Genomic DNA, 115,343 nt, shown 5'->3' on the forward strand with positions numbered 1-115,343 from the left:
CTAAGATCGGGATGGGACTGGTCTTAGCTATTTTTTGATTTTAAATAAGTATTAGGGATTTTTGATTGTATTGTAAATCGATTTGAATTATGTTAACATTTATGGACATAAGGATGGATTTGGATGAGCGGAGTGGGTGTGGATTGATTCATTTATGTACACACCGTAAAAAATATATGAGCATAGATGTGGTCTGCTGACAAAAAACATGGAAAAGAAGTATTACGAAATTCTTTTTATAACTACTTTCATTGTTGGAATCATTAGTTTGATAATGCCTTGGGGACAAAGAACTACAATACCTGTTATTAGCTTCATTCTGATTATTATAGCACTGGGTGAAAAAGAACATAAAATAATAAATTTATGTTTTGCATGTCTTGGATATATGATAGATGTTATTTTTAATCAAATTGTATTATATATTTTGAATAAATTTTTTGGAATAATAGTAGTTGGTAGTTCTTATGTAGTTATATTCGATATTATATATACTGGAATATTTGCTTTACTCATCATTTTGATCAGAAAAATAATGTATAATAAGATAAATATTCTAAAATATATTAATAGCAGTAACAAATTTAATTCGGGGATATTAATAAATTTGATATGTTTTGTTGCTATTTTCGTAGCTAATGTAGTAATGGGACAAACAGTCAATTATAATCAATCCGTACTCTTAATGAATAGCGTTCTTTTTGGTCTCTGTTTTCTAAGTACAAGCATTGTACTGATTTATTTTACAAAGACCATCCGTTCCGAAGAAGAAAAGAAAGCAGACCAGGAACGTTTGAAAATGACGGAAAATTACGTATCCGGTTTGGAACAATTGATTGATGAATCCAGAGAGCTTCGCCATGATTACAAAAACCTGATCGCAACGATCTCCGGTTTCATCGAAGAGGATGACATGCCGCATTTGAAAGAGTATTTTGATACGAATATCCGGGATACCTGGGTGGCTTTAGATAAAAAGGGAAAAGCGTGGCAGTCCTTAAAAGATGTCGAGCCGCCTGCTGGGGCTCCTGATTGACAACGCCATCGAAGCGGCCGAAGAATCTGAAAAGAAATATGTAGATATTCGTATGGCAAATGCAGAAAACGGATATCGGATCATCATAGAGAATACATATGGCACAAAGCCTGAGTTAGCGCATCTCTATGATAAGGGTTATTCGACAAAAGGAGAAAACAGAGGCTATGGAATGTATTATGCACGCGAAATCATTTTGGATAATGAAGATATGGATTATTGTTTTGAGATTCAGGAAAATGTAATCGTGCAAAACATCAATATTGAAATCTAATGGCAGTGTTGCGTATGATTCTATCTGCAATGAGTGCCGGATTTGCCTGTATTATTCAAACTATGGATATTATTGGAACCGTGGTTCCGAAATAATGATGGATTAGACATAAAAGCAGCAGAAGGAAAGAAGCCTTTTGCTGCTTTTATGTCTTGTTGAATTTGAACAGTTTATATTTTTTCAATGTTTTCTATTTCAAGATACTGTCGGTACGCTTTTTACAAGCCACACACCATTTGGCGATAAGATAACTTATGACCGGCGTCAGGCATATCCTGTGTTCTGACCTTAAAAATAATCGGAGCACCATGGAGTTTCCCGACTTTTTCCGCAGTGAATTTATCTGAATAAAACACACCTGCCTTTTTGATTAATTATAACATGTTTTGCAAATAATGGTTCTGATTAATTCGAAGAATTCTGAAAACGGTATAGAAGAAAAGGACGTCTGAATGAGAAATAAATTAAATAGTTGTTTATATGCGATTAAAAGCAAAATATATTTGACATATTGTCACATAAGTGATAATCTATGGTTGGAAGGAACAAGGAGGTGAAGAGCAAGTGGCAAAAAACATTGCTATAAAGGTAGCGAGAGCTGAGAAAGATATGACACAAAAAGCCCTGGCTGAAGCGGTCGGAGTTTCGCGGCAGACCATGAATGCCATTGAAAAGGGTGAATACAATCCAACAATAAAACTATGCCGAAAGATTTGCCGTGTATTAAACAAGAGCTTAGATGATTTATTCTGGGAGGATGAGGAAGATGAAGAAAGAGAAGAATAATCTTGACGAGAGACAGGAACTGAAACTTTTGAAAATTGAACACAATGGCTGCTGGTTTGCTTTTTGGGGACTGCTGGCAGCAATGTTGATTCAGATGTTTTTGGGCAATGGCAGTCCGAAAAATCTTGCAGGAGAATGGATCGTATTTATGTGCCTTGCAATTTATCTATCGGCTGCCTGTATGAAAAATGGAATTTGGGACAGAAAACTAAAACCAAATTTTAAAACAAACGTAATTGCCAGTGTAATTGCAGGTACTGCATTAGGTGTCATTTGGTTTGTGATTTCCTATCAAAATTATCATAATTTTATCGGATCTATTATGACCGGTGTTTTTATGTTCATTTGTACGGGAGGTTTATGTTTGGCTGCATTAGTAGTATCCTCACTGATATACAAAAAAAGAGTTGAAAAACTGGAAAAGGTGGATGAGGATTCTATGTGTGACGAATAGAATATATGATATGAATGGGATGAGCGGTGCTTCGGGAATTAGAATTCGAAGCACCGTTTATTATGTATCCGTTCCCAAAGTCATCTTAATTGACTTAATGCGATGTTGTGTTTATAATAATACTAATTTGAATGTGACTAGGTACCTGTCCCCTGGTCACTCGCAAACCGGAATTGATTTTATAATGACAGGAAAAGGCGGGAGTAGTGAGTATGATTAACAGGGAAGATATGCTGGAACTGACCAGACGTATGACCCCGGCCAGGTCTTCGGTGTCGAGGATTGCAGGGGCGTATTTTGATGAGGAAGGTTATGTTGACGGGACTTTTAATACGCATTTTCTGAAATTGTCGGTACCGGACCGGACAAAGAATCTGAATCTGGCGAAGACGATTCTGATTTCCAGGACCAATGACCAAATGAAGGACTACCTAATCCCGGATTCTGCGAGAAAGCCGGGGAGCATCTGGCAGTTATTGGATGGGATTAAAGAGTCCGAACTTAAGAATGATGCATTTCTGGATATTTTGTATGAATTGATTCAAGAGAGAGTTCATCCGGGATATCCGTATGCTTGTTATCTTTATTTCGGACAATATGATGTTCCCGTAAAAGGCAGTGATAAGGAGTGGATGGAAGGATCGGAAGAGGTTTATACATACCTTTTATGCACAATCAGTCCGCTTATCGGCGAGTACGAACCGGGGAAACCGGAATTTGGATTCTTATATCCGGCTTTTCGTGACAGGACAACAGATAACAGATACATCAATATATTTGAAGAACAGAAAGGAAAATATTATGAACTGTATATGACACAGTATGCAGGGTTTGAAACGTAAATGATGGGAAGACTACAATTTCAAGAAATTGTAGTCTTCCGCTTTATTGACGGTTATTTTCTGCATTTTGTATAATAGGCGTAGCTGATATACGATGAGGAGAAAGGGGAACCAGGAGAAATGCAGAAAGAATTCTATACAGGTCATTTGTTTGATGTTTACCGGTATTTTGGAGCACATAAAGAAGGGGATCATTTTATTTTCCGTGTATTTGCACCGGGAGCGAGAGGCGTTACGGTCATGGGAGAATTTAGTAGCTGGCGGGAGATTCCGATGTATCAGGAGAACCAGAGTGGTGTATATATATCGGAGCCGATTGCGGCAAAGTTGGGACAAATGTATAAATATTGCATTTACACGGGAAAGGGCTGGCGGGTAGAGCATGCGGATCCTTATGGATTTCAGATGGAGCTGCGTCCGGCAAACTGTTCGATCCTGACGGAGTTGGATTCCTATCAGTTTCAGGACGAGGAATGGATGCAGTCGCGCACGGTAAGGCACGATGAGGCGTTGAATATTTACGAGCTGCACGCAGGATCCTGGAAAAAGAAAGGGGAAGAAGAGACGGACTGGTATGATTACGAGGAACTGGCGGAGCTTCTTATCCCATATATCAAGGAAAATCATTATACACATCTGGAATTCATGCCTCTTTCTGAGCACCCGTTTGACGGTTCCTGGGGGTATCAGAATACCGGATTTTTTGCGCCGACTTCACGGTATGGGACACCGGATCAGCTGAAAAAGCTGGTTGATAAATGCCATCAGGCAGGAATCGGAGTGATTATGGATTTTGTTCCGGTGCATTTTGCGGTGGATTATTATGGCTTGAAGGAATTTGACGGAACATGTCTGTATGAGTACCCAAATGCTGCAGTAGGAGAAAGTGAGTGGGGAAGCTGTAATTTCATGCATTCCCGGGGAGAGGTGCGCTGTTTCCTGCAGTCGGCGGCGAATTACTGGCTGGAGGAATTTCATTTTGACGGGCTTCGGATGGACGCGGTCAGCCGGTTGATCTACTGGCAGGGAGATGAACGACGCGGTGTGAACGGAACGACGCTGGATTTCCTGAAGGCCATGAATCAGGGGCTGAAACAGCGCCATCCGACGGCGATGCTCATCGCAGAGGACTCGACTTCCTACCCGGGGGTGACAAAGCCGGTAGAGAAGGGCGGCCTCGGATTTGACTATAAATGGGATCTGGGATTCATGCATGACACGCTGGAGTATTTCCAGACGGCTCCGGAGTATCGGGCGCGGGATTATCATAAACTGACATTTTCTATGATGTATTTCTATCATGAAAATTATATGCTGGAATTCTGTCATGACGAAGTGGTACACGGGAAAGCGACGATCCTTCAGAAAATGAACGGGGATTACGATGGAAAATTTCCGCAGGCCAGAGCGATGTACATGTATATGATGGTGCATCCGGGTAAGAAACTGAATTTTATGGGAAATGAATTCGGCCAGCTCCGTGAGTGGGATGAGAAGCGGGAGCAGGACTGGGATATGCTGAAGTATCCGAATCATGATGCGCTTCACCGGTATATGATAGAACTGAACCGTATTTACCGGGAAAATGATGCGTTCCATAGGGACTATGATCCTGAGAATTTCCGGTGGGTGGACTGCCATCAGGAGGAGCGGTGCATTTATGCGATGGAACGCGTTGGAATCAAAAGAAAATATATAGCTGTCTTTAATTTTTCGAATGTATTGCAGGAAGCGTATGAATTTAAGGTTGAGGAAGATGCAAAAATCAGAGTGGCATTGCACTCAGACTGGGAAGAATTCGGTGGCAGTACCGCAAAAAAGACATCTCTTGTCCGAAATGAGTACAAAAATGGAAAGGTCATTCTAAATCTTCCGCCGTTTTCCGGAATATTGTTGGAATCAGAATAAAGAAAAAGGGGCACTTCATTTATAAGAGGTGCCCCTGCGTTTTAAAATTTTGATATTTCGGTCTAATTCCTGTCCAATTTGCAGACTTTCCGGTCATAGGTGAGAAGACCGTTTACTTCTTCTTCGATGTCAGAAACCTGGGTGTAGATGGCTCCGCAAAGCCCCTTCTCGATCAGCGGATCGATCTCTTCACTCATCAGGCGGTAGAAAGCGCCTCTGAAATCGCTGACGGCCGGAAAAACCTTATACCCGTAAACACCGCGCGTGCTGACATGATCTTTGATCTGACAGGCGTACCCACCATATTCGGAAATGACGAAAGCGCGTCGTTCCGGATTTACAAACTGTTTATCAAAGTAATTATGCTCACTCTTGAAATCCCCCTGTCCGCGGTCGAACCATCCGCTGGCGGAGTCGATCAGTCGGTCAGGATCCAGTTCCCGCAATAGCCGTGTGAGCTTCTTGGAGTCAAATTGTCCCCAGCCTTCATTGAAGATGACCCAGGTGCTGATACACGGGAAACAGCCAAGTGCCTGGACTGTATCGCGGCATTCCTGAATGAATTCTTCTCTGCCCCGGATACTCCTGCGGCCAAGAGGAAGGTGCAGCTTGTCACTCATACGTACCTTGAATTTCGGGAACAGAGCCGGGATCCAGGTCATAATGGGGGCATGATAGGCGCCGCCATTTACCATGTCCTGCCATACGATCATACCGAGGCGGTCACAGTGATAGTACCACCTGGCGGTCTCAATCTTCACATGCTTGCGCAGCATATTGAATCCAAGTTCTTTCATCTTGGTAATGTCATAGATCAGAGCATCGTCGGAAGGGGCGGTATAGAGTCCGTCCGGCCAGTAGCCCTGATCCAGGATTCCATTCAGAAAGAAGGGCTTGTGATTCAGGCAGAAACGGGAGATCCCTTTTGAATCCTTTTCAATAGTATAGGTGCGCATGGCGAAATATCCGGTCACCTCATCCTTGCCGGCACGGACACGCAGGCGGTACAGATAAGGATGATCCGGAGTCCACGGCTCCATCTGGTCCACATCGCAGTAGCAGGAATATTCACAAAGAGAATCGGAATAATTGGTGCAGATTCCTTTGGAAATGATGTTGCCGTCGGCATCAAGAACATGGCAGACGACCGCATCCTGATCACGGCATGCCAGTACCGGACGGTTCAATTTTAAAGAGACATGCACCGTTTCCTTGTCATACTGAGGAGTCAGATGCAGTTCCGTGATATAGATATCCGGAACCCATTCCGCCCAGACTGTCTGCCAGATGCCGCTTTGGGCTGTATAGAACATTCCGCCGCGTTTCAGCTTCTGTTTGCCGGTGCTGTGGAAGGAGCGGTCCGACTGGTCTCTGACAGATACTGACAGAATGTTGGAACGTTCGGTCAGTGCGTCGGTGATATCTACGGAAAACGGAAGATAACCTCCGGTGTGTTCGATGACGGTCCGGCCGTTGATCCGGACACTGGCCTGCTGGTCCACGGCACCAAAATGAAGAATACATCTCTTGCCGTATGGCGGAAGAATCTCATCGGGGAGTGTCCGTTCGCAGATCAGAGTATCATCCGGGAAAATCTGCTGCTGCACGCCCGACAGAGGAGCTTCCGGTGAAAAAGGAACCAGAATCTTCCCTGAAACAGGAGCATGGCGTTTCTTTTTGGAAATGATGGTATAATCCCAGTAACCGTTCAGAATCATAAAATGTTCGCGTACCATCTGGGGGCGCGGATACTCTTCCAGAACGTGCTCGGGATCCAGCGACTCGCCCCACGTTGTTGTAAGGGGAAGAAGACGCCTTTTGTGATTGAAAAAATGTGCACTTTTGAGAGCAGATAAAAGATCCATATCAATTCCTCTCTTTTGTAAATTCTTGTGCAGGAGTAGTCTGCACAATTCGCTTTTTATTAGTATACCATAGACCGGCAGACGCTTCTGCAATTTTATAGAATTTTTACAATTCCCGCTCATCTTTTTTGACCGGAACTTTGGGAGGCTGGTAGTGATAAACATCCTCATAGGAATCCAGCTCCGCACGGGATATGGGGAGAGAGGGAATCAGTCCTGTACAATCCTGGGAGGAGGCTGCATTGGCAAGATAATCATAGGAATCAATGATACGATTGTTTTGCTGTTTTTCTTTTTTGTTCATGAAAATAACCTTCCTTTTTTTATGATATTTTCTGCATCAGGGGAAAAACTATGTAAAATTCATTGTAAAAACTTTATAAAGAGTTTATGATAATGTAAGGAAACAAGTTATAAAAGAGGAGTAAATAGCGAAAAATGAAGATTGTTTTAGATACACATGCACATACATTGGCAAGTGGACATGCATATAATACGATAAGAGAAATGGCAAAGGCGGCTGCGGATAAAGGACTGGAGGCGATCGCACTGACGGATCATGCGCCGGACATGCCCGGAAGCTGCCATTTGTTCTATTTTCAGAATCTGCGTGTCGTTCCAAGAAATCAATGCGGCGTAAAGCTCTTCCTTGGAACGGAAGCCAATATACTGGATGAGAACGGAAGTGTGGATCTCCCGGATTCGGTTCTTGCGGAAATGGATCTGGTCATTGCCAGTATTCATCCGCCGTGCTATAAAGGGGCAAAGACGAAAAAGGATATTACAAACGCATATCTTGCAGCAATGGAGAACCCGCATATCGATATTATCGGGCATCCGGATGATGGTAGATTTATGGTAGATTATGAAGCAATCGTAAAGAAGGCGAAAGAGACGCACACGCTTCTGGAACTGAATAACAGTTCCCTCCGTCCGGGAGGATTCCGTGTGAATACCAGGGAAAATGATCTGGAAATGCTGCGTCTCTGTAAAAAATATGAGGTGCCGATCTCCATTGGAAGCGACGCCCACGTGGATGTGGATCTGGCAGGATTTGATCTGGCGATGGAAGTTTTGAAAGAATGCGAATTCCCGGAAGAACTGGTGGTAAATACATCCCTTGAGAGGCTGGAAAAAATACTTGCCATCTAGTTTTCATTACTATATAATGAATATATTGAGGTGAGAAATATGACAATTGACACGGAAGATTTACTGAACAGTATTATGGAGAGTATCGGAAGGATCGATTATATCAAACCTGCTGATATCCCGAATATTGATCTCTATATGGATCAGGTAACGACCTTCATGGAGGAACAGCTTAAGACGACGAAGCGGTATCCGGATGACAAGATCCTGACGAAGACAATGATCAATAATTATGCGAAAAATGACCTCCTTCCGCCACCGGTGAAGAAGAAATACACCAAGGAACATCTGCTGGTATTGATCTTTATTTATTATTTTAAGAGTATTTTATCCATCAAGGATATCGGAACTCTGCTCGAACCCATGATCAGCCGATATTTCGGCTCGGAATCCGAGTTGGATATGGAGCGCGTTTATGAAGAAATCTGTCAGATGGAGAAGGGCAGGGTCGGACAGACGCAGGAAAGTGTCGGCGAGCTGTACAAGATCGCTGAAGATTCTTTCAAAGATGCACCGGAAGAAGAAAGGGAGTATCTCCAGATGTTCGCCTTTATCTGTAATCTGAGTTTTGACGTATATATTAAAAAGCAGCTGATTGAAAAGCTCATTGACGGATTTCCGGAACATGAAGAAAATAAGAAAAAGCATAAAAAATAAGAACAGGACGCTTTCCCCAGGCGTCCTGTTCCTTCTCTCTTTTATTCTTCAGTTGCCTCCGGGTCCTTGCTAAGGCGGGCGAAAACCATGTCATATCCGTCATTTCCATAATTCAGTGAACGGTTTACGCGGCTGATCGTCGCTGTAGAAGCTCCTGTCTTTTCTGCGATTTCCAGATAAGTCTTCTGTTCTCTCAGCATCTTCGCTACTTCGAAGCGCTGTGAGAGTGATAACAGTTCATTTACCGTGCAGACATCTTCAAAAAAAGTATAACATTCTTCGCGGTTTTTCAGACTTAAAACAGCATCAAATAAAAAATCAACAGCTTCAGTTCTAATTTTCCGGCTCATGATGATCCCTCCGTATCTTTATTGACCATACCATTTTAACACAGTAAATTTTTAAAGTCTATAAATATTTTCTTAAGTTCCATTTGTATGTAGGGATTCTTGAAAAAACAAGAGACAATTGAAGGATTTTATATTATAATAAAAAGTACGTCTGCGAAGGCAGAGATTAGACAGGAAAAGACAGGCTGTGACAAGCGGCTGCAGAAAAGGATGTAGAATATGAGTATTTATGATTCATTAAACGAACAGCAGAAAGAGGCTGTTTGCCATACAGAAGGACCGCTTCTGATCCTTGCGGGAGCAGGTTCGGGAAAAACGAGAGTGCTGACACATCGAATCGCATATCTCATTGAAGAAAAAGGAGTGAATCCCTGGAATATACTGGCGATTACATTTACCAACAAAGCGGCAGGAGAAATGCGGGAGCGAGTGGATTCCATCGTAGGATTCGGGGCAGAGAGCATCTGGGTGAGCACCTTTCATTCCATGTGCGTCCGGATTCTGAGAAGATACATTGACCGTCTGGGATATGATACCAACTTTACGATCTATGACGCAGATGATCAGAAGACTCTGATGAAAGATGTGTGTAAATATTTGAAGATCGACACCAAGATGCTGAAAGAAAGAACCATTCTCGGGGCAATCTCATCGGCAAAGGATGAGATGGTCACACCGGAGGAATTTGCACTGAGGGCAGAGGGCGATTATATGCAGAAGAAGATCGCGCAGGCTTACACCGAGTATGAGAAACAGCTGCGTGCAAACAATGCGCTGGATTTTGATGATCTGCTGCTAAAGACGGTTCAGCTTTTCCAGACACAGCCGGATGTTCTTGAGAGCTATCAGGAACGATTCCGCTATATTATGGTGGATGAGTATCAGGATACCAATACAGTACAGTTCATGCTTGTGAGTATTCTTGCGGGGAAATACAAGAATCTCTGTGTAGTCGGAGACGATGATCAGTCCATTTACAAATTCCGTGGGGCAAATATTAAGAATATTCTGAATTTCGAACAGGTATTTCCGAATACGAAGGTCATCAAGCTGGAACAGAACTATCGATCCACGACGACGATCCTGGATGCGGCAAATGCAGTGATCCGCAACAACAAAGGACGTAAGGCGAAGGCGCTCTGGACCCAGAACGGTCTGGGAACGCCGATTCAGTTCCGCCAGTTTGATACGGCATTTGATGAGGCGGAATACATAGTAAACAATATAAAAAATGAAGTAAATTCAGGAAAACGAAGCTATCATGACTTTGCGGTTCTCTATCGTACCAATGCCCAGTCCCGTATGTTTGAAGAAAAGCTGGTTGTATCCAATGTGCCCTATCGGATTGTGGGCGGCATCAATTTCTATGCCAGACGGGAGATCAAGGATCTTCTTGCATATCTGAAAACCATTGATAACGGAAGAGATGACCTGGCTGTGCGGAGGATCATTAATGTGCCGAAGAGGGGAATCGGCCTGACCACGATCAACCGCGTGCAGGAGTATGCCGCAGAGCGTGAGATCGGCTTTTATGATGCGCTGGTTGGCGCACACAGTATTCCGGCGATTGGGCGAAGCGCAGGGAAGCTGGAATCCTTTGTGGCGCTGATCGAACAGCTGAAAGCCGAAAGCGCAAACATGAGCACTTCCAAGCTTATGGATGAGATCATCGAGCTGACCGGGTACGTGGAAGAACTGCAGGCTGATACTGATGAAGAGGCACAAAGTCGTATTGAAAATATCGAAGAATTCAAGAATAAAATCATAGCATACGAGGAATTATGTGAAGCAGAGGGAACGAAAGTTACTTTGTCCGGATTTCTCGAAGAAGTCGCACTGGTAGCCGATATTGACAGTCTTGACGAGGATACCGATTACGTGGTTCTTATGACTCTGCATAGTGCGAAAGGATTGGAATTTCCGCATGTCTATCTGGCAGGCATGGAGGATGGACTTTTCCCAAGTTATATGTCTGTTACCTCGGATGATCCGTCCGATATCGAAGAAGAAAGAAGACTCTGTTATGTGGGAATCACCCGGGCGAAGGAAGAACTGACCCTCACCTGCGCAAGACGGCGGATGGTCCGGGGCGAGACACAATATAACAGGATGTCCCGTTTTATGCAGGAAATCCCACCGGAACTTTTATCTACCGGAGAAGTCTTCCACAAAGAAGAGAAAAAGGCAGAAGAGGCAAAGCGGACAGCATATCAGCAGGCTGTGATGAATTTCCACAAGAATGCCTATGCCGCACCGAAACAGTTCCAGGTCAAGAAGAGTGAGGGACTTTCTTACGGTGTAGGAGACAGGGTGCGTCATATGAAATTCGGTGAAGGAACGGTGACGCAGATCACCGAAGGCGGACGTGATTACGAGGTGACGGTTCAGTTCGATACGGCCGGTGTAAAGAAGATGTTTGCTATGTTTGCAAAACTGGAAAAAGTCGAATAGAACGATAAAGAATTTCTAAAAATGATATAATTTGGTAGAAATTTAGTAACGGGAATGATATAATAATTTCATATTGATGAGCGTATGATACTCAGTGTAAGAACTCTGAGTGAATGGCAGAAAGGATGTGAAGGCATGAGCAGAATAGAAGAAATGCTTGCTACAACAAAATTGAATGACTTAATCCACAAGAAAGAGGAAGAGGATAAGGCTCAGAAGACGATTCTCTGGGTTCTGGCTATTGTAGGAGCAGTCGCAGCAGTTGCAGCAATCGCATATGCAGTATATTGTTTCTTTACCCCGGATTATCTTGAAGATTTCGATGAAGATTTCGACGATGACTTCGATGAAGATTTCTTCAGTGACGAGGATGAAGTACAGTAAGTTGAAAAGAGTAAAGCGAGGCAGGAATTGAGAGAAAGGTTCCTGTCTTGTTTTTTGCCATGCCTGAGCTTTGCTTATGCCAAGAAATTTGCATTGTTGATTAGAACAAGTATATTAGAATAGAATAGTATTTTTAGAGGTGTACGATGAAAAAAGGACAGATTCTGGAAGGAATGATTGAAAAAGTAGAATTTCCAAATAAAGGGATTGCAAGAATAGATGGGGAAGAGAAAAACGTGATTGTTAAAAACACATTGCCAGGACAGAAGGTGAGCTTTGCAGTGAATAAAATCCGCAAAGGGCAGGCAGAAGGAAGACTCCTTCAGGTACTGGAACCGTCCCCGATTGAGATAGAACCGATGTGCCCACATTTCTGCCAGATGCCATCTGCAGAAGGAGACGATTTTCAAAAAGGCTGCGGAGGCTGCACGTATCAGAATCTCCCCTACGAAGAACAGATCCGCTTAAAAGCGACACAGATTAAAAACATGATGGATTCAGCGGTAAATGGAGACTATATCTGGGAAGGCGTCGCAGAAAGCCCGGTGCGGGAAGCATACCGGAACAAGATGGAATTCTCCTTCGGAGATGAGTACAAAGACGGTCCGCTTGCACTTGGAATGCATAAACGGGGAAGCTTTCATGACATTGTCCCTGTGACCGGATGCCGGATCGTAGATGAAGATTACCGGAAAATCCTTGCCGCCGTGCTGGAATTTGCCGCAGGGACAGGCCTTCCATACTACCACCGCATGCGTCATGTAGGATTCTATCGCCACCTACTGGTCAGAAAAGCGGTAAAGACAGGGGAAATCCTGATCGATCTTGTGACAACGACAGAGTATGAACTGGATAAAAGGGGACTGGTGAATTGCCTGACAGCCCTTGAACTGGACGGGACGATAGCCGGAATTCTTCATACGAAAAATGACAGCCTGGCGGATGTCGTGAAAGATGAAGGAACGGAAATATTGTATGGGCAGGATTATTTTTACGAAGAACTCCTGGGACTTAAGTTCAAGATCACACCATTTTCCTTCTTCCAGACCAACTCCCTGGGAGCGGAAGTGCTGTATGAAAAGGTAAGAGATTATATCGGTGAGACGAAAGATAAGGTGATTTTCGACCTCTACAGCGGAACCGGCACCATTGCCCAGATCCTTGCGCCGGTTGCAAAAAAAGTTGTTGGTGTGGAGATCGTGGAAGAAGCAGTGGAAGCGGCAAAGGAAAATGCGAAAATGAACGGGCTCGATAACTGTACCTTCTGGGCAGGCGATGTGCTGAAGGTGATCGATGACCTCGGGGAAGTGCCGGATCTGATCGTGCTGGATCCGCCCAGAGACGGCGTGCACCCGAAGGCGCTGGAGAAGATCATTGATTTTGGCGTGGAGAAGATGGTTTATATCGCATGTAAGCCGACCAGTGTGGCGAGAGATCTGGAAATGCTGCAGGGGAGAGGGTATCAGGTGGAACGGATTGGGTGCGTGGACCTTTTTCCTGGGACTTATCATGTTGAGAGTGTCGTGTTGATGTCAAAAGTCGAGAAGTAGATGTACGAAAAAGGCTTGAAAACAAGGGATTTCCGAGGTGAAGCGGATTTTGGACACAGGGTAACACGACCGAAAAATGAGAAGTTTGCTGTTAGGGGAAACATATCTACATGAAAAAATGACGGAGGGTTGAGTTGACAGCTTGCAAAATGGGTAGGTTGAGTAGACAGGTTGGATATTTGCAGGTCGAGTTGACGGAATGATAATTTGAAGCAAAAAATGGGAGATTTGGCACCTTGTAGCAATATGAGGTACCGTTTTTGATAGTTGTGTGGGAGCAAGAACGGGAATATGAAGAAATTTTGCAGATGTATTATTCGCAAAAGATATCGGTGATGGTGAGAGAGTTGAGATGATACGCTTTTAGAGGTAAAATAAAAAGAATAGAAAGAGTGTGATAAGTTAGGAAGAATGGAATAAAAGCCATCAAGAAGGTTGCTATTGTTGACTGTAAAAGAGGGGAGATTTAGATATGTCATATTGTTGTGAGGAATGTTTTTCAAACGAAGCGATTAAAAAATTTATTCAGGAGAATAGTAGTATTGTGGGAGAGTGCGAATATTGTGGTTCGCATAATGTATCACTAATATCACCAAGAACATTAGGGGAGTATATGTGTTCATGTTTAGAAAAAGCATATGAATATATTGATGAAGGCACCGGGGCTATGTACGATAGTGAAGACGAAATGTATTTAGGACCAGATGGAAAAGAGGCAACAGTATATTCAGTTAGAGAAATATTGATGGAAGAGGAGGTATTTGCAGATATTACAGACAGTGATGCGCTGCTTGATGAATTATTTTTAGGGTTATTATCATATGAAGAGCAAAAGGATGGGGCTTATAATCCTTTTTATGATATTGATATAGAATGTTTTGTAGTTAAAGATGATTTATATGGTTTAGAGGCAACGCAAATATATTATAACTGGGAGTTATTTAAGCATACAATTAAACATTACAATAGATTTTTCGATGTAGATGGTCTTGAAATTCGCAACAAATGCTTGGAAAAAATAAACACATATCTTTATGATTTTATTACGGATATCGATATAGGTACGATATTCTATCGTGCGAGAGAGCAGGATGATTCCATTAAGGATATCACTGGAATAGATCCATATAAAGAGATGGGTCCCGCACCATATAATAAAGCAAAGACAAATAGAATGAGCCCTGCAGGAATATCATATTTATATGTTGCAGGAGACAAGGACACTGCGTTTGCTGAGTGTCGTCTTAATGGGAAAAGGGCAGTTGTAGCTGAGTTTAAATTAAAGGATTCGTTACAGATTATTGACTTTTCAAGAAGTTCTTTTTATTGGGCAGGAAGTATTTTTGAAGATGATTATAATCATGATGGGCGGTGGATATCTTCATTTTTAAAAAGTTTTGTGAATGAAATCACAATGCCAGTTGACGATAAAGTGGAAGATCACTCTTACGATTATGTTGCGACACAAGTAATCGCAGAATATTTGAGAAGCAAACATTATGATGGAATATGTTTTAAAAGTAGTGTTAGTGAAGGAAAAAGTTATGTATTCTTTTGCGGACCAGATACAGAACATATTCACGATGCGTACCCGTATCCATTTGGTGATCCATATTTATCTGATATGCTTCCTATTTTACAGTCGTTTACAAAATGCTTTGATTTAAGCTATATTGAGGTGATTGATGTTTTAAATGATGGAAAAGCTGGCAACGTGATAGAAAGGAGAATGTTATAAGAATAATTTATGGTTTGCTTATGAAATTGAAATGTAACAAAAAAGATGTTCCGATCTAAATATTATGAATTGAAATAACGGTCAAAATATAGCCTTGTGGATGGAGCGATAACTCTAGCACTCAAAGTTGTCTTAGTTCTTGGTGGATATCAAAGCGGAAATCTCAGAAAGTCGTTCATGGCGTTTGCGGTAAACGTAAAAACGATAGCATCCATTCAAAAATTGTACCAATCTGGACACCCAATATGGCTTGCGAGTTAGAGGAGGTGGTCTTCTGTCAAGATTTAGTACAAGTTAAAATGAGAAATTTCCCCATTTTAACTTGCCATAAGCTCCGCTTCCCTGTGGGTTCTTTCATATAATCGTTCGAATTCATCTGGTGACATATAGTTGCAATGACTGTGGATTCGTTTGGTATTATAAAACGCTTCCAGATATTCGAAAACTAAACGATACGCCTGCTTGTAATCGCGGATTTTAAAACGATTCAGCCATTCACGTTTAATGATAGAATGAAAGGATTCGATACATGCATTATCCCACGGATATGCCTTTTTCGAATAGCTGCGCTGCATTTTCGCAGTTGCCTTTTTGTATTCTTTCGCAACGTATTGGCTGCCTCGATCCGAATGAATGATCAGCGGCTGATTGATTTTTCGACGGGCTTTGGCCTTATTTATAGTATCAATAACACAGGATACTTCCAGCGTTTCTGAAAGTGTCCATGCGATGATTTTTCTGGAATATAAATCCATGATACTGGTCAGATAGACGAAGTCATCTATCGTCCAGATATAGGTGATGTCCGAACACCATACTGCATTCGGGCGGTCAGGATTAAACTGTTCATCCAGGATATTCTGTAATTCTGTGCTGAAATCAGAATCTTTGGTTGTGATAGTCCAGGGTTTGCTCCATTGAGCCCGGATTCCCATCTGGCGCATATATGTGCCAACAGTTCTTTCGGATATCGTTTTCCCACTTTTACGTAGTTCTGCAGTAATCTTTGGAGCTCCGTAGTTCTGTTTGGAATCATCATAAATATCCTGAATCCTGGATTTTACAGCTTCACGACGCTTTTCTGTATCAGATGGAACATGATGCAGCCATGCGTTGTAGCCTGACCTTGAGACACCTAAGAATTTCAACATTCCAGAGACGGAAACCTGGCGTCCAGCCTTCCTGGCAGTTTCCGCCTTCTCAGACACTTCGAGATAAATGGCTTCTGTCATTTTCCCAGAATGTTGATGGCTTTTTTTAATACATCAAGCGCATCTTGGGCGTCGCGCAATTCACGCTTAAGGCGGGCGATTTCTTTCTGTTCATCAGAGGCATAGTTGCCAGAACCACGAACAGGGATATCGCCTGATTCCCGGAAGTCTTTCAACCACTTGGTTAAAGTGCTGTATCCGATACCAAGATTTTCAGCACATCCACGTACTCCTAAGTCCTTGTGGTCTTCGTAGTACTGGACAGCATCAAGTTTGAACTGTTTATCATGTTGTTTAGCCATATGAGATCCTCCTTCAGCACGTACTCATTGTATCATGCATATCCTTATTTGTATTCCGGAATTCTCATTTTGGCTTGTACTATTTATATTCTAACAGCAAGGCAAGAATATATAGATAGTTATTGGCGTACCATCTCACACTGGCTTGCGTACTATAAATTGATACAATGCACCCTTTGAGCGTTGAGGGTGCATTTTTAACGATTATCCCTACTCAAAAAACGATAAGGGTGCATTTTGATGAGAAGGCGGATTTTTAGGAATTTGGTGGGTAACACAATTAATGAAAAGCAGGTACAAGAGGCTGAGAGCGAAATGTTTTTTGCAGAACAGGATAAGCCGGAAACTGTCACAGAATTCCATGAGGATATCTGGTATATGCTGTTGGATTATGTGATGGTATATGATAAAGAGGACATCCGATTTACCGTTAAAAATGTGACGGAGATCTAAGTGTAAAAGAGAATAGAAGGTCGAGGATTTTTTTCCCGTTGTCCAGGATGTTGTCCTGGGGAGCGGGGATTTTTTGTTTGTGAATGCCGGAGCGAGATAAGCATGGCTGTTTTTAAGATGCCTGGTATAATGAAAGAACAAGAGAAAAGAAAAATTTAATTGAGTGTCACCATTTGTACCCTATGTGTGTGATATATACGAAGGAGAAAAACAGATGAAGAGAGATGCTGATCAGGTCTTTGAAAAATATTGTAAACTACTGTATAAAGTATCAATTATTATGTTGTGCAACGAACAGGATGCTTATGATTCAGTGCAGGAGTCGTTTCTAAGGTATTTGGATACGAAAATGGATTTTAAGGATGAGAGCCATGAAAAAGCATGGTTGACAAGGGTTAATATTAACATTTGTAAAAATATGCTTCGCTTTAGAAGAATGCATCCGACGGTAGAATACGAAACACTTGCATTGAATTATCATACATCTGAAGAAACAGGAATTATGGATGCGTTGATGGCTTTAAATACAAAGGATAAAGAGGTGCTTATTCTTTATTATATAGAAGGTTATTCTTGCCGGGAAATTGCGAGTATGTTGAAAGTTACAGAAAATGCAATAAAGAAGAAATTAGAACGGGCAAGAAAAAGATTAAAAGAAAAATATGAAAGTGAGTAGATAAGATGGAAAAAAAGATAGAGAATTTGTCAAAACTGGCGGATGATATCGCATTATCAGAACAGGATGAGAGGAAACTTTTTAACGCATATAAAATGAAAATTGAATCTCAAAGGAGAAAGAAAAACTTTATGAGAACACAATATCGTATAGCGGCAGTGGCTTTTGCTATGATAATAGTGTTCCTCACAACGTACTTTCTACAATCTCCCGAATTGACCGTTTATGCATCAACCGGAAATGAAATGGTGCAGTTAGAACTAAATGAGAAAGTGAATCTGGAAAAACAAAAAACTCCCTTAGGATATGGATATGTTTTGGAAATAAATGTGAAAGAAGGAAGCCGTTATTATACCATAGAAAACAAAGAAAACTTAAACGCTGATAACATTTTCAGAGATGGAAATAAAATTTTTTGGATACCGGATGGAATGAATAGTATGAATTTCAGAGATCAGGATGGTAATGTAATTAAAATACCAGAAACCGACAGTTCAATATTAAATATCGAAGTATGTAACGGTAACGGAAAAATAATCGAGAGAGTTACATTGATATTGGAAAAGAAAGGTGAACAGTGTAGTGTTGAAATGTTAAAAAATAATGAAAATGGAGGAAAAGTATGAGAACAATCAAAAAAACATGGAGTATATTATTAGCATGTGTGCTTATTTTAGTACCAGCATTGAGTGTATCAGCAGCGGAGAAGGAAATTGAAAAAGTAGAGATTTCATTTTTTAATGAAGATGGAGAGGCAGTTAGCGTAACAGAAGAAATGGCAGAGTCTCTTATGGAACAGGTTGGGGAGGATAAAGAACAGGGTATTATTAATGAGACAGCCTTAAATGGCTCCTGTTCACATATTCCGTGCAATCAGGTTGAGACTGCTCTTTATGGACATGATAAAATCAATGCCTATGAATGTTGAGTATATACTAAAAGAGCCATTGTTTGTAAATGTTGTTGTGCTGCTTTAAAGAGCCTTTCTTTTGGCAGTTTGCGTATTCACATGCAGCAAAGGGGGTAGATTATGAAGAAAAAATTCATCAGTGTTATTCTTGCAGGATGTTTAGTATCATTATTCCCGATAAATGCCATGGCTAAAGAACAGTGCATATGGCCAGTTTTTGCGGACAGCTGGGCCACATTTTCCGGCCAGTCAGAGACACAATAAGCGGACAGTTAAATTTCAAGCCATCAAGTCTTATGCCGCGAAAGGTGCTTTACATGAGTAGCTCATGATAGGCTGTTTAGCCCTGGCAAATCCGTCTCTGACGCGGTTTCCAGGCTTTGCCAATGAATCATGAGCGGTAGAGGCTCATGTCAAGCACACCGTGGAATAATGCTTGATGGCTGGCCGCCGATTATGTCTCACACTGTCCGCCTAATATGGCACAGGTGGCCGTTTAGGCTGGCAATCTGCAAACAGCGATATAGGGTGGAGTTTTGTGATGTAGTTAAGACTTGTTATTCATTAGACGAACAAGATGCTATTTTAGAAGAAATCAATGCAGATAATGCAATTACTGTAGTGTTCAATGACAAAGTATTAGAAGAATATACATCTGAAGAACTTTCAGAAATCCGAGCAGATGTATGCCAAGATGTCAATGACTATTTAAAAGAGAGATCTTCTGTTAAGTATGTTGTAAAAGCTGAGCATGATTGTTACCCAACGGGACCATATGCGGATGTATATGGAGGAAAAAATTATATTTATGATTCCCAGGGAAATTTGATTATGTATATGCAGTTGGGAGTATGCAAATATCCGCCAAAACGAGGGTGCTCCCGATTGGTATATAAGTATACGTATGTATGATGTAAAAAACAACAACTAATAATTTGGCGTTACGAGTGTTAAAGCAATTTTGGTATATTGCTTTAGCGCACCTAATGAGGAGGAATGAGTGTATTTCGTCAAGTGTTTTTCCTAAAAATAGGAAAGTAAAATTCCCAACTTTAGGAATGGGATATTCCAAGATATCAGCAGGAGACATTTTCATATGATTGTGGTGCAGTCTGTCGCATAAGTGCGTGTTCCATTCTGTAGCTCTTCCCTGAAAAGAGGATCAAATGTCCATGATGTACCAGACGATCAATCATTGCAGCAGCCATCTGTTCATCAGTAAATATGCTTCCCCATTTAGAGAATTCCAGATTTGTAGTTAAAATCATGCTTTTACTTTCATAACTGTCTGAAATCACCTGAAACAACAACTCTGATCCGTCTCTGTCTACTGGCACATATCCCCATTCATCAAGAATAAGCAGATCCTGATTGTTCAGATCGTTACGCAGTCGCTCAAGCGTACCATTCTTCCGTGCTTCTGCGAGTTTTAATACAAGCTCTGTTACCGTATAAAATCTTGTTTTATATCCCAACATACAGGCTTTGATACCTGCAGCTATCGCCATATGTGTTTTTCCAACTCCTACAGGTCCATACAGCACGAGATTCTGCTTCTGATTTATAAAACTGACATTTTCCAGTTCTTCTTTTGTGAGTGCTGGTGGAAGCTGCACCTGTTTATACGAATATCCATCAAATGCTTTGTAAACAGGAAAATGTGCACGCTTGATAAGCCTTGCCTTTTTGTTTTCCTCACGCCTGGCCAGCTCACGCAGAAGAGCATCTTTAAGATACTCTATCTGCTTGGGGGTTCCTTCTGTTTTGCACATTTCAGGGATCGCTGTAGTAAAAAATAGTTTTTTGCAGGCTTCCACAATTGCCTGATCTGTTTCTGCCTGTTGTTTTGCTGTGATCATGATGCATGCACCTCCTTGGATAACCTATTTTGACCATATATGAATAGTTCATCATATGTACTCAGGTTTGGTCCATTTTCCGGAGGCGTTTCAATCCCATATCCTGTAATACGGGCTGCCAGAACAGTAACATCGCTTTTGTTGACATTTCCATTCTTTGCAGCCATTTCCATTGCTTTTAAAGAGGCTTCATATCCATACTCATGGGCAACTTCGTTTAGCAGTCGCAATCCCGCCTTTAATTCCGGCTTTGGTAAGGAATCCAGATAATCACGCAGTATCTCCGATGCATCTGCTCGGACGCCGCTGTTTCTCCATGCCCCGGAATTTCGGGAGAGTACTTCAAGCGTTGTGCTGTAATCAGAGGTATCTGTCCTTGCGTCACCGTATTCCCTCTTGTGACGTACAAGGATTGTACCATCTGGATTGAGTATTTCGATGAAATGAGCTCGGATACCCACCCATACTTTCTCACCATGATTTTCCGGTCTTGTAGAGTAGAAATGCTTTCCTTCCATGCAGATTTTCCCATCCCCATCACATTTAAATTCATCGTATCTGCATACGTTGAAACGTTTTGATGGCAGGGAAGAGAAATGGCGTTTGTCCTCTTCAAATAGTTCCGCAATGACCTCTCCCTTTTTGTAGTGCATTTCAGCAGCTTTCTTCAAATGTTCATCCAGAAGCTGTTTATTATAGCTGACCATATCGTGGTAATGGGGGATCGGGACAAAAATATTTCTTCGTATCGTACCTACTTTGTTTTCCACATTTCCTTTTTCCCATCCTGATCTTGGATTACAAAAACGAATCCGAAAACCATAGTGGGCACGAAACCGGGAAAATAATTCCGTTTCTACAACTTTATCATGGATCTTACGGCCTACACCGGTTGCATTGTCGAAGACTAATTCTTCTGGGACACCGCCTATGTATTCGAAAATATCCTGCAGCCCCTGGCATACACATTCAGCAGTTTCGCCGCCAAATACCTGCGCATATCCATCATTACTGTATGGAAATGAAAGGACAAGATATTTTCTGCGTCTGCAGATATTTTCCTCATAAAAATCTGCTTCCCCAAAATCGACTTCTGCAAAACCCGGAAGCCATACGAGTTCCTGAGTTGCTTTCTGCTGTCTGTCTTTCCGGATCCCATGGACATATTTGCGGATCGTGTCATAGCTTCCGGTATATCCCTCCTCTGCTACAAGCCGGTCATAGATCCGTTTTGCGGTATGATGTTGTTTGCTCCAATGATTTTTATCTTCTTCTATCCACTCATGAATAAGCGGTTTGTACGGATCGAGGATGGATTTTCGAACTTTTCGTTTAGGAGGTTCTTCTGAAAAGTCCTCCTTTGCAAGATATTTTTCAATTGTTTTGTGGTCAGCCCCTGTTTTTCTATGAATTTCAGAAACATTGTATCCACATTTACTCAAATCTCTGATATGATTGATTTGGGACATTTTGAGCATCTTCCTTTCCTCCTTTGAATAGATTGGTCTCTACCAAAGGATAATGGTATTGGTTAAGTGGTTCAAGATGTCCTGCTTTATTTTGGGAAATTCCCAATCCGATATTTGGGAATTTTACTTTCCGATTTGAGGTATTTTTATTTTACTATATACAATGATAAAACGTACCATGTATGGCCGTTGTGGCAAGGAGTTATTAGCCGCAAAGCTTATATTGTCAAATGGATAATACGGGCAATTGCGGAAGAACTTCGCCACACCGGACAGGCGGCTCCGCCGCATCGTAATATCCACAGCGGAAGAAAAGGGTCTACAGCAGTAAATATGCATTATCCAGCATTGTCTATTGCCCGAAATGCGGTGACATTTACCGCAGGATTGCATGGAACAACCGAGGCAAACACTCTATCGTGTGGCGGTGCTGTACCCGTGTGGAGCATGGCCCTGAAAAATGTGATGCCCCGACCATTCAGGAATCAGAACTGCAGGCAGCGGTGATAAAGGCTATCAATACGGCACTTGGGAACAGAGACAGTATGATGGCTGCCCTGCAGGAGAACGTGGAGGCGGTCATTCGGCAAGGAGATGAATCCTCGGCAGAAAACATTGAAGCAAGGCTGGAGGAATTGCAAAAGGAACTGCTGCGGAGGGCAAATTCCAAAAAGGATTATAACAGCGTGGCAGATGAGATAGATCACCTGCGGGAACTGAAACAGAAGGCGCTGACAGAGAGTGCCGAGCGGGAGGGGGTGAAAAAGCGGATTGCCGAGATGCGGGAATTTTTGGACAGTCAGGCAACGGAGGTCTTGGAGTATGATGAGCAGCTTGTGCGGCGGCTGGTTGAAAAGATTACAGTCTACGATGAGCGGTTTGAGGTAGAATTCAAATCGAGCATGACGGTGGACGTGATAGGATAGGGGTCTACTTATTTTATATAAAAAGCCTTGTCATTGGAAATTCCTATGGCAAGGCTTTTTATGACTTAATTATTCTTCATCCATGCTAATTACTCCTTATATTGGGGTTAGAAATAGTCTACGCGCATCTTTATTTAAAATTCCACGAAATTTGATATTTATAACCAAATACCGGAAATTTTTCTGTGATAGATAAATGTTTTCCTTCTCTATCACATTCTATAATCGAGCGTTTACCCGAAGTTGAATAGGCATCTTCTAAAATTGGAAAAGTCGATGCAGCATTATTATATACTGAAAATCTAATGCTATCAAGGTCAAATTGAAGATTATCTTCCAAATCTATTTTAATACGAAGCATTTCGGTATGTTCAACGATACTTGCACTGCAGAAAGGAATCGCTTCTCTATTTGGATCTTTTAAATCGTCAATCAAAATATCGACAACTCGTTTGCCCCCCTTTGGTGCTGGAGCAAATTCTACAGTATATGTGTTCCATGTTGTATCACGGCCTAGAGTAAGCTTATTATGCGGTGATAGGCATAAAACCTTATATTTTGAAAGTTCTTGCGGTTTCGACCATCTGAATTTTCCTTTAAAACTTGAAAGACCATCAACTTTAGCAATAAGAGTTATTTTCTTTTGATAACGCATTTCTTGTAAAGACTTATAGGTGTATACAATCTCTTTTTCACTCAAATAATAAGGTAAATTGGGTCTGCGAAAGTAATGACTAACATATTTGTATATTGTATAACGAGTCTTTTTTCTGTAAAAAAGTACTAACAAAAAAAGGCAAAAAATACATGTTGATAAACATCCGATACCTAAAGGAGAGAAAAGATTAGTTCCAGATATCCAATTCTTCACCCATTCGATTATGGTTATTAATCCTGAGATAATACCAATTGCTTCAATAGCTTTTTTCATAGGAATCTCCCCTTTAGCCTTATCGTTATTCTTTCAAAAAAGATTATTTTATACTTTTTGAGTAAGCCATATTTGCTTTTCTAACAGGGGTACCTACATAACTTTCGATATCAGAATCTTTATCAACCATATCAACATGGGCTTTTCCATAAAGATGAGATATCTCATGTTGATATACATTTGACTTAAAGCCTTCAGCAGTAAGTTCTTGATGATCACCGTTAATATCTTGATATGAAATTTTAATTTTTCGATACCTTTGTACAGTTGCTGAAATGCCAGGAAAACTTAAGCATACTTCTGCGCTTTCGACCTTATCCTCCGATAATGGAGTAATTTTGGGATTTACAAGAACTAAAGGTTTCTTTGCATCACGAGCTAAATCAATAACGGAAATTTTTTTTAATACCCCTACCTGGTTCGCGGAAAGACCTACTCCAGAACTACCAGCATATAGGGTTTCAAACATATCTTTTATAAGCTGATGAAACCATTCGTCTGAGAATTCAGTATCTGAAACATCATCACATTCTAAGCGCAAACAAGAACCAGGGCAAAAGATATTTGGTTGATACAATTGAATTACTGGTAAAATAGCCATTCTATATACACCTCCTATTGCAAAATTATACCAAAATTTGTCGCATTATGCAAGACTAACGGTTTATATATTTGCATGATGAAAAATTAGTGAAATATCAGTAGGTGGAGCATTTAAGACTATAGACATCTTGAGTAAATACACTGTTATGCTTTAACGCTGGAGCCAGATTTTAGTTAAAAGTTTGAAGTTAAGAGGTTCAAACTGAAATTTGAATCCGATATGAAAGCTGATGAGGGGATACAGATGGAAAAATTACAAGAATAATATCTTTCAGAAATAAAAAATGTAATCTAAGGGTGTTAGCTTAAAAGAGGGCAATTGCAAAAAATAGTAATTTGCTATATTATGAAATAAGAGTTATTGTTTGCACATTTAAAAAGGGAATTAGCGTAAAAATAGATATGTTTCCGGCTACTACGACAGCAACAAAAGTGGCGGTGGATTAAGTCGGACGGAGTGAGATTGTATTTGACGTACTTCCTATCCTCTCGTGCCATGTAGAGACGGCATGCTTATTGTCCAAACTTTCTGAAGCAAAGAATACCATTGATTGAAGGTAGATATGGACGAGCTGGATGTGACTTCTGCGGAGGCTAAGGCCACATATGAAGAAATTAAAGCATACGTGCTGGAACAGACCGGATTACAGGTAAGCAATCTGTATATTGCTCAGGTGAAGCGCGAATGCGGGATTATTGAAAGATAAAATTATAATAAAGCAAAATCAGACAATTCAAGACAGCCGCAGTGCTCGGAGGAAAAACGTAATGCAATCATGAATGCATTAAAGCATTTTGTCATGCTATGATAGCATATACGAGGCTTATTCAGAATAATTAGAATACCGTCATTACACTTGTGACGGTATTCTGTTTGTTTTAGGGTAATAAGCTAGAAGAGTAATGTTTCAATAATTTTGTAACGTTCAGTTACTTCATGCGTTAATCTAGTGAAAGGAGGATAGCAATGGACTTTGAATCAATGTACGACGAGTTATATCGAGATGTCTATCGCTATGTGTTAAGTCTGGTTAAAAAGCCTGACGAAGCGGAAGATATTACCCAAGAAACATTTACTAAGGCTATAGCTTCTATTAAGTCCTTTGATGGTAAGAAAGATATTAGAGCCTGGTTATTTACAATAGCGAAGAATACATATTTTTCAAAATATCGGAAAGAAAAGAATATCCATTTTTCTAAGATGGATGAAACAAGTGCAAATCGGGATTTGGTCTGCTTTACAGACGAATTAGAAGATAAAGAGACTGCATTTATTATACACCAATTTCTTCACTCAATGGATGAGCCATATAAAGAAGTCTTTTACCTGCGTGTGTTTGGTGAATTGGATTTTCAGAAGATTGGCATCTTATTCGGGAAAAGTGACAGCTGGGCAAGAGTTACATTTTATCGCGCCAAAAATCAGATTAAGAAACGAATGGAGGATATAGAACATGAATGAGTGTGAAATTATTAGAGATTTGATTCCATTGTGTGTAGATGATGTTGCAAGTAAATCATCGGTGGATTTGGTAAATGAACATATTTCAACCTGTGAAGAATGTAGAAAAGTAATGGAAAATATGAAAGGTTCTCTTCAAATTCCAATAAGTACCAGTGAACAGTTAAGCGGTACAAAACCTTTTGAAAAAATGAGAAAGGTATTAACGCGCAAAATAATACAGACAGCAGTTATCTCAGTTCTTGTTATATGTGCAGTTTTTGTACTTTTCTTCCTAAGTGATACAAAGAACCTACTGAACGGAAAACCGCTTCTTACGGAAGGGGATGCCGTTTATCAGGCTTCTTTAAAAGCAAAAGCGTATATCGCTTTTCACACAGATGATTTTCCTGATGCTGATTATGATGCTATTGAGCCTGTGGTTGCTGTGGAGCTTGTGGAGGATAAGGAGTTTTCCACAATGGTTTACAAAGTAAATGTTGAATACCCTGTTCCTGGTGAGGCAGATTATCCTGCTTTTGAAATTCTGATTGATGGTGTATCAGGGGATACATTAAAAACGACTGTACTAAATCAATAAGATTACATTGGAGGAAATGATATGATTATGAATATTATACTTATTCTGATTGGTGTAGCAATGCTGATTTATGGTATCAAGAACAAGACAAAGTTTTTCATTATAGTCGGTGCTGTTTTGATTGGCTTTGGCCTGATTTCTGCTGGTATCGATTACGCCATTGGTAGAACAGGGGAAGTTGCTACTCACCGTTTGCCTTTTGTGATTAACAATATGATGAAATAATCCCAGTTCCAATATATAGACATATACCAAAGGAGATCAGTTTTGCCAGAAAAAGAAACCGTGAATCAAGGGGCTTGTAAAGTGATGCCGGCTTTTTCTTTTTTTGCTTCGGAGATTGTGGTATCCTGCAGTGCTTTGTTACAGTCGGTCATTAATGGCATAAGATTATGCTGCAGCGTTTCGGCCAGTTTTTCCTGTTTGCTTGGTCTTGCATAGTAAGAGCAGATTTTGGGACTGATCTTCGCCTGTCCTGTCATCCACCGGCAGACCAGCCCATTGTCAAAAGAAAAATCTATGCTTTCTGAGCTGTCCATAAAATCCTCAAATATTTCATATAAAAACTCAGGCTGGTTCATTTGGTTACTTTCGCTGATATGTTTTTTTAAACATGTCATGATGTAGGGGGCGAAATACCTTTTGACCCCTACATCATGTCCATGAATTAGGATGAAAAAATATGTGCAAAAATACCAAATATAATATAGGTATACAGTGGTAAAAACGATGAAATGCACAATGAATAATAAATTTTGCTTACGAAATCAATTTTTTTCATTTATAATATCCTATGTAAACATGTTCAACCAATAAATAAAGGCAGGTAGAGATAATGAAAGGAGTAAAGGCAGCGTGCATTACACAAACATTACATTTCTTGCTGAAGGAGGATGTCGGACAGGAATATGCGAAAAAACTTATTACCGAGGAGGTAAAGAAATACAAGGATTCGTTTGATAAGAATAAGACGCAGTACAAGATTCTTTCAGAGGAAACACAGGCTGATGGTTCTGTTATTATTGAGATTAAGAAACAATATAATACCTCTCCGGTGGGACATTACTTGGATTAGTCGTATGTTTGAAACTAAAGCGTGCAATTATCTTAAAAGGATAATTGCACGTTTTTAGGTGGGAAAAAGAGAGGTAAATAGTTATTGTCACAGTATATTCGTACACTGCTTAAGGTTAATTATGTTAGAGCATGACACGTACTTCACATCAAGTACGCCGAGGAATACCTAAAGGAACAGATAAAAGATCTGTAGTTTTATTTCAAATTTATGTGGATTTTACATATATTTTAAAATACAAGAAATTTTGGTGTGTTAAAATAACATTAGAGAAAACATTTAAAAAAATACAATTTTTTCTTAAGGGATATGAGGTATTATTCTGGAGCATTGTCAGTTAAGAAGGAAAGGAATCTGTAGATTTTCTACAAAGAAGGAATGGAAGATGACGAATATATTAGAATGGGAAATTACAAGAAATTACAGGAAACTAAGACCTTCTGAAAGAAAAGTGGCTGATTATCTTCTGTATTGTGAAGAAGAATTGGATGACATGACGCTGACGGAATTAGCCGAGAAGGCCAGGGTAAGTCAGCCTACAGTTCTTTGATTTGCAAAAGGAATGGGGTACGAAGATTTGCAATAAATAAATTGCATTTACATTGATTTTAAATTATTTTGAAGATATAATTGCAATGTATAGATTGCAAAAGAGATAAATAAAAATAGATTATGTGTACGGAGGCTAAAATGGAATATTTTCACTTAACAACACCACAGAAAAATATATGGAACCTGCAAAAATATTATGACGATACAGCAGTATCTAATTTATGTGGGGCAATCTTTTATAATGAAAAGAGGGATAATTTCTTATTGAAACAGGCACTATGTATATTTATTAGAAATCATAGTGGGATTCGTCTGTGTTTCTCTGAAAATGATGAAGAAATGCAGTATGTTTCGGAGAAAATCAATGAAGATATTCCTGATATGACATTTGCTTCTATGGAGGAGTTTGACCGGTATGCAGAAAAATATGCAAAGGAGCCAATCAAACTTACAGACAAGTTTTTGTATCGTTTTATGATAATTGAGGTAGAAGGTAAAAGTGGTGTACTGGTAGTGTTAAGTCATTTGATATCAGATGCGTGGACATTTAGTCTTATGGCTAATCAGGTGGATGCGGCATATCATAATCTGGCAGAAGGAGAAGAGAGTGTATTATTAGAAAGCAATTATACAGAATATATACATGCAGAAAAAAATTATCTTCTATCTGACCGCTATAAGAAAGATAAACTCTATTGGGAAGAAAAGTATGCTACAAGACCGGAAAAAAGTATCATAAAAATATCTTCATCTAATACAGAGAGTATTGAGGCAAAACGAATTACGAAAGTCCTATCCTCTGAATTAGAGCACGCACTAGAGGATTATTGTAAGACTAATCCGGTAACACCTGCTGTTTTGTTTGAAACAGCACTAATTATCTATCTGTCTCAGATTAATCAGGAGAACAAGTCTATAACAATTGGTGTTCCGGTATTGAACCGCAGCAATGCGAAAGAAAAGAAGATTGCCGGAATGTTTGTATCCACTATGCCTCTGACTGTTAATATAATGCCGGATATGACTGTAGAAGAGTTTGCAGGACAGATTACAAAAGGACATATGGATATATTCAGGCATCAGAAATATCCATATGCAGACATTCTTAAAAATCTCAGAGAAAAGCAGAATTTTTCCGGAAATCTGTATGATGTCATGATTAGCTATCAAAATGCCAAGACCGACACGGGAGCAGATACGAAATGGTATTCGAATGGTTATAGTGAGGTGCCATTTGTAATTCATATAGATAATCGAGATAAGCATAGCAGTCACACCATCAATGTGGATTATCAGAGTGCTGTATTCAAAGATGAAAGAGAAGTTGCATATATTATTGAACGATTGGAATATATTCTAAAGCAGATAACTGAAGCCAAAATAACATCAGTGAAAGAGATAGATATTATTCCGCATACAGAGAAAACAATGGTATTAGAAGAATTCAATGACACCTATGTGGAATATCCAAAGGACAAATGTATTCATGAACTCTTTACGGAGCAGGCTGCAAAAACGCCGGATAGGATTGCACTTATCGCAGGAAAAGAAAAATTTACATACAGGGAACTTGATGAAAAAACAAACTCACTTGCACAATGGCTTATTTCACAAGGAGTTGAGAAAGGAAAAGTAGTAGGAGCTTATTTAGACAGAACTGCTTATACTGTGATATCCCAGCTTGCAGTATTAAAGGCAGGAGGAGTTTTTCTACCTATTGACCATCGGTATCCGAATGATAGAATCGAATATATGCTTAAGGATTGCAATGTGGAACTAGTAATCACGGATAAAGAATTAGGAAGTGAATGGAATGTAAAATACATTAATCTGAAAAACTATGGTTTTAAAGATGTATTGGAAATGCCGGTAAAAGTCAGCCCTGATGCACCTTGTTATGTGATATACACATCAGGAAGCACAGGAAGACCAAAAGGATGTGTGTTAAAGCATATGGGTGTGTCGAATTTCTGTGCAAACAACAATATCGTTCCATATGCAGAGAAGTTGGAACACAGAACTGTTGTCAGTGTTAATACAATATCCTTTGACTTTTTTATTGCAGAGACATTATTGCCACTTGCACATGGTTGGATGGTAGTATTGGCGAATGATGAGGAAAGTAGCAATAAGAAACTGTTCAAAGAACTGGTGGTTGTAAATGATGTAAATATCATTGAGACTACACCTACAAGACTGGAAATATATACAAAGGGTGAAGCGGAAGACAGCTATTTCCAGCAGATACAATTAGTTGTATCTGCTGGAGAAGCTCTTTCAGATTCGCTTCTCCAGCAGATAAGAATAATTAGCGAGGCAAAGATTTACAATCCACTGGGCCCCAGTGAATGCAGTGTCTGGAATGTGGATGGTGACTTTAAGTCAGATATCACCATCGGCTCCCCAATCGCCAACACGCAAATCTATATCCTTGACAAAGATGGGAACATCCTGCCAATCGGCGTGGCAGGAGAATTGTGCATAGCCGGGGATGGCGTAGGTATGGGATATCTGAACAGACCGGAGCTGACAGCAGAGAAGTTTGTGCCAAATCCATTTGCCACGGAAGAAAATCATCATGGCAAAGTTATGTACCATACCGGTGACCTTGCAAGGTGGAGAGCGGATGGAGAAATCGAATATCTGGGACGCATCGACACCCAGGTGAAAATCCGTGGACTTCGTATAGAACTTGGCGAGATTGAAAGTGTGATGAGCAGTTTCGCGGGAATCCAGCTTACGGCTGTAGCGGACAAGAGAGATGAGAATAACAGACAGTATCTTGTAGGATATTACACCGCCGAAGGAGAAATTGATGAGAAAGAACTGCGAAGCCATTTATCATCAAAACTTCCAAAGTACATGGTGCCGAATTATTTTGTGAAGTTAGATGTGATGCCAATGACGGCAAGTGGAAAAACCGACAGAAAGAATCTGCCGTTGCCTGACTTTACGGTACAGATAAATGAATACGTGGCACCGGAGACAGATATTGAGAAGAAGCTTGCCGCGATCTTGCAGAGCTTATTACATATTGAGCAAGTAGGTAAAACAGATGATTTCTTTGAGCTGGGAGGAGACAGTCTGCTTGCAATTACTATGTTGAATGAGATTGCAGATACATTTCATTCAGAAGTAAGCATGAAGGATATCATGGAGCATACTACATTGGAGCAGTTGGCACAATGTGTTGAAAACGCCGATAATATGGTACGAATACCTATAACAGGCAAAAACACATATACTCTTCTCCCACAGCAGAAAGCCATCTATGCCGCTCATAGCAAGTCACCGGATTCGCTGCTTTATAATATGCCGGCGCGTGTTTTGTTTCCGGAAGGTGTAGATATCGCAAAACTAAAAGAGAGTATTCTTAATGCAATCAAGCATCACAAAATTTTGATGAGCTATATAAAGCCCGAGGGTGATGAAATTGTTGGTGTATATGATTATGATGCAAAAATCTGTTTTGAAAAATATAATACAGAGGATGCAGATAAATTTGTAAGACCTTTTGATTTGTCAAAAGCACCACTAGTTAGAGTTGGATTTACAGAAAAAGAGTTGCTTTTTGATATGCACCACATTGTTTCGGATGGAGAAACATTGAATATTATTCTTAGTGACATTCTAAAAGAATATGAAGGAATGGAAGTACAGGATGAACAAATCAGTTATGCGGATTATGCAGAATATTTCTATAGTCAGGACATGACAAGGCACGCAGACTATTTTAGGGAACAGTTGAAATGTGATTTTGAACCGGTGGTACTTCCGGAAACAAAGCAACCCGGAGAAGGGGGAAATTCAAAAGTATATCAGATAACGAAAGAAATAGTAGCGATAGCCAGAGATTATGGAAAAAGACATAATCTCACTGATACAATGGTATTTTGGGGAGCATATGGAATTCTTCTGTCAAAATATAGTGGAAATAAAAATGTATTAAGCAGCATTGTCTTAAAGAACCGTATTCATGCTGATACAAAGGATATGGCAGGTATGTTTGTAAATACACTTCCGGTGTATTTGAGTGTCAATGGAACAGTTACAGAATATATGCAGGAAGCCCAAGCACTGCTGCTTGGTTTGTTTGAACATCAGGAATTACCATTTGCATCAATAGCTGATGCGGTTGGTATGACCGATAAAGGTGTCGTAAACACCTCATTTGTATATCAGGCAGATGGAGAAAAGAGCATAAACATTAACGGACAAAAACTAATTCCGGAGCTGGTATCTACACATATGGCAAAATTTGAATTGATGATGGAACTGACACCATGTGAAGATGGTATGAAAGCCAGATTAGAATATAACTGTGAAAAATATGATGAAGCTTTGATGGACAGGTTAATGGATGCCTATTTCAGAATTCTGTTGCAGTTAGATAAAGAGAATGTAGCTGATATAGAAGTAATGTCATCTGAGGAATATCACAAGGTATTGGAAGAATTCAATGACACCTATGTGGAATATCCAAAGGACAAATGTATTCATGAACTCTTCACTGAGCAGGCTGAAAAAACTCCGAACAGGATTGCATTGGTATTTGAGGATGAGAAATTTACCTATAGGCAGTTGGATGAAATGTCTAATTCATTGGCATATTATCTGAGAGAAAAGGGTGTGAAGACAAATGATGTGGTACCTATCATTGCAAAAAGAAGCTGGCATGTGATTGTGGCAATGTTAGGAATATTGAAGGCTGGGGGAGCGTATATGCCGGTGTCACCGGAATTCCCGTCAGAGCGAATGAACTATATGTTTGAAACAGCAGATGTAAATATGGTGCTTACATATGAATGTTCAATCAATTCAGAGGATTTCAATAACAAAAAAAGAATAGAGAAGATTTCTCTTGATGAGGTAAACTACTTTGATAGACAGTCACCAATTGAGAATAGAAATGAGGCAGAAGACACATGCTACGTCATATTTACATCCGGATCAACAGGACAACCGAAGGGAGTTGCTGTGAACCATAGGAATGTCTCAAACTATTGCCATAATAATAATAATAATAATGTGTGTCATAAGGTTATTTCAGAAGGCAATGAAAGTATTGTATCAGTAACAAATATTGTTTTTGACATTTTTGTTACTGAGAGTCTACTCCCCCTTGTAAATGGGCTTACTGTGTATATGGCAAATGATGAGGAGATAGCCTCACAGAATAAACTCTCAAAACTAATTAGACATAATAGGATAGATGTAATACAAACCACACCTACGAAAATGAAAAGCTATATGCTGGATTGTGGGAATCTGCAGTATTTTTCAGAATTAAAGACTATTATACTGGGCGGAGAAGCACTTCCGGAGGAATTGTATCAGGATATAGCCTCATGTTCAAGGGCGAGAGTATTCAATATATACGGTCCGGCTGAAACAACTGTGTGGTCAACAAATAAAGAAATGAAAGATGAAAAAAATTGGGGTAAAGCAGACATCACCATCGGTTCTCCAATTGCCAATACCCAAATCTACATTCTTGACAAGGACGGTAACATCCTGCCAATCGGTGTGGCAGGTGAACTATGTATAGCCGGGGATGGCGTTGGTATGGGATACCTTAACAGATCGAAGCTGACAGCAGAGAAGTTTGTGCCAAATCCATTTGCTACGGAAGAAAATCACCACGGTAAGGTTATGTACCATACCGGTGACCTTGCAAGGTGGAGAGCGGACGGAGAAATTGAATATCTGGGACGAATTGACACCCAGGTAAAAATCCGTGGACTTCGTATAGAGCTTGGTGAGATTGAAAGTGTTATGAGCAGTTTTACAGGAATCCAGCTTACGGCTGTGGCGGATAAGAGAGATGAGAATAACAGACAGTATCTTGTGGGATATTACACTGCCGAAGGAAAAATAGATGAGAAAGAACTGCGAAGCCATTTATCATTGAAGCTTCCAAAGTACATGGTTCCCAATTATTTCGTGAAGTTAGATGTGATGCCAATGACGGCAAGTGGAAAAACGGACAGAAAAAATCTGCCGCTGCCTGATTTTACGGTACAGACAAGTGAGTATGTAGCACCGAAAACAGAACAGGAGATGAAACTATGTAATCTGTTGAAGGAATTATTACATACAGACAGAGTGGGAGTGGAAGACGATTTCTTTGAATATGGTGGAGATAGTCTCACAGCTATCGAATATGTCGCCAAGGCTCACAGTATGGGAATTGATTTTGCACTACAGAATGTATTTGATTTTCCAACGGTAAGGAAAATGTGCAGTTTCCTGAATGGTGGTGTAGAAGAAAAAGTGCATTTCAAAATAGAAGATTTTGATAAATACAGAGAGATTTTTGATAAGAATGAGGTGGATGATACAATCAATTTGAAGAAAAAATCTCTTGGCAATATTTTGCTTACAGGTGCCACCGGTTTTCTTGGTGCCCACATTTTAGACAGACTGATGCAGGAGGAGAATGGCAAAATATATTGTCTGATTCGTAGTAATAAAACTGATGACAGGCGTGGCAGATTGCAAGAAATTCTTAGGTACTATTTTGGAGATAAGTATGAATCAGAATGGAATCATAGAATTATTCCGGTTGTAGGTGATATTGAGCGTGAAGGACTGGCAGATTGCATGCCATCCGATATACAGACTGTGATCCATACGGCAGCCAGCGTAAAACATTTCGGTTCATACAGCTATTTTCATAAAGTAAATGCTGAGGGAACCGGGCATGTGGTGGACTACGCTAAGGCGGTTGGAGCAAAACTGATCCACATATCAACCTTAAGTGTCAGTGGAAACAGTATGGCAGATGATTTTACCGTATATCGTTCAGAAGAAGAAAAATTCTTTTATGAGACTTCGTTTTACATCGGACAACCTTTGGATAATGTGTATATCCACAGCAAGTTTGAAGCGGAAAGAAAAGTATACGATGCAATGCTTAAAGGACTTGATGCGCTTGTAATCAGAGTAGGTAATCTGACAAATAGAGCATCGGATTACAAATTCCAGCCAAATTTTAGGGAGAACGCTTTTCTTACAAGAGTTAAGGCGATTCTGGAGTTTGGATTATTCCCGGATTATCTTATGAAATTGTATGCGGAGTTTTCGCCAATTGATAAGACCGCAGAGGGAATTGTTAAGATTGCCCAATACGCAGACAAACAGACAGTTTTTCACCTGAATAGTGACCGTGTGATTTATTTTGACAGATTCCTTAAAGTGGTACATGAACTTGGAATATCTATGGAAGTTGTAAGTGGAAGTGCATTTAATGAAGCTCTTCAAAAGACGATTAAGCAAAGTAATACAGAGTATATTTTTGAAGCATTCCAGAATGATATGGATGAGCAGGGGCAGCTGGTATATGACAGTAACATTCGTATTAAAAATGATTTTACCCTGTGGTTCCTTAAGAAAGTTGGATTTGAGTGGAATGAAACAGACATGGAATATATCAAGGGATATATAGATTATTTCCGTGAAATCGGATATCTGGAGGTATAGCATGAAAAATATACCTTACGATTTATATGAGCTTCCTTTGATACGGGATATTAAAGACATGATTATCCAGAAAAAGGAACAAAAACCGAATGACATTGCATTTACTTATTCAAAAGGTCGGAATCAAATAGTGAAGAAGACTTATAGGGAATTTCATGATGAAGTAAATGCGCTGGGAACTTGGATACATAACCAGAATTTACAGGAAAAGCATATTGCGGTTATCGGTGAAAATTCTTATGAATGGTTAGTGTGTTTTTTTGCGATTGTATGCGGAGGTGCTGTGGCAGTTCCTATTGACAAGGAACTGCCGGCAGAAGAAATAAGAAACTTGCTTATTAAAGCAGATGTACAGGCAGTCATTTATTCTAAGTCATACAGAGAGGTGGCAGAAAATGCTATTGAAATGCTATCGCATAACGAAGAACAGGAGAATGCGAATGATTTCAAAGCATTCTCTATGGCAGATCTAGAAAGTTTTCTTGAGAAAGGAAAAGAACTGCTTGCATCAGGATATCGCTCATTTATAGATTATCAGATTGACAGGAAGAAAATGTGCTGCATTATGTTTACCTCCGGTACATCGGGTAGTAGTAAAGGTGTTATGTTAAGCCATGAAAACATTGCAGAGGACATCAACAGCAGTTGCCGGTTATTTGTTTTGGAGGGGAACACCATAGCGGTTCTTCCTTTTCACCATGCATTTGGTCTGGTAGTTGCTGTGTTTATGGTGTTTCATTACGGATATACTATCTACATAAACAGAAGCCTGAAAACGATTCAGAAAGATTTGCAGATAGCGAAGCCCCAGACAATGTTTCTTGTACCATTATTTGTGGAAACTTTTCACAAGCAGATATGGGAAACGGCAAAGAAAGAGGGAAAAGAGCAATTATTGAAAAGAATGATGAAGTTAAGTGATTTCCTGCTTAAGTTTGGTGTGGATTTGAGAAAGAAATTATTTGCTTCAGTTCGTCAGGCTTTTGGCGGGGAAACGGAGTATATCATCTGTGGTGGGGCTCCTCTTGGCGTTCAATATATCAAAAAATTTCGAAGCTGGGGAATAGAGATATTAAATGGCTATGGGACCACGGAATGTGCACCTTGCGCAGCTGTGAATCGAAATCGTTATCATAAAGACGGAACTGTTGGAGTGGCGGTTCCCGGTGTTCATATGAGTATCGGAGAAGATAGTGAGGTTTTCATCAAGGGATCTATTGTTATGATGGGATATTATAAAGATGATAATGCAACCAATGGAGTGCTGAGTGATGGATGGTATGCCACAGGAGATTTGGGTTTTATTGATGAAGATGGATTTCTTACATTAACAGGACGGAAAAAGAATCTGATTATTTTAAGTAATGGAGAAAATGTATCTCCGGAAGAATTAGAGTCGGACTTTTTAAAGTATGAATCAATACAGGAGGTCCTTGTATATGAGAGGAATCAAATGATAGTTGCGGAGATTTATCCAGATACAGATTATTTGAAGGAAAATGATAGTGATGTGGATGTTCAGGAATACTTTGATAGAATTCGCAGTGAAGTTAATCGTAATCGCCCAATTTATAAACAGGTGGGAGAGATTTTACTGCGTGACTCTGAATTCCCGAAGAATACCAGTAAGAAAATTTTACGATATTAGGAGGATATATTATGTTAGAAAGAGTTATTGATATTTTATCGGAATTTACACTGTTGGAGAAGGAGAAAATAACAAAAGATTCAGGTTTGGTTAATGACTTGGGCTTAAATTCTCTGGATGTGATTAATGTGGTAGTGGCGTTTGAGGAAGAATTCGGTATTGAGATACCGGATTCGAAGATAAAGGAACTGGTTACCGTAGGTAATATTGTGGAATATCTGGAAAGATATGTATAGGACATATTTGTTTGAACAGGAAGAATTGGTGCCAGATAATTTTATTAAAAAGGTTCTGCCTTTATTGCCAGAGGAACGCAGAAAGAAAGCTTTACGATATCGTAATTGTATAGACCGGAATAACTGTGTGCTTACATATCTGATATTGAAAATTGCATTGAAGGATTGTTTTCAAATTAAAGACTTTACAGTACAATATGGTCGATATGGAAAACCCTTTCTTAAGGAATATCCAAACATTTTCTTTAGCATAAGTCATTGTAAATGCGGATGTGTGGTTGCGGTGGCTGATGAGTTAGTTGGAATAGATATTCAGAATATTATTCCATTTTCATGGGATGTGGCGGAAAAGGTATGTTGCCTAGAAGAATTAGGTGTCTTGAAACAGAGTACACACAAAGATAGAGAATTTATCCGAATGTGGACAATGAAAGAAAGCTTCTTAAAAATGACAGGGGAGGGGATATTCGGGGATTTAAAATCAATTAATACATTAGAGATGGATTGGATTGAAGTCGAGGAGAGGGAAAGCAATATAATAGCAATATGTAGTCAAGCTAAATAAATTGTATGCTATGAGATTGTAATAAAAAAGTGGAGTTCACGCATGAAGCTCCACCGGCTACGGGCATCGCAAGTTTCCGTAGCGCAACCATAGTAAGCGCCAAATATTAATGCGGTCAGATACAAAATTACCCCAGCCCTTTGCGAGTTGGAGTAATTCACTATAATTCACATGCGATTTTTGATAGATTGGAGTTTTTCACTCCAAGGTGCCAGTTCTTCCAGTTGTTCATCGGTCATATCTTTACTTGGCCGGTGCTCCAGCAGAAATTTAAGATATCCATAAATATTCAGCCCATGTGCTTTTGCCATCTCAACCATTGTGTAGACCACTGCACTGGCATTCGCTCCGTCAACGGAATTGCTGAACAGCCAGTTCTTGCGCTTATGCTCTGTAGAACATAATTTTTAAGGAAAGAACCAAAGGTGGGTTGAATAAGAGGGCAACTGTCGGTGCCCCCTTATTCAGCACACTTTTGGTTTTTCCGAATTGAACAAAGTCGCGTCCGGTATATGGGGATTCAATATCTCACATTCTGTCATTATTTTTTGGATAAGCAGAACTGTCTATGGAGAAGACGATCTCGAAAATCCAGGAATTTTTTTGATTTTGGGCAGAAATTCCCCTTACCCCAGTTTTGTAAGTACGGTATTCGTTTTGAGTTTGGTTTAGGCACTGTTTTTTCGGTGTGTCATATATCTGGAACACACCTTATATGATACGTTTCCTCCACAACACGGACGTACTGTGACATCCTTTTTGTACAGTATCTTGATCGCATGTACTTTATCTTCCTTCCTGAACCGTCTCAGAAATTCACGGCAGCCGATCAGATTTCTGCAGATGGGAATCAGTTTTCGTTTATTATGGTTGCTCAGGAGCCCATAGTGACGTATCCTGACAAATCCTTTCGGAGGAACATGCATCAGGAAACGGCGGATGAATTCGGTACCTTCCAGGGTTAACTCCTTCCATTTACCTCCACATTTATAATCCTTTACCCGGATGGTTACCGTATTTTCATCCATATGGAGAATGCGGCTGTTGCTGATTGCAATCCGATGGGTGTAACGCCCCAGGTAATTCATCACAGTTTCTGCTCCGGCAAAGGATTCCCTGATATCTGTAACCCAGTCTTTTTTATAGCACGTATCCAGCAATTCCTGGTATTCATACTGGTTACGGTATTTTTGGGCATCACCTTCATAAGAAAGTTTTCCATTATCATGCAGCTGTTTCAGCCCGGACAGGAATTTTCCCTTAAAAAGCTTTGCCATTGCTTTCCCGGGCAGAAAATAGCCATCTTCTTTCTGGTGCCAGTTACGGTCTGTGTCCAACCCGCCGCAGGTTGATAACACATGAATGTGCGGGTGGTAAGAAAGATTGGATGCCCACGTATGCATAATGCTGATAAATCCGGGGGTGCCTCCCATATGGGAAGGGTCTTCTGAAAGCTCCTGGATGGTTTCTGCCACAGCATGAAAAAAGAGAGAATACAACTCTTTCTGATTACAGTAGATCAATGGGTTCAACTCACTTGGACAGGTAAAGACAAGGTGGTAATAATCAATGTCCAATACATGTTCATTCTGTGCATCAACCCATAATTCATTCGCTAATGCCTGGCACATCGGACAGGATCTGTCACGGCAGGAATTGTTATGGTACTGGATATGTCCGCATGTGTCACATTCAGAGATATTGGCTCCATATGCACCAGTCTTGCAGTTCAGGATATGATGTACGGTTTTTGCCTGACTTGCAGTGGGTGTGTAAGAGTCCAGATATTTCGGATAGAAATGCCGGAGGACATCCTGCATGGTAGGATTATCATTCATCACGGCTGCCCTCCCCATCCTTTTTTTCAAAAGTATCAAAGGGACTCCGGATACCCATAAGTGCTTTGGATGTCATCTGCAGATACACATCCGTGGAATTCGGGCTGCGGTGGCCTAACAGTTGTTGGATAAATGTATGGCTGACTCCGTCTTCAAGTGCGTGGCAGGCAAAGCAATGCCTCATTGTATGCGGTGTTACCCCTTCCGGAAGCCCGAGTTTCCGTGCATGATTTTTTATGAATAGTTGAACGGTTGAACTGGTAAGTGGCTCATCCCTTACTGTGCTTGGAAACAGCCATCCCATCGGGCGGTTAAAACGGTACCAGTATTCTGTAAGGATTTCCAGGTTCCTGTCACTTAATATGGTATAGCGGTCCTGTCGATTCTTTGACAATGGAACATGTATCATCATCTGTTTCCTGCGGATATCTTCATAGCGCAGATGGCAGACTTCACTGACCCGAAGACCGGAGGAATACATCGTTGCAGTGATGGCCTTGTGCTTATAGTTATCCATAGAATCAATAAGTAGGTTTACCTGTTCCCGGGTAAGGATTATAGGGAGCTGCCTGTCGCGTTTCATTTTTGGTATTTTTTTGGAATCCCACACATATCCAAGAGTGTATTCAAAGAAGAAACGGATCGCTGCAGTATAGACATTAATTGTGGAAGCTTTTTTGTTCTCATGATCTTTCATGTAGAATATAAATTTCCGAATATCAGCGTAGGTAATGGACATGGCATCCTTATTAGTGAAATCAAGAAATCTTTTCACAAAACGATAATAGTCTTCACATGTATTTGATGTAAAATTTTTTAACTGCATATCCTGCAGTAATTTAAAAAGGTATTTTTCATTCATCGAAATGTCCTTCAATATAGTAAAAGAATTTTCCGTCAAGAAGTCCTTATCCTTATATTTGGAGGCGCATGGGCATCGTAAAAACACTTGTCTAAAATGATAATATATGTTAATCTGTTCATGGCAGTGGTGGTGTCGATCCTGTTTGATTGTTATTTTGTGGTGATTTAACAATACTACTTTTAGGACTTGGCTACCACTGCTTTTTATATTTCAAAGTAAAAACTGCGCCACAGCCTTGGCAGGCCATCGCGCAGCGATTTTGTTCAATTGCGCTTATGCTCTGTAGAACATAAGCGCAAGAACTGGCTGTTCAGCAATTCCGTTGACGGAGCGAATGCCAGTGCAGTGGTCTACACAATGGTTGAGATGGCAAAAGCACATGGGCTGAATATTTATGGATATCTTAAATTTCTGCTGGAGCACCGGCCAAGTAAAGATATGACCGATGAACAACTGGAAGAACTGGCACCTTGGAGTGAAAAACTCCAATCTATCAAAAATCGCATGTGAATTATAGTGAATTACTCCAACTCGCAAAGGGCTGGGGTAATTTTGTATCTGACCGCATTAATATTTGGCGCTTACGATATAGCCGAAGGCAAGGGTGTCCATCGTGAGGTGGAGTCTGAAGGAAGCCGGATGTGGGAACAGACTAACCACGGGCAAATCTCTGGTCTGACGGACAGAAATCACATATAGGACATAGTGGGTACTATGCCTTGAAAAATTTTATGGAGTCGTTTAAGATAACATAACATTATTAAGAGGCCAATCTTAATAATGAATCTTGATACTTGCCGCTACTTGAAAAAGAGTTATTTACTAAGTCCTTTTTCAATTTTCTGATACACTTGTTTCATAGTTAAGCCTTGTACGACGGTCGTAAAGAATACGATTGCGTAGGTGCTTCCCAGAATAATGGAATATGTATCCGCGCTTACCATTTCTCTTGTACTCATAGCCAGTGCGATACTGAGCCCGCCTCGGAGGCCGCCATATGTAAGCAGCTTTACAAAGCTGAGTTTATCGTATCCGCTCGGAAGTTTTCCGGCAAAAAATGCGGCCAGGCCGACGCTTGAGAAGCGTCCAATCAGATTAAATATAATAGCCAGGCAGGATAACAAAAGTACATGAGGCATTTGCAGAATATGTACAAATGTCAGTCCCATTATCACATACAGAACCGAATTCAATAAATTGTCCAGAATTTCCCAAAAAGTATCAAATTCCTCCAGATCCAGCGGTTGTCCTTTTTGTTCTCTGCGGTTGCAGAGTGCCGAAAATGAGATTCCACATACGACAGACGCGATGGCTCCGGAAAAACCAAAATGTTCGCACAGAACATAGGCCATAGAAACGGCAAGAAGACTGACAAAGATTCTTCGATTTCCGTCTTTGGTCAAGGCAAAAATCGGAAAGCATATCGCTGTTGCCAGAATTCCAACCAACACCGCTCCGAACAGTTCCTTACCCATAACAGCCAGAAAGCTGCCATTTTCTTGCATTGTCACCATTCCGGAGAAGCACACAAATAATGCGACCCCCACACCGTCGTTAAAAAGAGATTCGCCTTCCATGATGAAACTGATATCTTTTGGAAGATTGAATTTTTTCAGAATACTTGTTGCTGCGATTGGATCGGTTGGTGCTGTGATGCTTCCGAACATCAGGCATACTGGAAAACTGAATGGTAGTCCCAGAAGAGAAGCACCTGCATAGAACAGGGAACCGTAAAAAATCGCGCCCAGAAGTGTTGCAACAACAGAAAGCATTGTAATCGGGCGGGCGTGTTTCTTGAAATCCAGAAGCCGCATGTGACAGGAACCTGCAAAAAGCATAAAGCATAAAACACCTTCCATCAAAAGCGCTTCCAAATTAAAAACCTGCAGATTACTAAGCAGTTCACTGATCGATGTGCTGCGTAGTGCAGAATCAAAAATAAGCATTATCATACTAATCACAATAGAAAATAACATCAGTGAAATTTCATATGGAAATTTGGTTATCTTCTCGTTAAAAAATCCCAAAAGAACAATTAATAAAAGCAGTATTACTACTTTGGGTAAAAAGCCAAGCATGGTATTCAGACCCCCTTCAGTCATTTTTCATTTATTATAGCAACATATGGATGCGTTTTCAAATCATTTACCTGAATGTGTAAGCATTTTTCAACGGATCAAATCATTTTGATTATAGTGTAATAGAAAAAACACAAGAAAAATGGAATATTAACAAAGAGAGTTCATTTTGCGGTAGAGAAATCCCGGGATTTGTGATAGGATGAATCAGGATGTAAAAAAATACTGGAGGTATTGAAAATGAAAATTGCGGTAACTTACGATAACGGGAATGTATTTCAGCATTTTGGAAAAACAGAAAATTTTAAAGTATATGAAGTAGAAGCGGAAAAGGTTGTTTCCAGTGAAATCATCGCTTCAAATGGTACCGGTCATGGCGCACTTGCAGGACTTTTGGCAGAAGCAGGAATTCATGTCCTGATCTGTGGCGGTATTGGAGAAGGTGCACAGGAAGCACTTGATGAAGCAGGAATTGAAGTAGTATCAGGCGCAGAGGGAAATACGGATGAAGCTGTTGAAGCATATTTAAAAGGCGAACTGATTTCTACAGGAGTGAATTGCGATCATCACGACCATGAAGAAGAACATTCCTGTGGCGGCAATTGCGGAAGCTGCGGAGGCTGCGGCGGTCATCGGGTTATGCTTGAAGGAAAAAATGCAGGAAAGATCTGTAAAGTACATTATAAAGGTACATTCAACGATGGTGCTCAGTTTGATTCTTCCTATGATCGTGGAGAACCATTGGAATTTATCTGTGGAGCAGGCATGATGATCAAAGGATTTGATGCAGCAGTCGTTGATATGGAAGTAGGACAGGTTGTAGATATCCATCTTATGCCGGAAGAAGCATATGGCATGCCGGATCCGAATGCAATTATGACATTTGAGATTGAGCAGCTGCAGGGATCAGAAGATCTTACAGTTGGTCAGCAGGTTTATCTGTCAAATGCAATGGGACAGCCATTCCCGGTAAAAGTAGTAGAGAAAGATGAAAAGACAATTACTCTTGATGCAAATCATGAAATGGCAGGAAAAGAACTGAACTTCAGGATTGAACTGGTTGAAGTAAAATAAGGATGAGAATCGACAGACTGGTCCCAAATTGCGGGATCGGCCTGTCTTTTTTGTGTAAAAGTATCGGAAGCCTGATAACCTTACATTGACTGTAAGTGTTATTTTCTGGCAGCCTATGTTATCATGAAGCCAGAAAACAACAGGAGGTAATTCTTATGGAACCGATTTTGAATATTGAAAACTTAACCAAGACCTACGGCAATGTGCCGAACCAGACCAGGGCGCTGGACGGAATCACTTTTCAGGTGATGCCCGGAGAATTTCTGGGGATCATGGGCAGCAGTGGCTCCGGAAAGTCTACACTGCTTAACTGTATTGCGACGGTGATCAAGCCTACCGGCGGCAGTATCGTGATGGAGGGCAGGAATCTGCAGTCACTTGGCGGTAAGGAACTGGCACAATACCGGGGGAAGACAGTGGGTTACCTGTTTCAGAATTTTGAATTGCTGGATAATCTGACCGGCCGGGAAAATGTCTTACTGCCGACTTCCCTGCATGATGTGACAGAAAAGGAGAGTTCTCTACGTCTGGAGCAGCTTGCGGAATATCTGGAAATTACAGATGTACTGGATAAATTTCCCGCACAGATGTCCGGTGGACAGCGTCAGAGAGTGGCGGCGGCTAGAGCCATGATTCTCCACCCGAAACTTATTCTTGCGGATGAACCGACTGGCGCACTGGACAGTAAGAATGCGAAGAATATCATGGAAAAGCTTTCCGGATTAAACCGGGATGAAGAGGCCACGATTCTGATGGTGACCCATGATTCCAACGCAGCCAGCTTTTGCAAACGAATCCTGTTCATTCAGGACGGGGTGATTTTCCATGAGCTTCGCCGCGGCGATGAAAGCCAGCAGGATTTCTACCAGAGAATTCTGAAAGTCATGGCTCAATTGGGAGGAGGCAGCTTAAATGTTCTCTAATTTAATTCTAAGAAATAGTAAACGCAACCGCAAAGAAAACGGGCTGTTTTTCGGTTCATTGGTCATTTCCATTGTCGCTTTTTATATTATCCTTTCGCTATCCAAACAGGATGTGATGATATTTCTTGCGAAAATGGAAAGCGATGCGGTAAATCAATTGTTGCTGATGATTCCTGTTTTCTATGGGATGACATTGGGAATCCTGTTTTTCCTGATTTATTTTGCCTGTAAATATCAGATGGAGCGCCGCAGAAAAGAGTTTGGTGTCTATCTGATGATGGGAATGCGGAGAAGTAAGCTCTTTATCATGCTTCTTGCGGAGGATCTTTTGAGCAGTATTCTGGCTCTGGTAATCGGACTTCCGATTGCGGTGCTGCTTTCGGAACTGATCAGTCTGGTTACTGCCAAACTTGTGGGGATGGGTATCATCGGCCATCAGTTTACATTTTCGCTGTCTGCTGTTTGTTTTACCGTTGCAGGATTCCTCGTTATCAAGCTGGCGGCGTTTCTGATCCTCAGTGGGAAAATCAGTCGGCAGGAGATCGGCACGCTTCTGGCTTCTTTCTCCGAAAAAGAAAAAAAGCAAAGGCCGGCGTTTGTCTATGGAACTTGTACCGTTTCAGGCATGATCATGCTGGCAGCCGCCTATGCCGTGGCGATTCAGGGAATTGCATGGTACGCCCCGGATAAGATGCTCCTGACCCTGGTTCTCGGGCTTTTGGGAACGATTCTTCTGTTTTATGGAATGCGGGCATTGATCGCCTTATTGGTAAAGGCGGGGAAAACAAATCGAAAACTTCATGTATTTTCATTCCGTCAGATTCAGGAAAATGTCATGCATCAGTCTACCTCCATGGCCATCAGTTCGCTGCTGATTCTGGCAGCATTGTGCTGTTTTGGCGCCGGCATCGGTATTGCCGGTACCAGCCGGCAGGCGGGGGAGCATGTGATGGATTATACATTTCAGGATTATGGTGCAGAGAGTTCACAGGATGCCCTTTCTCATCTGAAGACTGTGCTGAAGGAAAATGATCTTGAAAGTCAATTTTCCCAGCTCTTTGAAATGCGGATCGGCAACGTCCGGAATGGGGAGAATGGCAATCATGTGTTTCAAATGGATTCTGTTATGGAGTCTTTGGAAGGTTTCACACAATCCGAGGATCGGGATGTCCTGCTGAACAATCTGGGCTATGTTGATTATCCGTATTTGATCTGTTTGTCAGATTACAACCGTCTGTTGGAGGCCGCCGGTAAGCCTGCTCTGGTACTGGAGGAAAATGAGGCTGCCGTGTATCAGGATTATGATTTTACGACTGAGAGCAGAATGGATATGCTCAACCGTATTCTTTCCGAACATCCGGAGACTCTGCTGAATGGTACTCCTTTATATCTGACCGGCAAGATCCAGTCTGTTGATTTGGTGACCGACAGGTCAATCACCTTATCGTTTGCATTGATTCTGCCTGACGAACAGTTCTTACAATATACAAATGGAGAATATGAGGTTTATATCAATGGTATTATGAGCCGGAAAGCGGTAAAGTCCGGAAGCCTGATGACCGCGATTTCTGATATGAACGCACGGCTGGATGAACTTTGCCTTGAAGATATGGGAATTGAGTATGAAAGCTATCTGCAAAATATAGGACGTCAGCTCTTTTATATGGTAGCAGCCAGCTACATTACTATTTATCTGGCCATCATCTTTCTGGTGGTTGCCAATACTATTATGGGTGTTCAGTTCCTGATGAATCAGCAGAAGACAGGACGCAGATATCAGACACTGGTACATCTGGGCGCTACCTATAAAGATATTTGTCTATCTGCCCGGAAGCAGATCAACTGGTTTATGGGGCTGCCTGTCTTTGTCGCGGCAATCAGCAGTATCTTTGGCGTCAAGGCTCTCTTTGCGGGGATGCTTTCATCCGGAACAAAAGGGGCAGAGCGGGAGATGCTTCTGGTGTCTGCCGCTATGATTTTACTGCTTTGTGTGGTAGAATACATCTATGTAACTATAATTAAGCGTTCCAGTGACCGATATTTGCTGACGCTCATGCAGCCGCAGAGAGAAGAATAGCCGGGAAGGAGGAGTGTCATGAAGAAAATCGCTGTTGTAGAAGATGAAGTTTATACACGGGAAGAGCTTTGCAATATGCTGGAGAAGGCAGGATATTCTGCTTTGGCAGTCACTGTATTTGAAAATGCCGCAGAGCAGCTGACAGCCCTCGCTCCTGATCTTGTTATCCTGGATCTTAATCTGCCGGAGATCAGTGGATTCCAGATTTGCTGGGACCTCAAGCAGAAAACATCCATTCCGGTTCTGGTCTTGACTTCCCGGGACCAGATGTCCGATGAATTGCAGGCGCTCCGTCTTGGGGCGGATGAATATTTGACAAAGCCCTGCCGCAAAGAGCGGCTGTTGGCCAGAATCGCCAACATTCTCAAACGATTCGAAGGCCGTTCCAATCTTCTGGAAGGGCAGGGATTCCTGTTGGATCGGGGAACTTACACGTTGTACATCAATAACACTTCCGTGATCCTTCCCAGAAATCAGGGTAAGCTTCTGGAAGCATTGCTTGCGGGTGGAAATCAATTAGTGACTTCGAAGCAGCTATGCAGGGCACTCTGGGATACGACGGAGTTCATTGATGAAAATGCTCTGCAGGTCAATTTGACCCGTCTGAAAAAGACGATGGCGAATTTGGGCATGAAGCAGAAAGTCGTGGCTGTCCGTGGATTGGGCTACCGGCTGGAAAGGGAGGATACACCGTGAAACAGTTCTGGAATACGTTAAAACGATATGCCCCGTGGCTCATTTTACTGCTCATTATTGATTCTTTTTCTTCTCTGCTCCTATGGCTTTCCAGTGCACAGGCATTCGCAAGCCTTGTCGTGACGATTGCACTGGCAAGCCTTGTTTTGTTTTCAGTAATCGTTCTGTACGTTTATTTCAAAGAGCAGCATAAACGTGCGATTTTTCGAGCTTTTCTAATGGAACCGGACGAAGTGAACACGGAAAAACTTCTATGTGCAGTGAGTCAGCAGGAGCGGGAACAGCTTCGGGTTCTGGTCTCTGTTCTGGAGAAAAAGCAAAGCCGGATTCAGGAGACTGAGGAAGCCCTCCGGGATTATGAGGAATACGTGGAGGGGTGGGCGCATGAAGCCAAAACACCGCTTTCTTTGCTTACTATGATTTTGGATAACCGGGCCGATGAGATCCCGCCTCCTCTGCACGCCAAATTGGACTATGTGCGAAGTCAGCTTCAGGAGGATATTACCCAGATGCTCTACTACGCCCGGCTTGGGAGCAGCACGAAAGATTATCGGTTTGAGACTGTGGAACTTAGAGATGCCATAGAAGAGGTTCTTGAAGATTATGCACCTTTGCTGGAGGAAAAGCAGATTCTCATTGAAAACAGATTACAAGACGAAACCGTCTATACTGACCGACGGGGATTTCAATTCATGATTGGCCAGATCATCAGTAACTCCATCAAATACAGTGGAGCTGAGCCGAAACTCACTGTGTCCCTGAAGCACACCGGCGAGACGGATATTTTGACCATAGCTGATAACGGTATTGGGGTTAAGAATTATGACCTGCCCTATATTTTTCAGAAGGGCTTTACAGGGGATTCTACCGACAGCCGGAAGAAAGCTACCGGTATGGGGCTGTATTTGACAAAAAAGATGGCAGATGATCTGAACCTGAAAATAGAGGCTGAATCCCGGTGGGGAGAAGGGGTGACGATTTCGATTGCTTTTCCAAAAGTGAAGTAGATTTGAGCAGTATTGGGGACAGATATGTATTAGAAGAGGAGGACACCTGGTTCGTTTCAATATACAGAAAAGAAGACGGATCTGCGCAATGGGGAGCCTTATGAATTGGAAATTTACCATAAAATGATAAGTTATCTTTAGGACATTGACTTGTGTACCAAGATTATGTGAAAGAACTTTCTGACTCGGAACTGGTTTATATGCTTTCCGGCGGTACAACAAAAGGTGTCCTTCTTTATATCTTTGTAGTTGCAGCTTTGGAGAATGGATTTGACCTTTTGATAGATGAAGTAGAAAATCATTTCCATAAAACATTGGTTGAAAACATAATCAGTTTATTTAAAGATAAGACGGTTAATAAGAAATCTGCAACACTTATATTTACTACACATTATTGTGAAGTTTTGGATTTGTTTAATCGTCAGGATAATATCTGGATCGCAAAATCGGATGACAAAATTCGTTTAGATAATATGTACGAAAGTTATAATATCAGACCGGAACTGTTAAAGAGCCGTCAGTTTTATAATAATGCATTTGATACTTCTGTGAACTACGAAGATCTCATGGCATTGAAAAAGGAGCTGATGAGATGAAGTATCTGATTATGTGCGAAGGCCCGAATGAACTTGAGATTATTCGAATGCTGCTGTAAAAACAGCCCTGAATTTGTACCATGGAGATGTGCAAGTGCTTCGTATTGGTGATAAGTTAGGCGATGAACTGAAAATACCGAGAGAGTATAAAGGCAAAATTAAAGACATTAGAAAGTATTGTACAAAACCGGAATTGGAAATGTTACTTCTTATTTCTGAAAATAAAGATGCAGAATTTGAAAAAGTAAAATCGAAGACTTCTCCGAAAAAATTTAGCAAAGAAAATATTGTATATAATCGTAAACATTATGATAACAGTACAGCGTTTTATCGTGATTACTACGGAGAACGCATTGAATTGCTTGTAGATACAATTAAACGATATAAGCAATTAAAAGGAAAACACCAGAAAGATGAATTCTATCTTGCAGATTTGTTGAAATCATAAATCCAGTAAATGAAATAGGAGATTATATGACGGATGAGTATGCAGTGAGCGGACTCGGTTACTTTTCGCATAGTGGCTAGCATTTACTGCTTCCTTATACTGGCGAAATAACATTGACAAACCGTTGTCATTGAATTAAAATAAACCTTTAGAGATAATGTTTGTGGAGGAAGCGCAAAGATGAGATACAATTTTAAAAGGATAGAGCCCAAGTGGCAGGAGCGGTGGGAAGAGAGCAAGATCTTCGAAGCTCAGGACAACAGTGATAAACCAAAGTTTTACGGACTGGTAGAATTCCCGTACCCGAGCGGTGCCGGTATGCATGTCGGACATATTAAGGCATACTCAAGTCTTGAGGTAATCAGCAGAAAGCGCCGTATGGAGGGGTACAACGTACTTTTCCCGATCGGATTTGATGCATTTGGTCTGCCGACGGAAAACTATGCGGTTAAGACAGGCACACATCCGCGTGTGATTACAGATGAAAATATTAAAAAATTCACGAACCAGCTGAAGAAAGTAGGATTTTCTTTTGACTGGAGCCGTGTGATCGATACGACGGATGAGGATTATTATAAGTGGACTCAGTGGATCTTCCTGAAAATGTTTGAAAATGGTCTTGTGTTCAGAGACAGAACGCTGGTAAACTATTGTCCGCACTGCAAGGTTGTTCTTTCCAACGAAGACAGCCAGGGCGGCAAATGTGATATCTGCCACAGCGATGTGGTTCAGAAATCCAAGGACGTATGGTATCTGAGAATCACCGAATATGCGGACAAGCTTCTGGAAGGTCTGAATGATGTGGACTATCCGGAAAATGTAAAGCAGCAGCAGATCAACTGGATCGGCAAGTCAAAGGGTGCGTTCGTGGATTTTGCAATTGATGGATTGGACGAGAAGTTAAGAATCTATACGACCAGACCGGACACGCTCTTCGGTGTTACCTTTATGGTTATTGCGCCGGAACATCCGATTATTGATCAGTATTGCGATAAAGTGACCAATATGGATGAAATCATTGCATACCGCAATGAATGTGCGAAGAAGACGGAGTTTGAAAGAACCCAGCTTGTGAAGGATAAAACGGGTGTAAGAATCCAGGGACTGGAAGCAATCAATCCGATCAACGGTAAAAAGATTCCGATCTACATTGCAGACTATGTAATGATGGGCTACGGTACCGGAGCGATCATGGCAGTGCCGGCACACGATCAGAGAGACTATGATTTCGCAAAGAAATTTGATATTGATATTATTGAAGTAATTAAAGGCGGAGACATTTCCAAAGAAGCTTATACGGGTGACGGCGAGATGGTGAACTCCGGATTCCTGAACGGATATACCAATAAGCATGATTCCATCGAGCGCATGCTGGAAGAGCTGGAGAAGACCGGCGTGGGCGAGGCTGGTGTCCAGTATAAGATGAAAGACTGGGCATTCAACCGTCAGAGATACTGGGGAGAGCCAATTCCGCTGATTCATTGTCCGAACTGTGGTGTTGTGGCAGTTCCTTATGAAGAACTTCCGCTCCGTCTGCCGAGAGTGAAAGATTTCGAACCGGGTGAAGACGGACAGTCACCGCTTGCCAAGATCGATTCCTTTGTAAACTGCACCTGTCCGAAATGCGGCGCAGCAGCGAAACGTGAGACAGACACCATGCCTCAGTGGGCAGGATCATCCTGGTATTTCCTGAGATATATTGACCCGCATAATGAAAATGCACTGGCAGATATGGACAAGATGAAATACTGGATGCCGGTTGACTGGTATAACGGTGGTATGGAACATGTGACCAGACATATGATCTATTCCAGATTCTGGCACCATTTCCTGTATGATATCGGAGTAGTCAACACACCGGAGCCGTATGCAAAGCGATCCATTCAGGGACTGATCCTAGGACCGGATGGTGATAAGATGAGTAAATCCAAAGGAAATGTAGTCGATCCTCTGGATATTGTTGAGGAGTATGGTGCAGATACGCTTCGTACCTATGTGCTTTTCATGGGAGATTATGGGGCAGCCACACCGTGGAATGACAGCTCCGTAAAGGGCTGTAAGAAGTTCCTTGACCGTGTTGCGGGTCTGACAGATCTGGTTTCCGATGAACCGGTTTCCGATGAGCTGGAAATGAAGATCCATCGTACGATCAAGAAGGTATCTTCTGATATTGAGAGCTTGAAATTTAATACGGCCATCGCGAGTCTGATGACCTTGATCAACGATATCACGGCAGAAGGACATTTGAGTAAGGATGATCTGATCATCTTTATCAAGCTGCTGAGCCCGTTTGCTCCGCATCTTTGCGAGGAAATCTGGGAGTTCTTGGGTGGAGAAGGATTTGTCACTGTTTCTCCGTGGCCGGAATATGATGAGGGAAAAACCGTTGCCAAGACCATCGAAATCGGTGTTCAGGTAAATGGTAAGGTCAGAGGAACCATCGTCATTCCGACAGACTGTGACAAGGAAGAGGCGTTTGCGATTGCAAAGGCGGATTCCAGAATTGCTTCTTTCCTGGAAGGAAAGAATCTTGTGAAAGAGATTTATGTACCGAATAAGATTGTTAACTTTGTTGCAAAATAATAAAACAGAAAGAGAGGCCGGATCACTTGGATCACGGTCTCTTTTTAAACTTGGAATTCTTTATTGTTCACGCTTGTTAGATTCAGGCGGTTCTCTCGTAAATGATATAGAATATGAGCAAGTCTCTCTTCGAGACTCTGATTCCCGTTGATAAAGGGATAGGAGAAGCAGTTATCTGTGGGACGATCAATCGGTTCGGTACCATTGACATCCGCGCAACGGAGGTGGGACAGGATAGTTCTTTGCAGAAAATGATACATATGGTGCAGGAAGCGGAGGAGAAGAAGGCTCCCATGGCAGCAATCGGTCAGGCGACAAAGCACGGTGTGATCATCAAATCCGGGGAAACAAAAGATTTCAACACAATATAATGAGGGAATGCTTAAGAAAATGTAATGTATTTCTGTGGCTGCAAGCGCTATTTACGCTTTGCAGTCACAATGGCTCCTAGCCCGGCGGCATTGATTCCGACATGGCAGGCAATACTGCAGGACAGAGGTGAATAGTAGACCGGATGATCCGGAAATGCGGATTGTACCAGGTCTACCCAACGTTTTGCGTCTTCTTCCTTTTCAAAAGTTCCGGCAGTCGCGATCTGGAGTCTGTCTGACGGAACATCCAGGAAACGGGATGCGATGTCCGCTTTCAGTGCCTCGATCAGCTTCTTTTCACTTTGCCTGCTTCCTCTTACTTTGGCAAAGAGATCCAGTTTTTCGCCCTGTATGGTAAGCAGAGGTTTGATATTGAGAATATTGGCAATGGCGGCAGCGGAGGATGTGATTCTTCCGCTTTTTTTTAGGTATTTCAGCGAATTTACAGTCAGGAAAATGCTTGCCTGATAGGCAGTTTCTTCCAGATACTTTCTGATTTCTACTGCAGATTTTCCCTGGTCGGCAAGGAATTTTGCATCATAGACGGATTCCATTAAGGTGACAGAAATCCGATGGTTGTCTACGACCTGGACTTTGGAATCATAGTCAAGAGCGAGCTGTTTCGCTGTCTGGCAGGAACCGCTGAGTCCGCTTGACATGGGAATGTGGACGATCTCATCGTATCCGCTTTCTAATACACGGTTCCAGAGATCCATGACATCTCCCGGTGAGGGCTGTGAGGAAGAAAGATTCTTGTCAGCCGTCATTGCCTGGTATAAATCTTCATTTGTGATATCGACTCCTTCCAAATAACAGTGTTCTTCTATAATGACAGGCATGGGAAGAACAAAAATACCGGATTGTCTGCCTTCTTCTACCGTGATTCCACTGTTGGTATCTGTTACGATTGCTGTTTTCATAAGTAGTTTCTCCTTGCTATTGACAAATCAAATTATATAGATAAAATAATATGAAACAACTGTATCACATCTGAAATGATTCAACAAGGGATAAGAGTGATACAAAATGAAGAAAATTGTAACATGTTGATTCACTGTAATGATTTTTGACGGAATTGCAGGGTAGAAGTGGGAGTAGATATGGATAAACGAAAAGAAGCAAATATGCGTGTGAAGGATAATATTACAAAGTCACTGTTTGATTTAATGCACAAGAAAAGTTTTTCGAATATTTCTATTACAGAGCTGATACAGACTGCCGGTGTGGCCCGGGTCTCATTTTACCGGAACTATGATTCCAAGGAGGACGTACTTGTGAAGCTGATCGATGATGTTCTGGAAGAGTATCGCAGTGAGATTGACTGGAGCGGACCGGATTATTATACGGAGCAGAATATCTGCAGGAGTTTCGCTTGCTTTAAAAAATACGGTGAATTTGTGCTGGATCTATGTGAGTTTGGCTATGGATCGATTCTGCTGGAAAAATTGAACCGGTTCCATGAAGAGATAGCGGGAAACATGCCAAACAGTTCGATGGACAAATATTATCTTTATATGTTTATAGGAGCCTTATTTAATACTTCAATCGTTTGGCTTCAGAACGGAGCAAAAGAAGATGAGAGTGAAATTACAGCGACGTTCTGCACCATCTGCGGTATATTCATGAAAAAAAAGAATTGTTCATTTCCTATAGAAGAGCATACAGTATAGAGTAGAGAATGCGCTTGCAATAACAAAATGTTGAATGCTTGGAATCAATGTGACAGGGTATTTTACATTTGTGAAAAAATGTGATTCACATTGACAAAGCGGTTCGCTTTATTGACAAAGAAATTATTGGGGCGTATACTTTCGGAGTATTCTTTGTTTTGGATTTGAAATCAGAAGATCTTGTATATATGGCGTGAATACGATTTTATAATCTGATGAAGATATGAAAGTGTGGTAAAGCGATGAGTTCAAATTGAATTTCCGATTTACTGATATTGATATTCTGGTTAAATGAAAGTACGAAAGAGTGGGTAAGGAAATGAATTTAGAAACAACAGGATTAACAGGGAAAGCAAGTGTAGATAAGCCTTGGCTGAAATACTATCCGGAAGAACTTCGGGATTTGAAAGTACCGAAAATGACAGTAGAAGCATTTTTGAAAATGAAAAACCCGGATGAGAACAAATACGCATTTGAATATTATGGCACGAAGATAACGTGGAAAGAATTTTGGCAGGAGGTTGAAATTGCCGCTAAGGCATTAAAAGTGCTGGGATTTGATGAGGGAGACAGAATTCCTGTTTTCTTACAGGCAGTACCATCGCATTTTATCCTGCTTCTGGCAGCAGAAAAAATCGGGGCGACCATGATCTGCCGTGATGATACTCCTGAGGAACTGTGTTTTGCAATACGTAAATCAAAAGCATCCACAGCTTTTGTTCATGACTATACATCAAAAGAAGACGAGAAGCTATTCAGAGCAACGACACCTATGACACGTATGATCAAGGTTTCACCTTTTGAATATGCGGATAAGAATTGTATACCGGATTATATCATGAAGGAAATTGAATCCCGTTATTCTGCAGAGACAGGATCAAGTGAAGGTGATCTTACATGGGATGAATTCATGAATCTGGGAAGAAACTATATCGGAGATTTTGCGGCATCCGTGAATCCGAACAGGCCATTATTCGGAGCATATACCAGTGGATCTACGGGAATTTCAAAACTGGTTATTCATTCGGGAGCTAATATCGTGGCTGTTGCGTTCCAGATGTCAATCTTCCTTCCGCCAACAGAGGTACAGGAGACATGGTGGATTCCGATTCTGACACCGGCTCTGGTAGCGGTAACTGTAGCCATGGGAGTATTCCCGCTGTCCGCAGGACTTAGAGTGAATCTGGATCCGTTCTGTCCGGTCAATGATATTGATATCCGGTTTATGGAATTAAAACCGAACTACTGGGCACTGATTCCGATGATGTGCGAGATTATGATGAAGAGCACCAGAATTCCGGATGATTATGATATGTCACATCTGAGAACGATCGGACCGGGCGCAGAAGCTATGAACGAGAGAAAATGTCGTGAAGTTGAAGACTTCTTCCACAGACATAATTGTATGGCTACGTTAAGTGCCGGTTACGGTCAGAGTGAAGGTGGTTCCTGCTTTACACTTCCGAACCCGATGTTCCCGCTGAAAGACGGATGTGTAGGTATGCCGATGCCCGCAACCACCTTAGCAATCTTCGATTCAGAGACCCTGGAAGAGAAGGGATATGGAGAAATCGGAGAACTGTGCATGAATGGTCCGACAAAGATGCTAGGATACAGCGGCTATATGGGTGAGGAAATGACAGATCGTACACTGATTGCCCATCCGGACGGTGAAATCTGGCTGCACACAGGTGATATCGGATATATCACAGAGCAGGGTATTGTTCACGTTCTCGGCCGTGGGTTTACGGAACGTTTTGGCGGTGGACATCTGTTCGTGATGAGAATGGAGAGCCGTGTGGTTGAGGCAGAAGGTGTGAAGGATGCTTTCTTCTGTTTAGTTCCGGATCAGGATCATGAGGGATATTTTGTACCATATTTATTCGTTGAACTGGATGAAGGCAAGACATTAGAAGAAGTAAGACCGGCAATCCTCGCAACACTGGAAGAATACGAATACCCGGCTGATATCACAGTGATCAAGGAAAGACCATATTTCCATTTTAAAACAAACAGAAAAGAATTAACGGCAGCCATCGTTGCAAGACTGGCAGAAAAAGGAACCGGAAAAATGAAGGTTGTATGGACAGAGAACGAGATGGCTTCCGGATATCAGATCTGCTACAGTACAAACAGTGCGTTTAACGGAAGCAAATCCATCGATGTTCCGTCTACTCAGAAGCTTCAGGAAGTGATTGGCGGACTGAAGAAGGGAGACCGTTACTATGTCAGAGTCCGTGCTTTCAATTCTGCCGGCTCTACAACCTACTATTCAGCATGGTCAGAGACCGAGTCCATCATTCATACTTCAATTGATTTGAAGAATGCAGTGGATGGTATTGAAGTTTCATGGACTAAAGTGAATGGGGCAAGCGAGTATCGCATTTATCGTAAGAAATTCGGGGAAAGTAATTTTGCCAGAATTGCAGTGATTAAAGATGACAATCTTTATCTTGATGATGAAGTGGAAAACGGAGCACGTTATTGCTACTATGTGGTACCGCAGGTTCAGGGTATGAAAGCGACAACTAATATCGCGGCACAGATGTATTTGGCTGTTCCGAAGATTGAAAAATTGTGGAATAATTAATAAATATAGGAAGTTGTTTAGAGGGAACAGTGTTTTGACACTGTTCCTTTTGTAATCTAAGCAACGGATTATGTATTTTACCCATGACGGATTGGAAAGAATGTGCTAAAATTCTGGTAGGAATATTTTGGATAGGAGCAGGTGATAAAATGGATGTTCAAATGGAGATGATTCTGAAAGGCGGGCAGTTTAAGAAGCTGCTGGAAGAGCAGAGCCTTGAACTGCGTCAGAAATATGATATGAAAAAGGCGGAACTGGAAATTTTATATTTTCTCTCTCATAGTGGGATGCATGATACTTCTACCGACATTCATCAGCAGCTGCTGATGAACAGAGGCCACATTTCCCAGGCGGTCGACAGCCTCTGCAGGCGCCGTTATATCATTGCGATTCCGGATACGAATGACCGGCGATATGTTCATTATAAGATTTCGGATTCTGCCAGAGAGATCGTGGTTGAGCTGACGAAAAGAAGAGAGGAGATGAACCAGAAGATTCTGGAAGGAATCTCGGAGGAAGAATTGAGAGTTTTCCGGCAAGTTTCTGAGAAGATCAGGAAAAATATCGAGAATCTTTTGTAAAAGCAGAGGAAAAGATGAAGCACAGTATGAAAAATCAATATAATAAGACAGTGACCGCATCAATCTGGACCGATTTATGATTTGGCCCGGAACCTTCAGCAAAGCATCCGCGGCGCTTCCGAAGGGCGGAACTGCGATGTTCGCGCTTCTGGCGCTTGGAGACGATCTGGGATGTGCAGGAGTATGGATTTATTCCATACTTCTTTTTATGAGTTCCATACAGGTTTCGTATCCGAGGATACTGCTGTTCATGCATAAGGCATAGTTGCGTGTCTCTCCCCATTTTTGCTCTGTATGGTAGGCGTAGTTGATCGATCTTTTCTTGTCCGTATCCTTCATCATGGCAAGCGCTTCTTTTCTTGATTTCTCATAGAGTTTCATGATTCGCTGGCATTTTTCTTCTTCATTTCCGTGGATAAATACATTCAGCACGTCGGTTCTGTCCTGTAAGATATAGTCGGCACATCTTCCGACGATGACACAGTTTCCTTTTTCTGCAATATCGCGGATAATATTGCGCTGTTTCTGGTAAATATAATCATCTACAGAGCCGCCTTGTGCATTTCTTCCAACGAATGCATAAGAAAAACGGTTGTGGGTCGGAGCATATTCCCCGCGCTCGGCGATGTATTCTTTGGAAAATCCAGTTTCTTTTGCCACCTGTTCGATGATATTCTTGTCATAGAATGTAAAATTCAGTTCCTTTGCCAGCGTTTCTCCGATGAAACGCCCGCCGCTTCCGAACTCGCGGCTGATTGTGATGATCGTTTTCATAGGTTTATCCCTCCAGTTTTGAAATGACGTTATGGTTGATTCTTTTCATAAAAACGGTTGCGATGATGCAGGATAATGTCTCGGCGATGATAAATGTCAGCCACACGGTCCAGACCAGATTGGGTGATTCTCTTGCAAATAAGGAAAATACCCAGGCAACCGGCAATACAAATAAAAATTGTCTCAGTACAGAAATAATCAAGGATTCCAATCCACTGTCCAGGGCCTGGAAGATTCCCTGATAAGCGATGTTCATTCCTGCGAAAATAAAACTGAGTGAGATGATTCTCATCGCGCTGATGCAGATATCCTGTGTGGTTCCGGATAATCCGAAAAGGGATGAAAACGGTACGGCGAGCAGCTCGATCGCTGCAAGTCCGATGATCATGATCAAGATTGTGTAGAGCATTCCGTACTTGACCCCTTCTTTTACACGGCGTTTACTGCGCATACCATGGTTGAAAGAAACGATCGGCGTGATCGCATCTCTGAGACCGAAGGCCGCAAAGAGAATAAACTGTTGTACTTTATAGTACAGACCATAGGCTGTAACAACAGACTCGCTGATGCTTCCGAGAATAATGTTCATTCCGTAGGTCATGACAGACATCAGTGCCTGCGCGATAATGGCCGGAAGACCGATGGAATAGATTGCTTTGATGATCCGTGGACTCGGCTTCATATATTTCAGACCGTTTGTAATCTCTTTGTTCTGAGTCAGATGGAAAATGAGTCCTAAAAGGGCGGATGCAATCTGACCGAGGATAGTCGCGTACGCAGCACCTGCAACTCCCAGTGCGGAAATACCAAAAAGCCCATAGATCAGCACAGGGTCAAGCACGATATTAATGACAGCCCCTGCAATCTGTGCAATGGTCGAATACATAGAATGCCCCGCAGCCTGCAGTAGTTTCTCAAAAATTGAAAAAAATACGATTCCCATCGAAGCGATACAGCAGATTCTGAGGTAAGTGACCACCATTTCTTTGATTTCCGGATTCGAAGTCTGACTGGAAGCGTAAACGCCGACGCCGAAAATTCCAAATAATAGAAACAGAATATAAATGACGAATCCCAGAAACAGAGAATTTCCCGCTACTTTGCTTGCCTTTTTGTAATCACCCTGCCCAATACTTTTGGAAAGAAGGGCATTGGTGCCGACTCCGGTGCCGATTCCGATTGCCACCATCAGCATCTGCACCGGGAAAGCAAGAGTCAGTGCGTTTAGTGCCATTTCTCCATTTACGGGCATGTTGGAAACGAAAGCGCTGTCAACGATATTATAAACCGCCTGGAGCATCATAGAAAGTATCATTGGAATCCCCATTGACAGCATCAGCTTGCTGATTTTCATCGTTCCTAATTTGTTCATAGATAGTTCTTCGCTCATATGAACCTCCTTCGTGTTTTTTAGGAGACTTTTTTTAATTAGTACACTGACGCATTGATATTTAGACAAAGCTCCTTGACGATGGGAAATGATTCTACGGAGTTTTATCAGATATCAACGTGTCAGCACACCAGGAAAGCTACCATAACCTGTATTATGTGTATGGCCGGTGTGAGCGGTTGCATCACAGTTTAGCAAAAGAAAAAAGGTGTAAATCCAGCAATCTGGATTTACACCTTTTATGGCCACACGACATAAAACATGATAGCAGTTTTTAGGAATAGATGTCAAGTCAAATATTTTGGAAGCAAATTAAAAAAGAATAATCCGCTTTTGATTGAACACATCCTGAGAGAGGCAAATCATTATCTGAGAATCCTGGATATGAAAGAGCAAAGAAAGGAGTGTGACTGCAAATAGCCGGTGAATAGACTTTTGCAAGGACTTTCGTATGCGGCAAAAAATTGGGTTGTCAAAGTGCGTTCCAAAGGATACAATATAGGGAGTGAAAAGGGCTATTTAGACGGGAGATAAGATTTATGGATGCATATACAAGTTTTGCCCGCGTTTACGATACCTTCATGGACAATATTCCATACGAAGAGTGGGCGGTATACCTGACAGGGCTTTTAAATGAGTACGGTGTGAACGACGGTCTGGTTCTTGATCTTGGATGCGGGACCGGAAATATGACGGAGCTTCTGGCTAAGGAAGGGTATGATATGATCGGCGTGGATAATGCAGAGGAAATGCTGGAGATCGCGATGGAGAAGCGGGAAAAATCCGGCCATGATATCTTGTATCTTCTGCAGGATATGCGTGAATTCGAGCTTTACGGCACGGTGCGCGCAGTGGTAAGTGTCTGTGATTCGGTGAATTACATCGATGAGGAAGAAGATCTTACGGAGGTGTTCCGTCTGGTAAATAATTATCTGGACCCGGGCGGCGTGTTTATTTTTGATTTTAATACGCTATATAAATACCGTGAGATTTTGGGAGACCGGACGATCGCTGAAAATCGCGAAGACTGCAGTTTCATCTGGGATAATTATTACTATGAAGAAGAACGGATCAATGAGTACGAGCTGAGTATTTTTATCCGTGAGAAAGAGAATCTGTTCCGCAGATACGAGGAGACACATTTTCAGAGAGGCTATACACTGGATGAGATGATACGCATGATCAAAGATTCGGGGTTGGAGTTTGTGACGGCCTATGACGCATTTACCCGCGAAGCGCCGAAGGAAGACAGCGAAAGAATCTATGTGATTGCAAGAGAAAAAGGGAAAATCAAGAAATAAATTTCTGGTTTTGTGGAAAAATATACAGACAGGAGAGTTAAAATATGAAGGATTATATTGTAAGAGCAACAGCAGGAGATGGGCAGGTGCGTGCATTCGCAGCGACGACGGGAAATCTGGTCGAGGAGGCGAGAAGGCGCCATAATACCAGCCCGGTGGCAACGGCTGCTCTTGGGCGTCTTCTTACGGCAGGCGCTATGATGGGAAGTATGATGAAGAATGACACGGATGTTCTGACGCTGCAGATCAAGGGAGATGGGCCGCTTGGGGGCATCACCGTCACCGCAGATGCAAAAGCGAATGTGAAAGGATTTGTGGAAAATCCGGATGCCATGTTGCCGCCGAAGAACGGGAAGCTGGATGTAGGCGGAGCGGTGGGAATCGGTCTTTTGAATGTGATTAAAGATATGGGAATGAAGGAACCCTATGTGGGTCAGACAATCCTTCAGACCAGCGAGATCGCGGAGGATCTGACCTATTATTTTGCGACCAGTGAGCAGGTGCCATCTTCCGTAGGACTTGGTGTGCTGATGAACAAAGACAATACGGTGCACTGCGCCGGTGGGTTTATTGTGCAGGTGATGCCGTTTGTGACAGATGAGGTGCTCAGCCGTCTGGAAGAAAATATTCAGAAAATCTCATCTGTGACACAGATGCTGGATGACGGCCATACACCGGAACAGATGCTGGAACGGGTCCTTGAAGGGCTGGACATCGAGATTACCGATACCATCCCGGCAAATTTCTTCTGTAATTGTTCGCATGAGCGAATTGAAAAGGCGATCATCAGCATCGGGAAAAAGGACATTCAGAGTATGATCGATGAAGGAAAAGAAGTGGAGGTAAAATGCCATTTCTGCAACACGGCATATAAGTTCAGTGTGGAAGAACTGAAGGAGATTCTGAAGCACGCAAAGAGATAGGAGAAAAGACATGAAGCATGGATTTATCAAAGTGGCGGCAGTGACGCCGGATATCCGGGTGGCGGATGTGTGGCATAACTGTGAGGAAGTTCGCAGGAAGATTAAAGAGGCCGAGCAGGAAGGCGCGAAGATCATTGTATTTCCGGAGCTCTGCCTTACCGGTTATACCTGCAGCGATCTGTTTACACAGGATATTCTTCTAAAAGAATCTGAAAAAGCAATTCAGTTCATTGCAAAAGAAACGAAGGAAGGAAACAGTCTTGTATTTGTAGGAATGCCGCTTTCGGTGGACGGGGAGCTCTATAATGTGGCTGCAGCGCTTAATAACGGGGAAATCCTGGGATTTACGACTAAGACGTTTCTTCCAAACTACGGAGAATTCTATGAGATGCGTCAGTTCCGTCCGGGACCAAAGAAAGTACGGATGATTTCGTTTGGTGGGAAAGAAATTCCGTTCGGACCGCAGATCCTTTACCAGGCAGCGGAGATGAAGGAGCTTGTTGTATCCGCGGAAATCTGTGAGGACGTCTGGTCACCGATTCCACCGAGTATTGATGCGGCAAGGGAAGGAGCGGTGATCCTGGTCAACTGTTCGGCAAGTGATGAGACCATCGGCAAGAACAGTTACCGGGAGGAATTGATTAAAGGACAGTCCGCACGTCTGATCGCAGGGTATGTCTATGCCAATGCGGGGGATGGTGAGTCGACGACCGATGTTGTGTTCGGCGGCCACAATATCATCGCGGAAAACGGAACGATTTTAAAAGAAGCAAGACGTTTTGCGAATGAAATGATCCTAAGTGAAATCGATATCTGCAGGCTTTTAAGTGAGCGCAGAAAGAATACTACCTTCCTGACGAAGGAAGAGCGGATCCTGCCAAGGATTCTATTTACGATTCCGGTGGAAGAGACGGATCTCACCAGAGAATTTTCTCCGGCGCCGTTTGTGCCGCAGAATCAGTCTGAGAGAGACCGGCGCTGTGAGGAAATTCTGATGATCCAGGCGATGGGGCTGAAGAAGCGGCTTGTACACACCAATTCCAGAACGGCAGTTGTGGGAATTTCCGGAGGATTGGATTCAACGCTGGCACTTCTGGTGACTGCCAAGGCATTTGACATGGCGGGGAAGAAAAGGGAGGATATCATTGCGGTGACGATGCCCTGCTTTGGCACGACCGACAGAACTTATCAAAATGCATGCCGGATGTCAGTGAAGCTGGGAGCAACATTAAAAGAAGTGCGGATCGCGGATGCGGTGCAGACCCATTTCCGGGATATCGGGCACGATGAAGAGGTGCATGATGTGACCTATGAAAATTCTCAGGCAAGGGAGAGAACCCAGGTTCTGATGGACATTGCCAATCAGGAATGGGGGATGGTTATCGGTACCGGAGACATGTCGGAGCTGGCACTCGGATGGGCTACCTATAATGGCGATCATATGTCCATGTACGGAGTCAACGCTTCTGTGCCGAAGACGCTCGTGCGGCATCTGGTACAGTATTATGCGGATACCTGCCGGGATGAGGAATTAAAGGCAGTGCTTCTGGATGTGCTGGATACACCGGTCAGCCCGGAACTTCTGCCGCCGAAAGACGGAGAGATCGCGCAGAAGACGGAAGATCTGGTGGGTCCGTATGAGCTGCATGATTTTTATCTCTACTATGTATTGCGATTCGGATTTGAACCGTCCAAGATTTACCGGCTGGCAAAGCTGGCTTTTGCGGGTGTGTATGAGGACGAGATCATACTGAAATGGCTGAAGACGTTCTACAAACGGTTCTTTGCACAGCAGTTTAAACGATCCTGTCTTCCGGACGGACCGAAGATCGGTACGGTGGCACTTTCACCGAGAGGAGACTGGCGTATGCCGAGTGACGCCTGTGCCGCAGTATGGATGAAGGATCTGGAGCGGCTGTAAAATAGAGAAAATATCGTATAATTTCACCTTCTGACGGGAAGAATGATTCCATATGGAGGAATTTCAATATGGAAGATTTAGAGGTAAGTAAAAAACTGGAGGATAATATCCGAAAGATATCCGGCATTCTTCCCGTGCAGGAGAGCTTTGACATCATACAACGGACTATGGAAATCGGAGGACGGAAAGGAACGTTCTATTTTATTGACGGTTTTACAAAAGATGAATCGATGCTGAAAATCATGGATTCATTTTTTCATATCAAGCCGGAAGATATGCCCGATGATGCAACCGCATTTGCAGAGAAAAATGTGCCTTATGTGGAGGTAGACATCCTTGGAAATTTTGATGAGATCGTGAAAAATATCCTGTCGGGGGTGACCTGTCTTTTTATTGAAGGTTATGAGGCGTGCGTTGCGATCGACTGCAGAACCTATCCGGCCAGGAGCGTGGAAGAGCCGGAGAAAGACAAATCCCTGCGTGGATCAAGAGACGGATTCGTGGAAACGATCGTGTTCAACACAGCGTTGATGCGGCGCAGGATCCGGGATGAGAATCTGATCATGGAAATGTCTGAAGTGGGCAAAAGCACCCGAACGGATGTAGCGATTTGCTACATGGCGGATCGGGTGGATCAGGAAATGCTCCAGAATATCCGGAAGAAGCTTGCGGATATTCATGTGGATGATCTTCGCATGAATCAGCAGAGTCTGGCGGAAGCACTGTTCAAGAGGAAATGGTTCAATCCTTTTCCGAAGTTCAAATTTACAGAGCGTCCCGACACAGCTGCAGCCTGCCTTCTGGAGGGGAAGATTATTCTTCTGGTTGACAATTCGCCGTCTGCGCTGGTTGTTCCGACTTCGATCTTTGATATGATCGAGGAGGCGAATGATCACTATTTCCCGCCCATTACAAATATTTATTTGAAGGTCTCCAGAGCGATCATCACCGTGCTGACCATCTTCGTGGTGCCGCTTTTTCTTCTGTTGATGCAGAACCCTCAGTGGGTGCCGAAGGCTTTTGATTTCGTCGTTGTAAGGGATACGGTCAATGTCCCGCTGATTTACCAGATCCTTATCCTGGAACTGGCGATCGACGGATTACGTCTCGCTGCGTTGAATACGCCAAGCATGTTAAGTACGCCGCTCAGTGTGATCGCAGGTATTGTTATGGGCGAGTTTTCGGTGCAATCAGGATGGTTCAACTCCGAAGTGATGCTTTACATGGCGTTTGTTTCCGTTGCCAATTACACACAGCCGAATTTTGAACTGGGTTACGCACTCAAATTCATGCGTCTATTGCTTCTGATTCTGACCGCAGTCTTTAATCTGGTTGGATTTGTTATCGGATGCGTGATCGTAATCTGGTGTATCTGTGTCAATAAAACACTGTCTGGAAAAAGTTATTTGAATGTCAAACTACCTTAAATGAGAGATTATTTTTTACAAAAACTGTAAAAAGAATCTTAAGATGATCTGGGAACGCTTGTGAAAAAAGGAAAAGCATATTATAATCTATCTGTTGAAATTATGAGAAAGCAGGTTATAATATGGAGAAAAAACAGGATGAAAGGCTGGGCACGGAGCCGCTTGGAAGGTTGATTGTAAGTCTCGCGCTTCCGGCGGTTGCGGCCCAGCTGATTAATGTACTCTATAATATCATTGACCGGATTTACATTGGTCATATTGAAGGGTACGGCGATATGGCGCTGACAGGTGTGGGAGTGACGTTCCCGATTATTATGATTATCTCGGCGTTCAGTGCATTTGCAGGTATGGGAGGTGCACCGCTTGCTTCAATTGAACTCGGCAAGAAGAATTACGAGCAGGCAGAAAAGATTCTGGGGACTTGTACGGCACTTCTTATTACGTTCTCGATCGCGCTTACGGTTATTTTCCTGATCGTGAAGACGCCGGTGCTTTATATGTTCGGCGCGACGGAAAATACCATTACTTATGCCAGCGAGTACATTACCATTTACCTTCTGGGAACGATATTTGTACAGTTTGCGCTGGGACTGAATACGTTTATCAGTGGACAGGGGAATGCAAGGACAGCGATGCTGTCGGTCCTCATCGGAGCAGTGATCAATATTATCCTGGATCCGATTTTTATTTTCGTTTTGAAAATGGGAGTCAGGGGTGCGGCATTTGCAACAATCCTTTCACAGGCGGCGAGCGCAGTATGGGTTGTCAGATTCCTGACTTCTAAAAAGAGTGTGGTCCGCATTCGCAAAGACTATGTACGGCTGGACGGAAGAATGATCCGCCATATTGCGGCACTCGGCATTTCGCCCTTTATCATGCAGAGTACCGAATCGCTGGTGATGATTACACTGAACAGCAGGCTGAAGATTTATGGAGGTGACCTTTATGTGGGCTCCATGTCGATCCTGACCAGTGTCATGCAGCTGATCTCTGTTCCGGTACAGGGACTGAATCAGGGAATGCAGCCGATCATCAGCTATAATTATGGAGCAGGCAATAAAGAACGGGTACTCGGCACCTTTAAACGTATGGTGACGATCTGCCTGACGGTGACACTGGTGATGAGTGGGATTGCCATCCTGCACCCGCAGGTGTTCAGTGGGCTTTTTACGAATAAAGAAGAGCTTCTTACAGTTACCAATCAGGTTATGCCGGTCTATTTCCTCGGAACGACATTGTTCGGGATACAGATGGCATGTCAAACTACATTTATCGCCCTGGGACAGGCAAAAGCTTCATTGTTTATCGCTCTTTTGCGTAAAGTGATCCTTTTGATCCCGCTGGCTATGATCCTGCCGCGGTTTTTCGGTGTTATGGGCGTATATTATGCAGAACCGGTGGCAGATATCCTTTCGGTACTTACGACGATCGTTCTTTTTACAATTACAATCAGGAAAGTCCTGAAGAACTGGGAAACAAATGAAACAAGATAGTATTACAGGAGGGTTTCAAATGAGTGAATATATAATTATGACAGACAGTACGGTAGATTTACCAAAAGAGTATCTGATAGAAGAGCTGCAGGTGCCTTATATTCCGTTGTCCTACATTATGGATGGCGTTACGTATGAAGATATGAGCGGGCTCAGCGGAAAAGAATTCTTTGACAAAATTAGAGCCGGTTCTCTTCCGACCACTTCCCAGGTGAATCCGGAGCAGGCAAAAAAAGCACTGGAACCGTATGTGAAGGAAGAAAAGGACATTCTGTTTATCGGATTTTCTTCTGCACTCAGCGGAACATTTAACAGTATCCGGATGGCTGCTGAAGAACTGATGGAGGAATACCCGGAGCGTAAGATCATTACGGTGGATTCCTTGTGCGCCTGCTTAGGAGAAGGACTTCTGGTTTATAAAGCAGTCCAGTTAAAGCGCGCCGGAAAGAGCCTGGAAGAAGTGGCAAAATGGACCGAAGAAAACAAACTGCATATTTGCCATAATGTCGCGATCGATGACCTGAACCACCTTCACAGAGGCGGAAGAGTGTCCAAAACGGCGGCTATCATGGGAACGATGATCCAGATCAAGCCGATCATTCATATGAATGACAACGGAGAGCTTCAGGTGATCGGAAAACAGCGAGGACGCAAAAAAGCACTTCAGCATATTGTGAACATGGCAGTGGAGCAGTCCAAAGGATGGGAGAATGATATCATCATGATCACCCATGGCGACTGCGAAGAGGATGCCCAGTATGTGGCAAAGCTGGTCAGAGAGAAGATGGGGATCGAGAATATCCTGATCAACTGCATCGGAAGCGTGATCGGAAGCCATACCGGCCCGGGCGTGGTGGCAGTGTTCTGTATGGGAGAAAAGAGATAAATTTAGAAAGAATCATGAAAATAAGGGGCGTGACCTGCTGACAGGTTACGCCCCTCTGTTCTTCTAAAATGAAAAATATCCGTTTTTCTGTTTCCATGAAAGAGTTGCAACTAAAGTGCAGGATCTACAGCGCGAAAATCCCCAGAGCACTTGCAATCGAGCTTACGAAAATTGCAGCCAGAAACCATGGTGCAATCCATTTAATCATGAACGAAAACATTTTTTCGGATTTAAATGTCCCATCTGTTTCTTTCACTTCGTCGACGATCGTTTTCGGTTTTATGATAAAACCGACGAACAGACAGGTAAGAATTGCGACAATCGGCATCAGAATACTGTTGCTTATGAAATCCATCATATCGAGGATCGACATTCCACCCAGGGAAATGTGCTTCAGCCTGCCGAATCCCAGAGAGGAGGGAATGCCCAGCGCAAAGGAAAAAGCAGTCACGATCAGGCTGGACGCGGTACGGTTCAGATGAAAACGGTCCATGATAATGGAGACGATCGTTTCCATCAGGGAAATGGCAGATGTGAGTGCCGCTAAAAGTACCAGCAGGAAGAAAACAGCTCCGACCAATTGCCCCATAGGCATGCTGTTAAATACTTTCGGAAGCGTGATGAACATCAGTCCCGGCCCGGCGCTGAGCGCAGAGCTGTCACCGCCGGAAAAAGCGAACACAGCCGGAACGATCATCAGTCCGGCCAGAAAAGCAATTCCCGTGTCAAAAATCTCAATCTGACGGACGGCACTTTCCAGATGATTTTCTTTCTTCATATAAGAACCATAAGTGACCATGATCCCCATAGCAAGTGACATAGAATAAAACATCTGTCCCATGGCAGCGAGGATTGCTTTGACAGAAAAATGCTGCAGGCTCGGCTTCAGATAATAAGCGACCCCTTCCATGGCACCGTCAATCGTACAGGAATAAACTGCGATAAACAGTGTCAGGATGACGAGGACAGGCATCATGACTTTGCTCACTTTCTCGATCCCTTTTTCGACACCCAGCATGACGATAACTGAGGTCGCAAGTAAAAAAATACTGAACCACACGATCGGACCGCCGGTTTCGCCGATAAAATCCGGAAAATAATTATTGTCCGCAGCAGCCGTTATCTCACCGGAAAGAAACGTAAAAAGGTATTTGGTCACCCATCCGCCGATGACAGAATAATAAGGAAAAATAATGACCGGCACGATAGAAGCGAGGATCCCCAAAAATCCGAAACGCCTGTCAAGTGCCTGAAATGCGCCGATGGCGCTCAGCCCGGTCTTACGTCCAAGCGCAGTCTCGGCGATCATGAGCGTGAAGCCGAATGTGACTGTAAGAATCAAATAGACCAGAAGAAAGCTGCCTCCTCCATATTTGGCAGCCAGATATGGGAAACGCCAGATGTTGCCGAGCCCTACCGCAGAACCGGCAGCGGCCAGAACAAATCCCAGTTTGTTGGAAAAATTACTTCTTGTTTGCATGAAAAACCTCCTTGTATGATATGCAATTAGTATGATTATGACATGATGATGGAAATAAATCAATTATTTTATGGTTATATTGAGGAAATTAATAAACAAACAAAAATAAAGAAATAACTGTTGACACGGGATAAGAAATGTGTTAGATTAATATTTGCGTGAAGCGAAAAAGAAAGCAGAGTGTCCACTCTCACCTTAGCGCAATCGAGCGACTAATGGTTTGATATCGATGACAGTATACCGTGAAAGGGTGTTTTGTGCAATGAGAAGTGGATGGTCTGAGAACTATTCACTTATTTTTATTTATGGAGGTGCACAACAATTAGCGATTTAATGATCAACGAACAAATCCGCGACAGAGAGGTGCGTGTCGTTAGCGAGAGTGGGGAACAATTAGGAATTATGTCAGCAAAGGAAGCAATGAAGCTGGCACAGGAAGCGGAACTCGATCTGGTTAAGATCGCTCCGACAGCAAAGCCGCCTGTATGTAAGATCATCGATTATGGTAAATACCGCTACGAACAGGCGAGAAAAGAAAAAGAAGCAAAGAAAAAGCAAAGGACTGTCGAAGTTAAAGAAGTGCGTCTTTCACCGAATATTGATACGAATGATATGAATACCAAGATGAATAATGCGAAGAAGTTCATTTTGAAAGGTAATAAAGTCAAAGTTACACTTCGCTTCAGAGGTAGAGAAATGGCCCATATGCAGCAGAGTAAACATATCCTTGATGATTTTGCAGATATGCTGAAAGATGTTGCTGTTGTTGAAAAAGCGGCCAAACTGGAAGGCAGAAGTCTGAGCATGGTTTTAACTGAAAAACGTTAAAAATAAACATTTTATATTAAGGAGGAAATCATCATGCCAAAAATTAAAACAAATAGAGCAGCTGCAAAGCGCTTCAAAAAAACTGCAACAGGTAAGTTAAAAAGAAATAAAGCTTACAAGAGCCATATCTTAACTAAGAAATCTACAAAGAGAAAAAGAAATCTTAGACAGTCAACTATCACAGATGCTACTAACGTAAAGAACATGAAGAAAGTATTACCATATCTCTAAGATAGGGTTAACGATAGAAGGAGGAGTAAGAAATGGCAAGAATTAAAGGCGGCATGAACGCTAAAAAGAAACATAATAGAACTTTAAAATTAGCGAAAGGATACAGAGGAGCACGTTCTAAACAGTACAGAGTTGCAAAACAGTCTGTTATGAGAGCTCTTACATCTTCCTACGCTGGAAGAAAGCAGAGAAAGCGTCAGATGCGTCAGTTATGGATCGCACGTATCAACGCTGCTGCAAGAATCAATGGTTTATCATACAGCAAGTTAATGCACGGCTTAAAAGTAGCTGGTGTTGACATGAACAGAAAGATGCTTGCTGAGCTCGCAGTTAACGATGCAGCAGGATTTGCAGCAATCGCTGACGTAGCAAAGAAAGCACTTGCATAAGATAAGACGATTTGCTTAACGCTTGAGAGAGAAGAGGGAAGCCCCGCGGAGAAATCTGCGGGGTTTTTTGATAATACCAGGGCATCAAGGACATGAGTTTCATGCTCGCATGAAAACTCATGTCCTTGATGCCCGCTCAATCATGAGAAAGTAGCCCGATAGGGCGGATTTCGAATGATTGGAGGATTGTGGGAGCACGAAGTGCGGAACAATCCGTGGGTATTATCAAAAAACAAAACGACACACCCCACAAACTTCCATTCGAAACAGCCCGACAGGGCGCCTTTCGAATGTCCCACCCCCAAAAGAAAGGAGTTCCCCTTATGAATACCAAAAAAATCACCCCATCCCACCCGGAACAATCCCGCCTGGATCAACAATTCGATTTTATCCGTGAAATTGACAAAGAAAAGTTCATCGGCCGCCAGACCTATCTCACAGGCGCTGCCAGAAAGGAAAATGATGCAGAGCATGCATGGCACATGGCACTGATGACGATTCTCCTTAGTGAATATTCCAATGAGCCGATCGATGTGCTGAAAACAGTTACCATGCTTCTGATCCATGATATCGTGGAGATTGATGCAGGGGATACCTATGCCTATGACGAAGCGGCGAAGGCAACCCAGAGTGAAAGAGAGGAAAAAGCTGCGGAACGCATTTTCGGACTGCTCCCCAAGGATCAGGGACAGCGGTTGAGAAAACTCTGGGAAGAATTTGAAGAGAGAAAGACACCGGAAGCCAGATTCGCAAGAACCATGGATAACGTTCAGCCAATCATGTTGAATGCGGCGACGGACGGAAAAGCATGGGAAGAACATCAGGTGAAGCTTTCACAGATTTTAAAGAGAAATGAACGAACGGCAGAAGGTTCGGAGGAGTTGTGGGATTACTCGCGGAAGAATTTTATCGAGCCAAATCTGAAAAAAGGACGTATTATCGCGGATCGAGAACTGTAGCCGGGGAATCTTCAGCCGATAGATCGGCGTGAAATACAGGCAAAATTATTTTATATGGAAAGGCTTGATTTCCAATCGAGAAGAAGGTATCCTTGTATAGAAAGTATAAGATGGATCAGTAAATTCTCAAAGGAGGATATTTTATGTCATCAGAAGAATATAGCAAAGCATATAAAGCTGGAAAACGCGATTATCAGTCAAGGATGCTTCGGGGAGTCAGACCGACACTTCCTGTCCTTGATGATATACTCCCGACAAAGGGAACATTTTCAGAAGTGCCGCTTGGATTGGTTCAGATCCCGATGGATCAGATCGTGGGTACGAGACATGGTGGAAGAAGTAATGCATTTGCCGGAAATTTTATGCCGATTTTGAGGGAAAATACAGAGTTTGCGCAGAAATGGGCGACCTTAAGTACTATTCATGAAAATGAAGGCTTGAGGGATCCGATCAAGGCGTATGAATTTATGAATAAATTCTATGTAGAAGAAGGAAATAAGCGTGTCAGTGTCATGAAATATTATGGTGTTACGTCTATTCCGGGTACGGTAACGAGGATTATACCAAAACGTACCGATGAAAAAGAAAACAAAATATATTATGAGTTTCTCGATTTCTATGACTTGTCTAAGATCAATTATATTTGGTTCAGTCAGGAAGGTAGTTTTAAAAAGCTGCAGGAGGCTGTCGGAAAAGGCACGGATGAGGTGTGGAGTGAGGATGAAAAGCTGACGTTCAGTTCGGCTTATTCAAGATTTACTGCTGAATTTAAAGCAAGAGGCGGAGAGAAACTCCCGGTTACGGCGGGGGATGCATTTCTGGCTTTCATTAAGCTTTACGGTTATCAGACACTGGAAGAAAAGACCAGCAGTGAGCTGAAAGAAATGATTACCAAGAGCTGGGAAGAATTTGAGCTGATCGGTGTCGACAAAGAAGTGGAGCTTAAGATGAATCCGACAAGCGAGAAGAAACCACTTCTGAGCCGTCTTCTCCCGTTGAGTTCGCCGAAGCTTAAGATTGCCTTTATATATGAAAAAACGCCGTCATCTTCCGCATGGACATATGCCCATGAGCTTGGAAGACTGCATCTGGAGCAGACGTTCCCGGACGAAGTTACGACCGTGTATTATGATAATGTCACGCCGGAGACAGTAGAAGACGTGATAGGTGAGGCAATCCAAAATGGATGTAATATCGTATTTACGACGACACCGGCCTTTACACAGGCCAGTGTGAAAGCGGCGATCGCAAATCAGGATATCCGGATTCTGAACTGTTCTTTGAATACTTCTCATCGTTATATCCGGACTTACTACGCCCGTATGCATGAGGCGAAATTTCTGATGGGAGCGATTGCAGGCGCGATGGCTGAGAATAACAAGATCGCATATCTGGCCGATTACCCGATCTTTGGTGCTATTGCCAATATCAATGCATTTGCGCTGGGAGCGAAAATGATCAATCCGAGAGCACAGGTCTATCTGGAATGGTATAAGAAAAAAGATAGTGATGCGCTTGAAAATATCCGGAAATCAGGGGCAAACATTATTTCCGGTATGGATATGGTGATTCCGGAAGAGTCCTCCAGATATTTTGGTATTTACCGGATGGAAGAGGGGTATCCGAGAAGTCTTGCCATGCCTCTGTGGCACTGGGGAAAATTCTACGAACAGCTGATTCGGACGATTATGGACGGAACATGGAAATACGATGATAAATCTACGGAACTGAAAGCAATCAATTACTGGTGGGGAATGTCATCCGGCGCGATCGATGTTATTTGCTCAGACAGCCTACCGATTGGCACCAAACGTTTGGTTGAGCTGCTGAAGAAAACAATCAGTAGTGGAGAGTTTAATCCGTTCTCGGGAGTGCTCTATTCTCAGACTGGAATTGTACAGTCAGATCCTTCCAGAGATCTGACGCCGGAAGAAATTGTGACGATGGACTGGTTGGCGGAGAATGTGATCGGAACGATTCCGAAAGCAGATGAAATGCTTGAAGAAACCAAGCCCACGATCCAGCAGCAGGGAATAGAGAAGAAAGGCTAAAGAGATTATGAGGATACTTGCGATTGCAGACGAAGAATCTGCATATTTATGGGATCATTTTGAAAAAAGTAAACTGCAGGGAATTGATTTAATCATTTCCTGCGGTGACCTGGATCCTCATTATCTTTCGTTCCTTGCAACATTTACATCAGCACCGGTACTCTATGTGTGCGGAAATCACGATGATAAATATGCGCAGATTCCGCCGGAAGGATGCATCTGCATCGACGATCAGATTTATGTGTACAAAGGGGTCCGGATCCTGGGGCTGGGCGGTTCTATGCGCTATAAACCGGGAGAGCATCAGTATACAGAGCGCGGCATGAAAAAACGCGTACACAAACTCTGGTTTCAGCTGCTCAGAAGGAGGGGATTTGATATCCTTGTGACGCATGCACCGGCTTATGAACTGAATGACGGGAGAGATCTTCCGCATCAGGGATTCCGGGTGTTCCTGAATTTGATGGAAAAATATCGCCCGAAGTATTTCCTGCACGGACATGTACATATGTCCTACGGAAGACAGCATAAACGATACGACAAATACCAGGATACGCATGTGATTAATGCGTTTGAACGGTGTGTGTTCGATTTTGAGGATGAAAATCCCGGAGAACATATCAGATAGAAATGAGGATAGAACATGAAGACAGACATTTTAACAATTGGAAAAATCACGATCCACGGTTACGGATTGATGATAGCGATCGGCATTTTATGCTGCATTGCAATGGGCATGTACCGAGCTAAAAAATACAAGCTGAATCCGGAAGCGGTCATCGATATTGCACTCTATGGAGTACTTGCCGGTTTTCTCGGAGCGAAGCTTCTCTATGTGATCGTTGAATTCCCTGCATTTATCAAAGATCCTCTCAGCGTCCTGGGATCAGAAGGATTTGTGGTGTACGGCGGAATCATTTTAGGAGTATTGGCAGCCATTATATACTGCAGGATCAAAGGACTTGTTTTTCTGGAATATTTTGATCTGTGTGCACCTTCTATTTCACTGGCTCAGGGATTCGGACGGATCGGTTGTTTTCTGGCAGGCTGCTGTTACGGAAGAGAGACACAGTCCTTTCTGGGAGTGGTTTTCCCGGTCAACAGCATGGCACCGGCAGGTGTCAAGGTATTGCCGACACAGCTCTTTTCGTCAGCGGGCGATTTCCTGATCACGGCAATTCTTCTTCTTTATTATAAAAAGATCAAGCATACCGGAGACGGCGGAGCATTATATATGATACTTTACGGTGTCGGAAGATTCTTGATGGAATTTTTGCGGGCAGATGACAGGGGAAATATAGGAATGCTTTCTACCTCGCAGATGATCTCGATCGTGATCGTGGCAGGGGCAGTGGTGTTGCTCTGGCAGAACAGAAGAAGAGACAGAGAGTTGTTATGAACGAATTAGAAAAATGTATGGCTGGTGAATGGTATGACTGTCACAATGCAATTTTTTTGGAGTATAAAAATAATGCAAGAAATTTGTTGTCGCAGTATAATTCTTTTGCATATAACCAGACAAGAGAAAAGACAGAAGTTTTGAAACAACTCTTTGGAAGCATAGGGGAAAATGTTTCGGTAGGAATTCCTTATTATCAGTAATCAAAAAGAACAAAAAATGGGAAGCCTCGAATCAAGGCTTCCCATTTAATTAAAAATGCGGAAGATGGGACTTGAACCCACACGACTGCAATAGTCACAAGATCCTTAGTCTTGCTCGTCTGCCAGTTCCGACACTTCCGCGCGACTGCTTTATTATATATTAAATAAATGGATTTGTCAATAAGAAAAAAGTTTTTTATGATAATTGCTATGGATTATAAAGTGTTTGCTTCTGTGTTTAATAGGGTAAAAGAAAAACCCTTGAAAATTCAAGGGCTTTTTCTTAAAAAATAATGCGGAAGATGGGACTTGAACCCACACGACTGCAATAGTCACAAGATCCTTAGTCTTGCTCGTCTGCCAGTTCCGACACTTCCGCATACCAGCTATTTTGTTTATGTTTTGCTGACAACAGCTATAATACATGATTATATGGGGAAAGTCAACATAATTTTCTTAAAAAAATATATTCGCAATATTAATAATTAAAAAGGAAATAGAAACAAAATTCAATATTTAACAAATACTCTTTCTAATTGAGAGAAAATATAGTAAAATAATAAATAATTGAGCGGTTTATTTATGCGTTTTTTCAATCAATGCCAGACGAATTGAGATGAGAAGAAGAAAAAATGGCGAAACGGATGTCAGGAGGTAGCCGTATGTTAGAAAAAGTAGATTTAACAAAGAAAATGAGCAAGGAAGAATACAAGGAGAAGATGGAGACGCTGGAGCTGGAGCTTGGGCATCTGCAGCGGGAATGCAAGGAACAGAAAATTCCGGTGATGATTGCCTTTGAAGGGTACGGAGCTTCGGGAAAAGGTCTGCAGATCGGACGTCTGATCCAGGGATTGGATCCGAGAGGATTTGAGGTACATGCGGTTAAGAAAGAAACGGAAGAGGAACGGATGCACCCTTTCATGTGGCGTTTCTGGACGAAGACACCAGAGCGGGGAAGAATTGCGATCTACGATACGAGCTGGTACCGCAGAGTACAGATCGACCGGTTCGACGGCAAAGTGTCGGAAGAAGAACTGCCGGCAGACTATGAATCGATTCGTTCTTTTGAAAAGCAGCTTACAGATGACGGAATGGTCATTGTGAAATTGTTTCTTGCGATCGATCAGAAAGAACAGAAAAAGCGGTTCAAAAAGCTGATGGAATCGAAGGAGACGAAGTGGAGAGTCAGCGAGGGCGATCTGAAGAGAAATAAGGAATTTGCACGATATGAGCAGATGAATGAAGAGATGCTTCGGAAAACAGATACGGATTATGCACCGTGGACGATCATTGAAGCGACGGATAAGCGGTATGCAACAGCGAAGATCTTCACGACAGTGATCCATGCAATGCAGATGGCGCTGGAGAAGGTGAAGATGCCGGAGGAAGCACAGGAAGAGAGAAGAAGCGGTGGAGAGAGAGAATTCCAGGAATCGCTGCTTGCGAAGGCGGATTTGTCCAAAAAGCTCAGCAAGAAGCAGTACAAAGAGCAGCTTAAGGAACTGCAGGGCAAGATGGAACGTCTCCACGGTGAACTGTACCGCAGAAGAATTCCGGTGGTGCTCGGCTTCGAGGGCTGGGATGCCGGAGGCAAGGGCGGCGCGATCAAGCGTCTGACGGAACACATGGATCCGAGAGGATATGTGGTAAATCCGACTGCATCCCCGAATGATATTGAGAAAGCACATCATTACCTGTGGCGTTTCTGGAGAGCTATGCCGAAAGCGGGCCACATTGCGATCTTCGACAGAACCTGGTACGGTCGTGTGATGGTAGAACGAATCGAAGGATTCTGTACGACGAAAGAATGGCAGAGAGCCTACAAGGAAATCAATGATATGGAGCAGGATCTGGTGAATGCCGGCGCTATCGTGCTGAAATTCTGGATGCAGATCGATAAAGATGAGCAGGCAGCAAGGTTTAAGGCGCGCCAGGAAAATCCGGAAAAACAGTGGAAGATCACCGATGAAGACTGGAGAAACCGTGAAAAATGGGATCAGTACGAAGAAGCAGTCAATGAGATGCTGATTCGTACTTCCACACCGCATGCACCGTGGGTCGTAGTGGAAGGAAACTGCAAGTATTATGCAAGGATCAAAGTGCTTGAGACGGTGGTTCATGCCATTGAAGAACGTCTGAAAGAAGAAAAATAATGAGAAGTTCGCATGAACAGATCGCTGAAAGGGAGCAGGAATATGACGATCAGAGAGCAGATGGAACAGCGGGAAAAAGAATATTTAAGTGCGTATGCGACACTAAGCGTCAATACGAGAGGAAGAAAAAGAGAAGAGGCGCAGTGTGATATTCGGCCGGTCTTTCAAAGAGACAGAGACCGGATCCTGCACTGTAAATCGTTTCGCAGGCTGAAACAGAAGACACAGGTATTTCTGCTTCCCAAAGGGGATCATTATCGCACAAGGCTGACACATACTCTGGAGGTTTCACAAAATGCGCGGACCATCGCGAAGGCGCTGCGGCTGAATGAAGATCTGGCAGAAGCGATCAGTCTGGGGCATGATCTCGGGCATACGCCCTTTGGTCATGCCGGAGAGCGGGCTCTGAACGGAGTGTGTCCGGGCGGATTCAAACACAACGAACAGAGCGTGCGCGTGGTGGAAGTGCTGGAAAAGGACGGACAGGGGCTGAATCTCACATGGGAAGTCATCGATGGGATCCGCAATCACAAGAGTGTGGGAAAACCGGCAACTCTTGAGGGGCAGATCGTGAGGCTGTCGGATAAGATCGCCTATATCAACCATGATATTGACGATGCGATACGTGGAGGAATTCTTACTGAAGAGGATATACCGCTCCGGTTTCGAGAGGTGTTTGGAACCGGGATGCGTTCGCGGCTGAACACGATGATCCATGATGTGATCATAAGTAGCATGGATCAGCCGGAGATCCGGATGTCGGAGGAAATCGAAGAGGCGATGCGTGATCTGAGAAAGTTTATGTTTGAGCATGTCTACCAGAATCCCCGTGCAAAGGGAGAGGAAACGAAGGCGATCCATATGATCGAAAATTTGTATTTTTATTATGAGGATCATCTGGAACTTCTTCCGGAACAATACCGGATTCAGATGGAGAAAGGCGATTCGGCGGAGCAGGTGGTGTGTGATTATATTGCCGGCATGACGGATAATTATGCCGTAAAAAAATTTGAGGATATTTTTATTCCGGAAGCGTGGAAAAATTAAAGGAAATCAAAAGGTTTTGTCGAATATATTAAATGTGAGGGCTTTTTACTACTGGAAACTTTTGGTTTTGCTTTCACACCAGGAAGGTGTAAAGATTTCATGTATTATTCGGATGAGATTATAGAAGAAGTTAGAATGAAAAATGATATTGTGGACGTAATATCGGGATATGTGAAGCTTCAGAAGAAGGGAAGCTCCTATTTCGGGTTGTGTCCGTTCCACAATGAGAAATCGCCGTCGTTTTCCGTAAGCCGGGATAAGCAGATGTATTATTGCTTTGGCTGCGGTGCGGGCGGCAATGTGTTTACATTTATTATGGAATATGAGAATTACTCTTTTACGGAGGCACTGAAGTTTCTCGCCCAGAGAGCGGGGGTGGAGCTTCCAAAGGAGGAGTATTCCAAAGAGGCGAAGGAGCGGGCGGATCTCAGGGCGACCCTGCTGGAGATGAACAAGCTGGCTGCAAAGTATTACTATGCGCAGCTGAAGGCGCCTGGAGGAAAGATCGCGCATGATTACCTGACGGGACGCAAGCTTAGCGAGGAGACGATCACCGCGTTCGGACTCGGGTATTCAAACAAGTACAGCAATGATCTGTATCAGTATCTGAGATCGAAAGGTTACAATGACGATCTGATCATCAAGGCCGGGCTGGTAAATGTAGACGAGCGAAACGGAATTTATGACAAATTCTGGAATCGTGTCATGTTTCCGATCATGGATGTGAATAACCGTGTCATTGGTTTCGGCGGACGTGTGATGGGAGACGGAAAGCCCAAATATCTGAACTCTCCGGAGACGATGATATTTGACAAGAGCAGGAATCTCTACGGACTGCACCGGGCACGGACATCAAGAAAACCATATTTTCTGATTTGTGAGGGATATATGGATGTGATTTCTTTACATCAGGCAGGTTTTACGAACGCTGTGGCATCGCTGGGAACGGCGCTGACACCCGGACATGCCGCTTTGATCAAACGGTATGTGAGTGAAGTGTACCTGACGTACGACAGTGATGAAGCCGGAACGAAGGCGGCACTCAGGGCGGTGCCGATTCTGAAGGACGCCGGCATCACCGCAAAAGTGATCCGTATGGAACCTTATAAGGATCCGGATGAATTTATCAAGAACCTCGGAGCGGAAGCATTTGAGGAGCGGATCGCAAAGGCCAGAAACGGATTTATGTTCAGTCTGGAGATGATGGAGAAAGATTATGATATGACTTCCCCCGAAGGCAAGACAGAATTTCTGCGGATGGCATCCAGAAAACTTGCAGAATTTGAAGAAGAGATCGAAAGAAATAATTATATTGAAGCAGTTGCAAAAGCGTATCGTGTCGGATATGAGGAACTGAAGAAGCTGGTCGTAAAGACGGCGATTCAGAGTGGACAGGCAACACCGGCGGTAAGGCCGAAGCAGACGCAGGATAAGACCGTTCCAAAAGAGGACGGGCATATGAAGTCGCAGAAGATCCTGCTGACCTGGCTGATCGACCATGAAGAACTGTTCCCGCAGATCAGCCGCTATATCACGCCGGAGGATTTTACAACGGATCTGTACCGGCAGGTGGCGGAGCTTTTGTTTGAACAGTACGAACAGGGCGATGTGAATCCGGCAAAGATCATGAACCATTTTACAGAAGAGGCCGATCACCGAGAAGCGGCGTCCCTTTTCCATACCAGGATCAAGGAACTGACGACAAAGCAGGAACAGGAGAAGGCGATCAAGGAGACGATCATCCGCGTGAAGGCGTACAGTATTGAGGAGGCAACGAAGAAGCTGGATCCCACGGACATCCAGGGACTTCAGCGGCTCATGAATGCAAAGAAGGCTTTGCAGGATTTGCAGAAACTGCATATTTCCATCAATTAGGGATAAAATATAAACAAGCAATGAGAGGAAGGACACGACATGGTAGAGAACGTGGCAAAATTTGAAGAAAAATTAAAGAGTCTGGTTGCGCTTGCCAAAAAGAAAAAGAACATTCTTGAAATCGGTGAGATCAACGAAGTGTTCCATGATATGGAGCTGGAACCGGATCAGATGGAAAAGGTGTTCGAGTATCTGGAATCGTCTGGAATCGACGTACTTCGCATCAGCGGAGATGTGGACGACACAGATGATGATCTGGAGATCATCCTGTCTGACGAGGATGAAGTGGATATGGAGAAAATCGATCTTTCTGTACCGGACGGAATCAGTATCGAAGATCCGGTCCGTATGTATCTGAAAGAGATCGGTAAGGTTCCGCTTCTGAGTGCGGAGGAAGAGATAGAACTGGCAAAGAGAATGGCGGAAGGCGATGAGGACGCAAAGAAGCGCCTGGCTGAGGCGAACTTGAGACTGGTTGTTAGTATTGCAAAGCGATATGTAGGAAGAGGTATGCTGTTCCTGGATCTGATTCAGGAGGGAAATCTCGGACTGATCAAAGCAGTTGAAAAATTTGATTATCAGAAAGGCTTTAAATTCAGTACTTATGCAACCTGGTGGATTCGTCAGGCAATCACGAGAGCAATTGCGGATCAGGCAAGAACCATCCGTATTCCGGTTCATATGGTAGAAACCATCAACAAACTGATTCGAGTGTCCAGACAATTATTGCAGGAGCTGGGACGGGAACCCACGCCGGAAGAGATTGCGGAAGAATTGGACATGCCGGTTGAACGTGTGCGTGAGATTCTGAAGATCTCGCAGGAGCCGGTTTCCCTGGAAACTCCGATCGGCGAGGAGGAAGACAGCCATCTTGGTGATTTTATTCAGGACGACAATGTTCCGGTGCCGGCGGAAGCAGCAGCACAGACGCTTTTGAAGGAACAGCTGGATGAGGTTCTTGATACACTGACCGACAGAGAGCAGAAGGTACTCAGACTCCGCTTTGGTATGAATGACGGAAGAGCGAGAACGCTGGAGGAAGTAGGTAAGGAATTCGATGTTACCCGTGAGCGTATTCGTCAGATCGAGGCTAAAGCGCTCCGTAAACTCCGCCATCCGAGCAGAAGCAGAAAATTAAGAGATTATCTGGATTAGAGGACGAGATGGAATTATCAAAGAGACTTAAGGCTGTCGCGGAGCTGGTAACGCCCGGGATGCGGCTGGCAGATGTGGGGACCGATCATGGGTATATTCCTATTTATCTGACCGAGGCGGGTGTGATACCGTCGGCGATTGCCATGGATATTAATAAAGGTCCTCTTGAAAGGGCAAAGGAGCATATCCGGGAGCACGGACTGGAAGGAAAGATCCAGACGCGGCTGTCGGACGGGCTTAAAAACTTACAAATGAATGAAGCAGACTGTATGATCGCCGCCGGTATGGGCGGCGGTCTTGTCATACGGATTCTTTCCGAGGAAAGAGATACGGCAGGATCGCTCAAAGAACTGATTCTGCAGCCGCAGTCGGAGATTGACAGCGTCAGAAAATACCTGACCGAAGAAGGATACCGGATCGTGGCCGAAGACATGGTCTATGAGGATGGAAAATATTATCCGATGATGAAGGCAGTTCCATGCATGGCAGGTGCCGGGGAAATACCGTATTCCGAAGAAGAACTGGAATTTGGACGGGTGCTTTTGCAGCAGGCACATCCGGTTCTCGGACAGTTTCTTGAACGGGAGATGGAAATCCAGAACAGAATTTTATCTGCGCTCGAAAGTCAGGAATCCGTGCGTGCGAAGAAACGTATGGAAGAGATTTCCTATAGAATCGAATGGATCAGGGGAATTCTGAATACGTATTATTAGGAGGTACATAGCGTGATTTGCAGGGAGATAATTGATACCATTGAAAAACGTTATCCGAAAGAATGTGCGATGGAATGGGATAATGTCGGACTTCTGGCGGGAAGATATGAGAAAGAGGTTGGGAAGATCTATATTGCGCTGGATGCGACCGATGAGGTGATTGAAGATGCGGCTTCATGGGGAGCAGATATGCTGGTTACTCATCATCCTATGATTTTTAAAGCGTTAAAAAAAATCAATGATCAGAGTTTTATCGGACGCAGGGTAATCCGACTGATCCGAGAAGATATTGCATATTATGCTATGCATACAAATTATGACGTGATGGGAATGGCGGATCTTGCCGGAGAATTTATGGAGATGAAGGATCCTGAGATACTGGAGGAGACTTACCCGGACGAGGGGATCGGCAGAGTAGCTGACCTGAAGGAAGCGATGACTCTGGAGGAGTGCTGTGGTTTTGTCAAAGAACGTCTGGCACTGCCGAGTGTGAAAGTCTTCGGAGATCCGAAGAAAACGGTGAAGAGGATGGCTGTATCTCCGGGATCCGGAAAGAGCATGATCGGCCCTGCTCTGGCGAAAGGGGCGGATGTGCTTGTGACCGGTGATATCGATCATCATGAAGGAATCGATGCGCTGGCTCAGGGACTGGCAATCATCGATGCCGGGCATTATGGAACAGAGTATATTTTTATAGCAGATATGGAACAGTTTCTGAAAGAGCATTTTCCGGAGGCCGAGATCAGGACGGCTCCGGTCCGTCATCCGTTCTGGGTTATGTAACGATCGGGAAACAGTTTTTTATGTCAATAAGGAGGTGCCGGAAGGTGGAGACGAAGCGTTATCAGGTTGAAATAAACGGTGAGAAAAGAGCGTATCGCGAGGGAACGACGTATCTTGAAATCGCAAAAGAATATCAGGATCAGTATGAGAATGACATTGTGCTGGTATTTGTGAACGAAAAACTTCAGGAGTTGCGCAAGAAGGTGACGAAGGACTGCAGACTTCGGTTTGTAACAACCGGAGAGGAGCTGGGCAATATGGCCTACAGGCGCGGAGTCAGTTTTCTCCTCATAAAAGCGGTCTACGATGCAGCTGGGCATGAAAATGTGAAAAAAGTAAGGATCCATTATTCAGTCGATAAGGGATTTTATTTTACGCTTAAAGGGAACCTGTATCTGGATCAGGAGCTGCTTGACAGAATCGAGAGCAGGATGCGCCAGATGGTGGAGATGGATCTGGAAATCGGAAAGCAGGGAATCCATACCGACGATGCGATCGAAAAATTCCACGAGTACGGTATGAAAGATAAGGAGAAGCTTTTCCATTACCGCCGGGTATCCCGGGTCAATCTTTACAGCATCAATGAATTTGAAGACTATTTTTACGGATATATGGTACCGTCTACGGGATATCTAAAATATTTCAAACTGTTTCTATACGACGAGGGATTCGTGGTACAGATGCCGGAAAAGGAAAACCCGAAGCTGGTTCCTCCTTTTAATCCGCAACACAAGCTTTTTCAAGTATTAAAGGAATCAACACAGGGCGGAGATCGGATGGGAATCGAGACAATCGGAGATCTCAACCATTTTGTGACCAGAGGAGATCCACAAGAGCTGATCCTGGTGCAGGAGGCACTTCAGGAGAAAAGAATCGCACAGATCGCCGAGCAGATCGCCTCCCGGCCTGAGAAAAAGTTTGTTCTGATCGCAGGCCCGTCATCTTCCGGTAAGACCACATTTTCACACCGGCTTTCGGTGCAGCTTCGTGTCAACGGACTGGTGCCGCATCCAATTGCGGTGGATAATTATTTTCTGAATCGCTCGGAAACGCCGCTGGACGAGGAAGGAAAGCCGAATTATGAATGCCTTGAGGCAATCGATGTGGCGCAATTCAATCTGGATCTTCAGGCTCTTCTGAATGGGGAGCGGGTGGAAATCCCATATTTCAACTTCAAGACCGGAAAACGGGAATATAAAGGAGATTACAAACAGCTTGGGGGAAATGATATTCTGGTGATTGAAGGAATTCATTGTCTGAATGATGCACTTACAAGAGAGATTCCGAGAGAGCATAAATTCAAAATTTATATCAGCGCACTTACGCAGCTGAATATTGATGAGCACAATCGGATTCCGACGACGGACGGACGGCTTCTTCGAAGAATGGTGAGGGATGCGAGAACCCGCGGTACTTCTGCAAAGGATACGATCGCGATGTGGAAATCGGTGCGAAGAGGCGAGGATAACAACATTTTCCCGTATCAGGAAGAGGCGGATGTGATGTTTAACTCAGCATTGCTTTATGAGCTGGCGGTGCTGAAGGCTTATGCAGAGCCGATCCTGTTCGGAATTGATAAAAACTGCGAGGAATACCTGGAAGCCAAGAGGCTGCTTAAGTTTCTGGATTATGTTGTTGGGATCGGAAGTGAAAATATACCGCAGAACTCGATTTTAAGAGAGTTCATTGGCGGAGGATGTTTCGAAATATAGAAAATAGGAGTGAGAAAAAGAAACGGGAGGCGTATTGCATTTATTGATGCGATACTGCCTCCCGAAATTCATGACAGAGAACCATATCGTCCGGGAGCGGAGAGCGGAAATCCATCTTGGTTCCGGTAATCGGATGACGGAAGGTGAGGCGATAGGAATGGAGAGCCTGGCGGCCGATCACGGAATAATCCGGATTGTACAGAAAATCACCGGGGAGAGGATGCCCGATGTGTTTCATGTGTACCCGGATCTGGTGGGTCCGTCCGGTTTCCAGCGACAGGGCGGCAAGTGAATACTCTTTAACGGTTCCGGGAACGGTCGTATGGGCAAGCCGTTTAAAATGTGTACGCGCAGGCTCTCCGTTTTCGACATTTACTTCGCGCTCAATGGTGGAGCCTTCACAGCGCCCGATCGGGGCATCAACGGTTCCACATTCGGGAAGCAATCCTTCCACAACCGCGCGGTATTCGCGGTGGATTTCACGTCTGGCAACCATGGCGGACAGAAGCGAAGCGCTGTACATGTGGCGGGCCAGAATCAGCAGCCCGGTCGTATCGCGGTCCAGTCGGTTAATGCAGCGGTAGGTGAAGGGTTCGTTTTTTTGAGAAAAATACCAGGCACAGGCATTTGCCAGCGTATTGTCGTAATTTCCCTGGGAGGGATGGATCGGCATGTTGGCAGGCTTATCGATCACGAGCAGATCCTCATCTTCGTAGACAATGGAAAGCGGAAGCGGAACCGGAAGGATGTTTTGGGAAGAAGTGTCTTCCGTGAGCTGAATGGTCAGCATATCGCCCGGCATGAGAGGATCGTGAATATGTGCCCAGGTTCCGTTTCGGCAGATCCCGTTTTCTGTTTCTTTCAGATGGCGGATGACAGCAGAAGAATACCCATGGGCTTTTAAAAACCCATGGATATGATTGGCATTTTTTGTCTGTAATGTTGTTTCTGTAATCTGATATTCAAGAATTCGTTTCCACATAGAGAAAATGCTCCCTTCTACCTTTGGTAGAACTCACTGATTTTGTCCATCCGCGCGCACATATTGGTGAAGAGCAGATCAACGATTGTGATGGCTGCCATTGCCTCAACCACAACGACGGCACGCGGTACAATGACCGGGTCATGGCGGCCGGTTATGGAGAGAGAGACATTTTCCCCATCTTTATTTACAGACTGCTGTTCACGAGAAATCGAAGGGGTCGGCTTTACGGCAGCGCGGAAAAGGATTCGGCTTCCGTCGCTCATGCCTCCAAGCGTGCCGCCTGCGTGGTTGGTAAGTTTGGTAAGAGCTCCGTTTTCATCGTAACGGAACGGGTCGTTATTTGTACTTCCGTTTGATTCGGAAACAGAGAAACCGTCTCCGATCTCAAAGCCTCTGACAGCACCGATGGAGAGGATGCTCTTCGCAAGATTGGCCTCCAGCTTATCGAATACGGTATCTCCGATTCCTGCAGGCATTCCGGTAATGGAACATTCAATGATGCCGCCGGCAGAATCCTGATCCTCCATGCATTTTGAAAGATATTCGGAAGCCTTTGAAGCATAGACGGCATTGGGCATGTAGAGCGGGTTCTCGAAAACCTGGTTAAAATCATATTCCGCTTCGGGAATCATATAAGGGCCGATTGCCTTTGTGTAAGCATGCACTTCGATTCCAAGAGTATTCAGAATTTTGCAGGCTACGGCGCCTGCCGCCACACGTCCTGCGGTCTCCCGCCCGGAAGAACGTCCGCCGCCGCGATAGTCACGGAAGCCGTATTTGGCATCGAAAGTGTAGTCCGCGTGTCCGGGACGGTATACGTTCATGATATTACCGTAATCACGGGAGCGTTGGTCCTGATTGCGGATCTCGATGGAAATCGGCGTCCCGGTCGTCTTTCCCTCGAATACACCGGATAAAATTTCTGCGGTATCGCCCTCATTACGTTTCGTTGTGAATTTACTCTGCCCCGGTTTTCTTCTATCTAAATAGATCTGAATGTCTTCTTCAGAAAGCGGAAGTCCGGCGGGACATCCGTCGATCACGACGCCGATCCCCTTTCCATGTGATTCGCCCCAGGTTGAGATCTGAAATAATTTACCATAAATGGAACCTGCCATTTGATACACCAAGCCTTTCTTTTTGAGTATGTGAATACGGGAAAAGGATATTCCCAATATTGTTTTTTGATTTGACGGGCGGGGCCTGTCTACATGACAGTATAATGGAAGAAAAGTTGGGACGCAAGCAATCTTAATAATTTATTAAGGAAAAAAGGGAGTTTTGTATTGTATTTGGGAATGAGTTCGTATTATAATAACCACATATTGAGTTTAAAGGGAGCAATTATCTGAATGGGTGATAAGGATATGAAAATGACAGAAGAGAATACAGAGAAGAACGCAGAGCTTATCATGGAAGAGACGATGAAAGAAATCTACGATGAGGTGAACAGGAATGAAGAAGAAGAGGGGGCTGTCCGGCAACATAAAAAAGTGGAAAAAGCGGGCAAAACGAATCGGAAGAAAGCATCGGATCGCTCAGGCAGCCATTTATCTGTGGATGACCTGGGTTCTTCGCAGACCGCAGGTCGGGATAAGAAGGCTGATAAGAAGAATGAAGAAGACACGTTAGAGGTGAAGTACAAGGCACAGCGTGGCCGGAAGGTGAAGAAAGAAAAAAGAAAACCACTTCCGGAGGAGGAATATGAGGAAGAACTCCTGCTGGATGCAAAGGACGGCGAAGAGCTGGAGCCGGTATTGAGTGCGGAAGATGGAGAAGCTTTTGAAGAGGAGTTTGACGACAGCTTCGATGAGGAAGAAGAAACCGATGAGGAGAAGGCTGAGCGCCGCAGAAAGCGGAAGAAGGTCGCAAAGATCGTGCTGGCGTCGATCCTGGGAGTTACAGCGGCTGTTTATCTGGGGTTTGCGTTCTTTTTCATGAGTCATTTTCAGTTCCAGACCACGATTAACGGAACAGACCACGCACTTGAATCCGTCAGCGATGTGGAAAATTACATGAAGGAACAGGTGGCGGGCTACACGCTTACATTGCATGAGTCTGACGGAGATACGGAGACGATCAGTGGCAGCGAGATTGATCTTACTTATAAAAAAAGTGAAGAACTGGAGAAGCTTCTGAAAGAACAGAATGCCTTTTTGTGGCCGATGAGCCTCTGGAAAGCGCCTGAGATCACAGCTTCAATCGGGGTGGAGTATGACAGCGCGAAGCTGACCGGGGTTCTGGACGGACTTGCGTGCATGAAAGAGGAAAATCAGCAGGCACCGGTTTCCGCGATTCCGGAATACAACGGGACAGAATTCGTGGTTAAGAAAGAAGAAACAGGATCTCAGATTAACCGTGAAGTATTTGAGGTAAAGGTCAGCGAATATATTGCCGGTTTTCTTCCGGAGATGGATATGACGGAAGAAGAGTGCTATGTGAAACCGCAGTTTACGGAGCAGTCCCAGGAAGTCATTGATGCATGTTCGGCGATGAATAAATATCTGACTGCAAGTATTACCTATACATTCGGTTCTTCAACCGAAGTGGTCGATAAAGAACTGATCTCACAGTGGGTGAAGGTGGATGGGAATATGGCCGTCACCTTTGACACGGATCAGGTGGCTGAATACATCAAGGGGCTTGCAAGTAAATATAATACGTATGGAAGACAGCGTACGTTTACGGCGGGAAATGGAAATACAGTCAATGTAGAAGGCGGAGATTACGGATGGTCGATTGACCGGGATGCGGAATATGAGGCACTTGTTGCCAGTATCCAGAAGGGAGAGACTGTGACGAAGGAGCCTGCATACAGGACAACGGCGGCGACACACGACGGCCCTGACTGGGGAAATACGTATGTGGAAGTGGATCTCACAAACCAGTATTTGTATTTGTTCGTTAACGGAGCGGTCGTAACCCAGGGACCGATTGTTACGGGACTTCCGAGCAGGGGCGATGCGACGCCGCAGGGAGTTTATTACATTAAGTATTGCCAGAAAAATGCGACGCTTCGAGGACCGAAGCAGCCGGACGGCACATACGAGTGGGAATCACCGGTATCTTTCTGGATGCCGTTTAACGGAGGAATCGGGCTGCATGATGCACCGTGGCAGGCTGCGTTCGGAGGAACCCGCTATCTGACACACGGTTCAAGGGGATGTGTGAACCTTCCGTACAGTGTAGCGGAGACTGTATTTAACAACGTGTCAGCTGGGACACCGGTCGTGTGTCACTATTAAAACAAAATCATATGAAATGAATGGATTCAGGACGACAGGAATGCCGTCCTGATACGTTGAAAGAGGGTATTATGTACGAATTAATAAAAAGAGACGGTCTTGCCAAAAGAGGAAGACTCCACACGGTTCACGGAGTGATCGAGACTCCGGTGTTTATGAATGTCGGTACCGTGGCGGCTATCAAGGGAGCAGTGTCTACAGCGGATCTTCAGGAGATCGGAACGCAGGTGGAACTTTCGAACACTTATCATCTGCATGTGCGTCCGGGGGATCAGGTGATCCGGAAGCTTGGAGGACTGCATAAATTTATGGTATGGGACAAGCCGATCCTTACGGATTCCGGTGGATTTCAGGTGTTTTCGCTGGCAGGTCTTAGAAAGATCAAAGAAGAGGGCGTGTATTTCCAGTCCCACATCGATGGAAGAAAGATTTTCATGGGGCCGGAAGAGAGCATGCAGATCCAGTCGAATCTGGCATCCACGATCGCGATGGCATTTGACGAATGTCCGTCGAGTGTGGCGACAAGAGAATATATTCAGGCTTCTGTGGACCGGACAACGAGATGGCTGGCGCGCTGTAAGAAGGAGATGGAGCGTTTGAATTCCCTTGAGGATACGATCAACCGGCAGCAGATGCTGTTCGGGATCAATCAGGGAGCCATTTATGAGGATATCCGGGTGGAACACGCGCAACAAATCGCCGAAATGGATCTGGATGGGTATGCAATCGGCGGACTTGCAGTCGGTGAGTCTCATGAAGAGATGTACCGCATTCTTGACGCAGTCGTTCCGCATCTTCCGCTTAACAAGCCGACCTATCTGATGGGAGTGGGAACTCCGGCCAATATTCTGGAAGCGGTGGACAGAGGAGTGGATTTCTTTGACTGTGTCTACCCGAGCAGAAACGGAAGGCACGGGCATGTTTATACCAGACATGGAAAATTGAATCTGTTTAATGCGAAATATGAGCTGGATACCCGGCCGATTGAAGAGGGATGCCAGTGCCCGGCGTGCCGGAAGTATTCAAGAGCATATATCCGTCATCTGTTGAAAGCAAAAGAAATGCTGGGAATGAGGCTTTGCGTTCTGCACAATCTGTATTACTATAATCACCTGATGGAGCAGATCCGGGATGCCATCGACGAAGGAAGATACAGCCAGTTTAAGGCCGAAACGCTTCGTGCGATGGAAGAGAAAGAAGACTAAATGATAGTAAAATCAGAAAAATCCGGATGAAATTGTGAAAATCACTTGATGAAATCCAAGTTATTGTGTATGATAGCAATAGCGTTTATGAAGATTTAGGAGGAAGTAACATGAATAATTTAGTAATTATTGCAGTTTATGCATTGTTCTTTGGTGGGCTCTGGTTCCTGTTGATCCGTCCTCAGAAGAAAGAGCAGAAGAGAGTACAGCTTATGCTTTCAGAACTTGAAGTAGGAGATACGATTCTTACAACGAGTGGATTTTACGGTGTTGTGATTGATATTACCGAGAATGATGTGATTGTTGAATTCGGAAGCAACAAGAACTGCCGTATCCCGATGCAGAAGCAGGCTATTATGCAGGTTGAAAAGCCGGGAGCAGCTCAGTAGTGCCGTAAGGGTGAAAAAAGCATTGCATGTTTATGCAGTGCTTTTAAAATATATTAATTGGAAACGTTACCGATAACGTTTCCGGAAAGAGTAAGAGGTGCAGATATGAGAGCAAGTGGTATACTGATGCCGGTGGCAAGTCTTCCGTCAGAATATGGAATCGGGGCGTTTTCAAAAGAAGCCTACAAATTCGTTGATATGCTTAAGAAAGCCGGTCAGCGTTACTGGCAGATTCTTCCTCTGGGACCGACCGGATATGGGGATTCGCCGTATCAGTCTTTTTCAACGTTTGCAGGGAATCCGTATTTTATCGATTTGAATACGCTGGTTAAAAAGGGCTGGCTTAAGAAGAAAGAATGCCGTGCCTGTGATTTCGGAAATGACAGCCGCTATATCGATTATGAGAAGATCTATTTGAACCGTTTTGAGATCCTGAAGAAGGCATTTAAGAGAAGCGGGATCGAAAGCGCTCCGGAGTTTCAGACATTTTGCAAAGAAAACGAGGAATGGCTGGATGATTATGCCCTGTATATGGAGCTGAAGCAGGCGAATGGCGGAAAGAGCTGGAGCGAATGGGCGGATCCATATCGTTTGAGAAATGCTGAGGCATTGGAAGCGTTCAGAAAAGAGCATAAAAAAGGGATCCGTTTCCAGAAGTTCCTGCAGTTCGAATTTCTGGAAGAGTGGAAAGCATTGAAAGATTATGCAAATCATAAAGGTATCGAGATCATCGGAGATATTCCGATCTACGTGGCATTTGACAGTGCGGATGCGTGGGCACATCCGGAATTGTTCCAGTTTGACGAGAACAGAATGCCGGTCGGGGTTGCGGGATGTCCGCCGGACGCCTTCAGCGCAACCGGGCAGCTCTGGGGCAATCCACTCTATGACTGGGCGTACCACAAAGAGACGGGATTTGAGTGGTGGATCAAACGGGTCGCGCACTGTCAGAAGTTGTATGATATTATACGAATCGACCACTTCCGAGGATTTGATGAGTATTACTGGATCCCGGCGGCAGATGAGACGGCTGAATTCGGTCACTGGGAGAAAGGGCCGGGCATGGATATTTTCCGGGCCGTGGAAGAAAAACTTGGAAAGCTCAGGATCATTGCGGAAGATCTGGGCTTCCTTACGGATTCCGTGCTGCAGCTTGTGGCTGATTCCGGATTCCCGGGAATGAAAGTTCTGGAGTTTGCGTTTGATTCCAGAGAACCGAGCGATTACCTTCCGCATAATTATACCAGAAATTGTGTGGTTTATACGGGCACTCATGATAATGAGACGCTTGCGGGATGGTATTGTGAACTGAATGAGAAAGACAAACGCCTTGCACTGAAATATATGGGATATAAAGAACTGGAAGAGCAGGATGCCGTCTGGGCGGTTATCCGCCTGGCACAGGCAAGTGTGGCCGATACCTGTATTATTCCGATCCAGGATTATTTGTGCCTGGGAAATGAGGCGCGGATCAATCAGCCTTCCACGCTTGGCGGCAACTGGATCTGGCGCCTTCAGAAAGAAGAGGTTAGCAAGGAACTTATTAAGAAGATCCGGAAGATGACGAAGCTCTACGGAAGACTGCCGGAATAATTGACGAGAGGACTGTTGAACTTTGGGAATGACGATCAAGGATATTGCAAAGAAATGTGGTGTCGGCATCAGTACGGTATCGCGTGCGCTGAACGATCATCCGGATATCAATCCGGAGACGAAAGAGAGAATTCTGAAGACCGTGGCAGAATCGGATTTTGTGCCGAACAACAGTGCCAGAAATCTGAAACGGACCGATGCGCAGGCGATTGCGGTGATGGTTAAAGAGATTGATGATCCGTTCTTTGCTACTATGATGCAAGTCCTGGAGCGTGAGATACGGAAGAGACATTATGCTTTTTTCATCCGGCATATGACTCGTGGAAGAGACGAGCTGGAGGAAGCGGCCGAATTGATCGCGGAGAAGCGGCTGAGAGGCCTGATCTTTCTCGGAGGAAGCTTTGAGAATAAGATGGACCGCCTGAAGAAAATTAAGGTTCCTTTTGTGGTTTGTACGGCTTCTCTGACTGCGGTTCCAGAAGGAAGACTGGCATCCTGGGTCGCCACAGATGACTATCATGCAAGCAGGGAGATCGTAAATTATCTCTGTGAAACAGGCAATAGAAATATTGCAATTCTGGCTTCGGATAAGAATGACAGCAATGTGGGTTATCTTCGGATGAAAGGGTATGAGAAGGCACTTGAGGAACATCAGATTCCTTTGCGGGACGAACTGATCTGCTATCTGGATGAAACGGATACAGCTTATTCTATGGAAAACGGATATCGGATGATGCAGAAGCTGCTCATAAGAAAATGTGGATTTACAGCTGTTTTTGCAATTTCGGATCTGATGGCAGTCGGGGCGATCCGGGCTTTGCGAGAAGCCGGAAAGCGAATCCCGCAGGATGTGGCGGTTGCGGGATTTGACGGTCTTGCATTTGCAGAGTATTTTGAACCACCGATTACAACGATGGTGCAGCCTGTCGAAGAAATTGCAAAAGAGTCGGTGGTGATCTTATTTCAGATGATTGAAACGCAGAAAAGTTGCGAGGGGAGAATTCTGCCGGCGAAGCTGGTTGTCAGAAAATCGACAGAGAGGGGACATATCTAACAGATAGGTCCCTTTTTCATTTTGTTTGATGCCAAAAACAGAGAGCACTCTAATTTTTGCGCTTTTACGAATTAAAGGCTTGAAACTATGAGGAAAATAGGATATTATAGTGTTTAACAGATTTTGAGGGGACGATGGTCTGACCTCTGAACCGGAGATTAACGGAAGGAATGAATAAGATGAATCTGAATATTGGTGTGATTAAGGGAGACGGAATCGGTCCGGAGATCGTGACCGAGGCAATGAAAGTTCTGGACAAGACCGGAGAAATATATGGTTTCCGGTGTACATACGAGCAGCTTCTGATGGGAGGAGCATCGATCGATGTGCATGGAGTGCCGCTGACAGATGAGACGATTGCGAGAGCAAAGGCAAGTGATGCGGTTCTGATGGGATCGATCGGCGGGGATGCGAAGACATCTCCATGGTACCAGCTGGAACCATCAAAAAGACCGGAAGCCGGCCTGCTTAAGATTCGTAAAGCGCTGAATTTGTTTGCAAATCTGCGTCCGGCAGTTCTCTATGAAGAACTTGCAGCCGCTTGTCCTTTGAAAGGAGAGATAACAGAGGGCGGATTCGATCTGATGATCATGCGTGAACTGACCGGCGGATTGTATTTCGGAGAGAGAAAAACAGTTGAAGAAGAAGGAGTCAGAACAGCTTATGATTCTTTGACATATAATGAGAATGAAATACGCAGGATTGCCGTGAGAGCGTTTGATATAGCTATGAAGAGAAGAAAGAAAGTGACCAGCGTTGATAAAGCAAATGTACTGGATTCTTCCAGACTCTGGAGAAAGGTTGTCGAGGAAGTCGCGGCGGATTACCCGGAAGTGACGCTGGAACACATGCTGGTGGATAACTGTGCAATGCAGCTTGTAAGAGATCCGAAGCAGTTTGACGTCATTCTGACTGAGAACATGTTCGGTGATATTTTGTCGGATGAGGCCAGTATGGTAACCGGATCAATCGGAATGCTTGCGAGCGCAAGCCTGAATGAGACGAAGTTCGGTCTTTATGAACCGAGCGGTGGGTCCGCACCGGATATTGCCGGTAAGGGAATCGCGAATCCGATTGCGACGATTTTGTCTGCAGCAATGATGCTTCGGTTTAGCTTTGATCTTGACAAAGCAGCGGATGCAATTGAAGCAGCTGTTTCGCAGGTACTGAAGGACGGCTATCGTACCGGTGATATTATGTCGGAGGGATGCACGAAAGTCGGAACTGCACAGATGGGGGATTTGATCTGTGAACGGATTCATTAGGAAGTCTTGCTTGGCTGAAGTCAGTATAAAGCATACATAGAGGATATTCAGGAGGATACATAGAAATGAAAAGCGATAATGTTAAAAAAGGGATGCAACAGGCACCACATCGGTCCCTGTTCAACGCATTAGGGTATACCAAAGAGGAGCTGGATCGTCCATTGGTCGGAATCGTCAGTTCTTACAATGAGATCGTTCCGGGACATATGAATCTGGATAAGATCGTGAACGCAGTAAAAATGGGAGTTGCCATGGCAGGAGGAACACCGGTTATGTTCCCGGCGATCGCTGTCTGCGATGGAATTGCGATGGGACATATCGGAATGAAATACTCTCTGGTAACCAGAGATCTGATTGCAGATTCCACCGAGGCAATGGCACTGGCTCATCAGTTTGATGCACTTGTTATGGTTCCGAACTGTGACAAGAATGTGCCCGGACTTCTGATGGCAGCAGCACGAATCAACGTGCCTACTATATTTGTCAGCGGTGGCCCGATGCTTGCCGGGCATGTAAAAGGCCAGAAGAGAAGCCTTTCCAGCATGTTTGAAGCAGTTGGTTCTTATGCTGCAGGCACGATGACAGAAGAAGATGTATGTGAATTTGAAAATAAAGTATGCCCGACCTGTGGTTCTTGCTCCGGTATGTATACCGCGAACAGTATGAACTGTCTGACAGAAGTACTCGGTATGGGACTTCCGGGCAATGGAACCATTCCGGCAGTTTATTCAGAGCGTATCCGTCTTGCAAAGCATGCAGGCATGCAGGTAATGGAACTTTACAGAAAGAATATCCGTCCGAGAGATATTATGACAAAAGAAGCGATCCTGAATGCCCTCACTGTAGATATGGCTTTGGGATGCTCTACCAACAGTATGCTGCATCTTCCGGCTATTGCTCATGAGATCGGCATGGATTTCGAGATCGATTTCGCAAACGGAATCAGTGCAAAGACTCCGAATCTTTGCCATCTTGCACCGGCAGGCCCGACTTATATGGAAGATCTGAATGAGGCCGGTGGTGTCTATGCAGTGATGAACGAATTGAATAAGAAGAACCTTCTGAATACAGAGTGTATGACCGTAACCGGTAAAACGGTGGGAGAAAATATTGCGGGATGTGTTAATAAGAATCCGGAAGTTATCCGTCCGATCGACAATCCATACAGCCAGACAGGCGGCCTTGCAGTATTGAAAGGAAATATCGCGCCGGACGGAAGTGTTGTAAAACGTTCGGCAGTTGTAGAAGAAATGCTCGTCCACGAAGGACCGGCCAGAGTATTTGAATGTGAAGAGGATGCAATCACAGCCATCAAGGGCGGACAGATTCATCCGGGAGATGTTGTCGTAATCCGTTATGTCGGACCGAAGGGTGGACCGGGTATGCCGGAAATGCTGAATCCGACTTCTGCAATCGCAGGAATGGGACTTGGCTCATCGGTTGCTCTTATCACCGACGGGCGTTTCAGCGGAGCTTCCAGAGGCGCATCTATCGGACATGTTTCGCCGGAAGCAGCAGTAGGCGGCCCAATTGCACTGATCGAAGAAGGAGATATCATTGAGATCGATATCCCGAATCTGAAACTGAATGTCAGAGTTTCGGATGAAGAACTGGCAGCGAGAAAAGAAAAATGGCAGCCGAGAGAACCGGAAGTTACAACCGGTTATCTTGCACGATATGCATCAATGGTAACATCCGGAAACCGCGGTGCGGTGCTGGAGATACCGCGTTAAGAATAAAGTACAAAGGGGAATGCACAACATGCGGTTAAATGGTTCTGAAATATTGATAGAATGTTTAAAAGAACAAGGCGTTGATACCGTTTTCGGATATCCGGGCGGGGCAATTTTGAATGTATATGACGAATTATATAAGCATAGTAATGAAATTAAGCACATTCTGACTTCTCACGAGCAGGGCGCGTCTCATGCAGCAGACGGTTATGCCCGCGCCACCGGAAAAGTCGGTGTATGTTTTGCAACAAGCGGTCCGGGAGCCACCAATCTGGTAACCGGAATCGCAACAGCATTTATGGATTCGATTCCAATCGTGGCTATCACATGTAATGTCGGGGTGCCGCTTCTTGGAAAAGACAGTTTCCAGGAAATTGATATCACTGGAATCACCATGCCGATCACAAAATATAATTTTATCGTGAAAGATGTCAATGAGCTTGCAAAGACGATCAGAAAAGCATTTGCCATCGCACAGTCAGGAAGACCGGGGCCGGTTCTGATCGATATCCCGAAGGATGTTACCGCAAACATGGCAGCGTATGAACCGATGAAGATCGAGCCGGTGAAGAAGTACAAAAAAGATATTTGTATGGAAGATGTAGAACAAGCGTTACAGATGATTCGTGAAGCTCAAAAGCCTTATATTTTCGTCGGAGGCGGGGCAATCCTCTCTGATGCAAGTGAGGAATTAAGAGCGTTTGTAGAGAAAGTTCAGGCGCCGGTATGTGATACTCTGATGGGAAAAGGAGCATTTCCGGGTACAGATGAACTGTATACAGGAATGCTTGGTATGCATGGAACCAAAACTTCGAATTTTGGTGTCAGCGGATGTGATCTTCTGATCGTAATCGGTGCGAGATTCTCAGATCGTGTTACAGGAAATGCAAAAAGATTTGCGGAAAAGGCCAAGATCCTTCAGATCGATATCGATGTAGCCGAGATGAACAAAAATGTTATGATTGATTGTGGTGTCGTAGGCGATATCAAGGAAGTACTTACCTTGATCAATGAGAGACTTCCGAAGCAGAATCATGATGAATGGATTCGGAAGATTCAGGAGTACAAACAGAAATATCCACTGACTTATCATCCGGATATTCTGACGGGACCTTTTGTTGTCGAAGAGATCTACAGACAGACAAAAGGGGAGGCACTGATCGTCACAGAGGTCGGACAGCATCAGATGTGGGCGGCACAGTATTATAAATATACCAAGCCGAGAACCCTGCTGACTTCCGGAGGACTTGGAACCATGGGATATGGACTTGGTGCATCCATTGGTGCCAAGATGGGATGCCCCGAGAAAACGGTTGTTAATATTGCGGGAGACGGCTGCTTCCGTATGAATATGAATGAGATCGCCACAGCTGCCAGATATCAGATTCCGATCATCCAGGTGGTAATCAATAATCACGTACTCGGAATGGTGCGTCAGTGGCAGAATCTGTTTTATGGTCAGCGTTATTCAGCGACGGTACTGAATGATGCAGTGGATTTTGTAAAACTTTCAGAAGCTATGGGAGCGAAGGCAATTCGCGCAACGACGAAGAAGGACTTTGAAGCCGCTTTTCAGTCGGCGCTTGCGTGTGACGGTCCGTTCGTAATAGATTGCCAGATTGATTGTGATGATAAGGTATGGCCGATGGTGGCACCCGGAGCTGCAATCAGCGAGGCGTTTGATGAAGGAGACCTGCAGGCAGAAAAACAAGAACAATAATTTTAAAGCAGGAATGGAGGAAAAGACTATGAAAAGAGTTTACAACTTTTCAGCAGGACCGGCAGTGCTGCCGGAAGAAGTGCTCAAAGAAGCAGCAGAGGAAATGCTGGATTACCAGGGAACAGGGATGTCCGTTATGGAGATGAGTCATCGTTCCAAAGCTTTTGAGAAAATTATCACAGAAGCGGAACAGGATCTTCGTGATCTTATGAATATTCCGGACAACTATAAAGTATTATTCTTACAGGGCGGAGCAAGCCAGCAGTTTGCAATGATTCCGATGAACCTGATGAAGAATAAGGTTGCTGATTACATTATCACAGGTCAGTGGGCGAAAAAGGCTGCCGCTGAAGCTGAGAAATACGGAAAGGTAAACCGTATCGCATCTTCTGCAGATAAGACATTCAGCTATATTCCGGATTGCTCTGATCTTCCGATTGACGACGATGCAGATTATGTTTATATCTGTGAGAATAACACAATTTACGGAACAAAATACAAAGAACTTCCGAACACCAAGGGAAAACTTCTGGTAGCTGATGTATCTTCCTGTTTCCTTTCTGAGCCGGTTGATGTGACAAAATACGGCATCATTTACGGTGGCGTTCAGAAAAATATCGGACCGGCAGGTACCGTAATTGTGATCATCAGAGAAGATCTGATTACAGAGGATGTTCTTCCGGGAACTCCGACCATGCTGCAGTATAAAACACATGCAGATGCGAAATCACTTTACAACACACCTCCGGCATATGGCATTTACATTTGCGGAAAAGTGTTCAAATGGCTCAAGAAGATGGGCGGTCTTGAAGTGATGAAAGAGCGCAATGAGAAGAAAGCGAAACTTCTCTATGATTATCTGGATCAGAGTAAGCTATTCAAGGGCACCGTTGAGAAGAAGGATCGGTCTCTTATGAACGTACCGTTCGTAACAGGCAGTGATGAACTGGATGCCAAATTCGTAAGAGAAGCAAAAGAAGCAGGCCTTGAGAACTTGAAAGGTCATCGTACAGTCGGCGGTATGCGTGCAAGTATCTACAACGCAATGCCGTACGAAGGCGTAGAAGCACTGGTTGCATTTATGAAAAAATTTGAGAAGGAGAATCTGTAGTTATGTATAAATATTATTGCTTAAATCCAATCTCAAATGTAGGTCTTGATAAATTCACAGATGAATATGCACCGGCAAGCGATGCAAAGGGAGCAGACGCCATTCTGGTAAGAAGTGCGGCAATGCATGAAATGGAATTTGACAAAAGCCTGAAGGCAATCGGCCGTGCAGGAGCCGGCGTAAATAATATCCCGTTGGAAAAATGTGCAGAACAGGGAATCGTCGTATTTAATACACCTGGAGCAAATGCGAACGGTGTAAAGGAACTTGTGATTGCAGGTCTTCTTCTTGCATCCCGTGATATCATCGGAGGTATTAACTGGGTTCAGGAGAATGAAGAAGATGGAAATATCGCAAAAGACGCCGAAAAAGCTAAGAAAGCTTTTGCGGGATGTGAGATCGAGGGCAAGAAGCTCGGAGTAATCGGACTTGGCGCAATCGGTGTTCTTGTTGCAAATGCGGCAACTAATCTCGGAATGGATGTTTACGGATATGATCCGTATGTTTCTGTAGATTCCGCATGGAGACTTTCCAGAAGCATTCATCATGCCAAAAGCGTAGATGAACTTTATAAAGAATGTGATTATATCACGATTCATGTACCGGCACTTCCGGATACCAAAGGCATGATTGATAAGAATGCGATCGATTTAATGAAAGATGGTGTTGTTGTGCTGAATTTCGCAAGAGATGTTCTTGTGAACAGTGAAGCGATGGTAGATGCTCTGATCAGTGGCAAAGTAAAGCGTTATGTGACCGATTTTCCAACACCGGAGATCGCAGGCGTGAAGAATGCGATCGTTATCCCACATCTGGGCGCTTCTACAGAGGAATCTGAAGACAACTGTGCGAAGATGGCTGTTCAGGAACTGAGAGATTTCCTTGAAAATGGAAATATCAAAAATTCTGTCAATTATCCGTCCTGTGATATGGGCGTGAAAGACAAGACCCGTATTACGATCATGCACAGAAATATTCCGAACATGATCGGTCAGTTTACCGCATTGCTTGCAAAAGACAATGTCAATATCGATGACATGACGAACAAGAACAGCGGTGCATATGCATACACTATGATGGATGTGGATTCTGAAGTCGGTGCTGAGGTTGTGGATGGACTGGAAGCAATCGAAGGAGTACTCAAAGTCAGAGTGATTGAATAGAGAAACGATAAGAATAACAGTGGGCTGCGCAGGATATGCGCAGCTCTTTTCGTGTGAAAGAAGAGTTCGGGCATATATTACAAATATTACAAATTCTACTCTGATTTTTAATATATCTTAAGAAAATCTTCCATTGTATACGGAGTTACTATGCCTTATAATGTAGATGAAAACAAGAAAAAACATAGATATTGTGGGGTAATACGAATGAAGAAGAAAGACATGAGAAGGGCGCGTGCAAGAGCAAGAGCAGCCATAAAACGTAGAAATAAAAAGAAACACGGCAAAGTTTCCACAATCAGTATTCTGGGAGTACTGATGGTATGCCTGGTATCGGCATTACTGCTCAGCCATGGAGCTGTCGCAGGAGGACAGCAGGAAATACCGATTACGCTGAAGGTGGATGACATTTCTGTTGTGCAGGGAGAGGAAAGGCCGCTTCTTACAGCAAAAGCCAGCTGCGACGGAGATGTGGAGACGGTCCTGGATGAAGATACGGGGTATACGATCCAGGATCTTGTGGATGAGTTGAACCGTGGTATCGGCTTCACGCTGGAGTGCGATGGAGACGGAAGTACGGAAGGAAAGTTTCCAATCAAGGCAGAACTTACCAGTGAGATCACCACGCCGCTTTATGCAGAGTGGTTTGGTAAAGTGAAGGTTGATGTTGAGGATGGTGTCTTTGAAGTTAAGAACCAATACGGAGAATGGGATGACAGTCGATTCAAACGCTGGGACGGTACATATGTTGCAAATGATTTTATCACTTATCATGGCAGGACCTATTATTTTGGAGAGGACGGCAAGAAAGTAATTGGATGGCAGGAAATTGCTTCGGCCCGTTATTATTTCGATAAAAAGGGTGTCATGCAGACCGGCTGGTATGAAGAAGACGGCGCAAAATACTATTTTGACGATACGGGAATGATGACGGTCGGATGGCTGACACTGGATGATAATAAGTATTATTTTGATCAGGAAGGTAAGATGCTGACCGGAGAACAAAAAATCGGTGTGAGAAAATGCGTCTTTTCCGAAGACGGAGTTCTGGAATCTGAGGAAGGCGGCGTAGATCCGAACGCACCGATGGTTGCACTCACATTTGATGACGGACCGGGGCCAAGAACTGCTGAGCTGCTGGATGTTCTGGCGGAATATGATGCAAGAGCGACATTTTTCATGCTGGGAACTCAGGTGAGCAAGAATCCGGATACTGTGAAGAAAATGGCAGAGATCGGCTGTGAACTGGGCAATCACTCCTATGATCATACAAATCTGACGAAGCTGGATGCAAATGGAATCCAGAAACAGATGAGTGACACGAACAATCAGCTCGTCGAAGCTTGTGGACAGAAAGCGACGGTCATGCGTCCTCCTTACGGTGCGATTAATGATACAGTTAAACAGAACGCAGGCTTGCCTATGATTCTGTGGTCTATAGATACTCTGGACTGGAAGACGAGGAATACGCAGTCCACGATCGACGCAGTTATGAATAATGTCCAGGACGGAGCTGTCATTCTGATGCATGATATTCATACACAGTCCATTGATGCGGCCATTGCATTGATTCCGAAGCTTCAGGAAGCCGGATATCAGCTTGTTACCATCAGTGAGATGGCAGAGGCGAAAGGAATCCAGATGGAAAATGGCGGAAAATATGGATTCTTCCAAAAAAGTGAATAAAAGGTGTTTGCAGTTTTCTAAAAATGTGGTATCATATAGCATAGTAACGCTTTACAGTGCGAAACTATAGAACGAGAGGTACAAAGAAATGGCATATGAAATAACAGGGCATACTGTCCTTACCGGCCTCCTTGGAAGTCCTGTGGCTCACAGTATTTCGCCAATGATGCACAACGAAGCATTCCGCCAACTGGGGCTGGACTATGCATACCTGGCATTTGATGTCGGGACAGATCATTTGAAGACTGCTGTGGAAGGTCTTAAAGTCATGGGAGTCAGGGGCTTTAACCTTACAATGCCGGATAAGAATCTGATGTGTAGTCTGGTTGATAAGCTTTCACCTGCTTCAGAAATCGGCGGGGCAGTGAATACAGTGGTAAATGATGACGGCGTGTTGACCGGATATACAACGGATGGAATCGGATTTATGCGATCAGTTAAGGAAGAAGGCATGGATATTATCGGGAAGAAGATGACACTTCTCGGAGCAGGAGGAGCTGCGGCCGCAATCATGATTCAGGCGGCACTGGACGGAGTGGCTGAGATCTCCGTATTCAATATCCGAGATGATTTCTTTACACGTGCAGAAGGTATTATGGAAAAATTGAGAGGGCAGACGGAATGTAAGCTAAATCTTTATGATTTCTCAGATCCGGAAGTTCTGAAGAGAGAGATCGCAGAGAGTGTCATCCTTGTAAACGGAACTTCCATCGGAATGGCACCGCGTACAGACCGCTGCATTATAACTGACGACAGTGTATTCCGGAAAGATCTGTTTGTCTTTGATGTGATTTATAATCCGGAGGAAACCCTTCTTCTTAAGAAGGCGAAAGCGGTCGGATGTCAGACAGCAAACGGTCTGAATATGCTCCTTTATCAGGGCGCGGCTTCTTTTGAACTCTGGACCGGGTGTGAGATGCCGGTTGACATCATCAAGGAAAAATATTTTAAACGTTAATTGACAAATCGGTTTGAATTGTGTATTATGGTTTATATGCTGATAAAATTGAATATTCTACTATCGAAATACGATGAAAAGAAGTAGTAGGTATAATGAAGTGTCACAGAGAGTCCTTGGCAGGTGCGATAAGGATACAACGAGTTATATTGAATTCCTCTTGGAGTAGAGTGCTGAATTACTGTAACAGTATTAGTAGGCATCTCCGGAAGCAGCCGTTATCTGCAAGGGTATAACCGGAATAAAGGCGTACCTGTCGAGGCAGTTGCTGTGAAGTAACTGTGAAGTGAGGTGGAACCACGAAGTATGATTACTCTCGTCCTCTGTATGAGCAGAAGACGGGAGTTTTTTATTACCATTGACTCAATAGGAAACTTCGTTTCTGCAAAAGTACGCTTCCCGGTGGGAGCATGTTTTTCAAAATCTTAAGAGACAGAAAGGAAAAAGACTATGATTATTGTATTAAAACCAAGAACAACAGAAGAAAATATTTTGCGAGTAGAAAACATGGTGCGCGCGAGAGGGCTCGAGACGCATACAGTCCGTGGTGAAGAGCTTACCATTATCGGATGTATCGGCGATACGGTCCGCGTTGACCCGCGGCTTTTTGAAGTGGATAAAAGCGTAGAAAAAGTTATGCATGTGCAGGAACCGTATAAACTGGCGAACAGAGCATTTCATCCGGAAGATACGATCGTTGATGTTGCAGGTGTTAAGGTCGGCGGAGGCCATATGGCACTGATCGCCGGACCCTGCTCTGTAGAAAGTGAAGAACAGGTGATCGAGATCGCTAAGGCGGCTAAAGAATCCGGTGCAAATATGCTCCGCGGTGGGGCGTTCAAGCCGAGAACCAGTCCATATTCTTTCCAGGGAATGGGACTTGCGGGGCTGGATATCCTTTGCAAAGCAAGAGAAGTAACCGGCCTTCCAATCGTAACGGAACTGATGTCTGCAGAGTATCTGGATTTATTTGATGAAAAAGTAGATTTGATCCAGATTGGTGCAAGAAATATGCAGAATTTTGATCTCTTGAAACAGCTTGGTAAAACAAAGAAACCGATTCTTCTGAAGAGAGGGCTGAATGCAACATATGAAGAGTGGATCATGTCGGCAGAATACATTATGTCATCCGGCAACCCGAACGTAATTCTGTGCGAAAGAGGTGTACGTACATTCGAAAGCTACACCAGAAACACACTGGATTTACAGGCAATTCCGGTAATCAGACGTTTGAGTCATCTTCCGATCATCGTGGATCCGAGCCACGCAGGCGGAAAATGGTGGCTGGTAGAACCGATGTCCAAAGCAGCGGTTGCAGCAGGGGCAGATGGTCTTATGATCGAAGTACACAACAATCCGGAGTGTGCGCTCTGCGATGGAGGACAGTCTTTGAAACCGGCGAAATATGATACCCTGTTGAAAGAGATCCGTCAGATTGCAGAAGTTGTAGGTAAGAAAATGTAATTGACAGGAGGATAGAACATGAGTGAACCAGGTATCAAAATGGTCGTTGATTTAAAAGAACATAGTTATCCGATATATATAGAAAGGGGAATTATGGGTCAGGCTGCCGAACGGATCAAAGAAGTATATCATGGCAGAAAAGTGATGATCATCTCGGATGACAGTGTGTACGCTTATTATGGAGAGGCAATTAAGAAAGAACTTTCAGGAAGTTTTGAATGCTATGAAACAATCATTCCTCATGGCGAACCGTCTAAAAGTTTTCAGACCCTTCCGAGGGTATACAGTTCACTTCTGAAGGCGAAGATTACCAGAACGGATCTGATTGTGGCACTCGGCGGTGGGGTGACCGGTGATCTGGCAGGATTTGTGGCAGCAACTTTCTTAAGAGGAATTCAATTTGTCCAGATCCCGACTTCCATATTGGCACAGGTGGATTCGTCTGTAGGAGGAAAAGTGGCAGTTGATCTTCCGGAGGGAAAGAACCTGGTTGGCGCATTTTACCAGCCGAAAATGGTTCTGATCGATCCGGATGTACTGGACACTCTTCCGGAACGCTATGTAACCGATGGAATGGGAGAGGTCATTAAATACGGATGCATCAAGGACGCAGAATTATTTGCAAAACTAGAAGAGTACGGCTCTTTCGAGAATCTGAAGGCGCATTTAACCGACGTGATCGCGACTTGTGTAAACATTAAAAGAGTGGTCGTGGAAGAAGACGAATTTGACATGGGAGAACGGATTCTTCTGAATTTCGGGCATACGCTGGCACATACGATTGAGCAGTATTATCACTATGAGAGAGAAAGCCACGGAGAAGCGGTTGCTATCGGAATGTATCAGATCACCAAGATCGCGGAGGAGAAGGGGCTTACGAAAACGGGGGAGGCCGAGAGAATCAAGAATGTCCTGAAGGCTTATGGACTTCCGACAGAAGCGCATCTTCCGCTTCCGGAATTGATCGAGGCAATGAAGCTGGATAAGAAAACAATGGGAAATAAATTGAAGGTCGTGCTGCTTCACGAGATCGGAGATGCTTATGCATATCCGACGAGCATAGAATTTTTCGCGGGAGACCGTCAGGTATAAAAAAAGAGTTCCGAAAGGAACTCTTTTTAAAATCGTGAATTTATTTCTGGTTCGCCATGCGCCCCTCAAGAAGATCGTGAATCTTGTCGGTCGGGTTCAGAACGGAGCTGATCGGGATGTCATGATTCAGAGAATCGATGATCAGTGCGAGGAACTTGCTCATGTCTGCTTTGATAAAGTACGGCTTTGAGTTAAGTTCAGGCGGAAGATACGTCAGGTTGGTCGTGATCAATCCATCCATATAGCCTTTTTCGTAGTATTTGTCGAATTTTCCGAGACCTTCCGTGAAAAGACCGAAGGTGGTGCAAACATATACACGTGCGGCGCCGCGGTCTTTGAGCTGCTTGGTTACATCCAACATACTTTCTCCGGATGAGATCATATCATCGACGATGATGACCGTTCTTCCATGAACATCATCCCCGAGAAACTCATGCGCTACAATTGGGTTTTTCCCATTTACAACGGTTGAATAATCGCGTCGTTTGTAGAACATTCCCATATCTACACCGAGTACATTGGAAAAGTATACGGCTCTGCCCATTGCACCCTCGTCCGGGCTGATGATCATCAGATGCTCCTTGTCGACAGCAAGGTCAGGTACAGCCTTAAGAAGTGCTTTCATAAACTGGTAAGCAGGTGAGAAGTTGTCGAATCCCTTCAATGCGATTGCGTTCTGGACTCTCGGGTCATGTGCATCGAAGGTGATGATGTTGGAAACGCCCATCTGAACCAGCTCATCCAGTGCCATGGCACAGTCAAGGGATTCTCTCTTGGTACGCTTGTGCTGCCTGCTCTCATAGAGAAACGGCATGATCACGTTGATGCGGTGTGCTTTACCGGTACATGCGGCGATCACACGCTTCAAATCCTGGAAATGATCATCCGGTGACATATGGTTCAGATGTCCGTTCACGGTATAAGTAAGGCTGTAGTTGCAGACATCGACCATAATGAATAAGTCTTTTCCGCGGACACTTTCTCCGATGACGGCTTTGGCTTCCCCAGTACCAAAACGCGGACAGTTGTGTTCTGTCAGATACGTGTCAGCTTCGTAAGAAGAAAAAATCGCAGGATCCAGAAAATCATGAAGAGATTCCTTACGAAAAGAGACAATATAATTGTCTACCTTCTTTGCGAGCGGCTCGCAGCTCTTTAAAGCGATAATCTTAAGCGGTGCGATCGGCAGCGCTTTTTCCATAAATTCTATATTTGTCATATGTGCCTCCTGTATTCGAATGTCGCTCATTTCTCCTACTCATTTATACCATTATTTTAGAACTATGGCAAGAAAGAGCTGTAAAAAATTGCAATTTTCGCGGAAATCTAGTATGATAAGAAAGAATAGAAAATGGGGAGCTTTTAATTTTATGAAGCATGAGCATATTATAAAGAGTGTAGAAGAAGGAAGCATTGCCTGGGAAATGGGGATCGAACCGGGAGACAGGCTGCTTCAGATTAACGGAAGTATCATAGAAGATGTATTTGATTATCACTATTATACGAACGATGAAGAACTTCTTATTCTGATCCAGAAGGAAAATGGAGAGGAATGGGAGCTTGAGATTGAAAAAGATTATGATGAAGATCTGGGAATCGAGTTTGAACAGGGTCTGATGGATGAGTACCGTTCCTGCAGGAACAAGTGCATGTTCTGTTTTATCGACCAGATGCCGAAGGGGATGCGGGACACCCTGTATTTTAAAGATGATGATTCCAGACTTTCTTTCCTCCAGGGAAATTATATTACGTTGACAAATATGAGCGATCATGATATACAGCGTATCGTGGATTATCATCTGGAACCGATCAATGTTTCGATTCATACAACGAATCCAGAGCTTCGCTGCAAGATGCTGCATAACCGCTTTGCGGGAGATGCGCTGAAGAAGATTCAGATTTTATACGACGGCGGGATCACGATGAACGGGCAGATCGTATTGTGTAAAGGGATCAACGACGGAGAAGAGCTGGAGAGAAGTATCCGGGATATGACGAAATGGCTTCCGAATCTTCAGAGCGTATCGGTTGTTCCGGTGGGACTTACGAAGTTCCGTGACGGGCTCTATCCGCTGGAGCCGTTTACAAAAGAAGATGCAAAGGAAGTACTTGGCATCATTCACAAGTGGCAGAAAAAGATTTATGAAGAATACGGAATACATTTTATCCATGCCGGAGACGAATGGTATTTGCTGGCGGAGGAGGAACTACCGGAAGAGGAGCGGTATGACGGATATTTACAGCTGGAGAACGGGGTAGGTATGCTGCGCCTTCTTCTGAATGAATTTGAGGAAGCATATGAGCCGCTTGCAGGTGATGGAAGAGAGATCCATCTGTCCATGGCGACGGGCAAACTGGCCTATCCGTATCTGAAGGAGATGCTGGAACGGCTGAAGGCGAAGTACCCGAATCTGAATGTGAATCTGTTTGAGATCCGCAATGATTTCTTCGGGGAGCGGATCACCGTTGCAGGACTGATCACCGGACAGGATCTGATCGCACAGCTTAAGGGGCAGGATCTGGGAGATGCGCTTCTTCTCCCGTGCAGTATGTTGCGGAGCGGAGAGGAAGTATTTCTGGATGATGTGACCGTGACGGAATTATCGGATGCTTTACAAGTTCCGATAGATATTGTAAAATCAAGCGGTCAGGATTTTATAGAAGCAGTATTACAGCAAACGAAAGGGGCAAGATTATGAGTAAACCTGTAGTTGCCATTGTGGGGCGTCCGAATGTGGGAAAATCAACGCTGTTCAACGCATTGGCAGGAGAGAAGATAGCAATTGTGAAAGATACGCCGGGGGTGACCCGGGATCGTATTTACGCCGAGGTAAACTGGCTGGATAAAGATTTTACACTGATTGATACGGGAGGTATTGAACCGGAGAGCAGGGATGTGATCCTTGCCCAGATGCGGGAACAGGCGCAGATTGCGATCGACACGGCAGACGTGATCCTGTTCATGACTGATGTGAAGCAGGGATTGGTAGATGCGGATTCGAAGGTGGCAGACATGCTCAGACGGTCGCACAAGCCGGTGATCCTCGTTGTGAATAAAGTAGATAATTTCCAGAAAATGATGCCGGATGTTTATGAATTCTATAATCTGGGCATCGGTGATCCAATGCCGATTTCAGCGGCAGAGCGGATCGGAATCGGGGATATGCTGGACAAGGTACTGGAGCATTTCCCGGAAAGAAGCGGGACAGAAGAGGAGGACGAGCGTCCGAGAATCGCGATCGTAGGAAAGCCGAACGTTGGGAAATCTTCCATTATCAATAAGCTGATCGGGGAAGACCGGGTGATCGTATCGGATATTGCAGGAACGACGCGAGATGCCATCGATACGGATATTGTGCATAACGGAAGAGAATATGTTTTTATCGACACCGCCGGACTTCGCAGAAAGAATAAGATCAAGGAAGAGCTGGAGCGCTACAGTATCATTCGTACTGTGACTGCGGTAGAGAGGGCGGATGTGGTCCTCATTGTGATCGATGCGGTGGAAGGTGTGACTGAACAGGATGCAAAGATTGCAGGAATCGCACATGACCGTGGTAAGGGGGTTATCATTGTAGTAAATAAATGGGATGCCATTGAGAAAAATGACAAGACCGTGAAGGAATATGAGCAGAAGATCCGTATGGTTCTCTCCTTCATGCCTTATGCAGAAATCATGTATGTCTCAGCCAAAACGGGACAGAGACTTCCGAAACTGTTTGATATGATCGATATGGTCATCGAAAATCAGACACTCCGTATTGCAACCGGTGTTCTGAATGAGATCATGACTGAGGCCGTTGCGCTTCAGCAGCCCCCGTCAGATAAAGGAAAACGACTGAAACTGTATTACATTACCCAGGTCGCTGTAAAGCCGCCGACATTTGTCATCTTTGTAAATGATAAAGAACTGATGCATTTTTCGTATACACGTTATCTGGAAAACAGAATTCGCGAGGCCTTCGGCTTCAAGGGAACTTCGCTGAAATTCTTTATACGTGAGAGAAAGGAGAAGGATCAGTAGGATGGAACGGCTTATTTGTTTGGGAATAGGATATGTGTTTGGATTGTTTCAGACTGGATATATTTACGGGAGAATGCATGGAATGGATATCCGCAAGCATGGAAGCGGAAATGCGGGTTCCACCAATGCACTCAGAACAATGGGTGTTAAGGCAGGCGCGATCACTCTTTTGGGGGATTGTTTTAAATGTGTGATCGCTGTGCTGGTAGTCCGGGGAATCTTCGCAAGCCGGTGTCCGGAAATCCTGCCGCTCCTTTCACTGTATGCCGGATTCGGAGCAGTACTTGGGCACAACTATCCGTTTTATCTCGGATTTAAGGGAGGAAAGGGAATTGCGGCTACGGCTGGTATGATCCTTGTGACGGATCTTAGAATGGCTGCGGTATGTCTTGTGGTTTTTGTGGTGATCGTAGCGGTTACAAGATATGTTTCTTTAGGGTCACTTGTAGTTACGGTACTGTTTCTGGCAGGACTTGTGATCTGTGGACAGATGGGGGAGTTTGGAATGGCGCAGAACTATCTTTTTGAAATGTATGGGGTAGGGCTGTTGTTTACACTATCAGCTTTCTTCCAGCACAGAGCGAATATTAAGAGACTTCGGGAAGGAACAGAGAATAAAATCGGCCTGAAGAAGAAAGAAGCATAGAAAAAGATTAGGAGAATGACAATGAAGAAGATTGGAATTATGGGTGCAGGAAGCTGGGGAACTGCTCTGGCAATTTTACTTTCAAATAATGGACATGATGTGACGGTCTGGTCGATCGACAAAAATGAGGTTGAGATGTTGTCCGAAAAAAGAGAACATACATCCAAACTTCCGGGAGTTGTGATTCCGGATCATATCGTGTTTACCAATGACATTCAGGATGGAATTCTGGAGAAAGATGTAGTCGTGCTGGCGGTGCCGTCACCGTTTACCAGAAGTACAGCGCGTTCTATGAAACCATTTGTGAAGGAAGGACAGATTCTTGTTAATGTAGCGAAAGGAATCGAAGAGAGCACACTTATGACCTTAAGTGAGCAGATTGAAGAAGAAATACCACAGGCAAATGTAGCGGTACTTTCAGGCCCGAGTCATGCAGAAGAAGTTGGACGCAAACTTCCGACGACGGTAGTTGTGGGCGCAAAGAAAAGAGAGACTGCCGAATATCTGCAGAGCATTTTCATGAGCGAAGTGTTCCGAGTTTATACCAGCCCGGACATTCTGGGCATTGAGCTGGGCGGTTCGCTGAAAAATGTCATCGCTCTGGCAGCCGGAATTGCGGACGGTCTCGGCTATGGCGATAATACAAAAGCAGCCCTGATCACGCGTGGAATCGCAGAGATCTCACGGCTTGGAGTGAAAATGGGCGGTAAGATTGAATCATTTACCGGTCTGACCGGAATCGGAGATTTGATCGTGACCTGCGCCAGTGTACACAGTCGCAATCGAAAGGCTGGCTATCTGATCGGGCAGGGCAAGACCATGCAGGAAGCGATGGATGAAGTGCAGATGGTTGTAGAAGGCGTTTATTCTGCGAAGGCAGCGAAGAAACTTGCAGAGAAATATGAGGTCTCCATGCCGATTGTAGAGGAAGTGAACCGCATCTTGTTTGAGGGAAAGAAAGCAGAAGAAGCGGTACGGGAACTGATGCTGCGTGATGGAAGAATCGAACATCCGGCACTTCCATGGGAAGAATAGAAAAAACGATACTTTAGGAGGCGTATGTTTACGAAAGACAGAAGCAGGGAAGAGGATGAGAGAGTACGCGGGGAGATCGTGAGAGTCAAACCGGATTATAGAGCGGGACTTACAGAGGAACAGGTAAGAACACGTGTGGAAAATGGATGGACGAACGAGGAAGTGGCGCCGCCAGCATTGACGACAAAAGAGATTATTCATAAAAATGTATTTACGTATTTTAACTTGATTTTTCTGGTGTTGGCGATCCTCCTTTGTATTGTCGGATCGTTCCGTAATCTGACATTTCTTCCGGTCATTATCGCAAATACAATGATCGGAATCATTCAGGAGATCCGTGCAAAAAGGGTCCTTGAAAAGCTGAACATGCTAAATGCTCCGCATGCGGAGGTAGTACGGGACGGAAATGTGCGGAAAATTGATGCGATTGATCTTGTAATCGATGACATCGTCATTTTCGGCGCGGGCAACCAGATCTGTGCGGACGCAGTGGTGGAAGAGGGAGAAGTCAGGGTCAATGAATCCCTTCTTACCGGAGAATCGGACGAGATTACCAAGCGTCGGGGAGACACGCTGCTTTCAGGAAGTTTCATTGTATCCGGAAAATGCCATGCCAGACTGACCAGTGTGGGAGAAGATTCTTATATTTCCAGGCTGACTCTGGAAGCCGGAGCCATGCCGGAAGGGGAACAGTCTGAGATGATGCGTTCTCTCGACCGGCTGGTTAAAGTTGTGGGAATCGCTCTGATCCCGATCGGGATCGTGCTTTTTGTTCAGGGCTTCTTCTTTAACGGGGAGAGTTTCCGGGAAAGCATTGTATCGATGGTTGCAGCCGTGATTGGAATGATTCCGGAAGGTCTGTATCTTCTTGCAAGTGTGGCAATGGTTGTGAGTGCCATGCGGCTTGCAAAGAAACGAGTACTGCTTCATGATATGAAGAGTATCGAGACTCTTGCCAGGGTCGATGTGCTTTGTGTGGATAAGACCGGAACAATCACGGAAAACAGCATGTGTGTGAATAAGGTCGTGAGAGCGAAGGGGTATGAGGAAGAAACTATGCCGCCGCTTGAAGAGATGATCGGGGATTTTGTGAAAGAGATGGAGGCAGACAACGCCACCATGGCTGCTCTGAAAGAATTCTTTAAAGAGAATTCCGGGAAGAAACCGGACAAAGTCATCCCGTTTTCTTCCACTGTGAAGTATAGTGGTGTCATTTACGGAGAAGATGCCTATGTGCTCGGAGCACCTGAATTCGTTCTGAGAAAGATGTTTTCAGAACATCAGGATAAGATTAATCAATTTGCAGAAAAAGGCTACCGGGTTCTTGTTTTTGCAAAATATGATGGAATTCCGGATGGAAAAGCGTTGACCGGAGAGGCAAATCCGCTGGGATATATTCTGCTTCTGAATAAAGTCCGCAAAGAGGCGCCTTCAACGTTTGCATTTTTTGAACAGCAGGGTGTTGAGATCAAAGTGATTTCCGGTGATAATCCACTGACCGTCTCTGAGACAGTAAAGCAGGCAGGAATTCGGAACGCAGAACGCTATATTGATGCACGGGAACTAAAGACTGAGGAAGAACTGGAAGAAGCTGCCCGGAATTATACCGTATTCGGAAGAGTTGTGCCGGAACAGAAACGCCAGCTTGTGCATGCGTTGAAACGTCAGGGACGTACGGTCGCGATGACCGGGGACGGTGTCAATGACGTACTGGCACTGAAAGATGCGGACTGTTCAGTTGCGATGGCTTCCGGAAGTGATGCGGCGGCACAGGCTTCCCAGGTTGTTCTTCTGGAATCTGATTTTTCCAAAATGCCGGAAGTTGTACTGGAAGGGCGTAGAGTCGTCAATAATATTCAGAGATCGGCCAGTCTGTTTCTGGTGAAGAATATTTTTTCTTTCCTCTTATCGCTGTTCTCTCTGGCTTTCATGATTACGTATCCGCTGGAACCGTCACAGGTTTCGCTGATCACGATGTACACCATTGGTATCCCTGCATTTTTCCTGGCACTTCAGCCGAACAAGGATATCATACGGGGACATTTCCTGACGAATGTGGTTCTGAAGGCGCTTCCTGCCGGACTTACGGATGTGATCGCGGTCGGTGCACTGGTCGTGTTCGGGCAGACATTCGATGTTCCTGCATCGGATATTTCTACAGCAGCGACGATGCTGCTGGCAATTGTCGGATTTATGATTCTTTACCGGATCTGTCAGCCGATGAATCTTTTCAGAAGGGTGATCTGGATAGGATGTGTCGTCGGAATGCTCGGCTGCAGCATTTTCCTTCCTGATTTATTCGCAATCACGGGAATGTCTACGAAATGTATCATGCTGTTTGTAGTCTTCTCCATTGCGACAGAACCGGTGCTGCGCTATCTCACACGGTTTGTGGAGTGGATCAGAGAAGGCTATATCCGGCTGTTTAAGAATCCGGAGAAAAAGAGGGTGTAATGAATCAGACATTTTTGATTTTGACAATATTAGGAATGGTGTTTTTTGGATCAATATATGGAGGCCTGAAAGGAAAAATCGGCAATGGGGTGCTGGTATTCAAAGCGCTTGCCACTCTGATGCCGGTCCTGGCGGCCTTTGCAGGAGTGCGTGCAAATAACAGTATGTCTGGCTGGCTGATGGTCGGGGGAGCAGTTCTTTGCATGGTGGCAGACGTGCTGCTTGAGCTGGTCCTTTTGGCAGGCGTGGCTGTGTTTGCATTAGCTCACCTTTTATTCATTGCAGGATATGCATGCCGTTATGGGATGGAATGGTATACGCTTATTCTTTTTGCAACAGGATATTTGATATTTTTTGTTGGACTTGGAAAGTATCTACCTGAAGCAAAGAAGATGAACCGGAAGAAAATGGTTCCCGATGCAGTTTATCTCACCGGCGCGGCCATATATCCTGCATTTCTCTGTGGAACAGCAGCTATGGCTTTGTCCGGGCTGATTAAAAGTGGATTTTCATTAAGTGCAATACCGGGGGCTATTGGTGGAGTATGTTTTATAATTTCCGATTATATTTTGGCCTGGAGGACATTTACGAAAAGAAAAGAGAGAAAATACAGTCTGATCCTGTTAATATTTTATTATAGTGCGGTGTATTTGCTGGTATGCTGATAAAGTTGTAAGGGGTGCGTTATGGATAGAAAGCAGATGACCAATATCGAAGTGAAGAGAAACAACGGAAACCGTGTGTACCGGTATATATGCAAAAATGGTATTGTATCGAATCCGGATATTTCTTATGCGACGAAGATGAGTTTTTGCCTATAAAATGGATTGCTCTTTTGTGCTCATGTACAGCATAATCTCAGAAAGCAGGGCATACACTGGTATCAGCCGGCAAAGGAGGATACCATATGAATACATTTGACTTATACAAGGACATTGAGACGAGGACAGGCGGGGAGATCTATATTGGAGTTGTGGGACCGGTCAGAACCGGAAAATCCACGTTTATCAAGCGGTTCATGGATGTGCTGGTACTTCCGGGAATGAAGGATGAACACATGAGAGCAAGAACGTTGGATGAACTTCCCCAGTCTGCATCCGGCAAGACGATCATGACGACCGAACCGAAATTTGTCCCGAAAGAAGCGGCTGTGGTCCGTCTGTCAGGGGATACCGATGTGAAGGTGCGACTGATCGATTGTGTCGGTTACATGGTGGAAGGAGCGGCAGGGCATATTGAAAATGGAGACGAGCGGCAGGTGAAAACGCCGTGGTTTGAGTATGAGATTCCATTTACCAAGGCGGCGGGAATCGGAACCAGAAAGGTGATCTGTGACCATTCCACGATAGGAATCGTGATCACGACCGACGGGAGCATCGGTGATATTCCAAGGGAGAATTACCGCCCGGCAGAGGAACAGACGATTCAAGAACTAAAGAGTCTGGGAAAACCGTTTATCGTTCTGGTAAACACCAGAAAGCCTTATAGCGAAGAGGCGAAGAAAGTCGCAAAGGAAATCGAAGAAACGCATAAGGTTACAGCGATGCCGGTGAACTGTGAACAGCTAAAAGAGGAAGACATCCATCATATTATGGAACAGATTCTGTTTGCATTTCCGGTTTCGGAAATTCAGTTTTTCATTCC

The 115,343-nt window shown here is 43.7% G+C and carries 105 protein-coding genes, 2 tRNA genes, 2 pseudogenes and 1 other annotated feature (1 of these 110 running past the window's edge); of the genes and pseudogenes, 86 read left to right on the plus strand and 23 right to left on the minus strand.

Annotated features, from left to right (window positions below):
* Positions 1-208: 208 nt before the first annotated feature.
* The 6 genes from ACTNB3_RS02570 (at position 209) to glgB (ending at position 5,300) form a co-directional block, all read left to right on the plus strand.
* On the plus strand, positions 209-1,036 hold the full coding sequence (locus ACTNB3_RS02570) for a hypothetical protein (protein ID WP_441024429.1): 828 nt from the start codon (positions 209-211) through the stop codon (positions 1,034-1,036).
* Complete coding sequence (locus ACTNB3_RS02575; protein WP_441024430.1) at positions 1,005-1,310, plus strand: GHKL domain-containing protein; 306 nt, start codon at positions 1,005-1,007, stop codon at positions 1,308-1,310. The genes ACTNB3_RS02570 and ACTNB3_RS02575 overlap by 32 nt, the downstream gene beginning before the upstream one ends.
* Before the next feature lie 564 nt (positions 1,311-1,874).
* A complete protein-coding gene (locus tag ACTNB3_RS02580) occupies positions 1,875-2,096 on the plus strand; it encodes a helix-turn-helix transcriptional regulator (protein WP_441024431.1) in 222 nt (73 codons plus the stop codon).
* Positions 2,077-2,550, plus strand: coding sequence for a DUF6773 family protein (locus ACTNB3_RS02585; RefSeq protein ID WP_441024433.1), 474 nt, complete (start codon positions 2,077-2,079; stop codon positions 2,548-2,550). Before ACTNB3_RS02580 ends, ACTNB3_RS02585 begins: the two co-directional genes overlap by 20 nt.
* 212 nt (positions 2,551-2,762) lie before the next feature.
* The gene (locus ACTNB3_RS02590) at positions 2,763-3,392 is read left to right on the plus strand and encodes a DUF4317 family protein (RefSeq protein WP_427808519.1); all 630 of its coding nucleotides are present in this window, start codon (positions 2,763-2,765) and stop codon (positions 3,390-3,392) included.
* Positions 3,393-3,512: 120 nt separating this feature from the next.
* Complete coding sequence (gene glgB, locus ACTNB3_RS02595; protein ID WP_441024434.1) at positions 3,513-5,300, plus strand: 1,4-alpha-glucan branching protein GlgB; 1,788 nt, start codon at positions 3,513-3,515, stop codon at positions 5,298-5,300.
* Between the two features lie 62 nt (positions 5,301-5,362).
* Here the strand turns inward: glgB and ACTNB3_RS02600 are convergent, their stop codons facing one another.
* On the minus strand, positions 5,363-7,165 hold the full coding sequence (locus tag ACTNB3_RS02600; RefSeq protein WP_441024435.1) for a glycoside hydrolase family 2 protein: 1,803 nt from the start codon (positions 7,163-7,165) through the stop codon (positions 5,363-5,365).
* A 106-nt stretch (positions 7,166-7,271) separates the two neighbouring features.
* Positions 7,272-7,469, minus strand: a complete 198-nt coding sequence (locus tag ACTNB3_RS02605) for a hypothetical protein (RefSeq protein ID WP_427808525.1) — start codon at positions 7,467-7,469, stop codon at positions 7,272-7,274.
* A gap of 134 nt (positions 7,470-7,603) precedes the next feature.
* On the opposite strand from ACTNB3_RS02605, the gene ACTNB3_RS02610 reads away from it, so the two are divergent.
* Together ACTNB3_RS02610 and ACTNB3_RS02615 are read left to right on the plus strand one after the other, a co-directional pair.
* A complete protein-coding gene (locus tag ACTNB3_RS02610) occupies positions 7,604-8,317 on the plus strand; it encodes a phosphatase (protein WP_427819682.1) in 714 nt (237 codons plus the stop codon).
* Positions 8,318-8,356: 39 nt separating this feature from the next.
* On the plus strand, positions 8,357-8,974 hold the full coding sequence (locus ACTNB3_RS02615; protein ID WP_427808529.1) for a DUF1836 domain-containing protein: 618 nt from the start codon (positions 8,357-8,359) through the stop codon (positions 8,972-8,974).
* A 41-nt stretch (positions 8,975-9,015) separates the two neighbouring features.
* Here the strand turns inward: ACTNB3_RS02615 and ACTNB3_RS02620 are convergent, their stop codons facing one another.
* On the minus strand, positions 9,016-9,324 hold the full coding sequence (locus tag ACTNB3_RS02620) for a YerC/YecD family TrpR-related protein (RefSeq protein WP_427808531.1): 309 nt from the start codon (positions 9,322-9,324) through the stop codon (positions 9,016-9,018).
* 219 nt (positions 9,325-9,543) lie between these two features.
* Between ACTNB3_RS02620 and pcrA the strand changes: the two genes are divergently transcribed.
* The 4 genes from pcrA (at position 9,544) to ACTNB3_RS02640 (ending at position 15,447) form a co-directional block, all read left to right on the plus strand.
* Positions 9,544-11,775, plus strand: coding sequence for a DNA helicase PcrA (pcrA, locus tag ACTNB3_RS02625; protein WP_441024436.1), 2,232 nt, complete (start codon positions 9,544-9,546; stop codon positions 11,773-11,775).
* A 135-nt stretch (positions 11,776-11,910) separates the two neighbouring features.
* Complete coding sequence (locus ACTNB3_RS02630; RefSeq protein ID WP_427808535.1) at positions 11,911-12,159, plus strand: DUF4366 domain-containing protein; 249 nt, start codon at positions 11,911-11,913, stop codon at positions 12,157-12,159.
* Between the two features lie 146 nt (positions 12,160-12,305).
* Positions 12,306-13,709 carry a 23S rRNA (uracil(1939)-C(5))-methyltransferase RlmD gene (rlmD, locus tag ACTNB3_RS02635; protein WP_441024437.1) on the plus strand — a complete coding sequence of 468 codons (1,404 nt, stop codon included), beginning with the start codon at positions 12,306-12,308 and terminating at the stop codon, positions 13,707-13,709.
* A gap of 472 nt (positions 13,710-14,181) precedes the next feature.
* Positions 14,182-15,447 carry an RES domain-containing protein gene (locus ACTNB3_RS02640; protein ID WP_253292118.1) on the plus strand — a complete coding sequence of 422 codons (1,266 nt, stop codon included), beginning with the start codon at positions 14,182-14,184 and terminating at the stop codon, positions 15,445-15,447.
* A 317-nt stretch (positions 15,448-15,764) separates the two neighbouring features.
* Here the strand turns inward: ACTNB3_RS02640 and ACTNB3_RS02645 are convergent, their stop codons facing one another.
* Together ACTNB3_RS02645 and ACTNB3_RS02650 are read right to left on the minus strand one after the other, a co-directional pair.
* A complete protein-coding gene (locus ACTNB3_RS02645) occupies positions 15,765-16,679 on the minus strand; it encodes an IS3 family transposase (RefSeq protein ID WP_441024438.1) in 915 nt (304 codons plus the stop codon).
* Positions 16,676-16,960 (minus strand): transposase, encoded by a 285-nt coding sequence (locus ACTNB3_RS02650; protein WP_441024439.1) that lies wholly within the window; start codon positions 16,958-16,960, stop codon positions 16,676-16,678. The genes ACTNB3_RS02645 and ACTNB3_RS02650 overlap by 4 nt, the downstream gene beginning before the upstream one ends.
* Positions 16,961-17,275: 315 nt before the next feature.
* Here ACTNB3_RS02650 and ACTNB3_RS02655 point away from each other — a divergent pair, with 315 nt between their 5' ends.
* The 6 genes from ACTNB3_RS02655 to ACTNB3_RS02680 all read left to right on the plus strand — a co-directional run bounded on the left by ACTNB3_RS02655 (position 17,276) and on the right by ACTNB3_RS02680 (position 19,911).
* Complete coding sequence (locus tag ACTNB3_RS02655) at positions 17,276-17,413, plus strand: hypothetical protein (protein ID WP_173734030.1); 138 nt, start codon at positions 17,276-17,278, stop codon at positions 17,411-17,413.
* Between the two features lie 214 nt (positions 17,414-17,627).
* Positions 17,628-18,089, plus strand: coding sequence for an RNA polymerase sigma factor (locus ACTNB3_RS02660; protein WP_441024440.1), 462 nt, complete (start codon positions 17,628-17,630; stop codon positions 18,087-18,089).
* Between the two features lie 5 nt (positions 18,090-18,094).
* On the plus strand, positions 18,095-18,715 hold the full coding sequence (locus tag ACTNB3_RS02665; protein WP_441024442.1) for a hypothetical protein: 621 nt from the start codon (positions 18,095-18,097) through the stop codon (positions 18,713-18,715).
* Positions 18,712-19,017 carry a hypothetical protein gene (locus tag ACTNB3_RS02670; protein ID WP_441024443.1) on the plus strand — a complete coding sequence of 102 codons (306 nt, stop codon included), beginning with the start codon at positions 18,712-18,714 and terminating at the stop codon, positions 19,015-19,017. The genes ACTNB3_RS02665 and ACTNB3_RS02670 overlap by 4 nt, the downstream gene beginning before the upstream one ends.
* Before the next feature lie 102 nt (positions 19,018-19,119).
* Positions 19,120-19,263, plus strand: a complete 144-nt coding sequence (locus ACTNB3_RS02675) for a hypothetical protein (protein ID WP_441024444.1) — start codon at positions 19,120-19,122, stop codon at positions 19,261-19,263.
* A 264-nt stretch (positions 19,264-19,527) separates the two neighbouring features.
* Positions 19,528-19,911, plus strand: a complete 384-nt coding sequence (locus ACTNB3_RS02680) for a hypothetical protein (RefSeq protein WP_441024445.1) — start codon at positions 19,528-19,530, stop codon at positions 19,909-19,911.
* A gap of 164 nt (positions 19,912-20,075) precedes the next feature.
* Here the strand turns inward: ACTNB3_RS02680 and istB are convergent, their stop codons facing one another.
* The gene (istB, locus tag ACTNB3_RS02685; RefSeq protein WP_441024446.1) at positions 20,076-20,858 is read right to left on the minus strand and encodes an IS21-like element helper ATPase IstB; all 783 of its coding nucleotides are present in this window, start codon (positions 20,856-20,858) and stop codon (positions 20,076-20,078) included.
* Positions 20,855-22,336, minus strand: a complete 1,482-nt coding sequence (gene istA / locus ACTNB3_RS02690) for an IS21 family transposase (RefSeq protein WP_441024447.1) — start codon at positions 22,334-22,336, stop codon at positions 20,855-20,857. Before istA ends, istB begins: the two co-directional genes overlap by 4 nt.
* Positions 22,337-22,674: 338 nt before the next feature.
* Here istA and ACTNB3_RS02695 point away from each other — a divergent pair, with 338 nt between their 5' ends.
* A complete protein-coding gene (locus ACTNB3_RS02695; RefSeq protein WP_441024534.1) occupies positions 22,675-23,253 on the plus strand; it encodes a zinc ribbon domain-containing protein in 579 nt (192 codons plus the stop codon).
* Positions 23,254-23,383: 130 nt separating this feature from the next.
* Here ACTNB3_RS02695 and ACTNB3_RS02700 read toward each other — a convergent pair whose 3' ends face one another.
* Positions 23,384-24,184, minus strand: a complete 801-nt coding sequence (locus ACTNB3_RS02700) for a hypothetical protein (RefSeq protein ID WP_441024448.1) — start codon at positions 24,182-24,184, stop codon at positions 23,384-23,386.
* 43 nt (positions 24,185-24,227) lie between these two features.
* Positions 24,228-24,785: a peptide deformylase gene (def, locus tag ACTNB3_RS02705; protein WP_441024449.1), complete on the minus strand. Its 558-nt coding sequence runs from the start codon at positions 24,783-24,785 to the stop codon at positions 24,228-24,230.
* Between the two features lie 565 nt (positions 24,786-25,350).
* Here def and ACTNB3_RS02710 point away from each other — a divergent pair.
* The 4 genes from ACTNB3_RS02710 to ACTNB3_RS02725 all read left to right on the plus strand — a co-directional run bounded on the left by ACTNB3_RS02710 (position 25,351) and on the right by ACTNB3_RS02725 (position 27,054).
* Entirely contained in the window at positions 25,351-25,494 is a 144-nt protein-coding gene (locus ACTNB3_RS02710; RefSeq protein ID WP_441024450.1) for a hypothetical protein, read from the plus strand.
* Between the two features lie 260 nt (positions 25,495-25,754).
* A complete protein-coding gene (locus ACTNB3_RS02715) occupies positions 25,755-26,249 on the plus strand; it encodes an RNA polymerase sigma factor (RefSeq protein WP_441024452.1) in 495 nt (164 codons plus the stop codon).
* Positions 26,242-26,829 carry a zf-HC2 domain-containing protein gene (locus tag ACTNB3_RS02720; RefSeq protein WP_441024454.1) on the plus strand — a complete coding sequence of 196 codons (588 nt, stop codon included), beginning with the start codon at positions 26,242-26,244 and terminating at the stop codon, positions 26,827-26,829. Before ACTNB3_RS02715 ends, ACTNB3_RS02720 begins: the two co-directional genes overlap by 8 nt.
* A gap of 21 nt (positions 26,830-26,850) precedes the next feature.
* Positions 26,851-27,054, plus strand: coding sequence for a hypothetical protein (locus tag ACTNB3_RS02725; RefSeq protein WP_441024455.1), 204 nt, complete (start codon positions 26,851-26,853; stop codon positions 27,052-27,054).
* A 65-nt stretch (positions 27,055-27,119) separates the two neighbouring features.
* Here ACTNB3_RS02725 and ACTNB3_RS02730 read toward each other — a convergent pair whose 3' ends face one another.
* Positions 27,120-27,368 (minus strand): hypothetical protein, encoded by a 249-nt coding sequence (locus ACTNB3_RS02730; RefSeq protein WP_441024456.1) that lies wholly within the window; start codon positions 27,366-27,368, stop codon positions 27,120-27,122.
* 296 nt (positions 27,369-27,664) lie between these two features.
* On the opposite strand from ACTNB3_RS02730, the gene ACTNB3_RS02735 reads away from it, so the two are divergent.
* The 6 genes from ACTNB3_RS02735 (at position 27,665) to ACTNB3_RS02760 (ending at position 38,387) form a co-directional block, all read left to right on the plus strand.
* Positions 27,665-27,904, plus strand: a complete 240-nt coding sequence (locus tag ACTNB3_RS02735; protein WP_441024457.1) for a hypothetical protein — start codon at positions 27,665-27,667, stop codon at positions 27,902-27,904.
* A gap of 385 nt (positions 27,905-28,289) precedes the next feature.
* Positions 28,290-28,454, plus strand: coding sequence for a hypothetical protein (locus ACTNB3_RS02740; protein ID WP_441024458.1), 165 nt, complete (start codon positions 28,290-28,292; stop codon positions 28,452-28,454).
* A gap of 140 nt (positions 28,455-28,594) precedes the next feature.
* On the plus strand, positions 28,595-35,938 hold the full coding sequence (locus ACTNB3_RS02745) for an amino acid adenylation domain-containing protein (RefSeq protein ID WP_441024459.1): 7,344 nt from the start codon (positions 28,595-28,597) through the stop codon (positions 35,936-35,938).
* A gap of 1 nt (position 35,939) precedes the next feature.
* On the plus strand, positions 35,940-37,586 hold the full coding sequence (locus ACTNB3_RS02750) for an AMP-binding protein (protein WP_441024460.1): 1,647 nt from the start codon (positions 35,940-35,942) through the stop codon (positions 37,584-37,586).
* A gap of 11 nt (positions 37,587-37,597) precedes the next feature.
* Positions 37,598-37,822 (plus strand): acyl carrier protein, encoded by a 225-nt coding sequence (locus ACTNB3_RS02755; RefSeq protein ID WP_441024461.1) that lies wholly within the window; start codon positions 37,598-37,600, stop codon positions 37,820-37,822.
* 28 nt (positions 37,823-37,850) lie between these two features.
* Entirely contained in the window at positions 37,851-38,387 is a 537-nt protein-coding gene (locus tag ACTNB3_RS02760; protein ID WP_441024462.1) for a 4'-phosphopantetheinyl transferase family protein, read from the plus strand.
* A 167-nt stretch (positions 38,388-38,554) separates the two neighbouring features.
* On the opposite strand, the pseudogene ACTNB3_RS02765 reads toward ACTNB3_RS02760, so the two are convergent.
* From ACTNB3_RS02765 to ACTNB3_RS02775, 3 genes and pseudogenes are all read right to left on the minus strand, one after another.
* Positions 38,555-38,770, minus strand: a pseudogene (locus ACTNB3_RS02765) (transposase domain-containing protein); the annotation flags it as partial.
* A gap of 285 nt (positions 38,771-39,055) precedes the next feature.
* Positions 39,056-40,225 carry an IS91 family transposase gene (locus ACTNB3_RS02770; protein ID WP_441024463.1) on the minus strand — a complete coding sequence of 390 codons (1,170 nt, stop codon included), beginning with the start codon at positions 40,223-40,225 and terminating at the stop codon, positions 39,056-39,058.
* A complete protein-coding gene (locus ACTNB3_RS02775; protein ID WP_441024464.1) occupies positions 40,218-41,087 on the minus strand; it encodes a tyrosine-type recombinase/integrase in 870 nt (289 codons plus the stop codon). Before ACTNB3_RS02775 ends, ACTNB3_RS02770 begins: the two co-directional genes overlap by 8 nt.
* Positions 41,088-41,384: 297 nt before the next feature.
* On the opposite strand from ACTNB3_RS02775, the pseudogene ACTNB3_RS02780 reads away from it, so the two are divergent.
* Positions 41,385-41,600 (plus strand): annotated as a pseudogene (locus tag ACTNB3_RS02780) (transposase domain-containing protein); the annotation flags it as partial.
* Between the two features lie 305 nt (positions 41,601-41,905).
* On the opposite strand, the gene ACTNB3_RS02785 reads toward ACTNB3_RS02780, so the two are convergent.
* Positions 41,906-43,168, minus strand: a complete 1,263-nt coding sequence (locus tag ACTNB3_RS02785; RefSeq protein ID WP_427819101.1) for a cation:proton antiporter — start codon at positions 43,166-43,168, stop codon at positions 41,906-41,908.
* 240 nt (positions 43,169-43,408) lie between these two features.
* Between ACTNB3_RS02785 and ACTNB3_RS02790 the strand changes: the two genes are divergently transcribed.
* From ACTNB3_RS02790 to ACTNB3_RS02830, 9 genes are all read left to right on the plus strand, one after another.
* Positions 43,409-44,242 (plus strand): NifB/NifX family molybdenum-iron cluster-binding protein, encoded by an 834-nt coding sequence (locus tag ACTNB3_RS02790; protein WP_427806481.1) that lies wholly within the window; start codon positions 43,409-43,411, stop codon positions 44,240-44,242.
* 155 nt (positions 44,243-44,397) lie between these two features.
* Positions 44,398-45,165, plus strand: coding sequence for an ABC transporter ATP-binding protein (locus ACTNB3_RS02795; protein WP_427806480.1), 768 nt, complete (start codon positions 44,398-44,400; stop codon positions 45,163-45,165).
* The gene (locus ACTNB3_RS02800; protein ID WP_441024465.1) at positions 45,155-47,242 is read left to right on the plus strand and encodes an ABC transporter permease; all 2,088 of its coding nucleotides are present in this window, start codon (positions 45,155-45,157) and stop codon (positions 47,240-47,242) included. The genes ACTNB3_RS02795 and ACTNB3_RS02800 overlap by 11 nt, the downstream gene beginning before the upstream one ends.
* Before the next feature lie 18 nt (positions 47,243-47,260).
* A complete protein-coding gene (locus ACTNB3_RS02805; protein WP_441024467.1) occupies positions 47,261-47,938 on the plus strand; it encodes a response regulator transcription factor in 678 nt (225 codons plus the stop codon).
* Entirely contained in the window at positions 47,935-48,945 is a 1,011-nt protein-coding gene (locus ACTNB3_RS02810; RefSeq protein ID WP_441024468.1) for a sensor histidine kinase, read from the plus strand. Before ACTNB3_RS02805 ends, ACTNB3_RS02810 begins: the two co-directional genes overlap by 4 nt.
* 152 nt (positions 48,946-49,097) lie before the next feature.
* Positions 49,098-49,541, plus strand: a complete 444-nt coding sequence (locus ACTNB3_RS02815) for an AAA family ATPase (protein ID WP_427819105.1) — start codon at positions 49,098-49,100, stop codon at positions 49,539-49,541.
* Between the two features lie 94 nt (positions 49,542-49,635).
* The gene (locus tag ACTNB3_RS02820; RefSeq protein ID WP_427819106.1) at positions 49,636-49,989 is read left to right on the plus strand and encodes a hypothetical protein; all 354 of its coding nucleotides are present in this window, start codon (positions 49,636-49,638) and stop codon (positions 49,987-49,989) included.
* Between the two features lie 180 nt (positions 49,990-50,169).
* Entirely contained in the window at positions 50,170-52,572 is a 2,403-nt protein-coding gene (leuS, locus tag ACTNB3_RS02825; protein WP_427819107.1) for a leucine--tRNA ligase, read from the plus strand.
* Between the two features lie 113 nt (positions 52,573-52,685).
* Positions 52,686-52,943, plus strand: a complete 258-nt coding sequence (locus ACTNB3_RS02830) for a P-type ATPase (protein WP_427806473.1) — start codon at positions 52,686-52,688, stop codon at positions 52,941-52,943.
* A 47-nt stretch (positions 52,944-52,990) separates the two neighbouring features.
* On the opposite strand, the gene ACTNB3_RS02835 is transcribed toward ACTNB3_RS02830, so the two are convergent.
* Positions 52,991-53,863, minus strand: a complete 873-nt coding sequence (locus ACTNB3_RS02835) for a DegV family protein (protein ID WP_427806472.1) — start codon at positions 53,861-53,863, stop codon at positions 52,991-52,993.
* A 180-nt stretch (positions 53,864-54,043) separates the two neighbouring features.
* Here ACTNB3_RS02835 and ACTNB3_RS02840 point away from each other — a divergent pair, with 180 nt between their 5' ends.
* The 3 genes from ACTNB3_RS02840 to ACTNB3_RS02850 all read left to right on the plus strand — a co-directional run bounded on the left by ACTNB3_RS02840 (position 54,044) and on the right by ACTNB3_RS02850 (position 57,784).
* Positions 54,044-54,613, plus strand: a complete 570-nt coding sequence (locus tag ACTNB3_RS02840) for a TetR family transcriptional regulator (RefSeq protein WP_427806471.1) — start codon at positions 54,044-54,046, stop codon at positions 54,611-54,613.
* Positions 54,614-54,932: 319 nt separating this feature from the next.
* Positions 54,933-57,203, plus strand: coding sequence for an AMP-binding protein (locus ACTNB3_RS02845; RefSeq protein WP_441024471.1), 2,271 nt, complete (start codon positions 54,933-54,935; stop codon positions 57,201-57,203).
* A 149-nt stretch (positions 57,204-57,352) separates the two neighbouring features.
* Entirely contained in the window at positions 57,353-57,784 is a 432-nt protein-coding gene (locus tag ACTNB3_RS02850) for a MarR family winged helix-turn-helix transcriptional regulator (protein ID WP_427806469.1), read from the plus strand.
* A 189-nt stretch (positions 57,785-57,973) separates the two neighbouring features.
* Here ACTNB3_RS02850 and ACTNB3_RS02855 read toward each other — a convergent pair whose 3' ends face one another.
* Together ACTNB3_RS02855 and ACTNB3_RS02860 are read right to left on the minus strand one after the other, a co-directional pair.
* Positions 57,974-58,558 carry an AAA family ATPase gene (locus tag ACTNB3_RS02855; protein ID WP_441024473.1) on the minus strand — a complete coding sequence of 195 codons (585 nt, stop codon included), beginning with the start codon at positions 58,556-58,558 and terminating at the stop codon, positions 57,974-57,976.
* A 4-nt stretch (positions 58,559-58,562) separates the two neighbouring features.
* Entirely contained in the window at positions 58,563-59,948 is a 1,386-nt protein-coding gene (locus ACTNB3_RS02860; RefSeq protein WP_441024475.1) for an MATE family efflux transporter, read from the minus strand.
* A gap of 261 nt (positions 59,949-60,209) precedes the next feature.
* On the opposite strand from ACTNB3_RS02860, the gene ACTNB3_RS02865 reads away from it, so the two are divergent.
* The 7 genes from ACTNB3_RS02865 (at position 60,210) to ACTNB3_RS02895 (ending at position 67,899) form a co-directional block, all read left to right on the plus strand.
* The gene (locus ACTNB3_RS02865; protein WP_427806468.1) at positions 60,210-60,368 is read left to right on the plus strand and encodes a DUF2935 domain-containing protein; all 159 of its coding nucleotides are present in this window, start codon (positions 60,210-60,212) and stop codon (positions 60,366-60,368) included.
* A gap of 119 nt (positions 60,369-60,487) precedes the next feature.
* Positions 60,488-61,249: a class I SAM-dependent DNA methyltransferase gene (locus ACTNB3_RS02870; protein ID WP_427806467.1), complete on the plus strand. Its 762-nt coding sequence runs from the start codon at positions 60,488-60,490 to the stop codon at positions 61,247-61,249.
* A gap of 44 nt (positions 61,250-61,293) precedes the next feature.
* Entirely contained in the window at positions 61,294-62,172 is an 879-nt protein-coding gene (hslO, locus tag ACTNB3_RS02875; protein WP_427806466.1) for an Hsp33 family molecular chaperone HslO, read from the plus strand.
* 10 nt (positions 62,173-62,182) lie between these two features.
* Positions 62,183-64,093 carry an NAD(+) synthase gene (locus ACTNB3_RS02880; RefSeq protein WP_441024476.1) on the plus strand — a complete coding sequence of 637 codons (1,911 nt, stop codon included), beginning with the start codon at positions 62,183-62,185 and terminating at the stop codon, positions 64,091-64,093.
* Positions 64,094-64,161: 68 nt separating this feature from the next.
* Positions 64,162-65,520, plus strand: coding sequence for a spore germination protein (locus tag ACTNB3_RS02885; RefSeq protein WP_427819113.1), 1,359 nt, complete (start codon positions 64,162-64,164; stop codon positions 65,518-65,520).
* 122 nt (positions 65,521-65,642) lie between these two features.
* The gene (locus ACTNB3_RS02890; protein WP_441015884.1) at positions 65,643-67,013 is read left to right on the plus strand and encodes an MATE family efflux transporter; all 1,371 of its coding nucleotides are present in this window, start codon (positions 65,643-65,645) and stop codon (positions 67,011-67,013) included.
* A gap of 19 nt (positions 67,014-67,032) precedes the next feature.
* Positions 67,033-67,899, plus strand: coding sequence for a DegV family protein (locus ACTNB3_RS02895; protein ID WP_427806462.1), 867 nt, complete (start codon positions 67,033-67,035; stop codon positions 67,897-67,899).
* Between the two features lie 124 nt (positions 67,900-68,023).
* On the opposite strand, the gene ACTNB3_RS02900 is transcribed toward ACTNB3_RS02895, so the two are convergent.
* Positions 68,024-69,379, minus strand: coding sequence for a sodium-dependent transporter (locus tag ACTNB3_RS02900; RefSeq protein ID WP_441024479.1), 1,356 nt, complete (start codon positions 69,377-69,379; stop codon positions 68,024-68,026).
* 333 nt (positions 69,380-69,712) lie between these two features.
* On the opposite strand from ACTNB3_RS02900, the gene infC reads away from it, so the two are divergent.
* The 8 genes from infC to ACTNB3_RS02940 all read left to right on the plus strand — a co-directional run bounded on the left by infC (position 69,713) and on the right by ACTNB3_RS02940 (position 75,439).
* A complete protein-coding gene (gene infC / locus ACTNB3_RS02905; protein WP_441024480.1) occupies positions 69,713-70,207 on the plus strand; it encodes a translation initiation factor IF-3 in 495 nt (164 codons plus the stop codon).
* A 33-nt stretch (positions 70,208-70,240) separates the two neighbouring features.
* Positions 70,241-70,438: a 50S ribosomal protein L35 gene (rpmI, locus tag ACTNB3_RS02910; RefSeq protein WP_427806457.1), complete on the plus strand. Its 198-nt coding sequence runs from the start codon at positions 70,241-70,243 to the stop codon at positions 70,436-70,438.
* Positions 70,439-70,470: 32 nt separating this feature from the next.
* Positions 70,471-70,827 (plus strand): 50S ribosomal protein L20, encoded by a 357-nt coding sequence (rplT, locus tag ACTNB3_RS02915; RefSeq protein WP_427806455.1) that lies wholly within the window; start codon positions 70,471-70,473, stop codon positions 70,825-70,827.
* Positions 70,828-71,150: 323 nt separating this feature from the next.
* Entirely contained in the window at positions 71,151-71,786 is a 636-nt protein-coding gene (locus ACTNB3_RS02920; protein ID WP_427819116.1) for an HD domain-containing protein, read from the plus strand.
* A gap of 143 nt (positions 71,787-71,929) precedes the next feature.
* On the plus strand, positions 71,930-73,837 hold the full coding sequence (locus ACTNB3_RS02925; protein ID WP_441024482.1) for a BMP family ABC transporter substrate-binding protein: 1,908 nt from the start codon (positions 71,930-71,932) through the stop codon (positions 73,835-73,837).
* A gap of 7 nt (positions 73,838-73,844) precedes the next feature.
* Complete coding sequence (locus tag ACTNB3_RS02930) at positions 73,845-74,465, plus strand: metallophosphoesterase family protein (RefSeq protein ID WP_427806452.1); 621 nt, start codon at positions 73,845-73,847, stop codon at positions 74,463-74,465.
* A 15-nt stretch (positions 74,466-74,480) separates the two neighbouring features.
* Positions 74,481-75,236, plus strand: a complete 756-nt coding sequence (lgt, locus tag ACTNB3_RS02935) for a prolipoprotein diacylglyceryl transferase (protein ID WP_441024483.1) — start codon at positions 74,481-74,483, stop codon at positions 75,234-75,236.
* Positions 75,233-75,439 carry a maltose acetyltransferase domain-containing protein gene (locus ACTNB3_RS02940; protein ID WP_427806450.1) on the plus strand — a complete coding sequence of 69 codons (207 nt, stop codon included), beginning with the start codon at positions 75,233-75,235 and terminating at the stop codon, positions 75,437-75,439. Before lgt ends, ACTNB3_RS02940 begins: the two co-directional genes overlap by 4 nt.
* Before the next feature lie 56 nt (positions 75,440-75,495).
* Here ACTNB3_RS02940 and ACTNB3_RS02945 read toward each other — a convergent pair.
* Both ACTNB3_RS02945 and ACTNB3_RS02950 read right to left on the minus strand, forming a co-directional pair.
* Positions 75,496-75,580, minus strand: a tRNA-Leu gene (locus ACTNB3_RS02945).
* A 153-nt stretch (positions 75,581-75,733) separates the two neighbouring features.
* Positions 75,734-75,818: transfer RNA gene (locus tag ACTNB3_RS02950), tRNA-Leu, on the minus strand.
* Positions 75,819-76,101: 283 nt separating this feature from the next.
* Here ACTNB3_RS02950 and pap point away from each other — a divergent pair.
* From pap to ACTNB3_RS02985, 7 genes are all read left to right on the plus strand, one after another.
* A complete protein-coding gene (gene pap / locus ACTNB3_RS02955; RefSeq protein WP_427806449.1) occupies positions 76,102-77,592 on the plus strand; it encodes a polyphosphate:AMP phosphotransferase in 1,491 nt (496 codons plus the stop codon).
* A 42-nt stretch (positions 77,593-77,634) separates the two neighbouring features.
* Entirely contained in the window at positions 77,635-78,639 is a 1,005-nt protein-coding gene (locus tag ACTNB3_RS02960; RefSeq protein ID WP_427806490.1) for a deoxyguanosinetriphosphate triphosphohydrolase, read from the plus strand.
* A 99-nt stretch (positions 78,640-78,738) separates the two neighbouring features.
* Positions 78,739-80,514 (plus strand): DNA primase, encoded by a 1,776-nt coding sequence (dnaG, locus tag ACTNB3_RS02965; protein WP_441024484.1) that lies wholly within the window; start codon positions 78,739-78,741, stop codon positions 80,512-80,514.
* 39 nt (positions 80,515-80,553) lie between these two features.
* Positions 80,554-81,669, plus strand: coding sequence for an RNA polymerase sigma factor RpoD (gene rpoD, locus ACTNB3_RS02970; RefSeq protein WP_427806447.1), 1,116 nt, complete (start codon positions 80,554-80,556; stop codon positions 81,667-81,669).
* 8 nt (positions 81,670-81,677) lie between these two features.
* Positions 81,678-82,382: a tRNA (adenine(22)-N(1))-methyltransferase gene (locus ACTNB3_RS02975; RefSeq protein ID WP_427806446.1), complete on the plus strand. Its 705-nt coding sequence runs from the start codon at positions 81,678-81,680 to the stop codon at positions 82,380-82,382.
* Positions 82,383-82,394: 12 nt separating this feature from the next.
* Entirely contained in the window at positions 82,395-83,165 is a 771-nt protein-coding gene (locus ACTNB3_RS02980) for a Nif3-like dinuclear metal center hexameric protein (RefSeq protein ID WP_427819121.1), read from the plus strand.
* Positions 83,166-83,209: 44 nt separating this feature from the next.
* Positions 83,210-84,877, plus strand: coding sequence for a nucleoside kinase (locus ACTNB3_RS02985; RefSeq protein WP_441024485.1), 1,668 nt, complete (start codon positions 83,210-83,212; stop codon positions 84,875-84,877).
* A 40-nt stretch (positions 84,878-84,917) separates the two neighbouring features.
* Here ACTNB3_RS02985 and ACTNB3_RS02990 read toward each other — a convergent pair whose 3' ends face one another.
* Positions 84,918-85,859 carry an RluA family pseudouridine synthase gene (locus ACTNB3_RS02990; RefSeq protein WP_427819123.1) on the minus strand — a complete coding sequence of 314 codons (942 nt, stop codon included), beginning with the start codon at positions 85,857-85,859 and terminating at the stop codon, positions 84,918-84,920.
* Positions 85,860-85,876: 17 nt separating this feature from the next.
* Positions 85,877-86,980 carry a chorismate synthase gene (gene aroC / locus ACTNB3_RS02995; protein WP_427806442.1) on the minus strand — a complete coding sequence of 368 codons (1,104 nt, stop codon included), beginning with the start codon at positions 86,978-86,980 and terminating at the stop codon, positions 85,877-85,879.
* A 249-nt stretch (positions 86,981-87,229) separates the two neighbouring features.
* On the opposite strand from aroC, the gene ACTNB3_RS03000 reads away from it, so the two are divergent.
* From ACTNB3_RS03000 to aroB, 14 genes are all read left to right on the plus strand, one after another.
* Positions 87,230-89,107 carry a L,D-transpeptidase family protein gene (locus tag ACTNB3_RS03000; protein ID WP_441024487.1) on the plus strand — a complete coding sequence of 626 codons (1,878 nt, stop codon included), beginning with the start codon at positions 87,230-87,232 and terminating at the stop codon, positions 89,105-89,107.
* A 71-nt stretch (positions 89,108-89,178) separates the two neighbouring features.
* Positions 89,179-90,312, plus strand: coding sequence for a tRNA guanosine(34) transglycosylase Tgt (gene tgt, locus ACTNB3_RS03005; RefSeq protein ID WP_427806439.1), 1,134 nt, complete (start codon positions 89,179-89,181; stop codon positions 90,310-90,312).
* A 110-nt stretch (positions 90,313-90,422) separates the two neighbouring features.
* Positions 90,423-90,701 (plus strand): preprotein translocase subunit YajC, encoded by a 279-nt coding sequence (gene yajC / locus ACTNB3_RS03010; RefSeq protein ID WP_427806438.1) that lies wholly within the window; start codon positions 90,423-90,425, stop codon positions 90,699-90,701.
* Between the two features lie 105 nt (positions 90,702-90,806).
* A complete protein-coding gene (gene malQ / locus ACTNB3_RS03015; RefSeq protein WP_441024488.1) occupies positions 90,807-92,294 on the plus strand; it encodes a 4-alpha-glucanotransferase in 1,488 nt (495 codons plus the stop codon).
* A 28-nt stretch (positions 92,295-92,322) separates the two neighbouring features.
* Positions 92,323-93,348, plus strand: a complete 1,026-nt coding sequence (locus tag ACTNB3_RS03020; protein WP_427806489.1) for a LacI family DNA-binding transcriptional regulator — start codon at positions 92,323-92,325, stop codon at positions 93,346-93,348.
* A 179-nt stretch (positions 93,349-93,527) separates the two neighbouring features.
* A complete protein-coding gene (gene leuB / locus ACTNB3_RS03025) occupies positions 93,528-94,613 on the plus strand; it encodes a 3-isopropylmalate dehydrogenase (RefSeq protein ID WP_441024535.1) in 1,086 nt (361 codons plus the stop codon).
* Positions 94,614-94,678: 65 nt separating this feature from the next.
* Positions 94,679-96,346 (plus strand): dihydroxy-acid dehydratase, encoded by a 1,668-nt coding sequence (gene ilvD / locus ACTNB3_RS03030; RefSeq protein ID WP_427806436.1) that lies wholly within the window; start codon positions 94,679-94,681, stop codon positions 96,344-96,346.
* A gap of 28 nt (positions 96,347-96,374) precedes the next feature.
* The gene (ilvB, locus tag ACTNB3_RS03035) at positions 96,375-98,066 is read left to right on the plus strand and encodes a biosynthetic-type acetolactate synthase large subunit (protein WP_441024489.1); all 1,692 of its coding nucleotides are present in this window, start codon (positions 96,375-96,377) and stop codon (positions 98,064-98,066) included.
* Positions 98,067-98,094: 28 nt separating this feature from the next.
* Entirely contained in the window at positions 98,095-99,177 is a 1,083-nt protein-coding gene (gene serC / locus ACTNB3_RS03040) for a 3-phosphoserine/phosphohydroxythreonine transaminase (protein WP_427806434.1), read from the plus strand.
* A gap of 2 nt (positions 99,178-99,179) precedes the next feature.
* Positions 99,180-100,340, plus strand: coding sequence for a phosphoglycerate dehydrogenase (locus tag ACTNB3_RS03045; protein ID WP_427806433.1), 1,161 nt, complete (start codon positions 99,180-99,182; stop codon positions 100,338-100,340).
* A gap of 207 nt (positions 100,341-100,547) precedes the next feature.
* Entirely contained in the window at positions 100,548-102,026 is a 1,479-nt protein-coding gene (locus ACTNB3_RS03050) for a polysaccharide deacetylase family protein (RefSeq protein ID WP_427806431.1), read from the plus strand.
* An 88-nt stretch (positions 102,027-102,114) separates the two neighbouring features.
* The gene (locus ACTNB3_RS03055; protein ID WP_427806430.1) at positions 102,115-102,984 is read left to right on the plus strand and encodes a shikimate dehydrogenase; all 870 of its coding nucleotides are present in this window, start codon (positions 102,115-102,117) and stop codon (positions 102,982-102,984) included.
* Positions 102,985-103,048: 64 nt separating this feature from the next.
* Positions 103,049-103,311: a binding site (T-box leader), on the plus strand.
* Between the two features lie 123 nt (positions 103,312-103,434).
* Entirely contained in the window at positions 103,435-104,448 is a 1,014-nt protein-coding gene (gene aroF / locus ACTNB3_RS03060; RefSeq protein ID WP_427806429.1) for a 3-deoxy-7-phosphoheptulonate synthase, read from the plus strand.
* A gap of 33 nt (positions 104,449-104,481) precedes the next feature.
* Positions 104,482-105,540 (plus strand): 3-dehydroquinate synthase, encoded by a 1,059-nt coding sequence (gene aroB / locus ACTNB3_RS03065; protein ID WP_441016015.1) that lies wholly within the window; start codon positions 104,482-104,484, stop codon positions 105,538-105,540.
* Between the two features lie 40 nt (positions 105,541-105,580).
* Here the strand turns inward: aroB and ACTNB3_RS03070 are convergent, their stop codons facing one another.
* A complete protein-coding gene (locus ACTNB3_RS03070; RefSeq protein ID WP_427819131.1) occupies positions 105,581-106,759 on the minus strand; it encodes a ribose-phosphate pyrophosphokinase in 1,179 nt (392 codons plus the stop codon).
* 112 nt (positions 106,760-106,871) lie between these two features.
* Here ACTNB3_RS03070 and ACTNB3_RS03075 point away from each other — a divergent pair, with 112 nt between their 5' ends.
* The 8 genes from ACTNB3_RS03075 to spoIVA all read left to right on the plus strand — a co-directional run.
* Entirely contained in the window at positions 106,872-108,239 is a 1,368-nt protein-coding gene (locus tag ACTNB3_RS03075; RefSeq protein ID WP_441024491.1) for a DUF512 domain-containing protein, read from the plus strand.
* Positions 108,236-109,564: a ribosome biogenesis GTPase Der gene (gene der, locus ACTNB3_RS03080; protein WP_427806423.1), complete on the plus strand. Its 1,329-nt coding sequence runs from the start codon at positions 108,236-108,238 to the stop codon at positions 109,562-109,564. Before ACTNB3_RS03075 ends, der begins: the two co-directional genes overlap by 4 nt.
* A 1-nt stretch (position 109,565) precedes the next feature.
* Positions 109,566-110,210, plus strand: a complete 645-nt coding sequence (gene plsY, locus ACTNB3_RS03085) for a glycerol-3-phosphate 1-O-acyltransferase PlsY (RefSeq protein ID WP_427806422.1) — start codon at positions 109,566-109,568, stop codon at positions 110,208-110,210.
* A 21-nt stretch (positions 110,211-110,231) separates the two neighbouring features.
* Positions 110,232-111,245 (plus strand): NAD(P)H-dependent glycerol-3-phosphate dehydrogenase, encoded by a 1,014-nt coding sequence (locus tag ACTNB3_RS03090; RefSeq protein WP_427806421.1) that lies wholly within the window; start codon positions 110,232-110,234, stop codon positions 111,243-111,245.
* A gap of 24 nt (positions 111,246-111,269) precedes the next feature.
* Positions 111,270-113,699, plus strand: coding sequence for a cation-translocating P-type ATPase (locus ACTNB3_RS03095; RefSeq protein WP_441024492.1), 2,430 nt, complete (start codon positions 111,270-111,272; stop codon positions 113,697-113,699).
* Positions 113,699-114,364 carry a lysoplasmalogenase family protein gene (locus tag ACTNB3_RS03100; protein WP_441024493.1) on the plus strand — a complete coding sequence of 222 codons (666 nt, stop codon included), beginning with the start codon at positions 113,699-113,701 and terminating at the stop codon, positions 114,362-114,364. Before ACTNB3_RS03095 ends, ACTNB3_RS03100 begins: the two co-directional genes overlap by 1 nt.
* Before the next feature lie 21 nt (positions 114,365-114,385).
* Positions 114,386-114,520 carry a hypothetical protein gene (locus tag ACTNB3_RS03105; protein WP_427819141.1) on the plus strand — a complete coding sequence of 45 codons (135 nt, stop codon included), beginning with the start codon at positions 114,386-114,388 and terminating at the stop codon, positions 114,518-114,520.
* 86 nt (positions 114,521-114,606) lie between these two features.
* Positions 114,607-115,343: the 5' portion of a stage IV sporulation protein A gene (spoIVA, locus tag ACTNB3_RS03110; protein WP_427806417.1), read on the plus strand. 736 nt of this gene lie beyond the right edge of the window; the window shows 737 of its 1,473 coding nt (coding positions 1-737); it begins with the start codon at positions 114,607-114,609; its stop codon lies beyond the right edge, outside the window.

The sequence above is a fragment of the Bariatricus sp. HCP28S3_D3 genome, assembly GCF_052065755.1.
In the GTDB taxonomy this organism is placed as follows: domain Bacteria; phylum Bacillota; class Clostridia; order Lachnospirales; family Lachnospiraceae; genus Allocoprococcus.

Coding starts and splice junctions, on each gene's coding strand:
- ACTNB3_RS02570 (WP_441024429.1), top strand. CDS start 209: ATGGAAAAGAAGTATTACGAAATTCTTTTTATAACTACTTTCATTGTT.
- ACTNB3_RS02575 (WP_441024430.1), top strand. CDS start 1,005: ATGTCGAGCCGCCTGCTGGGGCTCCTGATTGACAACGCCATCGAAGCG.
- ACTNB3_RS02585 (WP_441024433.1), top strand. CDS start 2,077: ATGAAGAAAGAGAAGAATAATCTTGACGAGAGACAGGAACTGAAACTT.
- ACTNB3_RS02590 (WP_427808519.1), top strand. CDS start 2,763: ATGATTAACAGGGAAGATATGCTGGAACTGACCAGACGTATGACCCCG.
- glgB (WP_441024434.1), top strand. CDS start 3,513: ATGCAGAAAGAATTCTATACAGGTCATTTGTTTGATGTTTACCGGTAT.
- ACTNB3_RS02600 (WP_441024435.1), bottom strand. CDS start 7,165: ATGGATCTTTTATCTGCTCTCAAAAGTGCACATTTTTTCAATCACAAA.
- ACTNB3_RS02605 (WP_427808525.1), bottom strand. CDS start 7,469: ATGAACAAAAAAGAAAAACAGCAAAACAATCGTATCATTGATTCCTAT.
- ACTNB3_RS02610 (WP_427819682.1), top strand. CDS start 7,604: ATGAAGATTGTTTTAGATACACATGCACATACATTGGCAAGTGGACAT.
- ACTNB3_RS02615 (WP_427808529.1), top strand. CDS start 8,357: ATGACAATTGACACGGAAGATTTACTGAACAGTATTATGGAGAGTATC.
- ACTNB3_RS02620 (WP_427808531.1), bottom strand. CDS start 9,324: ATGAGCCGGAAAATTAGAACTGAAGCTGTTGATTTTTTATTTGATGCT.
- pcrA (WP_441024436.1), top strand. CDS start 9,544: ATGAGTATTTATGATTCATTAAACGAACAGCAGAAAGAGGCTGTTTGC.
- ACTNB3_RS02630 (WP_427808535.1), top strand. CDS start 11,911: ATGAGCAGAATAGAAGAAATGCTTGCTACAACAAAATTGAATGACTTA.
- rlmD (WP_441024437.1), top strand. CDS start 12,306: ATGAAAAAAGGACAGATTCTGGAAGGAATGATTGAAAAAGTAGAATTT.
- ACTNB3_RS02640 (WP_253292118.1), top strand. CDS start 14,182: ATGTCATATTGTTGTGAGGAATGTTTTTCAAACGAAGCGATTAAAAAA.
- ACTNB3_RS02645 (WP_441024438.1), bottom strand. CDS start 16,679: ATGACAGAAGCCATTTATCTCGAAGTGTCTGAGAAGGCGGAAACTGCC.
- ACTNB3_RS02650 (WP_441024439.1), bottom strand. CDS start 16,960: ATGGCTAAACAACATGATAAACAGTTCAAACTTGATGCTGTCCAGTAC.
- ACTNB3_RS02655 (WP_173734030.1), top strand. CDS start 17,276: ATGTTTTTTGCAGAACAGGATAAGCCGGAAACTGTCACAGAATTCCAT.
- ACTNB3_RS02660 (WP_441024440.1), top strand. CDS start 17,628: ATGAAGAGAGATGCTGATCAGGTCTTTGAAAAATATTGTAAACTACTG.
- ACTNB3_RS02665 (WP_441024442.1), top strand. CDS start 18,095: ATGGAAAAAAAGATAGAGAATTTGTCAAAACTGGCGGATGATATCGCA.
- ACTNB3_RS02670 (WP_441024443.1), top strand. CDS start 18,712: ATGAGAACAATCAAAAAAACATGGAGTATATTATTAGCATGTGTGCTT.
- ACTNB3_RS02675 (WP_441024444.1), top strand. CDS start 19,120: ATGAAGAAAAAATTCATCAGTGTTATTCTTGCAGGATGTTTAGTATCA.
- istB (WP_441024446.1), bottom strand. CDS start 20,858: ATGATCACAGCAAAACAACAGGCAGAAACAGATCAGGCAATTGTGGAA.
- istA (WP_441024447.1), bottom strand. CDS start 22,336: ATGCTCAAAATGTCCCAAATCAATCATATCAGAGATTTGAGTAAATGT.
- ACTNB3_RS02700 (WP_441024448.1), bottom strand. CDS start 24,184: ATGAAAAAAGCTATTGAAGCAATTGGTATTATCTCAGGATTAATAACC.
- def (WP_441024449.1), bottom strand. CDS start 24,785: ATGGCTATTTTACCAGTAATTCAATTGTATCAACCAAATATCTTTTGC.
- ACTNB3_RS02710 (WP_441024450.1), top strand. CDS start 25,351: ATGGACGAGCTGGATGTGACTTCTGCGGAGGCTAAGGCCACATATGAA.
- ACTNB3_RS02715 (WP_441024452.1), top strand. CDS start 25,755: ATGGACTTTGAATCAATGTACGACGAGTTATATCGAGATGTCTATCGC.
- ACTNB3_RS02720 (WP_441024454.1), top strand. CDS start 26,242: ATGAATGAGTGTGAAATTATTAGAGATTTGATTCCATTGTGTGTAGAT.
- ACTNB3_RS02725 (WP_441024455.1), top strand. CDS start 26,851: ATGATTATGAATATTATACTTATTCTGATTGGTGTAGCAATGCTGATT.
- ACTNB3_RS02730 (WP_441024456.1), bottom strand. CDS start 27,368: ATGGACAGCTCAGAAAGCATAGATTTTTCTTTTGACAATGGGCTGGTC.
- ACTNB3_RS02735 (WP_441024457.1), top strand. CDS start 27,665: ATGAAAGGAGTAAAGGCAGCGTGCATTACACAAACATTACATTTCTTG.
- ACTNB3_RS02740 (WP_441024458.1), top strand. CDS start 28,290: ATGACGAATATATTAGAATGGGAAATTACAAGAAATTACAGGAAACTA.
- ACTNB3_RS02745 (WP_441024459.1), top strand. CDS start 28,595: ATGGAATATTTTCACTTAACAACACCACAGAAAAATATATGGAACCTG.
- ACTNB3_RS02750 (WP_441024460.1), top strand. CDS start 35,940: ATGAAAAATATACCTTACGATTTATATGAGCTTCCTTTGATACGGGAT.
- ACTNB3_RS02755 (WP_441024461.1), top strand. CDS start 37,598: ATGTTAGAAAGAGTTATTGATATTTTATCGGAATTTACACTGTTGGAG.
- ACTNB3_RS02770 (WP_441024463.1), bottom strand. CDS start 40,225: ATGAATGATAATCCTACCATGCAGGATGTCCTCCGGCATTTCTATCCG.
- ACTNB3_RS02775 (WP_441024464.1), bottom strand. CDS start 41,087: ATGAATGAAAAATACCTTTTTAAATTACTGCAGGATATGCAGTTAAAA.
- ACTNB3_RS02785 (WP_427819101.1), bottom strand. CDS start 43,168: ATGCTTGGCTTTTTACCCAAAGTAGTAATACTGCTTTTATTAATTGTT.
- ACTNB3_RS02790 (WP_427806481.1), top strand. CDS start 43,409: ATGAAAATTGCGGTAACTTACGATAACGGGAATGTATTTCAGCATTTT.
- ACTNB3_RS02795 (WP_427806480.1), top strand. CDS start 44,398: ATGGAACCGATTTTGAATATTGAAAACTTAACCAAGACCTACGGCAAT.
- ACTNB3_RS02800 (WP_441024465.1), top strand. CDS start 45,155: ATGTTCTCTAATTTAATTCTAAGAAATAGTAAACGCAACCGCAAAGAA.
- ACTNB3_RS02805 (WP_441024467.1), top strand. CDS start 47,261: ATGAAGAAAATCGCTGTTGTAGAAGATGAAGTTTATACACGGGAAGAG.
- leuS (WP_427819107.1), top strand. CDS start 50,170: ATGAGATACAATTTTAAAAGGATAGAGCCCAAGTGGCAGGAGCGGTGG.
- ACTNB3_RS02830 (WP_427806473.1), top strand. CDS start 52,686: ATGAGCAAGTCTCTCTTCGAGACTCTGATTCCCGTTGATAAAGGGATA.
- ACTNB3_RS02835 (WP_427806472.1), bottom strand. CDS start 53,863: ATGAAAACAGCAATCGTAACAGATACCAACAGTGGAATCACGGTAGAA.
- ACTNB3_RS02840 (WP_427806471.1), top strand. CDS start 54,044: ATGGATAAACGAAAAGAAGCAAATATGCGTGTGAAGGATAATATTACA.
- ACTNB3_RS02845 (WP_441024471.1), top strand. CDS start 54,933: ATGAATTTAGAAACAACAGGATTAACAGGGAAAGCAAGTGTAGATAAG.
- ACTNB3_RS02850 (WP_427806469.1), top strand. CDS start 57,353: ATGGATGTTCAAATGGAGATGATTCTGAAAGGCGGGCAGTTTAAGAAG.
- ACTNB3_RS02855 (WP_441024473.1), bottom strand. CDS start 58,558: ATGAAAACGATCATCACAATCAGCCGCGAGTTCGGAAGCGGCGGGCGT.
- ACTNB3_RS02860 (WP_441024475.1), bottom strand. CDS start 59,948: ATGAGCGAAGAACTATCTATGAACAAATTAGGAACGATGAAAATCAGC.
- ACTNB3_RS02865 (WP_427806468.1), top strand. CDS start 60,210: ATGATAGCAGTTTTTAGGAATAGATGTCAAGTCAAATATTTTGGAAGC.
- ACTNB3_RS02870 (WP_427806467.1), top strand. CDS start 60,488: ATGGATGCATATACAAGTTTTGCCCGCGTTTACGATACCTTCATGGAC.
- hslO (WP_427806466.1), top strand. CDS start 61,294: ATGAAGGATTATATTGTAAGAGCAACAGCAGGAGATGGGCAGGTGCGT.
- ACTNB3_RS02880 (WP_441024476.1), top strand. CDS start 62,183: ATGAAGCATGGATTTATCAAAGTGGCGGCAGTGACGCCGGATATCCGG.
- ACTNB3_RS02885 (WP_427819113.1), top strand. CDS start 64,162: ATGGAAGATTTAGAGGTAAGTAAAAAACTGGAGGATAATATCCGAAAG.
- ACTNB3_RS02890 (WP_441015884.1), top strand. CDS start 65,643: ATGGAGAAAAAACAGGATGAAAGGCTGGGCACGGAGCCGCTTGGAAGG.
- ACTNB3_RS02895 (WP_427806462.1), top strand. CDS start 67,033: ATGAGTGAATATATAATTATGACAGACAGTACGGTAGATTTACCAAAA.
- ACTNB3_RS02900 (WP_441024479.1), bottom strand. CDS start 69,379: ATGCAAACAAGAAGTAATTTTTCCAACAAACTGGGATTTGTTCTGGCC.
- infC (WP_441024480.1), top strand. CDS start 69,713: ATGATCAACGAACAAATCCGCGACAGAGAGGTGCGTGTCGTTAGCGAG.
- rpmI (WP_427806457.1), top strand. CDS start 70,241: ATGCCAAAAATTAAAACAAATAGAGCAGCTGCAAAGCGCTTCAAAAAA.
- rplT (WP_427806455.1), top strand. CDS start 70,471: ATGGCAAGAATTAAAGGCGGCATGAACGCTAAAAAGAAACATAATAGA.
- ACTNB3_RS02920 (WP_427819116.1), top strand. CDS start 71,151: ATGAATACCAAAAAAATCACCCCATCCCACCCGGAACAATCCCGCCTG.
- ACTNB3_RS02925 (WP_441024482.1), top strand. CDS start 71,930: ATGTCATCAGAAGAATATAGCAAAGCATATAAAGCTGGAAAACGCGAT.
- ACTNB3_RS02930 (WP_427806452.1), top strand. CDS start 73,845: ATGAGGATACTTGCGATTGCAGACGAAGAATCTGCATATTTATGGGAT.
- lgt (WP_441024483.1), top strand. CDS start 74,481: ATGAAGACAGACATTTTAACAATTGGAAAAATCACGATCCACGGTTAC.
- ACTNB3_RS02940 (WP_427806450.1), top strand. CDS start 75,233: ATGAACGAATTAGAAAAATGTATGGCTGGTGAATGGTATGACTGTCAC.
- pap (WP_427806449.1), top strand. CDS start 76,102: ATGTTAGAAAAAGTAGATTTAACAAAGAAAATGAGCAAGGAAGAATAC.
- ACTNB3_RS02960 (WP_427806490.1), top strand. CDS start 77,635: ATGACGATCAGAGAGCAGATGGAACAGCGGGAAAAAGAATATTTAAGT.
- dnaG (WP_441024484.1), top strand. CDS start 78,739: ATGTATTATTCGGATGAGATTATAGAAGAAGTTAGAATGAAAAATGAT.
- rpoD (WP_427806447.1), top strand. CDS start 80,554: ATGGTAGAGAACGTGGCAAAATTTGAAGAAAAATTAAAGAGTCTGGTT.
- ACTNB3_RS02975 (WP_427806446.1), top strand. CDS start 81,678: ATGGAATTATCAAAGAGACTTAAGGCTGTCGCGGAGCTGGTAACGCCC.
- ACTNB3_RS02990 (WP_427819123.1), bottom strand. CDS start 85,859: ATGTGGAAACGAATTCTTGAATATCAGATTACAGAAACAACATTACAG.
- aroC (WP_427806442.1), bottom strand. CDS start 86,980: ATGGCAGGTTCCATTTATGGTAAATTATTTCAGATCTCAACCTGGGGC.
- ACTNB3_RS03000 (WP_441024487.1), top strand. CDS start 87,230: ATGAAAATGACAGAAGAGAATACAGAGAAGAACGCAGAGCTTATCATG.
- tgt (WP_427806439.1), top strand. CDS start 89,179: ATGTACGAATTAATAAAAAGAGACGGTCTTGCCAAAAGAGGAAGACTC.
- yajC (WP_427806438.1), top strand. CDS start 90,423: ATGAATAATTTAGTAATTATTGCAGTTTATGCATTGTTCTTTGGTGGG.
- malQ (WP_441024488.1), top strand. CDS start 90,807: ATGAGAGCAAGTGGTATACTGATGCCGGTGGCAAGTCTTCCGTCAGAA.
- ACTNB3_RS03020 (WP_427806489.1), top strand. CDS start 92,323: ATGACGATCAAGGATATTGCAAAGAAATGTGGTGTCGGCATCAGTACG.
- leuB (WP_441024535.1), top strand. CDS start 93,528: ATGAATCTGAATATTGGTGTGATTAAGGGAGACGGAATCGGTCCGGAG.
- ilvD (WP_427806436.1), top strand. CDS start 94,679: ATGAAAAGCGATAATGTTAAAAAAGGGATGCAACAGGCACCACATCGG.
- ilvB (WP_441024489.1), top strand. CDS start 96,375: ATGCGGTTAAATGGTTCTGAAATATTGATAGAATGTTTAAAAGAACAA.
- serC (WP_427806434.1), top strand. CDS start 98,095: ATGAAAAGAGTTTACAACTTTTCAGCAGGACCGGCAGTGCTGCCGGAA.
- ACTNB3_RS03045 (WP_427806433.1), top strand. CDS start 99,180: ATGTATAAATATTATTGCTTAAATCCAATCTCAAATGTAGGTCTTGAT.
- ACTNB3_RS03050 (WP_427806431.1), top strand. CDS start 100,548: ATGAAGAAGAAAGACATGAGAAGGGCGCGTGCAAGAGCAAGAGCAGCC.
- ACTNB3_RS03055 (WP_427806430.1), top strand. CDS start 102,115: ATGGCATATGAAATAACAGGGCATACTGTCCTTACCGGCCTCCTTGGA.
- aroF (WP_427806429.1), top strand. CDS start 103,435: ATGATTATTGTATTAAAACCAAGAACAACAGAAGAAAATATTTTGCGA.
- ACTNB3_RS03070 (WP_427819131.1), bottom strand. CDS start 106,759: ATGACAAATATAGAATTTATGGAAAAAGCGCTGCCGATCGCACCGCTT.
- ACTNB3_RS03075 (WP_441024491.1), top strand. CDS start 106,872: ATGATAAGAAAGAATAGAAAATGGGGAGCTTTTAATTTTATGAAGCAT.
- der (WP_427806423.1), top strand. CDS start 108,236: ATGAGTAAACCTGTAGTTGCCATTGTGGGGCGTCCGAATGTGGGAAAA.
- plsY (WP_427806422.1), top strand. CDS start 109,566: ATGGAACGGCTTATTTGTTTGGGAATAGGATATGTGTTTGGATTGTTT.
- ACTNB3_RS03090 (WP_427806421.1), top strand. CDS start 110,232: ATGAAGAAGATTGGAATTATGGGTGCAGGAAGCTGGGGAACTGCTCTG.
- ACTNB3_RS03095 (WP_441024492.1), top strand. CDS start 111,270: ATGTTTACGAAAGACAGAAGCAGGGAAGAGGATGAGAGAGTACGCGGG.
- ACTNB3_RS03100 (WP_441024493.1), top strand. CDS start 113,699: ATGAATCAGACATTTTTGATTTTGACAATATTAGGAATGGTGTTTTTT.
- ACTNB3_RS03105 (WP_427819141.1), top strand. CDS start 114,386: ATGGATAGAAAGCAGATGACCAATATCGAAGTGAAGAGAAACAACGGA.